Annotated in this window: 94 protein-coding genes (2 of these 94 cut by a window edge); 44 read left to right on the top strand and 50 right to left on the bottom strand. The window is 60.3% G+C overall.

The genetic code is table 11. The features are described from left to right. The 10 genes from J2Y86_RS02525 to J2Y86_RS02480 form a co-directional block, all read left to right on the top strand. Positions 1-768, top strand: partial view of a malto-oligosyltrehalose synthase gene (locus tag J2Y86_RS02525; protein ID WP_253427872.1) — the 3' end only. The gene continues 2019 nt to the left of window position 1, outside the view; only the last 768 of its 2787 coding nucleotides appear in the window; its start codon lies beyond the left edge, outside the window; the stop codon is at positions 766-768. Between the two features lie 2 nt (positions 769-770). Continuing rightward, a complete protein-coding gene (locus J2Y86_RS02520) occupies positions 771-1109 on the top strand; it encodes a DUF2934 domain-containing protein (RefSeq protein ID WP_253427870.1) in 339 nt (112 codons plus the stop codon). A gap of 212 nt (positions 1110-1321) precedes the next feature. Then, a complete protein-coding gene (glgX, locus tag J2Y86_RS02515; protein WP_253427868.1) occupies positions 1322-3481 on the top strand; it encodes a glycogen debranching protein GlgX in 2160 nt (719 codons plus the stop codon). A gap of 1 nt (position 3482) precedes the next feature. Next, positions 3483-4472: an acyl-CoA dehydrogenase family protein gene (locus tag J2Y86_RS02510; protein WP_253427866.1), complete on the top strand. Its 990-nt coding sequence runs from the start codon at positions 3483-3485 to the stop codon at positions 4470-4472. Next, positions 4469-5227 carry a PIG-L deacetylase family protein gene (locus J2Y86_RS02505; RefSeq protein WP_253427864.1) on the top strand — a complete coding sequence of 253 codons (759 nt, stop codon included), beginning with the start codon at positions 4469-4471 and terminating at the stop codon, positions 5225-5227. The genes J2Y86_RS02510 and J2Y86_RS02505 overlap by 4 nt, the downstream gene beginning before the upstream one ends. After that, positions 5224-5823 (top strand): SAM-dependent methyltransferase, encoded by a 600-nt coding sequence (locus J2Y86_RS02500; RefSeq protein WP_253427861.1) that lies wholly within the window; start codon positions 5224-5226, stop codon positions 5821-5823. Before J2Y86_RS02505 ends, J2Y86_RS02500 begins: the two co-directional genes overlap by 4 nt. Beyond that, positions 5820-6479, top strand: coding sequence for a glycosyltransferase (locus tag J2Y86_RS02495; RefSeq protein ID WP_253427859.1), 660 nt, complete (start codon positions 5820-5822; stop codon positions 6477-6479). Before J2Y86_RS02500 ends, J2Y86_RS02495 begins: the two co-directional genes overlap by 4 nt. Before the next feature lie 120 nt (positions 6480-6599). Beyond that, positions 6600-7358: a PIG-L deacetylase family protein gene (locus J2Y86_RS02490; protein WP_253427858.1), complete on the top strand. Its 759-nt coding sequence runs from the start codon at positions 6600-6602 to the stop codon at positions 7356-7358. 187 nt (positions 7359-7545) lie between these two features. Continuing rightward, positions 7546-8346: an endonuclease/exonuclease/phosphatase family protein gene (locus J2Y86_RS02485; protein WP_253427857.1), complete on the top strand. Its 801-nt coding sequence runs from the start codon at positions 7546-7548 to the stop codon at positions 8344-8346. Between the two features lie 418 nt (positions 8347-8764). Further along, positions 8765-9832 (top strand): autotransporter outer membrane beta-barrel domain-containing protein, encoded by a 1068-nt coding sequence (locus tag J2Y86_RS02480; RefSeq protein ID WP_253427856.1) that lies wholly within the window; start codon positions 8765-8767, stop codon positions 9830-9832. A 116-nt stretch (positions 9833-9948) separates the two neighbouring features. Here the strand turns inward: J2Y86_RS02480 and glgB are convergent, their stop codons facing one another. The 4 genes from glgB to J2Y86_RS02460 all read right to left on the bottom strand — a co-directional run bounded on the left by glgB (position 9949) and on the right by J2Y86_RS02460 (position 18648). Continuing rightward, positions 9949-12180 (bottom strand): 1,4-alpha-glucan branching protein GlgB, encoded by a 2232-nt coding sequence (glgB, locus tag J2Y86_RS02475; protein ID WP_253427855.1) that lies wholly within the window; start codon positions 12178-12180, stop codon positions 9949-9951. Positions 12181-12182: 2 nt separating this feature from the next. Next, positions 12183-15524 (bottom strand): maltose alpha-D-glucosyltransferase, encoded by a 3342-nt coding sequence (gene treS, locus J2Y86_RS02470; RefSeq protein WP_253427854.1) that lies wholly within the window; start codon positions 15522-15524, stop codon positions 12183-12185. A 217-nt stretch (positions 15525-15741) separates the two neighbouring features. After that, positions 15742-17739, bottom strand: coding sequence for an alpha-1,4-glucan--maltose-1-phosphate maltosyltransferase (locus J2Y86_RS02465; protein WP_253427853.1), 1998 nt, complete (start codon positions 17737-17739; stop codon positions 15742-15744). A 399-nt stretch (positions 17740-18138) separates the two neighbouring features. Continuing rightward, positions 18139-18648, bottom strand: coding sequence for an MgtC/SapB family protein (locus J2Y86_RS02460; RefSeq protein ID WP_253427852.1), 510 nt, complete (start codon positions 18646-18648; stop codon positions 18139-18141). A gap of 122 nt (positions 18649-18770) precedes the next feature. Here J2Y86_RS02460 and J2Y86_RS02455 point away from each other — a divergent pair, with 122 nt between their 5' ends. The 3 genes from J2Y86_RS02455 (at position 18771) to mapR (ending at position 22152) form a co-directional block, all read left to right on the top strand. Then, positions 18771-19004 (top strand): DUF3203 family protein, encoded by a 234-nt coding sequence (locus J2Y86_RS02455; protein WP_253427851.1) that lies wholly within the window; start codon positions 18771-18773, stop codon positions 19002-19004. 195 nt (positions 19005-19199) lie between these two features. Then, positions 19200-20612: a cytochrome c oxidase accessory protein CcoG gene (gene ccoG, locus J2Y86_RS02450; protein ID WP_253427849.1), complete on the top strand. Its 1413-nt coding sequence runs from the start codon at positions 19200-19202 to the stop codon at positions 20610-20612. 130 nt (positions 20613-20742) lie between these two features. After that, positions 20743-22152: a GntR family transcriptional regulator MpaR gene (gene mapR / locus J2Y86_RS02445; RefSeq protein ID WP_253427848.1), complete on the top strand. Its 1410-nt coding sequence runs from the start codon at positions 20743-20745 to the stop codon at positions 22150-22152. A gap of 27 nt (positions 22153-22179) precedes the next feature. Here mapR and J2Y86_RS02440 read toward each other — a convergent pair whose 3' ends face one another. The 9 genes from J2Y86_RS02440 to J2Y86_RS02400 form a co-directional block, all read right to left on the bottom strand. After that, positions 22180-24876 carry an RHS repeat-associated core domain-containing protein gene (locus J2Y86_RS02440; protein ID WP_253427847.1) on the bottom strand — a complete coding sequence of 899 codons (2697 nt, stop codon included), beginning with the start codon at positions 24874-24876 and terminating at the stop codon, positions 22180-22182. Positions 24877-25058: 182 nt separating this feature from the next. After that, complete coding sequence (locus tag J2Y86_RS02435) at positions 25059-25805, bottom strand: SDR family oxidoreductase (protein ID WP_253427846.1); 747 nt, start codon at positions 25803-25805, stop codon at positions 25059-25061. Positions 25806-25987: 182 nt separating this feature from the next. After that, the gene (locus J2Y86_RS02430) at positions 25988-28069 is read right to left on the bottom strand and encodes a putative bifunctional diguanylate cyclase/phosphodiesterase (RefSeq protein WP_253427845.1); all 2082 of its coding nucleotides are present in this window, start codon (positions 28067-28069) and stop codon (positions 25988-25990) included. 266 nt (positions 28070-28335) lie between these two features. After that, on the bottom strand, positions 28336-29805 hold the full coding sequence (locus J2Y86_RS02425) for an efflux transporter outer membrane subunit (RefSeq protein ID WP_253427844.1): 1470 nt from the start codon (positions 29803-29805) through the stop codon (positions 28336-28338). Continuing rightward, complete coding sequence (locus J2Y86_RS02420; RefSeq protein ID WP_253427843.1) at positions 29802-32909, bottom strand: efflux RND transporter permease subunit; 3108 nt, start codon at positions 32907-32909, stop codon at positions 29802-29804. The genes J2Y86_RS02425 and J2Y86_RS02420 overlap by 4 nt, the downstream gene beginning before the upstream one ends. Then, positions 32906-36010 carry an MdtB/MuxB family multidrug efflux RND transporter permease subunit gene (locus J2Y86_RS02415; RefSeq protein WP_253427841.1) on the bottom strand — a complete coding sequence of 1035 codons (3105 nt, stop codon included), beginning with the start codon at positions 36008-36010 and terminating at the stop codon, positions 32906-32908. The genes J2Y86_RS02420 and J2Y86_RS02415 overlap by 4 nt, the downstream gene beginning before the upstream one ends. Next, entirely contained in the window at positions 36007-37323 is a 1317-nt protein-coding gene (locus tag J2Y86_RS02410; protein ID WP_253427840.1) for an MdtA/MuxA family multidrug efflux RND transporter periplasmic adaptor subunit, read from the bottom strand. Before J2Y86_RS02410 ends, J2Y86_RS02415 begins: the two co-directional genes overlap by 4 nt. Positions 37324-37501: 178 nt before the next feature. Further along, positions 37502-38002 (bottom strand): thiol peroxidase, encoded by a 501-nt coding sequence (gene tpx / locus J2Y86_RS02405; RefSeq protein WP_034146655.1) that lies wholly within the window; start codon positions 38000-38002, stop codon positions 37502-37504. Positions 38003-38251: 249 nt separating this feature from the next. Next, the gene (locus J2Y86_RS02400) at positions 38252-38695 is read right to left on the bottom strand and encodes an SRPBCC family protein (protein ID WP_253427838.1); all 444 of its coding nucleotides are present in this window, start codon (positions 38693-38695) and stop codon (positions 38252-38254) included. A gap of 158 nt (positions 38696-38853) precedes the next feature. Between J2Y86_RS02400 and J2Y86_RS02395 the strand changes: the two genes are divergently transcribed. The 3 genes from J2Y86_RS02395 (at position 38854) to J2Y86_RS02385 (ending at position 40505) form a co-directional block, all read left to right on the top strand. Then, positions 38854-39273: a YciI family protein gene (locus J2Y86_RS02395; RefSeq protein ID WP_253427836.1), complete on the top strand. Its 420-nt coding sequence runs from the start codon at positions 38854-38856 to the stop codon at positions 39271-39273. A gap of 232 nt (positions 39274-39505) precedes the next feature. After that, positions 39506-40297 carry a hypothetical protein gene (locus J2Y86_RS02390; RefSeq protein WP_253427834.1) on the top strand — a complete coding sequence of 264 codons (792 nt, stop codon included), beginning with the start codon at positions 39506-39508 and terminating at the stop codon, positions 40295-40297. A gap of 10 nt (positions 40298-40307) precedes the next feature. Next, on the top strand, positions 40308-40505 hold the full coding sequence (locus J2Y86_RS02385; protein WP_253427832.1) for a hypothetical protein: 198 nt from the start codon (positions 40308-40310) through the stop codon (positions 40503-40505). 177 nt (positions 40506-40682) lie between these two features. On the opposite strand, the gene J2Y86_RS02380 is transcribed toward J2Y86_RS02385, so the two are convergent. The 4 genes from J2Y86_RS02380 to J2Y86_RS02365 all read right to left on the bottom strand — a co-directional run bounded on the left by J2Y86_RS02380 (position 40683) and on the right by J2Y86_RS02365 (position 44789). After that, positions 40683-41354: a DUF3313 domain-containing protein gene (locus J2Y86_RS02380; protein WP_253427830.1), complete on the bottom strand. Its 672-nt coding sequence runs from the start codon at positions 41352-41354 to the stop codon at positions 40683-40685. A gap of 159 nt (positions 41355-41513) precedes the next feature. Next, complete coding sequence (locus tag J2Y86_RS02375; RefSeq protein ID WP_253427828.1) at positions 41514-42482, bottom strand: hypothetical protein; 969 nt, start codon at positions 42480-42482, stop codon at positions 41514-41516. Between the two features lie 157 nt (positions 42483-42639). Beyond that, positions 42640-43119: a DUF934 domain-containing protein gene (locus J2Y86_RS02370; RefSeq protein WP_253427826.1), complete on the bottom strand. Its 480-nt coding sequence runs from the start codon at positions 43117-43119 to the stop codon at positions 42640-42642. Beyond that, complete coding sequence (locus J2Y86_RS02365; protein ID WP_253427824.1) at positions 43116-44789, bottom strand: nitrite/sulfite reductase; 1674 nt, start codon at positions 44787-44789, stop codon at positions 43116-43118. The genes J2Y86_RS02370 and J2Y86_RS02365 overlap by 4 nt, the downstream gene beginning before the upstream one ends. A 264-nt stretch (positions 44790-45053) precedes the next feature. On the opposite strand from J2Y86_RS02365, the gene ccoN reads away from it, so the two are divergent. Continuing rightward, positions 45054-46481, top strand: a complete 1428-nt coding sequence (gene ccoN, locus J2Y86_RS02360) for a cytochrome-c oxidase, cbb3-type subunit I (RefSeq protein ID WP_253427823.1) — start codon at positions 45054-45056, stop codon at positions 46479-46481. A 15-nt stretch (positions 46482-46496) separates the two neighbouring features. Continuing rightward, positions 46497-46718 (top strand): cbb3-type cytochrome c oxidase subunit 3, encoded by a 222-nt coding sequence (locus J2Y86_RS02355; protein ID WP_253427822.1) that lies wholly within the window; start codon positions 46497-46499, stop codon positions 46716-46718. Between the two features lie 130 nt (positions 46719-46848). Here the strand turns inward: J2Y86_RS02355 and J2Y86_RS02350 are convergent, their stop codons facing one another. Then, positions 46849-47343 (bottom strand): hypothetical protein, encoded by a 495-nt coding sequence (locus J2Y86_RS02350; protein ID WP_253427821.1) that lies wholly within the window; start codon positions 47341-47343, stop codon positions 46849-46851. Between the two features lie 139 nt (positions 47344-47482). On the opposite strand from J2Y86_RS02350, the gene J2Y86_RS02345 reads away from it, so the two are divergent. Next, positions 47483-48175, top strand: coding sequence for an aspartate/glutamate racemase family protein (locus tag J2Y86_RS02345; protein ID WP_253427820.1), 693 nt, complete (start codon positions 47483-47485; stop codon positions 48173-48175). 1 nt (position 48176) lies between these two features. Here the strand turns inward: J2Y86_RS02345 and J2Y86_RS02340 are convergent, their stop codons facing one another. The 3 genes from J2Y86_RS02340 to J2Y86_RS02330 form a co-directional block, all read right to left on the bottom strand. After that, a complete protein-coding gene (locus tag J2Y86_RS02340) occupies positions 48177-48698 on the bottom strand; it encodes a GNAT family N-acetyltransferase (RefSeq protein ID WP_253427819.1) in 522 nt (173 codons plus the stop codon). Positions 48699-48870: 172 nt separating this feature from the next. Beyond that, a complete protein-coding gene (locus tag J2Y86_RS02335; protein WP_253427818.1) occupies positions 48871-49851 on the bottom strand; it encodes a LysR family transcriptional regulator in 981 nt (326 codons plus the stop codon). Between the two features lie 284 nt (positions 49852-50135). After that, the gene (locus tag J2Y86_RS02330; protein WP_253427816.1) at positions 50136-50576 is read right to left on the bottom strand and encodes a carboxymuconolactone decarboxylase family protein; all 441 of its coding nucleotides are present in this window, start codon (positions 50574-50576) and stop codon (positions 50136-50138) included. 205 nt (positions 50577-50781) lie between these two features. Between J2Y86_RS02330 and J2Y86_RS02325 the strand changes: the two genes are divergently transcribed. The 4 genes from J2Y86_RS02325 (at position 50782) to J2Y86_RS02310 (ending at position 54174) form a co-directional block, all read left to right on the top strand. Continuing rightward, positions 50782-52215 (top strand): PLP-dependent aminotransferase family protein, encoded by a 1434-nt coding sequence (locus J2Y86_RS02325; protein WP_253427814.1) that lies wholly within the window; start codon positions 50782-50784, stop codon positions 52213-52215. Between the two features lie 123 nt (positions 52216-52338). Next, entirely contained in the window at positions 52339-52632 is a 294-nt protein-coding gene (locus J2Y86_RS02320; RefSeq protein WP_253427812.1) for a putative quinol monooxygenase, read from the top strand. A gap of 190 nt (positions 52633-52822) precedes the next feature. Further along, positions 52823-53233 carry a cupin domain-containing protein gene (locus J2Y86_RS02315; protein ID WP_253427810.1) on the top strand — a complete coding sequence of 137 codons (411 nt, stop codon included), beginning with the start codon at positions 52823-52825 and terminating at the stop codon, positions 53231-53233. A gap of 230 nt (positions 53234-53463) precedes the next feature. Continuing rightward, the gene (locus J2Y86_RS02310; RefSeq protein ID WP_253427808.1) at positions 53464-54174 is read left to right on the top strand and encodes an ATPase; all 711 of its coding nucleotides are present in this window, start codon (positions 53464-53466) and stop codon (positions 54172-54174) included. 187 nt (positions 54175-54361) lie between these two features. On the opposite strand, the gene J2Y86_RS02305 is transcribed toward J2Y86_RS02310, so the two are convergent. Continuing rightward, positions 54362-59263 (bottom strand): NAD-glutamate dehydrogenase, encoded by a 4902-nt coding sequence (locus tag J2Y86_RS02305; RefSeq protein ID WP_253427806.1) that lies wholly within the window; start codon positions 59261-59263, stop codon positions 54362-54364. Between the two features lie 503 nt (positions 59264-59766). Between J2Y86_RS02305 and J2Y86_RS02300 the strand changes: the two genes are divergently transcribed. The 7 genes from J2Y86_RS02300 (at position 59767) to J2Y86_RS02270 (ending at position 67238) form a co-directional block, all read left to right on the top strand. Continuing rightward, positions 59767-60120, top strand: a complete 354-nt coding sequence (locus tag J2Y86_RS02300) for a hypothetical protein (protein WP_253427804.1) — start codon at positions 59767-59769, stop codon at positions 60118-60120. Between the two features lie 275 nt (positions 60121-60395). Further along, complete coding sequence (locus J2Y86_RS02295; protein ID WP_008030123.1) at positions 60396-61355, top strand: AAA family ATPase; 960 nt, start codon at positions 60396-60398, stop codon at positions 61353-61355. 5 nt (positions 61356-61360) lie between these two features. After that, positions 61361-62305 carry a DUF58 domain-containing protein gene (locus J2Y86_RS02290; protein WP_253427802.1) on the top strand — a complete coding sequence of 315 codons (945 nt, stop codon included), beginning with the start codon at positions 61361-61363 and terminating at the stop codon, positions 62303-62305. Further along, positions 62302-62796 carry a DUF4381 domain-containing protein gene (locus J2Y86_RS02285; RefSeq protein WP_017338461.1) on the top strand — a complete coding sequence of 165 codons (495 nt, stop codon included), beginning with the start codon at positions 62302-62304 and terminating at the stop codon, positions 62794-62796. The genes J2Y86_RS02290 and J2Y86_RS02285 overlap by 4 nt, the downstream gene beginning before the upstream one ends. Continuing rightward, entirely contained in the window at positions 62789-63868 is a 1080-nt protein-coding gene (locus J2Y86_RS02280) for a vWA domain-containing protein (RefSeq protein ID WP_253427800.1), read from the top strand. The genes J2Y86_RS02285 and J2Y86_RS02280 overlap by 8 nt, the downstream gene beginning before the upstream one ends. Beyond that, the gene (locus J2Y86_RS02275) at positions 63865-65601 is read left to right on the top strand and encodes a tetratricopeptide repeat protein (RefSeq protein WP_253427798.1); all 1737 of its coding nucleotides are present in this window, start codon (positions 63865-63867) and stop codon (positions 65599-65601) included. Before J2Y86_RS02280 ends, J2Y86_RS02275 begins: the two co-directional genes overlap by 4 nt. After that, positions 65598-67238: a BatD family protein gene (locus tag J2Y86_RS02270; protein WP_253427796.1), complete on the top strand. Its 1641-nt coding sequence runs from the start codon at positions 65598-65600 to the stop codon at positions 67236-67238. Before J2Y86_RS02275 ends, J2Y86_RS02270 begins: the two co-directional genes overlap by 4 nt. 59 nt (positions 67239-67297) lie before the next feature. Here J2Y86_RS02270 and J2Y86_RS02265 read toward each other — a convergent pair whose 3' ends face one another. Next, positions 67298-68647, bottom strand: coding sequence for a lytic polysaccharide monooxygenase (locus tag J2Y86_RS02265; protein WP_253427794.1), 1350 nt, complete (start codon positions 68645-68647; stop codon positions 67298-67300). Between the two features lie 242 nt (positions 68648-68889). Here J2Y86_RS02265 and J2Y86_RS02260 point away from each other — a divergent pair, with 242 nt between their 5' ends. Genes J2Y86_RS02260 through J2Y86_RS02250 form a run of 3 tightly spaced genes read left to right on the top strand, consistent with a single transcriptional unit; the run spans position 68890 to position 74365 of the window. Next, positions 68890-70134 carry an exonuclease SbcCD subunit D C-terminal domain-containing protein gene (locus J2Y86_RS02260; RefSeq protein WP_253427792.1) on the top strand — a complete coding sequence of 415 codons (1245 nt, stop codon included), beginning with the start codon at positions 68890-68892 and terminating at the stop codon, positions 70132-70134. Beyond that, entirely contained in the window at positions 70131-73772 is a 3642-nt protein-coding gene (locus J2Y86_RS02255) for an AAA family ATPase (protein ID WP_253427790.1), read from the top strand. The genes J2Y86_RS02260 and J2Y86_RS02255 overlap by 4 nt, the downstream gene beginning before the upstream one ends. Next, a complete protein-coding gene (locus J2Y86_RS02250; protein WP_253427788.1) occupies positions 73769-74365 on the top strand; it encodes a glutathione S-transferase in 597 nt (198 codons plus the stop codon). Before J2Y86_RS02255 ends, J2Y86_RS02250 begins: the two co-directional genes overlap by 4 nt. A 104-nt stretch (positions 74366-74469) precedes the next feature. On the opposite strand, the gene J2Y86_RS02245 is transcribed toward J2Y86_RS02250, so the two are convergent. From J2Y86_RS02245 to J2Y86_RS02210, 9 genes are all read right to left on the bottom strand, one after another. Further along, positions 74470-74727 (bottom strand): hypothetical protein, encoded by a 258-nt coding sequence (locus tag J2Y86_RS02245; protein WP_253427786.1) that lies wholly within the window; start codon positions 74725-74727, stop codon positions 74470-74472. Then, positions 74724-74936, bottom strand: coding sequence for a hypothetical protein (locus J2Y86_RS02240; protein WP_253427784.1), 213 nt, complete (start codon positions 74934-74936; stop codon positions 74724-74726). Before J2Y86_RS02240 ends, J2Y86_RS02245 begins: the two co-directional genes overlap by 4 nt. A gap of 115 nt (positions 74937-75051) precedes the next feature. Continuing rightward, entirely contained in the window at positions 75052-75177 is a 126-nt protein-coding gene (locus J2Y86_RS30155; RefSeq protein ID WP_301308635.1) for a hypothetical protein, read from the bottom strand. A gap of 211 nt (positions 75178-75388) precedes the next feature. Continuing rightward, the gene (locus J2Y86_RS02235) at positions 75389-75568 is read right to left on the bottom strand and encodes a hypothetical protein (protein WP_031318838.1); all 180 of its coding nucleotides are present in this window, start codon (positions 75566-75568) and stop codon (positions 75389-75391) included. A gap of 155 nt (positions 75569-75723) precedes the next feature. Then, positions 75724-76893: a lactonase family protein gene (locus J2Y86_RS02230; protein WP_253440083.1), complete on the bottom strand. Its 1170-nt coding sequence runs from the start codon at positions 76891-76893 to the stop codon at positions 75724-75726. Then, on the bottom strand, positions 76886-77182 hold the full coding sequence (locus J2Y86_RS02225; RefSeq protein WP_253427782.1) for a DUF5629 family protein: 297 nt from the start codon (positions 77180-77182) through the stop codon (positions 76886-76888). Before J2Y86_RS02225 ends, J2Y86_RS02230 begins: the two co-directional genes overlap by 8 nt. A 202-nt stretch (positions 77183-77384) precedes the next feature. Further along, on the bottom strand, positions 77385-78965 hold the full coding sequence (locus J2Y86_RS02220; RefSeq protein ID WP_253427780.1) for an aldehyde dehydrogenase (NADP(+)): 1581 nt from the start codon (positions 78963-78965) through the stop codon (positions 77385-77387). A 10-nt stretch (positions 78966-78975) separates the two neighbouring features. Then, a complete protein-coding gene (gene araD1, locus J2Y86_RS02215; RefSeq protein WP_253427778.1) occupies positions 78976-79968 on the bottom strand; it encodes an AraD1 family protein in 993 nt (330 codons plus the stop codon). A 156-nt stretch (positions 79969-80124) separates the two neighbouring features. Further along, the gene (locus J2Y86_RS02210) at positions 80125-81447 is read right to left on the bottom strand and encodes an MFS transporter (RefSeq protein ID WP_253427776.1); all 1323 of its coding nucleotides are present in this window, start codon (positions 81445-81447) and stop codon (positions 80125-80127) included. 194 nt (positions 81448-81641) lie between these two features. Here J2Y86_RS02210 and J2Y86_RS02205 point away from each other — a divergent pair, with 194 nt between their 5' ends. Together J2Y86_RS02205 and J2Y86_RS02200 are read left to right on the top strand one after the other, a co-directional pair. After that, a complete protein-coding gene (locus J2Y86_RS02205; RefSeq protein WP_017338445.1) occupies positions 81642-83378 on the top strand; it encodes an IlvD/Edd family dehydratase in 1737 nt (578 codons plus the stop codon). A 186-nt stretch (positions 83379-83564) separates the two neighbouring features. Then, entirely contained in the window at positions 83565-84284 is a 720-nt protein-coding gene (locus J2Y86_RS02200; protein ID WP_084320617.1) for a FadR/GntR family transcriptional regulator, read from the top strand. A 175-nt stretch (positions 84285-84459) separates the two neighbouring features. Here J2Y86_RS02200 and J2Y86_RS02195 read toward each other — a convergent pair whose 3' ends face one another. The 9 genes from J2Y86_RS02195 to J2Y86_RS02155 form a co-directional block, all read right to left on the bottom strand. Beyond that, positions 84460-86844: an efflux RND transporter permease subunit gene (locus J2Y86_RS02195; RefSeq protein WP_253427775.1), complete on the bottom strand. Its 2385-nt coding sequence runs from the start codon at positions 86842-86844 to the stop codon at positions 84460-84462. 28 nt (positions 86845-86872) lie between these two features. Then, positions 86873-87946 (bottom strand): WD40/YVTN/BNR-like repeat-containing protein, encoded by a 1074-nt coding sequence (locus J2Y86_RS02190; protein WP_253427773.1) that lies wholly within the window; start codon positions 87944-87946, stop codon positions 86873-86875. A 577-nt stretch (positions 87947-88523) separates the two neighbouring features. Next, positions 88524-89453, bottom strand: coding sequence for an IS110 family transposase (locus tag J2Y86_RS02185; RefSeq protein ID WP_253427772.1), 930 nt, complete (start codon positions 89451-89453; stop codon positions 88524-88526). Between the two features lie 642 nt (positions 89454-90095). Then, a complete protein-coding gene (gene pepN, locus J2Y86_RS02180; protein WP_253427771.1) occupies positions 90096-92753 on the bottom strand; it encodes an aminopeptidase N in 2658 nt (885 codons plus the stop codon). A gap of 10 nt (positions 92754-92763) precedes the next feature. Continuing rightward, positions 92764-93594, bottom strand: coding sequence for a DUF2797 domain-containing protein (locus tag J2Y86_RS02175; RefSeq protein ID WP_253427770.1), 831 nt, complete (start codon positions 93592-93594; stop codon positions 92764-92766). Next, positions 93591-93851: a YeaC family protein gene (locus J2Y86_RS02170; RefSeq protein WP_253427769.1), complete on the bottom strand. Its 261-nt coding sequence runs from the start codon at positions 93849-93851 to the stop codon at positions 93591-93593. Before J2Y86_RS02170 ends, J2Y86_RS02175 begins: the two co-directional genes overlap by 4 nt. 22 nt (positions 93852-93873) lie before the next feature. Next, positions 93874-94755: a rhomboid family intramembrane serine protease gene (locus J2Y86_RS02165; protein WP_253427768.1), complete on the bottom strand. Its 882-nt coding sequence runs from the start codon at positions 94753-94755 to the stop codon at positions 93874-93876. Beyond that, a complete protein-coding gene (locus tag J2Y86_RS02160) occupies positions 94752-95726 on the bottom strand; it encodes a metallophosphoesterase (protein ID WP_253440080.1) in 975 nt (324 codons plus the stop codon). Before J2Y86_RS02160 ends, J2Y86_RS02165 begins: the two co-directional genes overlap by 4 nt. Further along, positions 95723-96613: an NAD(+) kinase gene (locus J2Y86_RS02155; protein WP_007906781.1), complete on the bottom strand. Its 891-nt coding sequence runs from the start codon at positions 96611-96613 to the stop codon at positions 95723-95725. The genes J2Y86_RS02160 and J2Y86_RS02155 overlap by 4 nt, the downstream gene beginning before the upstream one ends. A gap of 115 nt (positions 96614-96728) precedes the next feature. Here J2Y86_RS02155 and J2Y86_RS02150 point away from each other — a divergent pair, with 115 nt between their 5' ends. Then, complete coding sequence (locus J2Y86_RS02150) at positions 96729-97679, top strand: DUF1853 family protein (RefSeq protein WP_253427767.1); 951 nt, start codon at positions 96729-96731, stop codon at positions 97677-97679. Between the two features lie 115 nt (positions 97680-97794). Here J2Y86_RS02150 and J2Y86_RS02145 read toward each other — a convergent pair whose 3' ends face one another. The 3 genes from J2Y86_RS02145 to J2Y86_RS02135 form a co-directional block, all read right to left on the bottom strand. Then, positions 97795-99078, bottom strand: a complete 1284-nt coding sequence (locus tag J2Y86_RS02145) for an arsenic transporter (RefSeq protein ID WP_253427766.1) — start codon at positions 99076-99078, stop codon at positions 97795-97797. A gap of 29 nt (positions 99079-99107) precedes the next feature. Continuing rightward, a complete protein-coding gene (locus J2Y86_RS02140; RefSeq protein ID WP_253427764.1) occupies positions 99108-99455 on the bottom strand; it encodes a metalloregulator ArsR/SmtB family transcription factor in 348 nt (115 codons plus the stop codon). A gap of 114 nt (positions 99456-99569) precedes the next feature. Then, on the bottom strand, positions 99570-100673 hold the full coding sequence (locus J2Y86_RS02135) for a DUF2855 family protein (protein WP_253427762.1): 1104 nt from the start codon (positions 100671-100673) through the stop codon (positions 99570-99572). 55 nt (positions 100674-100728) lie between these two features. Here J2Y86_RS02135 and J2Y86_RS02130 point away from each other — a divergent pair, with 55 nt between their 5' ends. Continuing rightward, positions 100729-101388, top strand: coding sequence for a TetR/AcrR family transcriptional regulator (locus J2Y86_RS02130; protein WP_253427760.1), 660 nt, complete (start codon positions 100729-100731; stop codon positions 101386-101388). A gap of 118 nt (positions 101389-101506) precedes the next feature. Here the strand turns inward: J2Y86_RS02130 and J2Y86_RS02125 are convergent, their stop codons facing one another. Beyond that, the gene (locus tag J2Y86_RS02125; RefSeq protein WP_253427758.1) at positions 101507-102067 is read right to left on the bottom strand and encodes an NADPH-dependent FMN reductase; all 561 of its coding nucleotides are present in this window, start codon (positions 102065-102067) and stop codon (positions 101507-101509) included. Between the two features lie 174 nt (positions 102068-102241). On the opposite strand from J2Y86_RS02125, the gene J2Y86_RS02120 reads away from it, so the two are divergent. Together J2Y86_RS02120 and J2Y86_RS02115 are read left to right on the top strand one after the other, a co-directional pair. Continuing rightward, positions 102242-102502 (top strand): hypothetical protein, encoded by a 261-nt coding sequence (locus J2Y86_RS02120; protein WP_253427756.1) that lies wholly within the window; start codon positions 102242-102244, stop codon positions 102500-102502. 88 nt (positions 102503-102590) lie between these two features. Then, on the top strand, positions 102591-103484 hold the full coding sequence (locus tag J2Y86_RS02115) for a LysR family transcriptional regulator (protein WP_253427755.1): 894 nt from the start codon (positions 102591-102593) through the stop codon (positions 103482-103484). Here the strand turns inward: J2Y86_RS02115 and J2Y86_RS02110 are convergent. The 3 genes from J2Y86_RS02110 to dnaQ all read right to left on the bottom strand — a co-directional run bounded on the left by J2Y86_RS02110 (position 103450) and on the right by dnaQ (position 107298). Beyond that, a complete protein-coding gene (locus tag J2Y86_RS02110; RefSeq protein ID WP_253427754.1) occupies positions 103450-104064 on the bottom strand; it encodes a GNAT family N-acetyltransferase in 615 nt (204 codons plus the stop codon). The two genes, J2Y86_RS02115 and J2Y86_RS02110, sit on opposite strands and share 35 nt — an antisense overlap. 14 nt (positions 104065-104078) lie before the next feature. Next, positions 104079-106334, bottom strand: a complete 2256-nt coding sequence (locus tag J2Y86_RS02105) for an Orn/Lys/Arg decarboxylase N-terminal domain-containing protein (protein WP_253427753.1) — start codon at positions 106332-106334, stop codon at positions 104079-104081. A gap of 205 nt (positions 106335-106539) precedes the next feature. Beyond that, complete coding sequence (dnaQ, locus tag J2Y86_RS02100) at positions 106540-107298, bottom strand: DNA polymerase III subunit epsilon (RefSeq protein WP_214383761.1); 759 nt, start codon at positions 107296-107298, stop codon at positions 106540-106542. A gap of 189 nt (positions 107299-107487) precedes the next feature. Between dnaQ and J2Y86_RS02095 the strand changes: the two genes are divergently transcribed. Next, on the top strand, positions 107488-107790 hold the full coding sequence (locus J2Y86_RS02095; protein ID WP_253427752.1) for a DUF2388 domain-containing protein: 303 nt from the start codon (positions 107488-107490) through the stop codon (positions 107788-107790). A 154-nt stretch (positions 107791-107944) separates the two neighbouring features. Here J2Y86_RS02095 and rnhA read toward each other — a convergent pair whose 3' ends face one another. Together rnhA and J2Y86_RS02085 are read right to left on the bottom strand one after the other, a co-directional pair. After that, positions 107945-108397 carry a ribonuclease HI gene (rnhA, locus tag J2Y86_RS02090; protein WP_008028618.1) on the bottom strand — a complete coding sequence of 151 codons (453 nt, stop codon included), beginning with the start codon at positions 108395-108397 and terminating at the stop codon, positions 107945-107947. A 91-nt stretch (positions 108398-108488) separates the two neighbouring features. Continuing rightward, positions 108489-109247, bottom strand: a complete 759-nt coding sequence (locus J2Y86_RS02085) for a methyltransferase domain-containing protein (protein ID WP_253427750.1) — start codon at positions 109245-109247, stop codon at positions 108489-108491. 65 nt (positions 109248-109312) lie between these two features. On the opposite strand from J2Y86_RS02085, the gene gloB reads away from it, so the two are divergent. The 4 genes from gloB to J2Y86_RS02065 form a co-directional block, all read left to right on the top strand. After that, positions 109313-110080, top strand: a complete 768-nt coding sequence (gene gloB, locus J2Y86_RS02080) for a hydroxyacylglutathione hydrolase (RefSeq protein WP_253440077.1) — start codon at positions 109313-109315, stop codon at positions 110078-110080. A gap of 99 nt (positions 110081-110179) precedes the next feature. Further along, positions 110180-111622: a transglycosylase SLT domain-containing protein gene (locus tag J2Y86_RS02075; RefSeq protein ID WP_253427748.1), complete on the top strand. Its 1443-nt coding sequence runs from the start codon at positions 110180-110182 to the stop codon at positions 111620-111622. A gap of 209 nt (positions 111623-111831) precedes the next feature. Next, entirely contained in the window at positions 111832-113664 is a 1833-nt protein-coding gene (locus J2Y86_RS02070) for an extracellular solute-binding protein (RefSeq protein ID WP_253427746.1), read from the top strand. Beyond that, positions 113661-115343: the 5' portion of an extracellular solute-binding protein gene (locus J2Y86_RS02065; RefSeq protein WP_253427744.1), read on the top strand. 159 nt of this gene lie beyond the right edge of the window; 1683 of the gene's 1842 nt are visible here — the first part of the coding sequence; it begins with the start codon at positions 113661-113663; its stop codon lies off the right edge, out of view. Before J2Y86_RS02070 ends, J2Y86_RS02065 begins: the two co-directional genes overlap by 4 nt.

Here is a 115343-nt window from a genome sequence, read left to right as displayed (position 1 = left end):
TGGCAGTGGCAACAGAAAGCCTTGCGCGAAGCCAAGTTGCAAAGCAGCTGGAGCGCACCCAACGACGCTTACGAACAGGCGGCGCACCAATTCCTCGAACGCCTGCTGCTCAGCCCCGAAGGTGAACGGCTGCGCGCAGCCCTGAGTAAAGCGGCGATATCGATTGCTGCACCCGGCGCCCTCAACAGTCTGGCGCAAACCTTGCTGCGCATGACGGTGCCGGGCATACCCGACCTTTACCAAGGCAATGAGTACTGGGACTTTTCCCTGGTCGACCCGGACAACCGCCGCCCGGTGGATTACGCCAGTCGACAACAGGCGATGCACCGTCCGCCGGACCTGCCGGATCTTTTGGCGAACTGGCGTGACGGGCGCATCAAACAAACCTTGATTGCGCGCACGTTGAACCTGCGCGCCGAGCATGCCGAGCTGTTTCACCGTGGGTCTTATCAGGCGCTGGAAGTGGTCGGCAGCGAGGCACACCGGGTGCTGGCATTTGCACGCTCGTACAACCGGAAGCAGGCCATCGTGATCGTACCGATACGCTGCGCAAGCCTGCTGGAAAACAGTGCCGAACCCAGGGTCGGTGCGCAGCAGTGGGGCGATACGCGGGTCAAATTACCGTTCACCACCCCTGACGACAATCTGAAGGGACTTTTTTCCAGCGTCGCAGTCACAGAACACAAGGAGCTGATGATTGGCGCCGCGCTGGGGGATTTCCCGGTCAATCTCTTTATCCAAAACTTTGAGTTCAGTTCAGGAGCATAGCGATGAGTACCGAAGATAAACGCGTTCGCGAATTTGCCTATCAGATCTGGGAGTCGGAAGGAAAACCCGAGGGCCAGGAAGCCCGTCATTGGGAAATGGCTCGCAAACTGGCTGAAGCCGAAGCCCTGGCGCCGAAGAAATCACCGAAGGCTGCCGGCAGCAAGACCGCCACCGCCAAACCGGCAGTCAAGGCGGATAGCAAGCTCAACGGTCAGGCCGATGGCAAGGCTGCTGCATCGAAAGCCAAGGCCAAACCGGCGGCCGCTGCAAAAGTAACCCCGCCGGGTGAAAAAGCCGCAGAGAAAAAACCGCGCACCACGAAAAAACCACCCGCGGTTTGACGCTTTAACTCATTGCGCTTGAATGAACTCGTGGCGAGTCCTCTCGCCACCGTGGGCGCGCTCGCCCACAAAAACACGAAAAACTGTAGGAGCGAGGCTTGCCCGCGAAACCCGCGAAAGCGGTGTTTCAGTCAACCGTTGAATCGTCTGACACGCCGCCTTCGCGGGCAAGCCTCGCTCCTACAAGAACTCCCATTTTTGCAGGAGCACCTATGACCAGTCCGAAAAAATCCGCGCCAGAACCTCAAGCCGAGGCTTCGCGAATCCGTGAAGGACTGCCCTTCCCGCTGGGCGCCACCTGGGATGGTCTGGGGGTCAACTTTGCGTTGTTTTCCGCCAACGCGACCAAGGTCGAGCTGTGCATTTTCGATGACGCCGGCGAAGTCGAACTGGAACGCATCGAGCTGCCGGAATACACCGACGAGATTTACCACGGTTACCTGCCCGACGCCCATCCGGGGCTGATCTACGGCTACCGCGTCTACGGTGCCTATGACCCAGCCAACGGCCACCGCTTCAACCACAACAAACTGCTGATCGACCCTTACGCCAAACAACTGGTCGGCCAGTTGAAATGGTCCGAAGCGCTGTTCGGCTACACCATCGGCCACCCCGACGCCGACCTCAGCTTTGACGAGCGCGACAGCGCGCCGTTCGTGCCCAAATGCAAAGTCATCGACCCGGCGCACACCTGGGGCCACGACCACCGTGTCAGCGTGCCTTGGGACAAGACGATCATTTATGAGACCCACGTGCGCGGCATCAGCATGCGCCACCCTTCCGTCCCCGAGAACCTGCGTGGCACCTTCGCCGGGTTGATGGTCGATGACGTGCTCGAACACATTCGCAAACTCGGGGTGTCGAGCGTGGAATTGCTGCCGATTCACGCGTTTGTGAATGACCAGCATCTGTTACACAAGGGCATGACCAATTACTGGGGCTACAACAGCATCGCGTTCTTCGCCCCGGACCCACGCTACCTGGCCAGCGGCAAGATCGCCGAGTTCAAGGAGATGGTCGCGCACCTGCACGAAGCCAATCTGGAAGTGATCCTCGACGTGGTCTACAACCACACCGCCGAGGGCAACGAACAAGGCCCGACCCTGTCCATGCGCGGCATCGACAACGCCTCGTACTATCGCCTGATGCCCGACGACAAGCGCTTCTACATCAACGATTCCGGTACCGGCAACACCCTCGACCTGAGTCACCCGTGCGTGCTGCAGATGGTCACCGACTCCCTGCGCTACTGGGCCACGGAAATGCATGTCGACGGTTTCCGCTTTGACCTGGCGACCATTCTCGGGCGCTACCACGATGGCTTCGATGAGCGTCACAGTTTCCTCGTCGCCTGCCGCCAGGACCCAGTGCTGCGCCAGGTGAAGATGATTGCCGAGCCGTGGGACTGCGGTCCCGGTGGGTATCAGGTCGGTGGCTTTCCGCCGGGCTGGGTCGAATGGAACGACAAGTTCCGCGACACCGTGCGTGCGTTCTGGAAAGGCGATGACGGTCAACTGGCCGACTTCGCCAGCCGCATGACGGCGTCGGGCGAGATGTTCAACCAGCGCGGTCGGCGGCCGTACGCGTCATTGAACTTCATCACCGCCCACGACGGTTTTACCCTCAACGACCTGGTGTCCTACAACGACAAACACAACGAAGCCAACGACGAGAATAACCAGGACGGCAGTAACAACAACCTGTCCTGGAACCACGGCGTCGAAGGCCCTACCGACGATCCCGAGATCAACGAACTGCGCCAGCGGCAGATGCGCAACTTCTTCGCCACGCTGCTGCTGTCCCAAGGCACGCCGATGCTGGTGGCCGGCGACGAGTTCGCCCGCACCCAGGAGGGCAACAACAACGCCTATTGCCAGGACAGCGAGATCGGTTGGGTCAATTGGGACCTGAGCGAAGACGGCAAAGCCCTGCTGAAGTTCGTCAAACGCCTGATCAAGTTGCGCCTGGCCTACCCGATCCTGCGTCGCGGACGGTTCCTGGTGGGCAATTACAACGAGGACATCGGCGTCAAGGACGTCACCTGGCTCGCACCGGACGGCAGCGAGATGAGCATCGAGCAATGGGAAGAAGCCCACGGCAAATGCCTGGGCATGTTGCTGGATGGCCGTGCACAAGAAACCGGGATTCGCCGCAAGGGCGGTGACGCGACCTTGCTGCTGGTGGTCAACGCGCACCACGACATCGTCAACTTCACCTTGCCCGAAGTCCCGGACGGCGGTTTCTGGACCTGCATGATCGACACCAACCAACCGTCGATTCGTGGCCAGGAACGCTTCGAGTTCGGTCACGAATACTCCGTCACCGGCCGTTCGCTGCTGCTGTTCGAATTGCAGCACGAGGAAGAAGAGTGAAATGGACCTACAGGCTTTTCTGCAACGACAGTCAGCGGACTACGCCGATACACGCGCGCTAGGCCAGTGCTTGCGGGAATTGGTCGAGGCCGGTCTCGATCAGCTTCCGCTGCCGGGCAGCGGCCGCACACTGGAGCGCTTTCAGCGACTGGCCGAGGTCGGCGGGCATGATCTGGGGTTGTGCAAGTTGTACGAGGGGCATACCGATGCCTTGGCGATCATTCAGCAACTCGGCGGTTCGCCCACGCCGTCCAGCACGTGGGGGATGTGGGCTGCCGAGCCGCCGGACGCGCGGGTGCGGGTCAGTCCTCAAGGCCAGATGGTCGCGCTGAACGGGCGCAAGGCCTGGTGCTCGGGCGCGGCGGTGTTGAGCCACGCGTTGCTGACGGCGTGGGATGAACAGGACCGCCAGCAGTTGGTCGCGGTGGCGCTGGATCAGCCCGGCGTGAGCATCACCGATCAAGGCTGGCAAGCGGTGGGCATGGGCGCCACCGGCAGCGTTGAAGTGCTGTTCGACGGCGCCGAGGCGCAGGCCATCGGCAACCCCGGCGACTACCTGCAACGCCCTGGCTTCTGGCAAGGCGGGATCGGCATTGCGGCGTGCTGGTACGGCGCGGCGCAAAGTCTCGCCGAACGTCTGCGCAGTCACTGCACCCATCGCGAAGAACCCCACGCCCTCGCCCACCTTGGCGCCGTCGACAGCGCATTGCATGCGGCGGCAACGGTGTTGCGATTCAGCGCATTGAGTATCGATGCCGCCCCACAGGAAGACGCCGAACGCCTCGCTCGCCGCGCCCGGGCGGTGGTGGAAAATGCCGTCGAACAGGTGATCCGGCACGTCGGCCACGCCCTCGGTGCCGGCCCTTATTGCAAGGACCGACAGTTCGCCCGACTGATGGCCGACCTGCCGGTGTTCCTGCGCCAAAGCCACGCCGAACGCGACCTCGCCGCGCTCGGCCAGCACGTCATCAAAGGAACATGGACGTTATGAAAACCAACCCTATTGTCGGTCAAGGCACACCTTTGCACCTGTGGCAAACCTCCAGCCACCTGGCGCAACTGCCGGTGATCGACATCCTTGATCTGGTGCCGGAGGGTTCCCGGGCTGTGATCATCGCCCCGCACCCGGACGACGAAGTGCTCGGCTGCGGTGGTTTCCTGCAATTGCTCGCCGCCGCCGGGCGGCCGATGCAACTGATCTCGGTCACCGACGGCAGCGCCAGCCACCCCGGCTCCCGACGCTGGCCGGTCGAGCGCTTGAGCGCGGTCCGTCCGCAAGAATCCGTCGAAGCCTTGCGCCGGCTCGGTCTGCCATTACACAGCCTCAAATGGCTGCGCGGCGGGTTCGCTGACAGTCAGGTCGCGGCGCGGGAATTGGAATTGGCTGAATTCATCGAGCGTCACCTGCGTCCCACCGACGTGATCTTCACCACATGGCGCGAAGACGGTCATTGCGACCATGAGGCGGTTGGGCGCGCCAGTGCCGTGGCGGCGAAACGCGTTGGCGCAACGGTGCATGAACTGCCCGTCTGGACGTGGCATTGGGCAACCCCCGAAGACAGCCTGGTGCCGTGGCCGCGTGCGCGAAAAATCCTCCTGGCCCCGCCGCTGGTCGCGCGCAAGCGTCATGCCATTCACGCCTTCGCCAGCCAGCTGGAAGGCGACCCGCACATCGGCTTGCCTCCGGTGCTGGCGCCGTATGTGCTCGACCGATTGCTGCAACCGTTCGAGGTGGTGTTTCTATGAGTGTCGAGGATCGCTATTTCGACGGATTGTTTGCCGGCAACGATGATCCGTGGGCCTTTCGGCAGCGCTGGTACGAACAACGCAAACGCGCGATCACCCTCGCGGCGCTGCCCCGACCTCACTACCGCGCCATCTTCGAGCCGGGTTGCGCCAACGGCGAACTGAGCGCTGACCTGGCCAGCCGTTGCGATCGGCTGCTGTGCTGCGACACCGCAGCCGCCGCCGTGACGCTGGCCCGGGCTCGCCTGAGCCTGTTCGATCACGCCGAAGTGCGCCAAAGCCGCTTGCCCGCCGACTGGCCAAACGAACGGTTCGACCTGATCGTGCTCAGTGAAGTCGGTTACTACCTGGACGCCGATGACCTCAGGCAACTCATCGAACACGCGGCACAGTCACTGACCGCTGACGGCCAGTTGCTGGCCTGTCACTGGCGTCCGCCTATCGATGGCTGCCCGCTGAACGCCCGGCAGGTCCATGACTTGCTGCACGAGCATTTGCACCTGCCACGCCTGGTCCTGCATCAGGAAGCCGATTTCCTGCTGGAACTCTGGAGCCGCGAACCGCGCTCCGTGGCGGCGCTGGAGGGCTTGCGATGATTGGCATTCTGATCCCGGCGCACAACGAAGAAGCCTTGCTCGAAGATTGCCTGCAAGCCGCATTGCGCGCGGCACAACACGAGCTGCTGGACGGTGAGACGGTCGAGGTGCTGGTGGTGCTCGACAGTTGCACCGATCGCTCGTCCGACATCGTCGACAGTTACCCGGTGCACTGCCTGGAAATCGACGCGCGAAATGTTGGCCAGGCCCGCGCTGCGGGCGCGCGGTTTCTGCTGGAGCGCGGGGCGCGCTGGATTTCCTGCTCCGACGCCGACAGTCGCGTCGCCCACGACTGGCTGGTGGCGCAATTATCGCTGGAAGTGGACGCGGTGTGCGGCACGGTCACCGTGGAGACGTGGGATGAGTCCTTCAGTGAATCGGCACAGATTCGCTATCACCAGCACTATCAGAACCGTGAAGGACACCGGCACATTCACGGTGCCAATCTCGGGGTCAGCGCCGACGCCTACCGGCTTGCCGGCGGTTTCGAACCCCTGGCGTGCGATGAAGACGTGCAACTGGTGCGACAACTCGAACGCTGCGGCGCGACGATTGCCTGGAGCCGGCGCCCTCAGGTCCTCACCAGTGCCCGCCTGGACAGTCGGGCCCGGGGCGGCTTCGGTGACTACTTGCGCGATCTGGTGCAGGCCGGATAAAAAACCGATCGGATCGAACATCGACGCGACGAATAGCCGTACTTGAGCAATACTCTGCTCGCTGCAATCCAGGGTTCGGAGCGCGGCATATTGCTATCACTCGAACAAGGACGTAGCCCGATGAAATCAGTTTCCATCAGCGACAGCAGCCCGTCAGCGCAAGTCTGGAACAGCGCTCTTCAGCTGGACAATGTTCCAGTTATCAACACGCAGACCCTGGTCCCCGCCGGCGCGCGCGCGGTGGTGATCGCGCCGCATCCCGGTGACGAAGTCGTGACCTGCGGCGGTCTCCTGCAATTGCTCAGTACCCTTGGCCATCCCCTGCAATTGATCTCGATAACCGACGGCAGCGCCAGTCATCCGGGGTCGCAGCAGTGGTCGGAGAAACGCCTCAGCGTGTTTCGCCCCCAGGAAAGCGTCGAAGCCTTGCGCCGGCTCGGGTTGCCGATGCACAGCCTGAAATGGATTCGCGGCGGTTTTACCGACAACGCCCTGGCCGAGCGCGAACTTCAATTGACCCAGTTCATTGCCCGCTACCTGCGGCCGGGCGATGTGGTGTTCACCACCTGGGCCGAGGACGGTAATGTCGACCATGAAACCGTCGGCCGCGCCAGCGCCAAAGCCGCCGCCTCGGTCGGCGCCGCGTTCAACGAAATGCCCGTCTGGGCCTGGCACTGGCCATCGCGTGACAGTGGATTGATTCCCTGGCATCGCGCACGCAAGGTCCGTCTCGATACCTGGACCGTCGCGCGCAAAAGCCACGCCACTCACGCTTATGCCAGCCAGCTCGACGGTGAACCGGCCATCGGTATCGCCCCGCTGCTGCCACCGGTGCTGCTTGAGCGTATGCGGTTGCCGTATGAAATCGTGTTCGTCTGAACTACACCTATCCAATGTGGGAGCGGGCTTGCTCGCGAAAGCGGTCGGTCATCCAACAATGATGCCGACTGAACGATCGCATTCGCGAGCAAGCCCGCTCCCACAGGGGATGGAGTTATATTCGAACTGAACTGCCCGCGCCGGTTTCAGTCGCATACATAGGCAACCCTGATTCAGAGGAGTGAACGTGACCAATGATTCCAGGCCGCAGGCCGTCGACTCGGTGCCGTTGAACACACCACCGGAGATTCATCGACTGCGTGTGTTGACCGTCAACACTCACAAGGGGTTCACCGCGCTCAACCGACGCTTCATTCTCCCGGAACTGCGTGAGGCGGTACGCAGTACGTCGGCGGACCTGGTGTTCCTGCAGGAAGTCGTCGGTGAACACGAGCGCCATTCTTCCCGTTTCAACAATTGGCCGCAGACCTCGCAATACGAGTTTCTGGCCGACAGCATGTGGAGCGATTTCGCCTACGGGCGCAACGCGGTGTACCCCAATGGCCACCACGGCAACGCCCTGCTGTCGAAGTATCCGATCCGCGAATACCGCAACCTCGACGTCTCGATCACCGGGCCCGAACGCCGCGGACTGTTGCATTGTGTGCTGGACGTCCCTGGCCACGCCGAAGTCCATGCGATCTGCGTCCACCTGAGCCTGCTGGAAAGCCATCGCCAGTTGCAGCTCGAATTGCTCTGCCAACTGCTGGAATCATTGCCCGCCGCAGCCCCGGTGATCATCGCCGGCGACTTCAACGACTGGCAGCTCCAGGGCAACACCGCCCTCGCCCGTCGTGACTACCTGCACGAAGCCTTCGAGCGCCACCATGGTCGTCCTGCCAAAACCTATCCCGCACGGTTTCCGTTGCTGCGCCTGGACCGGATTTACCTGCGCAACGCCAGCAGTCACGAGCCGCGGATATTGGGCAGCAGGCCGTGGACGCATTTGTCGGATCATTTGCCGTTGGCGGTGGAAGTCCATCTGTAGCTCTTCCTCGCAGCCTCCTCATTTTCGCAAGCATTATTGACAGCAATCTGCTGGGATTTTGCTTGGATGTCTCGTCGGCCGGTTCGGTCCATGTACCGATTGTCGGCTGCCAAAACGCCTCTGGATCGCGGCTTCCACGATGATTTTTCGTACAAACAAGAACTTAGATAATCACTGAAAAACAATTAGTTGCATTGGCTAATTTCAATATACCGCTCATCGTTCATTTTCTTGACGCGAGGCTGTGAGTCTTCTTAGCTTCACCGTACTACCCCCGGAAGTAACACCTGAGGCAACCCCCCCAGACACCCGTGAAAACGGGCGGGCCAAGGCTTGCCCCACGCCATCGGTCGCCCCTCAATCGGGGTAGGAGAGACGCCAGAGCGAGATACCACATGCGACTGCAAGGTAGACCTCCATGAAAACTTCCTTCACCCCACAAGAGATCAAAGTCACTCTATGCACGGTCTCGAGTTCACTCCTGCTGTGCTCATCCATGGAAGTGCAGGCCTCGCCTGCCGAGGAAGAAACAGCCCCCTGGTATGACCAGGAGGCCCCGGCGCTTACCTTGCCCGCGCTCGCATCAACCTACCCCGGCCGCTTCAGCGCCAACCCTGATTTGCGAAGTTCACACCTGACGATCGAAGACGCTGCGCCTTCGGCCTGGGATCAACTTTACGGACAGGCGTCGCGCCAGGCTCAAACCGATTACCAGTCCCAAGGCTTCACGCTCCCCGGCGCCAATCAATTCAAAGGTCCGGCGATCCTCACCCTGCAAAGTGGCAGCGGCCATACCCAGCAGTTCGGTCTGATCGGCGGCACCAGTCAGTTCCAGAGTAACGGCAACGGCCTGCTGACCAGTCGCGCCCTCGCCGCCCCCAACACCGACACGCTTAACCTGCAAGGCCAGAGCCTCGGCGCCTACTACAGCCTGACCGGCCCTCAAGGCTGGCACGTGGATTTGACGGCCAGTGGCGGTCGGGTCAACGGCATCAGCCGCAGCGAACAAGGCGCCCGGCAAGTCACCGAAGGCAGCGCAGTCACCTTCTCGGTGGAAGGCGGCTTTCCGATTGGCCTGAGCGACAACTGGGTCGTCGAACCCCAGGCGCAGTTGATCAATCAGCGAATCACGCTGGATACGCCCTATGCAGGATCGGGAAATGCCTCGTCCAGCGACCTGAGTTCCTGGAGCGGCCGGGTCGGTGCGCGATTGAAAGGTAGTTACGACATCAACGGCCTCGCGGTTGAACCGTATGTGCGGACCAACTTGTGGCACACGGTGTACACCGGCAATACCGTGACCCTCGATCAGGTCGACAAGATCAGCAGCAGCCGCTACTCATCAACCGTCGAAGTGGGGTTGGGGCTGGTGGCCAGAGTGACGCCCGCCGTGAGTCTGTACTTCAGCGCCGATTACAGCAGTGATGTGGATGACAATGATTTGAATGGGTTGATTGGCAGTCTGGGTGTGCGGATGCGGTGGTGAGCGTGAGTTTTCGAGAAATGTGTTGTCTGGGCTGACGCCATCGCGGGCAAGCCCGTTCCCACACTGGATTCATGTGGGAGCGGGCTTGCCCGCGATAGCAGCGCGTCGGTACTAGATCAACCCTCCGGCCGCAACATCAACACTGCCAACGGCGGCAGATTCAGCACCAGCGACAACGCCTGGCCATGGCTCGCCTCTTCCTCGGTAAACGCCCCGCCACTGTTGCCGTAATTCGACCCGGCATACATCGCCGCATCACTGTTGATCACTTCAGTCCAGCGCCCGGCAAACGGCACGCCAATCCGATAGCCCTCACGCGGCACCGGCGTAAAGTTGGCCACCACCAACACCGGCCGACCCTCCTTGCTCCAGCGCATAAACGCATAAACGCTGTTGATCGCGTCATCGCCAATCAACCACTGGAACCCTTGCGGCGCGTCGTCCTGATCATGCAAGGCCGGTTCTTCGCGGTACAACCGGTTCAGGTCGCCGACGAGTTTCTGCACGCCTTTGTGTTCCGAATACTGCAGCAGGTACCAATCCAGCTGCTGATCGTGATTCCACTCGCGCCACTGACCGAATTCGCAGCCCATGAACAACAGTTTCTTGCCCGGATGCGCCCACATGAAGCTCAGGTACGCCCGCAGGTTGGCGAATTTCTGCCAGCGGTCACCGGGCATCTTGTCGATCAGCGAGTGTTTGCCGTGGACCACTTCGTCGTGGGAGATCGGCAGGATGAAGCGTTCGGACCAGGCATACACCAGGCCGAAACTCAGTTCGTTGTGGTGATGGGCGCGGTATACCGGATCCTGCTGGATGTAGTGCAGCGAATCGTGCATCCAGCCCATGTTCCATTTGTAGTCGAAGCCCAGGCCACCCTGTTGCGTACTTTGGCTGACCCCGGGCCACGCCGTGGATTCTTCGGCGATCACCAGTGCGCCGGGCGCTTCGAGGTTGACCACGTCGTTGAGGTGGCGCAGGAAGTCGATGGCTTCAAGGTTTTCCCGACCGCCGTGACGGTTCGGCACCCATTCGCCGGCCTTGCGTGAGTAATCGCGGTACAGCATCGACGCCACCGCATCGACGCGCAGGCCGTCGACGTGGAAATGCTTGAGCCAGTGCAGCCCCGAGGCCAGCATGTAGCCGTGCACTTCGGTGCGGCCGAGGTTGTAGATCAGGGTGTCCCAATCCTGGTGGAAGCCTTCCTGCGGGTTGCCATATTCGTACAGCGCGGTGCCGTCGAATTGCGCCAGACCGTGGGTATCGGTCGGAAAATGCGCCGGGACCCAATCGAGGATGACGCCGATGTCGGCCAGGTGGCAGGCGTTGACGAACGCCGCGAAATCATCCGGCGAACCGTAACGGGCACTCGGGGCAAACTGTGAGAGCAGTTGATAGCCCCACGAGCCGCCGAACGGGTGTTCCATGATCGGCATCAGTTCAATGTGGGTGAAACCCAGTTCCTTGACGTACGGAATCAAGCGTTCGCCCAGCTCATGCCAGGTGTACTGGCGGGCCACTTCGCCCAGATCGTCGAGCTCGCATTGCCAGGAACCGGCGTGCAATTCGTAGATCGACAGCGGCGCGCTGGGGTTCGAACGCTCGACCCGGGCCTGCATCCACTCGTGGTCCTGCCAATCGATCTTCAACGGTGAAGCGACTTTCGAGGCGGTGTCCGGCGGCAGAGCGGTGGCCAGCGCCATCGGATCGGCCTTGAGCGGCAGAATGCCGTGGGCGCCGAGGATCTCGTATTTGTAGGCTTCCCCCGCCTGCATGCGCGGGATGAACAACTCCCAGACCCCGGTCGGGTGACGCAAGCGCATCGGGTGGCGACGGCCGTCCCAGTTGTTGAAATCACCGACCACCGACACGCGCTTGGCGTTCGGAGCCCACACGGCGAAACGCACACCATCGACACCGTCGACATTTTTTAGCTGCGCGCCGAGGCAACTGCTCAAGTCTCGGTGATTGCCTTCGGCGAACAGGTACAAGTCCATTTCACCGAGCAACGGACCGAAGCTGTAAGGGTCTTCGGAAACCTGCTCGCCGCCCGCCCAACGGGTGCGCAACACGTACGGTTGCGCCCGATCGAAATGCCCGACAAACAACCCGGGCGTTTCGGTGGCCTCAAGCGTGCCGAGTTCTTCCCCGGAATCCTTGGCCAACACCTGCACGCTCAGCGCGTCTGGCAGATAAGCCCGAATGAATTGGCCGCCGGCGTCGTCGCCATGGGGGCCGAGAATTGCAAAGGGGTCTTGATGCTGGGCGCGTACCAGCGCGTCGATGTCCCGCGATCTGGGCAGTAACGCCTCTTTAGCGTGACCCTGTTCCTTGTTCGAGAAACTCATGACTACTCTCCACCAAGATCGGAAAAGGGTTTAAGCCCACTCAATAATCCATATAAACCGTGCAACGGCACGGGCAACCAGGTGGGCCGATTTTCTGCTTCATAGGCCACCTCATACGCTGCTTTCTCCAGACCGAACAACGCCAGCGCGGCGTCCTCGCCTTCCGGATCTTGCCACGCATGAGCAAGACTAGCTGCCGCCAGCCGATAAGCGTCGACAAATGCCTGTTTCGCTTCATTTAAATAGCGGTCCGACACCCGCTGCCGTGCTGCCTGGGCATCGGCGGTGTTATCGACGTTGTGCACGTTGATCGCCATGGCCGCCGCGTAGTCGAACGAGCGCAAGACGCCGCTGACATCCTTGTACGGGCTGTGCTTGCCGCGCCGCTCGGCGAGTGGCCGGGCCGGCTCACCTTCGAAGTCGATCAGGTACGCATCGCCCTTGATCACCAGCACTTGCCCCAGGTGCAAGTCGCCATGGACACGAATCCGCAAACCACCGGTCGCTTTTTTGCCCAGTTCCTGGACGTGGCTGAGGATGGCTTTTTTGTTGTCCAGTAAACGAGTGACCAGGGTTTTGTCCGCGGGGTTCAGTTCGCTTTGATGTTGCTTGAGCAACTTCAGCGCGTGCTCCAGTTGCGCGGCGACATCCTTGGCCGAGGCCAGGGCATCTTTTTGCGTGGTGACCTGCGGGGCAAAGTCCGGGTTGTCCGTGGGGGCTGCCAGCACCTGATGCATTTCCCCCAGGCGTTGACCGAGCATCCCGGCGAAGTCGCGCAGTTCGCCGAGGGCGTTGTAATGCTGTTCCTGCTCGGACATGGCGTCGGCGAGCTCGTCGCGCAATGCCCGTTCGAGGTTGTTCTGCGTCCATTCCCAGGCATCGCCCTGATTGCTCAGATAGCCTTGGGCGATCATCAGCAGATTGTCCTCGCCCTTGGCATCGCGGCGAACCACCGATCCCAGCAGCGGGGAGATATTGGCGAAACCCGCATCGGTCAGGTAGGCGCTCATTTCCAGTTCCGGGTGAACGCCCGAGGCAACCTTGCGGATCAGTTTGAGCACCAGGCTGCTGCCGATCACTACCGAGCTGTTGGACTGCTCGGCCGACAAGTAGCGGACTTCCGATTCTGCTGTCAGACCCAGCCTGGCCAGTTCGGCAGTCGGTTCGAAGCGGATCTCGCCGCCGTCGGACGGCAGCACGGTGTTGTCCTGCATGCCTTGCAGCACGGCGCGGATGAAGTTTTCGAGGCTGAACGCATCGGTGATCAAGCCCACCTGCGGACCGCGCCGCACGCGAGACAGCGCCAGTTGCTGCGGCAACGCCGGGCCCACCTGATCATCCGCAATGAAGCCGAACGGCAATTGGTAGCGACTGGTCTGGCCGCCGCTGGTGACTTCGATTTCACTCAGCAGCACCGGATGCAGCGCATCACCGAAGCGCACGCCGTAGGCCAGGTTGACTTGCTCGATGGCCGCGTCCTTGCCGGCGAACCAGCGGCGGTTTTGCAGCCAGTTTGGCAGGATGCCCTGCTCAAGCGTGCCGCGTGACGGCGCTTCGAGCAGTTCTTCCATGCGTTTTTTCAGCACCAGGGTGGTGAAGTCCGGCAGGCTTTGCGCCGGTTCTACGTGCCAGCTAGGCATTTGATTCTCCGCTGCGAGTCCGAACCAGTAGAAACCGTAAGGCGCCAGGGTCAGGAGGAAATTCAACTGGCCGATCGGCGGAAAGGCGTTACCGCCCAGCATCTCCACCGGCACCATGCCGACGTAAGCCGACAGGTCCAGTTCCGCCGCTTGCGCACTACGGGACACGTTGGCCACGCACAGAATGATCTCGTGCTTGCCATCCGCCCCGGTGAATTCACGGGTGTAGGCCAGAATCCGTCGGTTGCTCGGCGACAGCATTTTCAGCGTACCGCGCCCGAACGCCTTGGACTGTTTGCGCACCGCCAGCATGCGCCGGGTCCAGTTGAGCAGCGAATGCGGGTCGCCGGCCTGGGTTTCGACGTTCACCGACAGGTAACCGTATTGCGGGTCCATGATCGGCGGCAGCACCAGGCTGGCCGGATCGGCGCGGGAGAAGCCGCCGTTACGGTCGATCGACCATTGCATCGGCGTGCGCACGCCATCGCGGTCACCGAGGTAGATGTTGTCGCCCATGCCGATTTCATCGCCGTAGTACAACGTCGGTGTGCCGGGCATCGACAGCAGCAGGCTGTTGAGCAATTCCACCCGTCGACGATCGCGCTCCATCAACGGTGCGAGACGGCGGCGAATCCCCAGGTTGATCCGCGCCCGACGGTCGGCTGCGTAGTAATTCCACAGGTAGTCGCGCTCCTTGTCGGTGACCATCTCCAGGGTCAGCTCATCGTGGTTGCGCAGGAAAATGGCCCACTGGCAGTTGGCAGGGATTTCCGGGGTCTGGCGCAAAATGTCGGTGATCGGGAAGCGGTCTTCCTGGGCCAGCGCCATGTACATGCGCGGCATCAAAGGGAAGTGGAAGGCCATGTGGCATTCGTCGCCGTTGAGGCCTTTGGCATCGGTGTCACCGAAGTACAGCTGCGTGTCTTCCGGCCATTGGTTGGCCTCCGCGAGCAGCATGCGGTCGGGGTAATTGGCGTCGATTTCAGCGCGAATCTGCTTGAGGACGTCGTGGGTCTCGGGCAGGTTTTCGTTGTTGGTGCCGTCCCGTTCGATCAGGTACGGAATCGCGTCCAGCCGCAAACCGTCGATGCCCATGTCGAGCCAGTAGCGCATCACCGACAGCACGGCCTTCATGACTTGCGGGTTATCGAAATTCAGGTCCGGCTGGTGTGAGTAGAAACGGTGCCAGAAGTACTGGCCGGCGACCGGGTCCCAGGTCCAGTTGGACTTCTCGGTGTCGAGAAAGATGATGCGCGTGCCGTCATATTTCTGATCGTCATCGGACCAGACGTAAAAGTCCCGCGCCGCGGAGCCGGGTTTGGCTTTGCGCGCTCGCTGGAACCAGGCGTGCTGGTCCGAGGTGTGGTTGATGACCAGCTCGGTGATGACCCGCAAGCCACGCTTGTGGGCTTCAGCGATAAAGCGCCTGGCATCGGCCATGGTGCCGTAATCGGAATGCACGCCACGGTATTCGGCAATGTCGTAGCCGTCGTCGCGCCGTGGCGACGGGTAGAACGGCAGGAGCCAGATGGTGTTGACACCGAGATCGGCAATGTAATCGAGTTTGGCGATAAGACCGGGAAAGTCGCCGATCCCGTCGTTGTTGGAGTCGAAAAACGACTTAACGTGAACCTGGTAGATCACTGCATCCTTGTACCAGAGCGGGTCCTTGATAAAGGTGGCAGCCTTGGGTTTCTTCGCCATTTGAAACTCCTGTTGAATTCAATAAAGCCCCCCGCCGAAGGAGGCTCTTTTGTGGCGAGGGGATTTATCCCCGTTCGGCTGCGAAGCAGTCGTAAACACTGTGAATCCAAATCTGACGGGAGGAATGGATTGTCTGGTTTGTTTGGGGGCCGCTTCGCGACCCAACGGGAATAAATCCCCTCGCCACAGGTTTCCTATCGCCACGTCCGGGGTGTATCTAGGAGGTGGTTATCCGCCAGATCCCGAACGGCTGGTGAGCCGGGTCGATCCGCATGAACTGGTACTTGCCGTGCCACGTCCAGCGATGGCCGCTCATCAAGTCCTCGCCCTGGGTACTGGCGTCGTCGGGCAAACCCATTTCCCACAGCGGCAACTCGAAATTCGCTTCCTGAACGTTATGCGGGTCGAGGCTGACCGCCACCAGGATGAAGTTGCTGCCATCCGCGCTGCGCTTGCCGAAATACAGAATGTTGTCATTCCAGGCGTTATAGACCTTCAGGCCCAAATGCGTGTGCAAGGCCGGGTTTTGCCGGCGAATGCGGTTGAGCTGGGCGATTTCGGCAATGATGTTGCCTGGCGCGTTGAAGTCCCGTGGGCGGATTTCGTACTTCTCGGAGTTGAGGTATTCCTCCTTCCCCGGCACGGGTGCGGCTTCACAGAGTTCGAAACCCGAATACATGCCCCACAGCCCGGAGCCCATGGTTGCCAGCGCCGCCCGGATCAGGAAACCGGCACGCCCGGACTCATGCAGAAACGCCGGGTTAATGTCCGGTGTATTGACGAAGAAGTTCGGCCGGTAGCATTCGCGCCACGGCGATTCGTTGAGCTCGCTGAAATAAGTCGAGAGTTCGTACTTGGTGTTGCGCCAGGTGAAGTAGGTGTAGCTCTGCGAGTAACCGACCTTGCCCAAACGCGCCATCATTGCCGGCGTGGTGAACGCTTCGGCGAGGAAAATCACTTCCGGGTACAGCGCGCGCACGTCGGCGATCAGCCATTGCCAGAACGGCAGCGGCTTGGTGTGCGGATTGTCGACGCGGAAGATCTTCACGCCCTCCTCGACCCAGCCCACCACAATGTCGCGCAACTCGACCCAGAGGCTGGGAATCGCCTCGGTGGCATAGAAATCGACGTTGACGATGTCCTGATATTTTTTCGGCGGGTTCTCGGCATATTTGATCGTGCCGTCCGGCCGCCAGTTGAACCAGCCCGGGTGCTGCTTGAGCCATGGGTGATCCTGGGAACACTGGATGGCGAAGTCGAGGGCGATTTCCAGGCCGTGGTCAGCCGCGGCAGCCACTAGCCGACGGAAGTCTTCGCGGGTGCCCAGTTCCGAGTGAATCGCCTCGTGCCCACCCTCGTCGCTGCCGATGGCATACGGGCTGCCCGGATCGTCAGGGCCGGCGGTGAGGGAATTGTTCGGGCCTTTGCGGTAGCTGCGGCCGATCGGGTGGATCGGCGGGAAGTACAGCACGTCGAAACCCATGTCCTGGATCATCGGCAGCCGCGAATGCACGTCATTGAACGTACCGTGGCGCGCCGGGTCGTCGGTGATCGAACGCGGAAACAGCTCATACCAACTGGCGAACTGGGCGATCTCACGTTCGACGTCCAGCGGATACTCGGGGCTGAGGCTCAAATAGGCGCGGTGATCGGCCTTGGCCATCAGGTCGGCGCTGCGCTGGTGCAGAAACAGCGCCACCTGTTCGATTTCGAGCAACCCGGACAGCTCATGGTGCAGCGCTGCCAGTGCTTCACTCAGTTGGCCTTGGGTGCGTTCGGCCGCTTGTTGAACCAGCGTGCGACCTTCCTGCAACTCCAGACTGACGGGCACACGGGCCGAGTGCTTCTTTTCCAGCTCATAGCAGAAGCTGGCGAATTGATCGATCCAGGCCTCGATGCAGAACACATAACGGCCCTGACGCTGGACGCGGAACTGGCCCTGATAACCGTTATTGCCCAGCTCGCCCATGATTTCGGTTTGCCAGACGTCATCATCGGCAGCCCGCCAGCGAACCCTGACGGCCAGCTTGTCGTGCCCGTCGGCGAAGACTTTGCTTGTGACCACCACGTCTTGCCCGACCACCGCTTTAACGGCGAATTGCCCGCCATCAAGGGTCGGCATGGTGTTTTCAATCGCGATGCGCGGCAGCAGTAAAGCCTGCGACAACGGCATATGAGGGTTGTAGTTCAGCTCTGTCGGTTTTTCGGCAGTCATCGAGCATCTCTCCTGTACGCCCCATGGACGCTCTAGTGCACGGTCGTCATTCACGCAAAGCCATCGGCCCCGGAATGAACTCACTTAGGTTCCGAGCGACAGGCCCCGGTAAAGTTCACGGGGATTTGCCGGGATGTCCGGTGGAATCAATTCCGTTGCGCAGTGGTCAATCCACTTAAGCACGACTTACGCCAAGTGCCACTGGAGGCTTCAACGATGAGTATTCCAATCCCGGCCGAAACACCCGACCCGAACATCGACAGCCCGACGATTCCGCCTACCGAGCCCGAACCTGTGCCCGAGCAGGAACCGCCCGGCACTACCCCGCCGCCACGCGAAGATCCGCCGGAGACGATGCCGCCGGTGATCGTTGCCCCCTCGCCACAAATGCGCAGTCCGTCAGGGCTTGTCTTCCTGGCCGTTCCTGTCGAGCAACTTCACGATCTTCGGCATCACGCTAAAGATCGCCAGCGCCAGCAACGTACTGAACACCGCCGTCGCTTCACGTCCCAACCCGGCTGAAACACCGATGGCCGCAGTCATCCACAAACCAGCGGCGGTGGTCAGGCCTTTCACATGGCCTTCATCGCCTTCCTGGTTTTTCAGGATGGTCCCGGCGCCGAGGAAGCCGATCCCGGCGATCACCCCTTGCACCACACGGCTCATGGCATCGGCCTGGGAGCCGGACATCTGCGGCACCAGCACAAACAACGCGGCACCCAGAGCGACCAACATGTGTGTCCGCACACCGGCGGCCTTGCCCTTGTGTTCGCGTTCGAAACCGAGAATTCCGCCCAGCACGGCGGCCATCAACAGCCTCACGGTGATACGTGTCAGTTGTGAGGCGTCGCCGATGTCGGCGAACTCCGCTTGCAACGTCTTCCAAACTTCATGCCACCAGGCGTCCATGGTGCAATCCCAGTAAATGATCGATAAAGGATGGACCGCGCCGACCATTAATCGGTTGCACAGAACGATAGCCGCCGCTTGTGTCCTAACGCTGTAGAACCCGCAGAAAAAAGGACCTCTCCATGACAGTGCGCATCGAAAACCAGACCTGCTTCTTCACCACAGAGAACGGCGAGGAAATCCGCCTGTGCCCTGATGTGACCATCGTCACCGACGAGGTAAAAGCCATGTCGGCCGTCGATATCAACGGCAAGCACATCTACATCACCGAAGCAGAAGCCGATGCATTGACCGTAGCAGGTGCAGTCGACGGTCGTAAGCATTTGAAGGCAACGGACAGTGATTCGGTGATTTGACTGACCCGGATCAACATCCACCGCGGGCGCCTGTTATAGCGCCCCTGCCCCTGTTATCGCAGGTGCTTCAAGTTGTCGCACTGAGCGGCTCAGCGCTCATCTGATCCGCTTTTTATTGCGATACCTGAGTCTGTTATGCAAACAGATCGACGCTCATAGTGATCCGGCCTGATGGAGGCTGATGAGCGAAAGACCATGAGCGAAAGAATCCCCGTCCGAACCGTAGAAACATTGGAGCCTTCGCGTCCGAAGATGAAGGCCAAATCCAGCGACAACCTGATTCACACCCGCAGCTTCACCGGCCTGTTCCGCACCCTGCGCATGAGCGGCGCGGGTTTTCTGTTTCTGCTGTTCTTTGGCACAGTGTGGTTGAACTGGGGCGGCCGCCAGGCGGTGCTCTGGGACCTTTCCGAAAGCAAATTCCACATCTTCGGCGCGACGTTCTGGCCGCAGGATTTCATCTTGCTGTCGGCGCTGCTGATCATCGCGGCATTCGGCCTGTTTGCGATCACCGTGTTTGCCGGGCGCGTCTGGTGCGGCTACACCTGTCCACAGAGCTCCTGGACCTGGATTTTCATGTGGTGCGAGAAAATCACCGAAGGTGAACGCAACCAGCGGATCAAACTGCAAGCCGCACCCTGGGGCCTCAACAAACTGATGCGTCGCGCGGCCAAGCACACCTTGTGGCTGGCGATCAGTTTGCTGACCGGCCTGACCTTTGTCGGCTACTTCACACCGATCCGCCCGCTGGCCGAAGAACTGCTGACCTTGCAGATCGGCGGCGTCAGCCTGTTCTGGGTGCTGTTTTTCACCGGCGCCACGTACATCAACGCCGGTTGGCTGCGTGAAGCGGTGTGCATGCACATGTGCCCGTATGCGCGGTTCCAGAGCGTGATGTTCGACAAGGACACCCTGACCATCTCCTACGACGGCGCCCGTGGCGAAAACCGTGGCCCGCGCAAACGTGATGTGAGCCCGGCCGAAGTCGGCCTCGGTGATTGCATCGATTGCCAGCTCTGCGTGCAGGTGTGTCCTACAGGCATCGACATTCGCGATGGCCTGCAAATGGAATGCATCGGGTGCGCCGCGTGTATCGACGCCTGTGATTCGATCATGGACAAAATGGGCTACGCCCGTGGCCTGATCAGCTACACCTCGGAGCATGAGCTGCAAGGGGGCAAGACCCACCTGCTGCGACCACGGCTGATCGGCTACACCGCGGTGTTGCTGGTGATGATCGGCGCCCTCGCCCTGGCGCTTGTCGAGCGGCCGATGGTCTCGCTGGACGTCAGCAAGGACCGTGGACTGTTCCGGGAAAACAGCCTGGGGCAGATCGAAAACATCTACAGCCTGAAGGTCATCAACAAGACCCAGCAACGCCAGGACTACCGTTTGACCCTGGTCGATGGCGACGGCTTCCAGCTGCAAGGCAAGACTGAAATGAGCCTGGCGCCCGGCGAAATTGTCGACGTGCCGGTGTCCGTGGCAATGACCACCGAACGGCCGAGCAGCAGTTCGCAGAGCATCCGCTTCAAGATCGTCGACAGCGATGAACCCGAGATTTATAGCGTCGCGGACAGCCGCTTTGTTGCGCCGATGAACCGTTGATCCCTTAGACTGCAGTGCTGCGATTCGCGGGCAAGCCTCGCTCCTACGGCACGGTGGGAACTGTAGGAGCGAGGCTTGCCCGCGAAGAAGCCACCTCGATTTCACTGAATGACACTGAACCGGGCCTTAGATGAAACGCTACGAAAAATTCGCCGATGACATCGCTGAACTGATCCGCTCCGGCGTGCTGGGCCCCGGCCAGCGCGTGCCGTCGGTGCGCTACGCCAGCCAGACCTACGGCGTCAGCCCGTCCACGGTATTCCAGGCTTACTACCTGCTCGAGCGCCGAGGCCTGATCCGCGCCCGCCCGCGCTCCGGCTACTTCGTCAACACCCATGCGCCAAGCCCGTTTTCGGAGCCGGTGATCAGCAGCCAGGTCAACGAATCCACGGAGGTCGACGTCAGCGAACTGGTGTTCTCGGTCCTCGACTCGATCAAAGATCCGAATACCGTACCGTTCGGCTCGGCATTCCCCAGCCCTACCCTGTTTCCGTTGCAACGCCTGTCCCGGTCCCTGGCCAGCGCTGCCCGGGACATGGACCCGCGCATGGTCGTCACCGACATGTCGCCGGGCAACCCGCAACTGCGCCGACAAATCGCCCTGCGCTACATGGTCGGCGGCCTGATGCTGCCCATGGAAGAACTGCTGATCACCAACGGCGCGCTGGAAGCGCTGAACCTGTGCCTGCAAGCCGTCACCGAACCCGGCGACCTGGTGGCCATCGAAGCCCCGGCGTTCTATGCCTGCCTGCAAATCCTCGAACGGCTGAAACTCAAAGCCGTGGAAATCCCCGTGCACCCGCGCGACGGCATCGACCTTGGCGTGCTCACGCAAACCCTGGAACGCCACCCGATCAAGGCCTGCTGGTGCATGACCAGCTTCCAGAACCCCATGGGCGCGACCATGCCCGAGGCAAAGAAACAGGAACTGGTGGAGCTGTTGCGCACCCACCAGGTGCCGTTGATCGAGGACGATGTCTACGCCGAACTCTATTACGGGCAACAGGCGCCAAAACCCGCCAAGGCATTCGACACCGAAGGGCTGGTGATGCATTGCGGCTCGTTCGCCAAAAGCCTCGCGCCGGGTTATCGCATTGGCTGGGTGGCTGCCGGGCGCTATGCGCAAAAGATCGAGCGGTTGAAGCTGATGACTTCGCTGTGCGCGTCGATGCCGGCTCAGGCGGCCATTGCCGATTACCTGCAACACGGAGGTTATGACCGGCACTTGCGCAAATTGCGTTACGCGTTGGAGGAGCAACAGAGTGCGATGCTGGCGGCGATTGCGCGCTATTTTCCGGCGCAGACTCGGGTCAGCCAGCCGGCGGGCGGGTACTTTTTGTGGCTGGAGTTACCGGCGCAGATGGATTCGTTGAAATTGTTCCAGATGGCGCTGGCGCAGGGGATCAGCATTGCGCCGGGGCCGATTTTCTCACCGGCCCAGCGCTTCAGGAATTGCATTCGGTTGAACTACGGCAGCCCTTGGGATGAGGCGGCGGAAAAGGCGATGGAGACGTTGGGGCGGATTGTAAGGTCGTTTTGAGCGCAAACATAAAACTACCGGTCCCGATTATTGTTTCGAGCGCGTAGGCCTCCCAGGCGACAGGACCGAAGACATCGCAAAGCCCCCAATACTGTCGGCGTTTCTCCGCGCTACTTCGCCGTGAAGCGCCGGTTCGCCATTAAATCTATCTAAAGCCTCAGTCAAACCAAGACCTCTCTGCGCCCAGATAAATTCATCACTTAGCATAAGGTCATCTTCTGTGGCCTTGCCCGTCATGATTTTCTGCGATTTATTTACCATCGCCGCCATACCCACTTCATCGTCAGAGCTATCGAAATGGTGTGCTCTCGCTTCATCCATTTCAACATTAGATGCAACTAAACAAAAATAATCTTCAGTCCTGTTCTTCTTGCTTTGATGACTGAGTTCATGAATCAAAGTAAGTGCAAACACGGCAGCCGAGTCATTTTCTAAAAATTTAGAGTTTATATAGATTTTGTTCCGCCTATCCACATGACTAACAAATGCAGCAAGATCTTGGAAATCCCCATCGGAATCATGATAAACAACCACCTTGCCAGGCTTCGTTTCGAGGCGTTCCAGCGCCGCCAGTATTACCTGATATCGTTCTTTTAACTCGAGAATATCACTGGACTGAGGAGGGCCAAAATACGCTTCATATTTTTCCTTGTCATAAGTATGCGAGCTCAAGTTGTTTATTGTTTTCCTTACCGCATCTTTCGCCACAACCATGCTTTCACTCAAAGTGTCCATCATACTGGGGGAATGTAACCTGATATTTTTCATCCCGCGCTGTTGAATCCGCTGACGAATACCTAAAAGCTTTTCTAGCCGATAATCTAAATATGACCTCAATATTGAAAAGCGTCCCTGCTGATCAATATAGTTAACCGGATTTTTTCTGACAAACCGATAAAAATTCAAGCCATCCACGTCCTCCGCCGGATCCGGATTTAACCAACGGTGCAGCCATGGTGCGTAATAACGTGCGCCATAGTAGTAAAGCCCAGTTGCATCTCGCTCCTTACCTGAATAGCGAATGGTCTTGTAACTGGTTTCCACCGCATTCCGCCCCGCCAAGCAAGCTGTGCCACCAAACGGGTAATACACTTCCTGGCTGATCGGTTTCGCCTGCGCATCCACCTCAAACGTACTCGACCCTAAGTGATCGTCGAAGCAGTAGCGCAGTTGATCGTTTTCCACGCCATCAGGAGGCGGGCCATCCCAATGCAGCAGCCGCACAGAACACCGCCCGGCCTGAACACTGACGACCTGCAACTGCTCGCCCGTGGCACTGTTACTGTGCAGTTCGATGCCCGGCAGGTAGCGCACTTCGGAGGCATGACTGACAGATTTCGCCGAAGCGCTTCGCCATTTACGCAGGCGCATGCCTTCGCCGTCGTAGACATAGCGCTCCAGATCATCGGAGGCATGAAGCCGCGCCACTTGAGTAACCTCAGCCAGTTCATTACGGCCATTCCACTGCAACGCCTGACCGGGTTGCAGCTCCAGCAAATTGCCACGGGCATCGAACAGCGCCTCCAGATCCGCACCCGGTCTTTCTTTGATACTGCGATTGCTGTGCACCGCCACCTGCATGGTCAAGGTGTCGTTCTCCGCGCCAACATGAATGCGCTCCAGCAGATTGCCAGCCTCGTCGTAGTGATAGGTTTCGCTGTAGTTGCGCCAACGACTGGCGTCGGGCGGGCCGAAGGCTTGCCACTCGGGCAGTGCCGGGCCGAATGAGGGCTTGGCGGTTTCCCAGCCGTTAGCTTTGATCAGCTGGTACAGCGTGTCGTAGGTGAACCGCCGGACCGGTTCGATACGCTGATTGGCGAAATGCTGGATCGGTAACGCCGCGTCAGTGATTTCGGTGATGTTGCCCGCCGGGTCGTAGCGGTAGCTGAGGTTTTGCAAAAACACTCCGTCCGGGCCTTGATTGGCCAGCGACAGCAGATGCCCGTCGGCGGGGTCATAAGTGGAAAAGGTGCGCATGCCGTTGCCGGCGAGTTCCTGCTGAACTTGACCGAAGGCGTTGTACTCGATGGCGCTGACCAGCGTTTCGGCGGCAGGTTGGCCGACCCGTTGCAGACGAACGTCGCGCAGTTGCCCCACCCGATCCGGCGCAAATTGCCGGAGATGACCTTTCGCATCGATCTGGCTCAGCGCCTCGCCAGTCGCCGCGAAATGCCACGCAGAATGCAAGCCGTCACCCGGCTCCAGCAATGTGTCGCGTTCGGCCTCGGCAAGCGGCCAGTCCGGCGGATCCAGGCTGTCGAGGAAATGCCGAACCTCGGCCATTACTGCGCCCGACAGTCCATACTCGGGCAGCAATCGGCTGCCCGCCGGATCATCGTGCCGCACCGGTTGGCCGCAGCGATTGTGCAGCGCGTCATCTGGCGAAGAACTGCCCCGGTTAATCCGCTCGGCACAGCGTTCGGGTTCGTCAGGGAAGTGCTCGAAGATCGCCACTGGCCGCAGCAACGCATCGAGTTCGGTGCGACGGTGCCAGCCTCGCTGATCCCACGATTCAACAGGCTGCCCGGCCGCACCGGACAAGCTCACTTGCCACCCCGCATCGACACTGTCGCTGCAAAGTGGCTGGCCTGACAGGCTTGGGATGGTGACTAGATTGGGCGGTACCGCAACGCCGGACTGCGCCAGGGCAAACAAGCGAGGATCGCGCTGTTCAGTGAGCCGACCGGCAGCGTCGTGGAACTGGTGCGTGACCCGCGTCTCCACCGGCTCACCGACGGCGCATCGATAATACGCCAGCGCACGAACGGGCAAACCGCGTGGTTCTATGACGCTGATTGACGGCGTATGACTGTGCAAATCGTGGCGCTCATCCGGTGAGAGGCCACTCGCAATCTAGGCGCGTGAGCGACCAGCGTCTACTGTCAACAATGACAGTAAACAGCCCTTTACCGCCCTCCACCAAGATCAACAAACGTGCCGGTCGCATACGACGCCTTATCCGACAACAACCACACAATCGCCTCCGCCACTTCATCCGGCCGGCCACCGCGCGCCATCGGTATCGCCGATTCCAGCTTGCTGACCCGGTCCGGATCGCCGCTCAGTGCGTGGAAATCGGTGTAGATGAAGCCCGGTCGCACGGCATTGACGCGTATGCCTTCACCAGCCACTTCCTTGGACAGGCCGATGGTGAAGCTGTCCAGCGCACCTTTGGAAGCTGCGTAATCCACGTACTCGTTAGGTGATCCCAGGCGCGAAGCGACCGAGGATACGTTGACGATGCTGCCGCCCTGCCCGCCGTGTTTCGGTGACATGCGCAGGACAGCGTGCTTGGCGCAAAGAATGGGCGCCAGGACGTTGGTTTTGAGGGTTTTGAGAATGCGGAACTCGGACATTTCGTCGACGCGGGATTTGTGCCCGACGGTGCCAGCATTGTTGACCAGTGCGGTCACCCGACCCAGTTCGGCGTCAACACGGTTAAACAGCGCGATCACTTCGTCTTCAATGCTGACGTCGGCTCGTACGGCGATGGCCTGGGCGCCGAGGGCGCGGACCTGGTCCAGCACGCGGTGCGCGGCCTCTTCATCGGACTGGTAGTTGATGCAGATCCGATAGCCCTGTTCGGCGGCCAACAGTGCGGTGGCGGCACCGATGCCGCGGCTGCCGCCGGTGATGACGATGACTTTGTCCATGCGAGCGTTTCCCCTTCAAGCGTTTGCAGTCGGGGCCAAGAATAACCGCCATTGGCGGGTTTTGCATGGGGTCTGTTGTCTCATTGCCGACGCCATCGCGGGCAAGCCCGGCTCCCACAGGTTACGCAAAACCTGTGGGAGCGTGGCTTGCCCGCGATGAACGATAACGCGGTCCAGCATTTTCACGCCGTCGCCATCTGCTCCGCGCGAAGGATATCCATCATGAACCGCTCCGCCGGCAGCGGATGCCCCAGCAGATAACCCTGCAATGAGTCGCAGCCGAGTTGAGTCAGGAAATCCTGCTGCACATCGGTTTCCACGCCTTCGGCGACAATGCGCAGACCCAGCGCCTGGCCAAGGGCGACGATGGCGGAAACGATGGCCGCGTCGTCGCTGTCACGCTCCAGGTCGCGGACAAACCCCCGGTCGATTTTCAGTTCGTTGGCCGGCAAGCGCTTGAGGTACATCAAACTCGAATAGCCCGTACCAAAATCATCGATCGACAGGTCGACACCCATCTCCGAGAGTTCGTTAAGCACCGTCATGCTCGCATCGGCGTCGCTCATGGCGGTGGTTTCGGTGATCTCCAGGGTCAGGCTGTTGGCGGGTAAATGATGCGTGGCCAATGCCTTGGCGACGCTCTGGACCAGGCCTGCGTGGCAGAACTGCAAGGCCGAGAGGTTCACCGCGATGCGCCAGTCCGTGTAACCGAGCACGTACCATTCGCGCATCTGCCGGCAGGCTTCGTTGAGCACCCAATCGCCGATCGGAATGATCAGTCCGGTCTTCTCCGCCAGTTCGATGAACGTGTCCGGCATCAGCATGCCCTGCGTCGGGTGCACCCAGCGCAACAACGCCTCGGCACCGACGGGTCGACCGTTGCTGGCGTCGAATTTTGGCTGGTAGTAGAGACTGAATTGTTGCTGGTCCACTGCATTGCGCAGGTCTTGCACCAATTGCAGCTGTTTACGCGCGTTGCTGTTCATCGAGGCGTCGAAGAAGCTGTAGCCGTTCTTGCCCGCGCCCTTGGCGTGATACATCGCCGCGTCGGCATTCATCAGCAGCTCTTCGCAGGTCTGGCCATTTCCCGGATAAAGGGCGATGCCGACACTGGCGGAGATCTGCAAATCATGTTCGGCGACGCGGAACGAGCGTGCGATCAACCCGACCTGCCGGGCCGCCAGATTCAGTGCGTCATGCTCGTCGGCCAGTTGCACCAGCAGCACGAACTCATCGCCGCCAATCCGCGCCAGCGTGTCCTGGCTACGCAAGTCCTCGCGCAGGCGCAGAGCGACTTCACGCAGCAACTGGTCACCCATGTGATGACCGAATGCATCATTGACCGGCTTGAAACCGTCCAGATCGATGAACATCAAGGCAAAACAGCCGCCCTGTTCCTGCACTCTCGACATGGCCTGGTCGATACGGTCAGCCAGCAATACCCGATTTGGCAGGCCGGTCAGGGTGTCGTGCAGCGCCAGTTGGGTCAGTTCACGGTTAGCCTCTGTCAGCGAGTGGGCCAACTCGGCGGTGCGAGCTTCCAGGCGTGCATCGAGAATCGAAGTGAGCAAGGCAATGCTCAGCACCGCCATCGTAGTGATCAGCACCAGGCTGTCCAGGCCCTTGCCATTCAAACCGCTGATCGCCGCGCCACAAAAACTGCCGTCGGGAAAACGCGCGGCGGCCATGGCGGTGTAGTGCATGCCGACAATGGCAATGCCCATGATCACCGCCGCACCGCCTCGCAGCAGGCTGACATAAGGCGTGTGCCGGCGCAGGCGGAAGGCGATCCATAACGCAGCGCCCGACGCGCCGACGGCGATGAGCAGAGAAGCGCCGAACAGTGTCGGGTCGTAATCGATACCCGGCTGCATGCGCATGGCGGCCATGCCGGTGTAGTGCATGGCGCTGATACCAGCGCCCATCACCAGCGCGCCGAGCACCAATTGCCAGCTCGGCAGTTGTGGCTGGCTGACCAGCCACAGGGCAAAACCGCAGGACAGGATCGCGGTCAGCAGCGACAGGGCTGTCAGAGTGACGTCGTAGCCCAGGGCAATAGGCAGTTCAAACGCGAGCATGCCGATGAAATGCATCGACCACACACCAATGCCCATCGCCAACGCGCCGCCGGCCGTCCAAAAATGCACGGCACGGCCTTTGGCAGTGGCGATGCGCCCGGTCATGTCGAGCGCGGTGTAGGACGCGAGAATCGCCACGAAGAGCGAAATGATAACCAGCGTGGGGGAATAACTACCAATGAGCATGGGACTTCTCGAGACTACCCGCCGTACTGCTTCCATTCTCGGGGGGCAAATCGGGCGATTGTACTGATTGCATGAAAGAACGCACTGACAAAATGAGCAAAGGGCCATCAACCCGATGAAACGCTTGTTTGATTGCTCGCAGTTCCTCTGTATCGACCTCCGTGGGCACGCCGCGCGCCTGTAGGAGCAGAGCTTGCTCGCGAAGACGGATTCACATTCAACATAGATGTTGGCAGGTCTACCACCATCGCGAGCAAGCTTTGCTCCTACAGGTCAAGCTGGCCATCCCAACCGCCGCCCAGCGCTGCAATCAACTGCACGCTGGCAATCAGGCGACTCTGCAACAGATCCAGCATGTTGCGTTCATTGTTCAGCGCCGTGGCTTGCACCACCACTACATCCAGATAGGCAATCAACCCGGCCTTGTACTGATTCTGGGTCAGGCGCAAGGATTCGCGCGCCGCGTCCAGGGCCTGCTGACGCACGACGGATTCGTTTTCCAGGACCTTGAGCTGGACCAGATAATTTTCCACCTCGCGGAAGCCGTCGAGCACGGTCTGGCGGTACTTGGCCACGGTTTCATCGTAGGCGGCCTCGCTGCGATCGACTTCCGCCGAACGTTGACCGCCGTCGAACAAGGTCATCGCCAGTTGCGGGCCGACCGACCAGAAGCGGTTCGGCACGCTGATCCAGTTGGACGACGTACTGCTGCTGTAACCGCCGTTCAGGCTCAGCGTCAGGTCAGGGTAGTAAGCCGCCTTGGCCACGCCGATGTTGGCGTTGGCTGCCATCACCGAACGCTCGGCGGAAGCGATGTCCGGGCGCCGCTCCAGTAATTGCGAAGGCAGGTTCAGTGGCACGTCAGGCAAGACCGGGATGTCTTGGGTTTCCGCGAGGCTGAACTCGGCCGGCGGCAGTCCGATCAGCACGGCGATGGCGTTCTCGAACTGGGCGCGCTGCCAGATCAGATCGACCAGGTCGGCCTCGGTGCTCTTGAGCTGAGTGGTGGCCTGGGCCACCGCGTCCTTGCCGGAAACACCGGCGCGGTATTGGTTTTCGGTCATTTTCAGGGAGCGCTGATAGGCCTCGACCGTCGCTTGCAACAGGCGTTTCTGCTCATCGATCACACGCAGTTGCAGGTAGTTCTGCACCAGTTCCGACTGCTGGCTCAACCGCATCGCCGCCAGATCGGCAAAACTCGCCTCGGCATTGGCGGTGTCCGCCTCAAGGCCCCGGCGCAGTTTGCCCCAGACATCGGCCTCCCAACTGACCCCAGCTTGTGCGGTATAGGTGTCGCGGATACCACTGGAAGAACTGGTCAGGCTCGAACTGCTGCTGCCGGTGCCCTGGCTGGAACGGTTTTTCCCGACCGTCAGGTCCACGGTCGGGAAAAACGCACCGCGTGCGCTGCGCACCAACGCCTGGGCCTGACGGTATTGGGCTTCGGACTGGGCAACCGTCTGGTTGGCGTTGTTGAGTTGCTCGATCAGGCCATTGAGCTGCCGGTCGCCATACAGCTCCCACCAGGCACCGCGGGCCAGGGAATCGCTTGGGTTGGCCTGACGCCAACCGGCCGCTTCCTTGTATTGCGCCGGCGCAGCGGCTTGCGGGCGCTGGTAATCCGGGCCGATGGCGCAGGCACTGAGCAGCGCCACGCACAGCGACAGGCTCAGCAAACGCGAGCCGCGGGCCGTGATCAGCGGTGCAGACAGGTTGATTAGCGAACGGTCAGTCATAGCGGAGTTTCCAGAGCAGCATCGGTACGCACCCCACGCCAGTGGTTGAAACGATGGCGCAGTTTGTCGAGATAGAGGTAAACCACCGGGGTGGTGTAAAGGGTCAGCACCTGACTGAAGATCAGCCCGCCGATGATGGTCAGGCCCAGGGGTTGACGCATCTCCGCCCCCTCGGCACGGCTCAGCAACAGAGGCAAGGCACCGAGGATCGCGGCGAGCGTGGTCATCAGAATCGGTCGCAGGCGTTGCAGGCAGGCGCTGCGAATCGACTCCAGCGGTTCCAGGCCCTGATGCCGCTCGAGTTGCAACGCGAGGTCGATCATCAGAATGGCGTTTTTCTTCACCACACCGATCAGCAAAAACAGCCCCAGCAACGAAATCAGGCTGAACTCGCCGCCCAGCGCATAGATCGACAGCAACGCGCCGACCCCGGCCGACGGCAAGGTCGATAGGATGGTCAGCGGGTGGATGTAACTCTCATACAGCACGCCCAACACCAGATACACCGCCACCAGTGCGCCCAGAATCATCCATGGCTGGCTCTTCTGCGTCGCGGCGAAAGCGTCAGCGGTGCCCGCCATTTTCACGATCACGTCTTCCGGCATGCCGAGTTTGGCAATCGCCCGCTCGATCGCAGCCGTGCCCTGCTCCACCGTCACGCCTTCCGCCATGTCGAAGGAAATGCTCTCGGATGCAAACTGGCCTTCGTGGCTGACGCGGTCGTCTTCCAGGCTGTTTTCGTAATGGGCGATGGTCGACAGCGGAATTCGCGCGCCGTCGGCGGTGATGACCTGAACCTGCTTGAGGGTGATCGGGTCCTGGGCGTATTTCGGATTGACCTCCATCACCACCTGATACTGGTTGAGGCTGTCGTAGATCGTCGAAATCTGCCGCTGGCTGTAGGCGTTGTTCAGGACGGAAGTGACCATGTCCATGTCGACGCCCAGCCGTTTGGCCTGATCACGATCGACGATCAGGGTCACCTGCTGCGCGCCACGTCCTTCACGGGCGTCAATCGCGGTCAGCTCCGGCAACGCCTTGAGCGCGGTCACCACTTTCGGATACCACTGGCGCAGTTCGCCAAGGTCGGCGCTTTGCAGGATGTAGGAATACTGCGAGGTGGTCTGCTCGCGGCCACCGCCAAATTGCAGGTCCTGATCCGCCATCAGCATCAGTTGCGCACCGGGGACCTTGGGCATTTCCTTGCGCAAGCGTTCAATCACTTTTTGCGCGGAAATACCCCGCTCCTTGATCGGTTTCAGACGCACCAGCATGAAGGCATTGTTGGTGCCGTTGGTGCCACCGATGAAGCCGGCAACGCTTTCCACCGCTTCGTCCTTGAGCACGGCCCGGCGGAAGATTTCCATTTTGGGCTGCATCACGCTGAACGATAGACCGTCGTCACCGCGCACGAAGCCGATCAGCTGGCCGGTGTCTTGCTGAGGCATGAATGTTTTAGGAACAACGACATACAGCGCGATGTTAACGCCAACTGTAACGATGAGACTGAGCAAAGTCAGGCGCCGGTGACGCAGCACCCAGTCGAGGCTGGTGGCGTATTTACCGACCATCCACTCATTCGCTCGCCGACTCCAGCGTTGCAGGCGGTTTTCCTGACCTGGCGTATGCGGCTTGAGCCAACGGGCGCACAGCATCGGTGTCAGAGTCAGCGAGACCACCAGCGACACCACGATGGACGCCGCCAACGTAATGGAAAACTCACGGAACAGGCTTTCGATAATCCCGCCCATGAACAGGATCGACAGGAACACCGCGACCAGCGAAACGTTCATCGACAACAGCGTAAAGCCGACTTCCTGGGCACCGAGGTAAGCGGCCTTCATCGGCGGCACGCCTTCGTCGATGTGCCGGGTGATGTTCTCCAGCACCACGATGGCATCGTCCACCACCAGCCCGGTAGCCAGAATCAGCGCCATCAGCGACAGGTTGTTCAGGGAAAACCCGTACAGGTACATGACCGCAAAGGTGCCGACCAGGGAAACCGGCACCGCGAGGGTCGGAATCAGCGAGGCACGGAAGTTACCGAGAAACAGGAACACCACCAGAATCACCAGCGCGACGGCAATCAGCAGGGTCATTTCCGCTTCGTGCAGCGTTGCCTTGATCACCGGCGAACGGTCCATGGCCAGGTTCAGTTTGACGCTGGCCGGCAATACCGCCTGCAAGGCCGGCAATTGGGCCTTGATCTCGTTGACCGTCTCGATGATGTTGGCGCCGGCCTGACGGTTGATCACCAGCAGGACCGCCGCATCGTCGTTGAAGAAGCCGCTGTTGTAGCGGTCTTCCACGCCGTCGCTGACCTTGGCCACGTCCTTCAACCGCAGCGCCGCACCACCGTTGTAATGGATGATCAGCGACTCGTAATCCTTGGCTTTTTCCAGTTGATCGTTGGCCTGAACCTGCCACAACCGCTGGCCGTCTTCGACCGAACCCTTGGGCCGGCGCACGTTGGCATTGGCGATGGTGTTGCGCACATCGTCCAGCGCCACGCCGTACTGGTTGAGCGCTTGCGGTTCGAGCTCGATGCGCACCGCCGGCAGGGAGCTGCCGCCGATCTGCACTTCACCCACGCCCTGCACCTGGGACAGGCTCTGGGACAGGATCGTCGAAGCCAAATCGTAGAGCTGGCCTTTCTCCAGCACGTCCGAGGTCAGCGACAGCACCATGATTGGCGCCTGGGACGGGTTGACCTTCTTGTAGGTCGGCATGCTGCGCATCCCGCTCGGCAGCAGGTTGCGCGAGGCATTGATCGCCGCTTGCACTTCCCGCGCCGCGCCGTTGATGTCGCGGTCGAGGTCGAATTGCAGAATCACCCGGGTCGAACCCTGACTGGAACGGCTGCTCATGGTGTTGACCCCGGCGATGGCGCCGAAGGAGCGTTCGAGCGGCGTGGCCACGGTTGAAGCCATTACCTCGGGGCTCGCACCGGGAAGACTGGCCTGGACCACGATCACCGGAAAATCCATCTGCGGCAGCGGTGATACCGGCAGCAAACCGAAGCTCACCCCGCCCAGCAGCATGATCGCCAGACTCAGCAACATGGTCGCGACCGGGCGCTTGATGAAAGGTCCGGACAGGTTCATGGCTGCTCGACCGCTTCCACGGACTCGGATTTGCGGCCCCAGCGCCGACCGAGGCGGTCGAAGTACAGGTAAATCACCGGGGTGGTGAACAGCGTCAACACCTGGCTCACCAACAGACCGCCCACCATCACAAGGCCCAAGGGCTGGCGCAGTTCAGCGCCGGAACCGGTGGCCAGCATCAACGGCACCGCGCCAAACAGCGCGGCCAGTGTGGTCATCAGGATTGGCCGGAAACGCAGCAGCGCCGCCTGATAGATCGCCGTTTCCGGGTCCATGCCCTGATTGCGTTCAGCGTCGAGGGCGAAGTCGATCATCATGATCGCGTTCTTTTTCACGATACCGATCAGCAGAATGATGCCGATGATCGCGATCATCCCCAGGTCATTGCCGCTCAACAGCAACGCCAGCAAGGCGCCGACCGCCGCCGAAGGCAAGGTCGAGAGAATGGTGATTGGATGGATGTAGCTCTCGTACAGCACGCCAAGCACGATGTACATGGTCACCACCGCCGCCAGAATCAGCAGCAACGTGCTCGACAACGACGCCTGGAACGCTTCCGCCGCGCCCTGGAACTGGGTCTGCACACCAATCGGCATGCCGATGTCTTTCTGTACCTGTTCGATGATTTCCACTGCATGCCCCAGCGCCACGCCGGGCGCGAGGTTGAAGGACATCATCACCGCCGGGAACTGGCCGATGTGGGTGATCGCCAGTTGCGCCTGGCGCTCCTCGATGTGCGCCAGGCTGGACAGGCGCACTTGCCCGCCATCGGTGGTCTTGACGTGAATCTGGTTCAACGCATCCGGGCCGATTTTCTCGCCGGACTGCGACTGCAGCACCACGCGGTACTGGCTGGCCTGGGTGTAGATGGTGGAAATCTGCCGCTGACCGAAAGCGTCATACAGCGCATCGGTAATATTCGACACCGACACCCCCACCCGCGACGCCGCATCGCGGTCGATCACCAGATAGACCTGCAAGCCTTTGTCCTGCAAATCGCTGGCAACATCGGTCAGCTCCGGCCGCTGGGCCAGCGCTTCGACCAGACGACCGCTCCACAGGCTGAGCAACTCGGAATCCGGCGACGACATGCTGAATTGATACTGCGTGCGGCTGACCCGGTCTTCGATGGTCAAGTCCTGAACCGGCTGCATGAACAGGCGAATGCCGACCAGCTTGTCCAACTCCGGTTGCAGACGAGCGATCACCTCGGTCGCGCTCAAGTCACGATTGCTGTGGGACTTGAGGTTGATCAGCAGACGGCCGCTGTTCAACGTCGAGTTGTCGCCATCGACACCGATGTAGGACGACAAACTCTCCACCGCCGGATCCGCCAGGATCACTTTGGCCAGTGCCTGCTGGCGTTCGCTCATTGCTGCAAACGAGATCGACTGCGGTGCCTCGGAAATCCCCTGGATCACCCCGGTGTCCTGCACCGGGAAGAAGCCCTTCGGCACGACCATGTAAAGGAACACGGTTAACGCCAAAGTACCGATCGCCACCAGCAACGTCAGCGGTTGATGCTTGAGAACCCACTTTAACTTGCGCCCGTAAGCCGCGATCATCCAATCAATTGTGGCGCCGCTGGCCCGATAGAAACGGCCCTGTTCTTCTTCCTTGGGTTCACGCTTGAGCAGCCGCGCGCACATCATCGGCGTCAGGGTCAGCGAGACCACCAGGGAAATCAGGATCGCCACTGCCAGGGTGATCGCAAACTCGCGGAACAGTCGCCCCACCACGTCGGCCATGAACAGCAGCGGGATCAGGACCGCAATCAGCGACAGCGTCAGGGAAATCAGGGTGAAACCGATTTGCTTCGCGCCCTTGAGCGCCGCGTTCAGCGGACTGTCGCCCTCTTCGATAAACCGGGAAATGTTCTCCAGCATGACGATCGCATCGTCCACCACAAAACCGGTGGCGATGGTCAGGGCCATCAGCGTCAGGTTATTCACCGAGAAACCGGCGAGGTACATCACGCCGAAGGTGCCGATCAGCGACAGCGGCACGGCCACCGACGGAATGATCGTGGCGCTGGCCCGCCGCAGGAACAGGAAGGTCACCATCACGACCAGCGCGATGGCGATCAGCAGTTCATGTTGCACATCGGTGACGGAGGCACGGATGGTTTGAGTGCGGTCGGTCAGCACGGTGACGTCAAGGCCGGCTGGCAGGTTGTCGGTAATGCTCGGCAGCAAGGCCTTGATCCGGTCGACCACCTCGATGACGTTGGCGCCGGGCTGGCGCTGGATGTTCAGCAACACGGCCTGGTTTTCATTGGCCCATGCCGCCAGGCGTTCGTTTTCCGCCCCGTCGACGATTTCGGCCACGTCCTTGAGGCGCAATGGCGCACCGTTGGCGTAGGCCAGGATCAGGTTGGCGTAATCCTTGGGCGAAGTCAGTTGATCGTTTGCATCGAGCATCGAAACCCGGGTCGGGCCGTCGAAGTTGCCTTTGGGCTGGTTGACGTTGGACGCGCCAATCAAGGTGCGCACGTCCGACAGGTTCAGGCCGTTGGCCGCCAGGGCTTCGGGGTTGACCTTGATTCGCACCGCCTGACGCTGGCCGCCGGCAATGCTGACCATGCCCACGCCGCTGATCTGGGCGATTTTCTGCGCCATCCGTGTATCGACCAGATCGTTGAGCTTGGGCAGCAACATGGTCTTGGAGGTGATGGCCAACGTCAGCACCGGGGTGTCCGCCGGGTTGACCTTGTTGTACACCGGCGGCGCCGGCAGGTCCTTGGGTAACAAATTGGTCGCGGCGTTGATCGCGGCCTGAACTTGCTGTTCGGCGACGTCCATGTTGATGTCGAGGCTGAAACGCAGGGTCAGCACCGAAGCACCACCGGAGCTGGTCGAGGCCATCTGCGTCAAGCCGGGCATCTGCCCGAACTGACGCTCGAGCGGAGCCGTGACCGCGCTGGTCATGACGTCCGGACTGGCGCCGGGATACAACGTCATCACGCGGATGGTCGGGTAATCGACCTGGGGCAATGCCGAAACCGGCAACAGCCGATAGGCGATCACGCCAGCCAGCACAATGGCCAGCATGCTCAGGGTCGTCGCTACCGGACGAAGGATGAACAGCCGCGAGATGTTCATGCGCCGCCCTTTTTCGCCTTGTCAGTCACTGTCGCGTCAGGCCCGGTGGCAGCCGACTTGCCTTGCAGATGTTCTGTCGGAGTCGTCGGCACATCCTTGCTGTCGTTGACCACTTCCACTTCGCTGCCTTCCTTCAGGCGGTCAGTGCCTTCCAGGACGACGCGATCGCCGGCCACCAGGCCGTCAGTGATCACCGTTTTTTCACCGTCGCTGGCGCCGACTTTCAACTGACGGATCGTGACTTTCTTGTCGCCATCCATCGCATAGACGAAAGTGCCATTGGTACCGAACTGGATGGCTGCCGAGGGCGCGAGCACTACGTCCTTGAGGGTGTCAGCCAGCAGATGGACGTTGACGAACTGGTTGGGAAACAGCGCCTGATCACGGTTCTCGTAACGGGCCTTGAATTTCAAGGTGCCAGTGGTGACGTCGATCTGGTTGTCGAGGCTCTGCAAGACACCGGTGGCCTGCAATTTGGTGTCGCCACGGTCCCAGGCTTCGGCGGGCAACCTGGCACCCGTGCGATAGCGGGCCAGTACCACGTCGAGGCTGTTTTCCGGCAAGGTGAAGGCAACGCTGATGGGTTGGGTCTGGGTAATGATTGCCAGCGCCGTGGTGTCATTGGCGGCAACCAGGTTGCCGACGTCGAGCTGGCGCAGGCCCACGCGGCCGGTAATCGGCGCGCGGATTCTGGTGAATTCGAGATTCAGCTTGGCGTCATTGACCGCCGCCTGATTGGTCTTGACCGTGCCCTGATACTGGCCCACCAGCGCTTCGGCGGTGTCCAGGGTCTGTTTGGCGATACTGTCTTCGCGGTACAGACCACGATAACGCTCGACATCGACCTGGGCGTTTTTCAGTTGCGCCTGATTCTGCAGCAAGGTGCCTTCGGCCTGCAGCAAGGCGTTCTGGTAAGGACGCGGATCGATTTCAGCCAGCAAGTCACCGGCCTTGACCATCTGCCCTTCTTCGAACGACACCTTGATCAGCTCGCCGCCCACCCGGCTGCGCACATTGATGGTGTTCAGCGCCGTCACGGTGCCCAGCGCCTTGTAATACAGCGGGAAGTCGCCTTTGACCGCAGGCGCCACACGCACCGGAACCGGCCCCGTCGCGCCGCCGAAACCCGGACGCATGCCACCCGAACGGCCGGTGTGCCCCGCCACGGCTTTTTGCCCTGCGCCTTCTTTTGGCGCAGCGCTGCCGGGCCAGAACTTCCAGCACAGGCCAGCAATGACCAACAGGACAAGCAGGCCGAACAGCCAGCGACGAGGACTACGGGAAGCAGAGGATTGCATTGAATGATCAACCATTGGGCGCGTGGGCTTCTTCTACGGGAGGCTGAACGATAAGCACTGGCGGGTATTTAGCAAAGCGCCTTTACCGGCAATTTACCTTCGGCTTACGTAACAGGAGATTTATCTAAGACACTGAAGCACAAATGAAAACGGCCTGGACAGGGCCAGGCCGTTAACAATTGTAAAAGCTGGCTTATTTCAGAACGGCGAGTGCCGCTTCGTAGTTCGGCTCTTGACCGATCTCGCTGACCAGCTCGCTGTGCAGCACGTTGTCGTTTTCGTCCAGGACCACGACGGCACGGGCAGTCAGGCCTTTGAGTGGACCATCGGCAATGGCCACGCCGTAGTTCTCGATGAACTCGGCACCGCGCAGGGTCGACAGGTTCTGCACGTTTTCCAGGCCTTCAGCGCCGCAGAAACGGGCTTGGGCGAACGGCAGGTCTGCAGAGATGCACAGCACGACGGTGTTGGCGACGTCATTGGCCTGGGCGTTGAACTTGCGCACCGACGTGGCGCAGGTCGGGGTGTCGACGCTTGGGAAGATGTTCAGCACTTTGCGCTTGCCGGCGAAGTTCGCCAGGGTCACGTCGGACAGATTGCCGGCAACCAGGGAAAAGGCTGGCGCCTTGGAACCGGCTTGTGGCAGTTGGCCGTTGACTTGAACCGGGTTGCCTTTAAGAGTGACTTGAGCCATGAACGGAGTCCTTCTGAACGTTGATGTGGAGAAATTCGACGAGGCGGAAGTTAACCATGAAATCGTCCGACGACCTATGGGCGGATACAAATTGTGAAGTGTCGCCGCAACCGCAGGGTATACGCGTGTCCCTAACCAATACCGAACCCTGTGGGAGCGGGCTTGCCCGCGATGACGGCAGCACAGTCAACATTGCGGCGACTGCCAGAACGCTATCGCGGGCAAGCCCGCTCCTACAGGATCGCGGTATTACTTGAGCAATCGCAACATATTGCGATGCCGCGCCGCAAAAATTCGTCGCATATAGGCATTGACCAGCAGCGCCTCCGACAGCGCACCGCCAATCGCCGCATACGTCACACGGTCGGTGTACAGCGTACCGCCCTCTCCCGCCGCCACCCGATGTTCATGACGAAAGGCAGCCATCGGTCCCTTGAGCATTTCATCGATGAAATGCCGGTCGCCGACTTCACGGATCACCACCGTCCAGTTCATTGGGATGACATTGAACATCCAGTGCCGAAAACGGAACTGGCGACCGGCTTCGATGCGCAGGCTATTCAGGTCGATGTCCCCCAGCGGCGTGATGCGTTCGGGAAAGATCTTCGGAAAATTCACACCCTCCAGGCAGAAATCGAGGACGTCTTCGGGCGTGCGATCAGGGATTAGCGTGGTGAGTTCCAGGATGGGCATGGGGGACGCATTCCGTTGGTCGATGGATGGGCTGGCCAGCAATACTGATAACGAAAGGTGTGTCGAAAATTTCACTGATGTTTTTTGAAACAGTGTCGATTTGGCTAATCACCAATCGACCATACAGTGAATTATTCCAACCCAAAGGAGCCTCCCCCATGCGATTCATGATCATTATAAAAGCCAGCGCCGATTCCGAAGCCGGCGTCATGCCCAGCGAAGAACTGCTGACGGCGATGGGCAACTACAACGAAGAACTGGCCAAGGCCGGCATCCTCCTCGCCGGCGAAGGCCTGCACCCCAGCAGCAAAGGCGCCCGCGTGCGTTTTAGCAGCGATAAGCGCACGGTCATCGACGGCCCGTTCGCCGAAACCAAGGAACTGATCGCCGGTTTCTGGCTGTGGCAGGTGAAGTCCAAAGAAGAAGCCATTGAATGGGTCAAGCGTTGCCCCAACCCGATGCCGGGCACTGAATCCGAGATCGAGATCCGCCAGGTGTTTGAACTGGACGATTTCGGGGCCGAGCTCACGCCAGAGCTGCGCGAACAGGAAGAGCGGGCGTTTGGGAAAAAACGCTGACATTTCGAGCGCAAGTGGCAGCAGTACGATCACGCCCGGCCCTCTCCGGTGGCTTCGGGCGTGATCGAGCACTCGGCGCTCAAACCTGCGAATTAATCCCTTCGACTGGATAACCTACCGGCAACTGCTAACGTCATCAAATATGTCCTACAGGCTTGATAGGAAAGAGATTACGCCGTAGGGGCCGCCAAGTGCCGAGTAGACCAATGAGCCACCAAGGAACCGGCGAATCATGTCGAAGCATCCAGGGGCGCGCGCCTTTTTGTTGGCGATCTCTATAACGTCTGTGGTGTGTGCCCAGGCGGACGAGGCCGACATGGTCAACAAAAGCAACAATCCGTTGAACCCCGAGTCGGGGATGGACCTGCAGGATTACTACACCCCGAAGTACTACGATTCCAATGTCCATACCAATGATCTGTTGGTGCGCGCCACGCTGCCGATTGCGCCCAACGACTTCATTGGCGTGCCGCAGTTGCTACGCGCCACCGCACCGATCAGCACACACCCCGATCCAGGCGGGGGCTACAGCACCGGTGAAGGTGATCTGAACCTGATCGATATCTTCCTGCTCAAGACCGACGGCGTGCAGTTGGGCATCGGTCCGCAGATCACCGCGCCTTATGCCGACAAGGACGAACTGGGAAACGGCAAATGGCAAGCGGGGCTGGCGGCCATTGCGATCGATTCGTCCCCGCGTGGCTTGCTCGGTGCGCTGGTGCAATACCAGAGTTCCTTCGCTGGCGACAGCGACCGCCCGCCTGTGGAATCGGCCACCGTGCAGCCGTTTATTTTTCACAACCTGGAGGGAGGTTGGTATCTGCGCTCCACCGCGACCTGGGCCTTCGATCTTAAGAACGACACCCATTACATCCCGCTTGGTCTGGGCGCCGGCAAGGTCTGGAAATCCAGGGATAATATCCTCAATGCCTTCATCGAACCGCAGTGGACCGTCGAGCATAAGGGTGACGAATTACCCCGGTTCACGCTGTTCGTCGGCCTCAACGTCACCTTCGGTAAATAAGGATTTCCCCATGCACATTGCACTTCGCGCAGCCGGTTACAGCCTGATGTCCATGTTCGTCAGTTGTGGGGTTGGCGCCCAGGACGTCAACGTCACCCAATCCAGCTTCACCGCTATGCGGGAAGAAGCTCGAGGTCATACCAGTGAGGCCTGTTGCACCCGGGCGGTGGACCAGGAGAGTGCGAAGGCCAGGACCGTCGTGAGGTAATACGCGGGGATGATGGGAGTCGGTATAGGGGGAGTGACTTGGCGACTGAACGACCGTCTTCGCGAGCAGGCCCACTCCCACATTGGTCTCCAGTGAACACTAAAATGCATGTTCGACTGAGTTTCTTTGTGGGAGCGAGACCGGCTTGCCGGTGGTGGAGCCTTCAGCTCCAATGCATTATTTGGATTTGAGCTTCAGGTACGACTGATGCATATCCGAAGCCCATCCATCGATCACGCTTTTCACGTCATCGGCCTTCATCACCTGCGACTCGTTTTCCAGCGGCTTGCCGGTGCCCTTGCGCACCACCTGGGCGAGCACTTTATTGTTGCCGCCATCCAGGAACACCGCTTCGGTGGCCAGATCGGTTTGCTGATCACGAATCCCGCTCGCGGTACTGACCGCTGCCGCCACCAGGGCAATAGGAATCACCTCATAAGGCTTCAGCCCTTCGGTCTTACTGCTGACCGCCGTGATCGCGGCACGCACCACCATCACACCCGGGCCAGGGCCTGAGGCCAGCGGCAGGGACTTGCCTATTTCGCGTTTGAGCGCCTGATCGTAATAACTGGTAATCCCGTTCAAGGTTGCCTGAGGGATTTTCACGGTCGCCTGAGGCTTGGGATACAGCTGTGTAGGTTCGATGTACACGCTTTTGAATTTATTGATGTCGAGCTTCGGATCCATCCAGCGCATCACCACCGCCCCCGACGGAGACTTGGCTTCCTTGAGCTGGCTGTAATCCTTGAGAAATCCGGAATACTCGTCCGGCTCAACCTTTTTGCTGGCGCAGCCAACCACGCCGATCGAGGCAATGCACAGTGTGCTTATCATTAACGCAAGCTTCATGCTGTAACTCCTGTAAGGCGGTCGACCACGGTTTGGAAAACAGGTGTTACAGGTATAGCCAATGCCGCGCTTTTTGTTCTGATAAATCTCAAAATTCATTCATTACTGACAATACGGGGCCGTGTCGATGGTGGCTTCGACACGGCTTCAGATATCAAATCACCAGGACGAACCACTCTTCGCCGCCAACTCCCGCCGACTGTTGGCCCGCATCGCCTTGATCAACGAAACCGTGCCCACCAGCAAAATCGCGGCGCCGAACAGGAAGTCGATGTTGTACAGCTGAAAGTCATTCAACGGCCCCACCAACAACACCCGGATCGCCCCGATGCTCACCAGCGTGGCCAGAAAGTCGATGCCCGGTTCGTCACGATAGAACACGTGCATCAGCGGCAGGCAGATCACCAGCAACAACAGCAGCACGATTACCTTGAACGAGCCTTTGCGCTCGATGCTGAACGCGCACTCATTGGCCGCGTAAGGTGTGTAATCCTCCTCGCGAACCAGTGAATTCTTCTCGTTGATGTACTCGGCGCGGTTGTACTTCTGAATCGGCGTGAAGGTGTTGGACATCTTCATGCGGGTGGTGATGCGCTTGAATTTCAGGTCAATCCGTTCATTGCCCTTGAGGATGTACAGCACCGGTTTATAGCCGTAGCGCCAGGTATCGAAGGGAAACGCTGCCGCCGTGCCCTGGACGCCGATGGGTCGGGCTTCGAGCTCGGCGTAGGCGCTCTTGTCGGTTGAAGAGAGATTGCGGCTCAGCGGCTTGATCCTGACCTGCTCGAGGAAAATCGGTGTGACGCCGTATGACCACGGCAGCGGTTCCAGGCGCAGGCGCAATTCGTTGCGACCCAGGTCATAACGATCGAAGGTACGTTCAGACACGATAACCGCCCCGGAGAGCATGAACTCACCGCGCACATTGTTGGTGATGCGCAGTGTCAGCCAATCCTTGCCCAGGGCCGCCACGTCGCTGGCCGGTGGCGTTCCGCACCAGGCAGCGCTGTCGGATGACGCCCCGAGTTGCCCGTTGCGGTTTTCCTGAAACAGATAGAAGTAACTGCCCCACAGGGCCGCCATCAGCACCAGTGCGATCAGCCCCAGAATTTTCTTGCCCGCGCTCAAACCAGACTCCTTTCTTTACTGACTTCCTTGTGAGGCGCGGACTCTATCAAAACGGGATCACCGTCCCAAGCAAAAAGATCGCAGCCTTCGGCAGCTCCTGCACCGTGCTGTGTACACCCGTAGGAGCTGCCGAAGGCTGCGATCTTTTGATCTTCTCTTATCGCCGCCGGAACAACGGGCGCGGCTCAATCACCGAACGCCCATACAGCACGCTCATGCCCGCCAAGCCCTTGAGCGCATCTTCAGCGGACTTGTCTTCGCGTACGGCAAAGCTGTCGAAACCGCATTGGCGCATGTGGCTGAGCTGGTCGCGCAGCACATCGCCGACCGCGCGCAATTCGCCGGTCCAGCCCAGTCGGGTGCGCAGCAGGTACGCCTGGCTATAAGCGCGTCCGTCCCGGAAACTCGGAAAATCCAGGGCAATCAGCGGCAGTTGTGCAAGCCACGGCTTGAGGCACTCCACCTCATCGTCCGGGCCCAACCAGACCCCATGCCGTTGCGGGTCTTCCAGCCAACGGGACAGCGGCACAATCACCGGCCCCGAGGGCCACTCCGCATCAAGGTCCCTGAGCAAGGTCCACTGATCGTCAGCGACAATCCGCGCCTTACCTGCCTCCAGCCGCAGCAGATTGTTCATGCCGACACCTCCAGCAGCTTCGGATAAACCGCTTCCTTGAAGGGCTCCAGACCGATGCGCTGCAAAGTGTCGACGAACAGTTCTTCGCTCTCGCGGTAGCTTACGAACGTGGCGATGATTCGCTCGATGACGTCGGGCACTTCGGCGGCGCTGAAGGACGGTCCGATGACTTTACCCAGCGCACTGTTCTTGCCCTGGGCGCCGCCGAGCGTGATCTGGTACCACTCGCTGCCGTTCTTGTCGACGCCAAGAATGCCGATGTTGCCGATGTGGTGGTGACCACAGGCGTTCATGCACCCGGAAATGTTGAGGCTGATATCGCCCAGATCATGCAGGTAGTCCAGGTCTTCGAAACGCGCCTGGATGCCTTGCGCGATCGGGATCGACTTGGCGTTGGCCAGGGCACAGAAATCCCCACCGGGGCACGCGATGATGTCGGTCAGCAATCCGACATTGGCGCTGCCGAGGCCCTGCTCGCAAGCCAGGTTCCAGAGGGCGAACAGGTCCGACTTCGGCACGTCCGGCAGGACGATGTTCTGCTCATGGGCGATGCGGATTTCGCCAAAACCGAACTGCTCGGACCACCCGGCCACGGCGTCCATTTGCTTGTCGGTAACATCGCCCGGCGGTGCCGCGATACCCGGTTTGGTCGACAGCACAACACTGGCGTAGCCCGGCACCTTGTGCGGCTGGACGTTGCGCGACACCCAGCGGGCGAAGGTCGGGTTCTCCGCCAGGCGTGTGCCGAATTCCAGGTCGGTGTTGGACAACGAACGGTAATCCGGTGGCACGAAGGCACTGGCGACACGCTCGTATTCGACGCCGGTCAACTGCGCCGGGCCGTCCTTCAGGTGCTGCCACTCCTCCTCCACTTCCCTGGCAAAGGCGTCGATGCCCAGCGCCTTGACCAGAATCTTGATCCGCGCCTTGTACTTGTTGTCGCGCCGGCCATGACGGTTATAAACCCGCAGCACCGCCTCGACGTAGGACAGCAAGTGCTGCCACGGCAAGCCTTCGCGAATCTGCAAACCAAGGATGGGCGTGCGTCCCAAACCACCACCAACGATGACGCGCAGGAGCATTTGCCCATCGGCACCGGGGTAAAGATAGAGGCCGATGTCATGCATCATGATCGCCGCGCGGTCCTGTTCGGCCGAGCAAATGGCGATCTTGAACTTGCGCGGCAGGAACAGGAATTCCGGGTTGATCGTGGACCATTGGCGCAGGATTTCCGCCAGTGGCCGCGGATCGATCAACTCGTCCGCCGCGACCCCGGCGAAGGCTTCGGTGGTGATGTTGCGCACACAGTTGCCGGAGGTCTGGATCGCATGCATTTCCACCTCGGCCAGGCGTTCGAGAATCTCCGGCACCTGGGCCAGTTCGATCCAGTTGAACTGCATGTTCTGCCGAGTGGTGAAGTGGCCATAGCCGCGGTCGTAATCCCGGGCGATGCTCGCCAGCGTGCGCATTTGCGTGGCACTGAGCGTGCCGTAGGGAATGGCCACACGCAGCATGTACGCGTGTTTTTGCATGTACAGGCCGTTCTGCAAGCGCAACGGCAGGAATTCCTCTTCGCTCAACTCGCCCGCTGTGAAGCGTTCGACCTGATCACGAAACTGCGCAACCCGCTCGAAGACCAGCGCCCGGTCATAGTCGTCGTACTGATACATGTGGCTACCTCATCAGGATTGATCGGGCTCTGCGGCTCGCTTTTGAGGAAGTGACTATGGCCGAGCGCCGCAACACATTACAGATTCACCTGAAGGCTAAAAAACCGTATCAGACTGCGGCAGATCAACGCAGGCAGGCGTCTGATCTGATCCGCATAAACTCTGTTTTTCTGAGTCTGTTTTGTTTCCGGCAGGGTTTCTACAGTGGGCAGCATGCCAGTCCGGGTGGCCTGGCAAGACTTTGCAACCGTGGAAGCATTGACCATGAGCACAGCAACTATCGGACAGGCCTATAACTACAAGGTCGTCCGCCAATTCGTCGTGGCGACCATTGTCTGGGGCGTCGTGGGGATGGCGATGGGGGTGTGGATCGCCTCGCAACTGGTGTGGCCCGAAATGAACCTCGACCTGCCGTGGACCACCTTCGGCCGCTTGCGTCCGCTGCACACCAGCCTGGTTATTTTCGGCTTTGCCGGCAGCGCGCAATTCGCCGCCAGTTACTACGCGGTGCAGCGTACCTGCCAGGTGCGGCTGTACTCGGACACCCTCGCCGCGTTCACCTTCTGGGGCTGGCAATCGGTGATCGTGGTGATGCTGATCACCCTGCCGCTGGGCTACACCACCACCAAGGAATACGCCGAGATCGAGTTCTCCGGCGCGGTGTGGATGACCGTGGTCTGGGTGGCGTACGCCATCGTGTTTTTCACCACCGTGGTGCAACGCAAGACCAGACACATCTATGTCGGCAACTGGTTCTTCGGCGCGTTCATCGTTGTGATCGCGATGCTGCACGTGGTCAATCACCTGTCGATTCCGGTGGACTGGTTCAAGTCCTACCCGGTGTATTCCGGGGCCACCGACGCCATGGTGCAGTGGTGGTATGGGCACAACGCGGTGGGTTTCTTCCTGACCACCGGGTTTCTCGGGATGATGTATTACTTCGTGCCGAAACAGGTCGGGCGGCCGGTGTATTCCTATCGCTTGTCCATCGTGCATTTCTGGGCGCTGATCACCCTGTACATCTGGGCCGGCCCGCACCATTTGCACTACACGGCACTGCCGGACTGGGCGCAGTCGCTGGGCATGGCGATGTCGCTGATCCTGCTAGCGCCAAGCTGGGGCGGGATGATCAACGGCATGATGACGCTGTCGGGCGCCTGGCATAAATTGCGCACCGACCCGATCCTGCGTTTTCTGGTGCTGTCGCTGGCCTTCTACGGAATGTCGACGTTTGAAGGGCCGATGATGGCGATCAAGACCGTGAACGCCCTCTCCCACTACACCGACTGGACCATCGGTCACGTCCACGCCGGCGCCCTCGGCTGGGTGGCGATGATTACTTTCGGTTCGCTGTATCACATGATCCCGAAAGTCTTCGGCCGCGAGCAGATGCACAGCACGCCGCTGATCAACCTGCATTTCTGGCTGGCGACCATCGGCACCGTTTTGTACATCGCGTCGATGTGGGTCAACGGCATTACCCAAGGCCTGATGTGGCGCGCGATCAACGACGACGGCACGCTGACCTATTCCTTCGTCGAAGCCTTGCAGGCCAGCCATCCGGGGTTTGTGGTGCGTTTTACCGGCGGCGTGTTCTTCCTCAGCGGCATGCTGTTGATGGCCTATAACACCTGGCGCACCGTGCGGGTTCGCGACGTGGCGATGGCTGAACGTGAAGCGCAGATTGCCTGAGGCGAGGAGCTGGAGATGATCGAGTGGGTGCTCAATGGTTTAGGCGTCGTGGGGCTTTGGCTGGCGGTCGAATACTGCCTGAAGCAGCAGACGGCGCAGAGTCTGGAAGATGCGAGCCTGCTGCCGTTTGCCGATGATCCGGAGGTGGCGCGGCGGGTGGAATTGGCGACGGGGAAAGTCGTGAAGGCGGTGGCGCCCGAGGTGGAAAAACCCGGATGGGGAAACCTCGATATTTAATACACCACCAGTCACTGTGGGAGCGGGCTTGCCCGCGATAGCGGAGTGTCAGTCAACGAATGTATTGAATTTGACGCCGTCATCGCGGGCAAGCCCGCTCCCACAGGGTTATGTGTCTGCCTCGGATAATTCAGCCGCGATCGCGGGGAATCAGGCTCTGCAACTGCTGCGCCAGGAAGTTCGCGTCGAAGGCAAAGGTGTCCGGGTCTTTCAGGCCATTGGTCTTGCGCCACTGCCAGTTGCTCGACGGCGGCAGGCATACCAGGGAAATGCTGCCGTAGCGCGCGGCGGTCAGGCCCATCACGGCCAGGGAAATCTGTCCGCCCGAGCCCATCACATCCGGGACGAACTCCACCGGTTTGCCGGCGATCACGATGCCGAGCTTCTCGGTCTTGAACGTCGAAGTCTCGACCGGAACGCTCGGCCCCGAGGCCACGTAGGCCTCACGGCTCACTTCCAGCAGGTTCGGCGCCTGGACCGGTTCCAGCCATTGCTGGATCTGATCGAACAGCTCGCCAATGCGCGTCGCCCACACGGCCGATTGCGACTCGAACAGTTGTTTTTTGTGCGCTTCGCTGTCTGCGTAGTGGCGAAGCATCTCACCCAGTTGCTGTACGTCGTCCATTGCGGTGTTCCTTTGGTTGAAGCAGTGCTGCGGACTTCGAGCATGGCAGATGCCGGCGCCGGCCGTACAAGTCAATTGCACAGGCGGTCACATCACGGGACACTCGCGGCTTGGGGACCGCCATCAACAGGAGCACGCCATGCGCACCATCGGCCTTATCGGCGGCATGAGCTGGGAGTCCAGCGCCGAGTACTATCGCCTCATCAACCAACAGGTACGCGACCGGCTCGGGCCGTTGCGTTCGGCGCAATTGATGATGTACAGCGTCGACTTCGGGCCTGTCGAACAGGCTCAGCATGCCGGACGCTGGGACGATGCGGCATTGATCCTGGTGGATGCGGCGCGGCGGCTTGAAGCGGGTGGCGCCGAATGCGTGGTGCTGTGCACCAAAACCATGCACAAGGTCGCCGGGCAGATTCAGGCGGCGATCAGTATTCCGTTCCTGCACATCGCCGACCCGGCCGGTCAGGCGGCTGTCGAGGCCGGTGCGTTGAAGGTCGGATTGCTGGGCACGGCGTTCACCATGGAACAGGACTTTCTCAAGGAGCGCCTGACGTCGATGGGGCTGACCGTTCTGGTGCCGGAGGCCGAGGAGCGTCAGGCCGTGCACCGGATCATTTACGACGAGTTGTGCGTCGGGGTCATCAGCGAGGCATCACGCCGGATTTATCAGCAGGTCATTGAGTCCCTGCGCCAACGCGGCGCCCAGGCCATCATCCTTGGCTGCACCGAAATCGGCTTGCTGATCAAACTCGAACACAGCGCCCTGCCCCTGCTCGACACCACCGAGCTGCATGCGCAGGCGGCGGTGGCGTTCGCATTGGCGCAGTGACTCAACCGGCCTTGGGCGTGCGACGCAGACGCGCCATGCTCAAGGTGTCCACCAGCCTTCCGTCACGCACGGCGTAGTCGCGAAACAGGCCTTCGGTTTCAAAGCCGAACTTGCGGTACAAGCCGATGGCCGCTTCGTTGTCGGCGTACACCGAAAGCTCGACCCGTTGCAGGTTCATCCAGTTGTCGGCGATGTCCAGCGCAGTGGCCAGCAGCTTCGAGCCAACACCTTTCCCCTGCCACGCCGGCAAGACGCCCATGCCGAAGCTGCCGGCGTGACTGCGCCGGATCCGCGTGAACTGCTCCAGGCCAATGCTGCCGATCACCAGGCCCTGATGCAGCGCCACCAGCTTGATGTCGCGTTCGTTGTCCGGCGCCAGGCGTTTGCGCCAGACCTCGATGGATTGAAACGGCATTTGCAGGACCTGCCGGGTCACGGCCGGCTCGTTGTAGAGCGCGGTAATGCCTTCGAGATGGGATTCGTTGAAGCGATCGAGGGTGATGGCAGCGTCAGCGACGGTCATGGGTGATTCATCCTTGAGACAGACATGGCCCTCACTCTACAACGCAATCTTCCGGTATAGCGAGATCCAAATGTGGGAGCGGGCTTGCTCGCGATAGCGGTGTGTCAGTCAACATTGATAGCGACTGACATACCGCTATCGCGAGCAAGCCCGCTCCCACATTGGATAGAGTTCAGCCTAAGAACCAATCGCGGCGTTCATTGAAGGTGTTCTGGATCAGCTCGACGATCATCTGCACCTGCGCTTCGCCCTCGGACTGCGCATTCACCGCCATCCACACCTGACGCTGCATCGGTTGGCCAAACAACCCCGGCAACGCGATGAGGCCGCGGTCGAAGTGGCTGATGTAGCCGGGCAGCAAACCGATGCAGGCGCTGCAACGAATCATCTCCAGCAGCAATTCATAGGAATGCAGCTGCACGACGCCGGCCAGGCGCTGGTCCACCAAGGCATTCCACGGCACGAAACTCTCGACCTGACAGTGAGACTGCCATTGCACCAACAGGTAATCGGCGAGGTCATCGAGACTGTCCGGGCGCGATGCCGTTCGTGAGTATCGCTTGGCGATGTGCGGCTGGTAGTCAAGCCGCGCCAGGCGCCGGGGCTCGCTGACCGCAAAGCTCGGGCCCGGCAGCGGTGATTCGGTTCCGGCCAGCCACACGACCACATCGGCGCTGACGGCTTGCAGCGTCAGTTCGCTGTCGAGGGTGATGATGTCCAGGCGTACGCTGGCGTTGCGGCGCAACAAGGCCACCAGGTCGCGACCGAGGATGTCGTGCAGGATCGATTCGGCAACCGCCAGGCGCACCAACGGCTGCTCGATCACCGGCAAATCACGCTCATGAGCCAACGCAATCAACTGCGCCTGAAGCTGCAAGCCTTCACGGCTGAGGGCGATGCTACTGTCGCAATGGCTGAACAGCGAACACTGCAGTTGCGCTTCGAGCTGCGCCAGTTGTTTGCGCAGCAAGGTCGCTTTGATGTTGAGGCTGCGGGCCGCCTGCATGAAACAGCCACAACGGGCACTGACCATGAACGCCTGAACCAGTTGCGGGTCAATCGCCGGGGCTTGCGCACGCCAGGACGGCGTGGTGGCTAGCGGCAAACGGTATTCGGCAGGGATTTGGCGCCCTGTGGTTTCCATGAATGACATCGATGACTCCCTGTCGATATGTCCTTTGAAAACCTCATTTTGCGCACCCTTCATGAACCTGCTGTGACAACCGCTTCATGCGCTGTAATGCTGTTCACTTAAGTACAGGTATGTAAATTTGTGGCGAGGGGATTTATCCCCGTTCGGCTGCGAAGCAGTCGCCAATCCGGACAATTCAGTTTGCCTGGCCACACCTGGGGCCGCTTCGCGCCCCAACGGGGATAAATCCCCTCGCCACAGATTTCTTGCTCGCCTGAGGATTTTCTCAAGTGAACAGCTTTACTTCATGCGCTGGGGGTTTGTCGAAAACTCACGGCCAGGCGATTCCAGCTGTTGATGGTGGTGACCGCGATGGTCAGGTCGACCATCTCGCTGTCACTGAACTGCTCCCGGGCCTGGGCGTAGACGTCGTCGGGCACATGGCTTTGCGAGAGCAAGGTAACCGCCTCGGTCCACGCCAGCGCCGCGCGCTCCCGAGGGTTGAAGAAACCACTGTCGCGCCAGACCACGATCGAATACAGGCGCCGGTCGGTCTCGCCGAGACGCCGCGCGTCTACCGAATGCATGTCGGTACAAAAGGCGCAGCCATTGAGCTGCGAGGCGCGGATCTTGATCAGGTGCAACAGCGCCGGCTCGATGCTCAGGTTGCTGGTCAGCGCCTCCATGGCAATCATCGCTTTCATCGCTTTGGGCGACGCGCTGTAGTAATCCAGACGGGAAGTCATGGCGTGCCTCATAGATCGATAGATGTTTTTTACAGTAGGCGCTGATGCGCACGCGTTACAGATCCAATTCAGCGAAATTCCGGTGGACCACCCGACAACAGGCCAATCCGCGGTTTTTCAGCCACGCAACTTCTGCGCAGCGGAGCTTGCGCGTAATCTGACGCGACGCACACGCGTCTCAACCGCCCCAAGGAGCCCCGTCGGTATGGAACTTCATGTTGTCATCAACGGCCGCAAGGACCTGGCAGGCCAGTTGTACAACCAACTGCGCAGCGCCATCGAATCCGGCCGCCTGGCAGCCGGGACGCAGCTGCCGCCCAGTCGATTGCTGGCCGAACAGCTGGGCATCTCGCGCAAGACCATTTCCGACACCTACGCACAACTGACGTATGAAAACTTCCTCACCGGCGTGATCGGCAAAGGCACCTACGTCAATGCCCGGACCGCAAAAGCGCAGCCCAAGCAAAGCCATATGCAATTGGCGAGTGCCGACGTCATCGAGTCATGGCGCAACCTGCCGGTGTTTTTGCGCCATCCGACGCTGGAAGGTTCGTTGCGCTATGACTTCATCGGTGGCGCCACCAGCAAGGGGCAGTTTCCGCAAGACGATTGGCGACGCTGCACCTCTCACGCCTTGCGCCAGATGACCGGTTCAAAGGGTTTCTACAGCCTGCCCGAAGGGCTTCCGGCGCTGCGCAATGCGATTGCCCGGCATATCGCGTTTTCCCGTGGCGTGAACTGTCAGGACGAAGACGTGGTGGTATGCAACGGCGCGCAACAGGCGCTGGACCTGATCTCCCGCGTGATGACCCGCCCCGGCAGCATCGTCGCCATGGAAGACCCCGGCTACCCGCCCGCGCGCCTGCTGTTCGGCAGCCACGGCGCCACGGTGATCGGCGTGCCGGTCGATGCCGAAGGCATTCAGGTCGACAAAATCCCCCTCGGTACGCAGCTGATTTATGTCACGCCGTCGCATCAGTTTCCGCTGGGCATGCCGATGAGCCAGGCGCGGCGAGTGGCGTTGCTGGAGCGCGCCTACGCGTTGGGCGCGATCATCATCGAGGACGATTACGACAGCGAATTCCGCTATGAAGGACGACCCACCGACTCCCTGCAAAGCATGGATGAGCGCGGGATCGTCGCCTACGTCGGGACCTTTTCGAAAACTTTGCTCCCGGAGTTGCGCCTCGGTTACGCGATTTTGCCGCCAGCGATTCTCGACGCGGTGATCCAGGCCAAGCAACTCACCGACCGGCATACCTCCACCCTGCCCCAGTGGGCGCTGGCCAAATTCATCGCCGAAGGCTGCCTGCTCAAGCACATTCGCCGTTGCCATACGATCTACGCCGGGCGTCGTGAGCGAATCCTGACGCGTGTCGCGGGTGACCTGTCCCCTTGGTTCGAAGCCATCCAAAGCACCGCCGGGTTTCACATGGTGCTTATGTGCAAAGTGCCTATGGATATGCCATTGGTGATCGAACTGGCGAAAAAGGTCGAAGTGGGACTGTATTCCATCGACGACTTCTACTATCAACAAGCGCCACGGGCCGGGCTTCTCATGGGCTTCGGTGCCATTGAAACCCTCGACATCGACACCGCCCTGGACCGTCTGCGGGACATTTTGCAGCAAGTCGCCTGACAGATTGGTCTGGGTTTTTATCCGGCGATTGGCTATTGGCGGTCCCAAGGTGCGGGCCTATCCTGCATAGGCGTTATCCCTCAATGAGCAGGATTCGTCCGGCCTGATTCAGGAGTGTGAGCAATGTCCAACGAAGTGATCAACACCGTAAGGGTGCAGGCCGCCGCCGGCCGCTCGGACGAACTGGGTAAGCAACTGCAAAAGATTGTCGAAACCCTGCGCGAACAACCGGGCTGTGAATCCTATATGGTCGACCGCTGCCCCGAGGACAGCAACCGCTGGAACGTCAGCGCACGCTGGCAATCGGAAGCGGCCATGCAGATGCATTTCAACTGCCCTGAAGTCCAAGGCTTTATCGGCCTTATCGACAGCCGACTGGCCAACGCCGTCGACTTCAACAGCTTTCCGATCGTCTAGAAAGTTTGGTCCCGGCTTCCGGTCACTCCTGCAGGGCAATGGGTACCCCTGCAAGAGCGGCCGCCAGCCGGGATCTTCACCTGCGAAATCCCCGATTGGTCCCCTCGCCTTCTCTTCAATTGGCTGTTTGATTGCCGTCACTGGCGGACTAACGTTGTTCCTGACAACTAACCCCCGCAGGTGATAAATCATGAAAGCTTTGCGTTTACTTGCTGCCCCGCTTGCCGTCTTCGCCCTGACCGTTTCTGCCTCGACATTCGCCCACGACCCCTCGGAAAAAGTCACGATCCTGCAGGACGAAGCTCTCAAGAACGTCCCCGGCAAAAAGGCGCTGATGATCGAGGTCGACTACAAACCCGGCCAATCCTCCATCGCCCACAAACACGAAGGCACGGCCATGGCGTACGTGTTGTCGGGCTCGATCGTTTCCCAAGTGAAAGGCGAGCAACCGAAAACCTTCAAGGCTGGCGAGTATTGGTATGAACCGGCCGGCTCGGAGCATCTGGTGTCGAAAAATGCCAGCGCAACCAAGCCAGCCAAACTCCTGGTATTCATGGTGTTGTCACCCGACGAGAAAGTGTTGATCCCCCTGGAAAACTGATAGCTGAACGTACAGCCATAAATAAACAGGCTCGAATCTCAAGTTCGGGCCTTTTTATTTCCCTGCGCAATTAAACCCGACGGTTTAAACCAAACAAAACTATTGGTCACCTGATAAGGGTGGTTATTGGCTATTTCATTCAGTGCCGACAGGTTTAGTCTGAAAACACTGCTGACTCGATCGGCAACTAACCTTTAAACAACTCAAGTTGTTTCACTGGAGAATCACCCATGAAACTTGCACTTGTCAGTACCCTGGCGATAACCGCTGTAATCACCGGATGTTCAATTCCCACCGCGCCGACGGCTGTTTCTTCACTGGACGGCATGTTCAGCGAGCCGGTCGGCCGCAGCAGCGCCACCCGTGTCGCCAGCGGAAGACATGTATCGCTGGGCATCGTTTACAGTCGCAACACCCAGACCAACCGCGCTTACCTTCAGGATTACCAGGCCAATGCCGGCACCGGTTTTGGCCAGAGTCTGCTGGTGCAACCGATTCATGATGCCTACGTCGCCACTTCCAGGCCCGACATGGCGGTGGATTGGGTCAAAGCGTCCCTGCAACGTCAGTTCGGTTCGGTAACGGTATACCCGGACATGCAAAGCCTCAGGGCCGCGAAACCGGACGTGGTCGCCATTGTCGACACCCGCAGCCAATTGATCACCTCGCGCAGTTCGGACGTCGAGGCCGATGTGAGTGCAGTTTTTTACGATGCCAACTTCAACTACATCGGTACTGCACAAGGGCATGACGCCAAGGCACTGAGTCCGGTATGGGCGGACTACAAACGCAGTGAAGAGATCGTGGCGGATATTAACGAGCAACAAAATGTGCAAGTTCGTGCGTTGCAAAAGTTTGACCAGTCGCTCAGTAATTTATTGACTGGGCCGACAGATAAAGTGTCGATGATTGATAATAAAGCAGGCCGGAAGTTGTATTGACGCCAATGACCCCATCGCGGGCAAGCCCGACTCCCACAGGAGTTGTGTTAGACACATAACATGCACACGACACAAAACCTGTGGGAGCCGGGCTTGCCCGCGATGGGGCCCGACCAGACAACACAAAATCACAGACAAAAAAAAGCCCCGCATTTCTCAATGCGGGGCTTTTTCATTCAGCGACTGATCAGGCCGCAGGCTCCAGTTCTGCACTGACAGTGGCAGGAACAGGCACTATCGCCTGCCCGCTCAACGCCAGATCCAGCAACTCACGGTTGGCCACTGCGTACATGGCGTAATCAGTGCCGCTGGCGGCACGGATTTCCACCAGCATGGTGCGCCAGCGTTCGATCATGCCTTTGTGCTCTTCCATCCACAGCGCCAGGCGTGTTTCCACGTCCTGAGTACCGTCGCCCTGTTGCAGGACCGAGATGGTGATCGCACGTTGCTGCCAGTCGACGTCATCGCGGAACGCTTCACGGGCCAGGGCCTGCCAGTTGTTTTCAACCGGCAGAGCGCTGATCTGTTGCAGGTACCAGGTGATGTCCAGCGCGCTGCCGACGGCGAAGTAAGCCTTCGCGACGTCCGCAGGGTTCTGGCCGGTCACGTCGGAGGCCTCGATGATCGGCAGCAGGGTGTACAGGTGCGTGGTGCCAGCCACCATGCGCGCCAGCAACTCTGGCACACCGGCTTCGACGTACGCTTGATAACGCGCCTGCCAGGTGTCGCGGATCTCGCCACTGAGCAGATCGTCGAGCTTGAGGCCCAACTCCTTCAGGTGCGGACCGAAGTGCGCGACGTCACGGGCAGCGTTCTGCTCGTTGCGGCGGGCACGCAGGAACCAGCGCGTAGCGCGACGGCCCAGACGCATCAACTCGTCCATCAGCTCCAGTTGAACGTCAGCGGAAACCTGGTAGTCCAGGGCTTCGATCTGACGGAACCAGTGCGGGAGATGGAAGATGTCACGCACGATCACGTAAGCACCGGCCACGTTCGCCGGGCTCATGCCGGTCGACTCTTTGAGTCGCTGAACGAAGGTGATGCCCATGTGGTTGACCAGATCGTTGGCGATCTGGGTGCTGACGATCTCGCGCTTCAGACGGTGACGGCGCATGGCGTCGGAGAACTTGCTCACCAGGCTCGGCGGGAAAGCGGTTTCCATGTCGCGCGTCAGGTAGTCGTCGTCCGGCACCAGGGAGTTGAGCAGCGCTTCCTTGAGGTCGATCTTGCTGTAGGAGATCAGCACCGACAGCTCGGCACGGGTCAGGCCGTGGCCTTCCGCGAGACGCTCGTTGATCGCTTCTTCCGACGGCAGGAACTCGATGGCGCGATCCAGCTTGCCGCGACCTTCCAGATCGTTCATCAGACGCTTGTATTCGGCGATGCGCACGAATGCACGGCGTGCCGCCAGGGACAGGGCCTGAGTCTGCTTGTAGTTGTTGCCCAGCACCAGGTTGCCGACTTCGTCGGTCATGCTCGCCAGCAACTGGTTACGTTGCTTGTCGGTCATGTCACCGGCCTGAACCACTTCGTTCAGCAGGATCTTGATGTTCACTTCGTGGTCGGAGCAGTCCACACCACCGGCGTTGTCGATGAAGTCGGTGTTGGAACCGCCGCCATTGAGGCCGAATTCGACACGACCCAGCTGGGTCATACCGAGGTTACCGCCCTCGCCCACGACTTTGCAGCGCAGTTCGTTGCCGTTCACGCGCAGCGCATCGTTGGCCTTGTCGCCGACATCGGCGTGGCTTTCGGTGCTGGCCTTGACGTAAGTGCCGATACCGCCGTTCCACAACAGGTCAACCGGCGCCTTGAGCAAGGCGTTCAGCAGTTCGGTCGGGGTCAGCTTGTCCGCTTGAATGTCGAAGCGCTCTTTCATCTGCGGGGAAATCGCGATGCTTTTCGCGCTGCGGGAGAAGATCCCGCCGCCTTCGGACATGATGCTGGTGTCGTAATCCGACCACGCCGAACGTGGCAGATCGAACAGGCGCTGACGCTCGGCGAAGCTGTTCGCAGGCTCAGGGTTCGGGTCGATGAAGATGTGCAGGTGGTTGAAGGCCGCGACCAGTTGCAGCTTGTCGGACATCAGCAAGCCGTTACCGAATACGTCACCGGCCATGTCGCCGACGCCCACTACCGTGATGCTGTCTTCCTGAACATTGATGCCGCGCTCGCGGAAGTGACGTTGTACGCCCACCCACGCGCCCTTGGCGGTAATGCCCATTTTCTTGTGGTCGTAACCGGCAGAACCACCGGACGCAAACGCATCACCCAGCCAGAAGCCGTAGTCGATGGCGATGCCGTTGGCGATGTCGGAGAAAGTTGCAGTGCCCTTGTCCGCCGCCACCACCAGGTACGGGTCATCGTCGTCATGACGCACGACGTTCACCGGCGGCACCAGCGCGCCGTCTTTCAGGTTGTCGGTGATGTCCAACAGGCCCGAAATGAAGATGCGGTAGCAGGCGATGCCCTCGGCCGCGATCTCGTCACGGCTGCCGCCCAGTGGCAGGCGACGCGGCAGGAAACCGCCCTTCGCGCCAACCGGCACGATGACCGAGTTCTTCACTTGCTGGGCTTTTACCAGGCCCAGGACTTCGGTACGGAAGTCTTCTTCACGGTCAGACCAGCGCAGACCACCGCGAGCGACGTTGCCGAAGCGCAGGTGCACGCCTTCGACGCGAGGCGAATACACGAAGATTTCGAACTTCGGAACCGGCTTCGGCAGCTCTGGAATCTGGTGCGGGTTGAACTTGAAGCTGAAATAGGACTTGTTCTGACCATGAGCATCGGTCTGGTAGAAGTTGGTCCGCAGGGTGGCCTTGATCAGGTCGAGGTAGCGACGCAGGATGCGGTCTTCGTTCAACACCTGGACGTCGTCCAGTGCGGTCAGAATCGCGTGTTCCAGACGTTGCTGCTTGTCTTCCAGATCGTCGGTGCCGAGCTTGCGCGCCAGGTAGAAACGGGTCTTGAACAACCGGGTCAACTCGCGAGCGATGTCGGTGTGGTTGTTCAGGGTGCTGGCGATGTAGCCCAGGTCGAAGCCCAGACGAATCTGCTTCATGTAACGGGCGTAGGCACGCAGCAAAGCCACGTCGCGCCACGGCAGGCCGGCGGTCAGCACCAGGCGGTTGAACGCATCGTTTTCGGCATCGCCACGCACGATGTGGACGAAGGCGTCCTGCAAGGTGTCGTTGAGTTGCTGGATGTCGAGGTCCAGGCCTTCGGCCGCGGTGAACGCGAAATCGTGAATCCAGAACTCGCGGCCATTGTTGTGGCGCAGGCGATACGGGAATTCACCCAGCACGCGCAGGCCGAGGTTTTCCAGGATCGGCAACACGTCGGACAGTGCCAGCGGAGTATCGGCGTGATACAGCTTGCAGTGCAGCTCGCGTTGACCGGAGACCTGACCCAGTGGCTGATAGAAACTCATCACCAGTGGATTGGATTCTTTCAGGCTCAGCAGGTGCTGCATGTCGACCACAGCCGAGTGCGCGGCGAAACGCTCGCGGTAACCGGCCGGGAAGCCTTTCGGGAAGTCGGCCAGCACATTGGTGCCGTGGGCTTCGCCGAAGGTTTCGATGGTCAGGGCCGCGTAGTCGTCCTGCCAGCTGCGGCAAGCCTGGATAACTTCGTTTTCCAGCTGCTGCGGGTCGATGTCCAGACGGTTTTTCGGGTCGACACGCAGAATCAGTTGCACGCGGGCCAGCACGGATTCGGAGAAGAACGTCCAGAACTCGCAGTCCGAGGCTTTCAGGCGATCCATCAGCACTTGCTGGATCTTCTGGCGCACTTCGGTGGAGTAGATGTCGCGCGGCACGTAGGCCAGGCAGTAGCAGAAACGACCGTACGGGTCTTTGCGCAGGAACACGCGAATCTTGTTGCGTTCCTGGATCTGCACGATCGACATCACGGTGCTGAACAGCTCGTCTACCGGGGTCTGGAACAGATCGTCGCGTGGCAGCACTTCGACCACCTGCGCCAGTTCCTTGCCCAGGTGAGCCTTGGGCTGGAAGCCGGAACGGCGTTCGATTTCCTCGACCTTGCGGCGGATGTACGGAATGACCCGCACGCTCTCGCCATACACCGACGAGGTGTACAGGCCCATGAAACGGCATTCCTTGATGACGTTGCCGTCGGCGTCGATTTCGCGGATCGACACGTAATCCGGGTAAGCCGGACGGTGGACACGGCTTGGGTGGGCAGCCTTGGCGAACGACAGCAGGGTCGGTTCGCGCAGGTAGTTCACGGCGTAGTCTTCGATGCGCAGGTCATCATAGGTCAGGCCGGTGCGCAGCAGCTTGGTCAGCCCGAGGAAGGAATCCTGGTCGTAGACGATATGGCCGCCGTCGACTTCATCGCGCACCACGAATTCTTCATAGCCGAGGAAGGTGAAGTGGTTGCCCACCAGCCATTCCAGGAAGCTTTTGATTTCAGCTTTTTCTTCAGCGTCTACAGCGAACTGGCTGTTGTCCAGGCCGGTCAGGATTTCCTGGACCTTGGCCTTCATCGGCTCGAAATCGGCGACCGCGACGCGGACTTCACCGAGAACCTGTTCCAGTTCTTTGCTCAGGACGTTCAGTTCGGCCGTGTTCGCGCAACGGTCGATTTCCAGGTACATCAGGGATTCTTGCAGGATCCCTTCGCCCTGGGTGCCTTTCGGCAGGATTTCCAGCAGTTCGCCCTTGCTGCCGCGACGCACGCTCAGCACGGTGGTTTGCAGGGTATGAATGCTGTAGCCGCGACGGTTCAGCTCGGTACGCACCGAGTCCACCAGGAATGGCAGGTCGTGGTGCAGCACTTCGACCGCGGTGTGGGTCGACTGCCAGCCGTGGCGTTCGTAATCAGGGTTGTAGACGCGAACCTGCGGTTGCGCGTGATCGAAGCGCTCAAGCAGGCGCCACGCAGAAAGGGTACAGCCAGCGAGGTCGGACAGCCGACGCTGGGTCAGCTCGTCCAGGGAAATGATGCCGAAGAATTGTTCAGCGAACAGCGCCACTTGTGGCAGTGCCTGTTCACTGATGTGCTGCGCCAGTGCCGCTTGCAGTTGGTGCTGGAAGTCGGCTTTGCTGGCTGCGGTGAAGAACGCCATCTGTGGTACTCCGCTTGGGCTTGTTATTGATGGAAGCGTCGCGTGCAAAACCCCTTTCGGGGCGATCCGTCACCCTGTTCCTGATTCTCGGGCAGAGGAAACAGGGTGACAGGTGGGTGAAGCTGGACGAGACACTCAGGTCACATTCACCTTCCATGAATGGGCATCTGCAAAAACGACTGGCGAACCTACAGCGCAATGTCTTTACAGGTGCTCATCCGTTGCGCAGCTTAACGAGTGCGGCAAGGCCCGTGCTTGCAGCGCTGCGACATATTCGGTCATCGGCACGCAGCTCAAGGCCTGTGCATCGAACAACACTAGCAGCCGTGTAGGAAATTGGGCGTTTTATGCCCGGATTTACGGCACCTTCGTGTCAGAAATGACCAGCAGCACCCCGAATGTTCACGACACATTCTCTGACACTCAGCCGAGCAGAAATTCCCGAGGGCTGGCAGAATCGCCTTTTGTCGTGTTCACAACGCTCGCCGAGCCAGGATTTTCCCATGCAAATGACCACCTCCCTGTTGATCGTCAACCCGTGTGACGAGGAAGAAGACAACATGGCCATGCTCGCCTGCCACAGCGACCAGGGTGAGATGTTCCTGATGAGCCGCTACCCCGACGAGGACGAGCTGGAGATCACGCTCGATGGCGAACCGTCGACGCTGGACGGCGTGAAAGTGACGCTCAGCCCAACCCGTTTGCTGATCGAAATCGCGGCGGCGGATGCGGATGCGTTGAATGGGGATGATTCGCTGGAGATCATTCACAGCACCGATGCGGGTGATCTGGCTGAGGTGGAAGAAACGTTGCAGAACATTCTTAAAGGCACAGGGACTTACATTAGCGAGCTTTGACGGTGTTTGAGAGGGCCCCTTCGCGAGCAAGCTTCGCTCCTACGGTTTTGCGCCGAACGCAATATCGCGGCCGCCCCAGCATCGTAGGAGCGAGGCTTGCCCGCGAAGGCGTCCGTAAGATCGCCACATCCCCCGAAACAACATCGATAACCCGCCCTTGCGCACATTTGCACAAAATGCCGTTAGTCGCCGCCCCCCGCGATGGATTAAAGTAACGCCCCCAGCCCTGGCGTTATTCGAACGTCTTCGGTCACCCTTTCCAGGAACAGTCATCGATGGAACATCGTGAAGCGCTGCTCGCGCTGCGAACCTTTCTTTCAACGCAGATTCTCGGCCAGGAAAAACTCATCGAGCGCTTGCTCATCGCCTTGCTGGCCGACGGCCACATGCTGGTCGAAGGCGCCCCGGGCCTGGCCAAGACCAAGGCCATCAAAGAGCTCGCCGAAGGCATCGAAGCGCAGTTCCATCGCATCCAGTTCACCCCCGACCTGTTGCCTGCCGACATCACCGGCACGGAAATCTATCGCCCGGAAACCGGCAGCTTCGTGTTCCAGCAAGGCCCGATCTTCCACAACCTGGTGCTGGCGGACGAAATCAACCGTGCCCCGGCCAAGGTCCAGTCGGCATTGCTCGAAGCCATGGGCGAGCGGCAGGTCAGTGTCGGCCGCAGCACCTACGAGCTATCGCCGCTGTTCCTGGTGATGGCCACGCAAAACCCGATCGAGCAGGAAGGCACCTATCCGCTGCCAGAAGCCCAGCTCGATCGCTTCCTGATGCACGTGAAAATCGGTTTCCCGGACGCGACCGTTGAACGCCGTATCCTGCAACAGGCCCGCGGCGAAGCCCTGAACGGCGAAACCAAACCGGAACGCCGGGTCAGCCAGCAGGCGATTTTCGCCGCCCGCAAGGAAATTCTCGGTCTGTACATGGCCGACGCCGTGGAGGAATACCTGGTGCAACTGGTCATGGCCACGCGCACACCGGCCAAGTTCGATCCGGAGATGGCCGAGTGGATCGCCTACGGCGCCAGCCCCCGTGGCTCGATTGCCCTCGACCGTTGTGCCCGGGCCCACGCCTGGCTCGCCGGTCGCGACTTCGTCAGCCCGGAAGACATCCAAGCCGTGCTGTTCGACGTGTTGCGCCATCGCATCATTCTTTCCTTTGAAGCCGAAGCCGCTGGCATCGACCAGGACCGGGTGGTCCAGCGGATTCTCGACGTTGTAGCCGTCGCTTGACCCCGATGAACGCCATTCTGCCGCCCGAGCCGGGCATCCGCGTCAGTCTCGCCGAGCTGATCGAGATGCGCCATCGCGTGCGTGAAGTGCAATTGTTCTCCACGCCGAGCCAGCGCAGTCCGCTGATCGGCTTGCACCACTCCAAGCTGCGTGGCCGTGGCGTGGATTTCGATCAGGTGCGGGTCTATCAGGCCGGCGATGACGTACGCAGCATCGACTGGCGCGTTACCGCCCGCACCCAGGAACCGCACACCAAGCTGTTCCACGAAGAACGCGAGCGGCCGATTTTCATCATGGTCGAGCAAAGCCGTCGGCTGTTTTTTGGTTCAGGGCTGATGTTCAAATCGGTGCTCGCCGCCCAGGCCGCGAGCCTGATCGGCTGGGCCGCGCTCGGCCATAACGATCGGGTGGGCGGGCTGGTGTTTGGCGACAACGAACACTACGAAATCAAGCCACGACGCAGCAAACAAAGCCTGCTGCAATTTCTCAACCGGCTGGTGCGCGTCAATCAATCGCTGCACACCGAAAGCGAACAGAACCGCGATGCCCTCAACCTCGCCCTGCGTCGTGCCCGGGAAGTCCTGCGCCCAGGCAGCCTGGTGGTCCTGATCTGCGACGAACGCTCGCTGACCGAGGGCTCCGAGCAGCAATTGAGCCTGCTGGCCCGCCATTGCGACTTGTTGCTGTTGCCGCTCTCCGATCCACTGGACCACGCCCTGCCCGCTGCCGGCCTTTTGCGCTTTGCCGAACGCGGCGCGCAACTGGAACTCGACACGCTGAATTTCGACCTGCGCCAGACCTACCGCGCACAGGCCGAAGCACGCATCGCCCATTGGGAATTGCTCGCGCAAAAACTGCGGGTGTTGTTGATGCCCCTGAGCACTCAAAGCGAAATGGTCGAACAACTGCGCGAGTACTTGAACCCGCAAAAACCGGGGAAAGGTCGATGAGCAGCCTCGATCAACTGCAACCACTGATTTCCCCGCCACCGCCAGGCTTCTGGCCTCCCGCGCCGGGCTGGTGGCTATTGCTGCTGTTGCTGCCGCTGATCGGCTTCGGCCTGTGGAAGGCGCGGCGTTTCCTGCCGAACAAGCGCCCCATCGTGCGCGCCGAACAACCGCTGGACCCGGTACGCCTCGCCGCACTGGCCGAACTGGCGCTGATGCCCAAACCCTACGACGGCGCGCCGGCCGGTGCCTGGCTGCAGCAACTCAACGGTTTGCTCAAGCGCCTGTGCCGCAACCATTACCCCTACAGCCAGAGCCACACCCTCAACGGGCGCAAATGGCTGGCGTTCCTCGACAACCGCTGCCCGGCCGCCGGCCTGACGCGCTGGATGGTGCTGGTCGAAGGCGCCTACAAACCCGAATGCAAACTCGACGACAAGGCCATTGCCGGCCTCACGCAAGCCGTCGATACCTGGATTCGCAAGCATGTTTGAGTTCGCCTGGCCGTGGATCTTCGCCCTGCTGCCGCTGCCCTGGTTGATGCGTGTGGTGTTGCCGGTGGCCGACAGCGGCGAACCGGCGCTCAAAGTCAGCTTCCTCAGCGACCTCGAAGGCCTCGCCCGGCGTCGTGCTCGTGCCAATCTGCCGGCCTGGCGCCAGCAAGCGCCGTTCATGCTGCTGTGGCTGTTTTTGCTGATCGCCGCGGCGCGCCCGCAGTGGCTCGGCGAACCGTTGCCGATTGCCGCCAGCGGCCGGGATCTGCTGGTGGCGGTGGACGTTTCCGGCTCCATGGATTTTCCCGACATGCAGTGGCAGGACGATGAGGTCAGCCGCCTGACGCTGGTTCAACATTTGCTCGGTGATTTTCTCGAAAGCCGTGAAGGCGACCGTGTCGGCCTGATCCTGTTCGGCAGCCGGGCGTACTTGCAGGCCCCCCTGACGTTCGACCGGCGCACCGTGCGGATCTGGCTCGACGAAGCACGCATCGGCATCGCCGGCAAGAACACCGCCATCGGCGACGCCATCGGTCTTGCGCTCAAACGCCTGCGCCTGCGTCCGGCGCAAAGCCGCGTGCTGATCCTGGTCACGGACGGCGCCAACAACGGCGGCGAAATCGACCCGCTGACGGCGGCACGGCTGGCGGCCAAGGAAGGCGTGAAAATCTACCCGATCGGCATCGGCGCCGATCCCGAGCAAAGCGGCACGACGGGATTCCTTGGCATCAACCCGAGCCTGGACCTCGACGAGCCCGCGTTGAAGGCCATCGCCGCCGCCACGGGTGGCCAGTATTTCCGTGCCCGCGATGGCAAGGAATTGCAATCGATCAAGGAAACCCTCGATCAACTGGAGCCGGTGACTCAACAACCGACCCAGGCCCGCCCGGCGCAGACGTTGTATCACTGGCCGTTGGCGATGGCGCTGCTGTTGAGCATGCTGCTGGTCGTCCGCGAACGCTGGCCGGACAACCCGTTGCAGCGTCTATTCACCAAGGATCTGTTCTTGCAGACGCCACTGCCTGACTGGCGCCAACGGCTCAAGCGCCTGCGCCTGCGGAGACGCCGATGAGCGCGCTGTGGCCTTACTGGTTCCGCCCTTGGTGGCTGCTGTTGTTGCCGCTGCTCGGCTGGTTGCTCTGGCAACTCTGGCACCGGCAGAAGCGCGCCGGGCGCTGGCAGATGATTCTGCCTCCCGCTTTTCATTCCGCATTGCTCAGTGGCGGTAACGGTCGCGACAGCAAACTGCCGTGGATCGCGCTCGGCGTGGCGTGGCTGTTGACGATACTGGCGCTGCTCGGCCCGGGTTGGGAGCGTGTCGAACAAACCAGTCAGAAACCGGCCGACCCGCTGGTGGTGATCCTGGAGCTGACCCCGGAAATGCTCGCCACCGACGTGACGCCAAACCGGTTGGAACAGGCCCGGCGCAAGCTGTTCGACCTGCTGCAGAATCGCAGCGACGCGCAGACCGCCATCGTCGTCTACGCCGGCAGCGCGCACACGCTGGTGCCGCTGTCGGACGATCTGTCCACCAGCCGTAATCTGCTGGATGCACTCAAACCGTCGCTGATGCCCCAGGCAGGTCATCGCGCCGACCTCGCGGTGACCAAGGCCCTGGCGTTGCTGAATCAGAGCGCGCTGGGTGACGGCCGGATCCTGCTGATCGGCTCGTCCCTGACCGAACTGGAACGCGAAGGGATTCAACAGGCGCTGGACGGCAAGTCGACACAATTGCTGATGCTCGGCATCGGCACCGCCGAAGGTGCGCCGATCACGCAGGAAGACGGCAGTTTCCTCAAAGATGATCAGGGCGCGATTCTGGTGCCGCACCTCGACGAGCCGAACCTGAAAGCGTTCGTTAACGGTCTTGATGGGCGTTATCGCCATGCGCGACTGGACGATGCCGACCTGCGCGCCCTCGGCCTGCTCGACGGCCCGCGCAATTTGCGCAATGACGGCCAGACCTTGCGCCTCGATACCTGGGCCGATCAGGGTTATTGGCTGTTGTTGCCGCTGTTGCTGCTGGCGGCCTGCGCCGGGCGGCGCGGCTGGTTGTTCTGCCTGCCGCTGCTGTTCCTGCTGCCGCAACCGAGCTACGCCTTCGACTTCGAAGACTTGTGGCTGCGTCCGGATCAACAGGGTCTGCACCTGCTCAAGAAGAAGCGCCCCGCCGAGGCCGCGCAACACTTCCAAGATCGACAATGGCAAGGCGTGGCGCTCTATGAGGCCGGCGACTTCGGTGGCGCCGCCCAGCGGTTCGCCGAGGGTAATGACGCTCTCGCCCACTACAATCGTGGCAACGCGCTGGCAAAAAGCGGAGAGCTGGAAGCCGCGCTGGATGCTTACGACCAGGCGCTGGAACGCCAGCCGGATCTGCGCCCGGCGCTGACCAACAAGGCGCTGGTAGAAAACCTGCTCAAGCAAAAAAACACACCAAAAGCCGCTGAACCGGACAAAACCGAAGGCGACGAGACCGGGGCCCCGCAGGAGCCACCACCCGGCGCAGCCACTCAACCGTCGAACAGTGGCGAGCCGAAGCCCGATGCCCAGGCGACTACGCCCGATGCGGAGCAGTCGGATACGACAGCCCCGCGGCCCGGCACCAATGAGGTACCCGGCAGCGAGCTGGGCGACGAACAAAGCACCACCCCGCCGTTGCGCCCGGCCAGCGATGCCATCGATGGCGAACAGCGCCAGGCCTTGGAACAATGGCTGCGCAAAATCCCGGATGACCCGGGTGAATTGCTCAGGCGCAAATTCTGGTACGAACAGCAACAACATCAGGATCAGGAAAAAACTCGATGACCCGCTTCACCGCTTTCTTGCTTGCGATGTTTCTCTGGACGGTACAGGCCCAGGCTGCGGGGCTGGTCGCCAGTGTCGATCGCACTCGCCTGAACTCCGGCGAGACGGTCGAGCTGACCCTGGAATCCAACGACGTGACGCAGTTCGGCAAGCCTGACCTGACGGCGCTGGAACCGCTGTTCGACGTGCGCGGCACCCGCCAGGTCAACCAGTTGACCACCATCAACGGCGACAACCGCGCCACCACCCGCTGGATCATCACTCTCCTGCCTCGCCAGAACGGCAGCGTGGTGATTCCACCGCTGCAGCTGGGCGAGGTGCAGAGCCAGCCGATCACCCTGCAAGTGGTCGAAAGCGAAACCCAGGACAGCACCCACAAACTGGCCCCGGTCTTCATCGACGCCAGCCTCGATCAAAACAGCGTGTACGTGCAGGCCCAGGCGATCCTGACCTTGCGTATCTACCATTCCGTTTCGCTGTACGACGACAGCAGCCTGACCCCGTTGCAGATCCCTGATGCACGCATCGAACAACTGGGTGAGTCGCGCACTTACGAAAAAGACATCAACGGCCTGCGCCACGGCGTGATCGAACTGCGTTACGCGATCTACCCGCAACAGAGTGGCCAGTTGATCATTCCGGCGCAGATCTTCAGTGCCACGCTGGTGGACGCGCAACCGAGCCAGGAGGTCGATTCCCAGGTACCGAAGTCCGGCAAACTGATGCGCGTCAGCTCGGCCGTACTGCCGCTGACCGTCAAGGCAAAACCCGCCAGTTACCCGGCTGATGTGCCTTGGCTACCGGCCAGGAGCCTGAGTCTGAGCGAGAGCTGGAACCCGGAACCGGATCATGCGCAGGTGGGCGATTCGCTGACCCGCAGCCTGACCTTGAAGGCCGAAGGCCTGGCCAGTTCACAACTGCCACCGTTGCCGGCGACCGACGTCAATGGCTTGCGGCGCTATCCGGATCAGCCGGTGCTGGTCAACCAGAACAGCGAGCGCGGTCTGATCGGCAGTCGCGAGGACCGTGAAGCGCTGGTGCCTGTGCGCAACGGTGCCATTGAGTTGCCCGCCGTGGAAGTGGTCTGGTGGAACACCTTCGAGGACCATCTGGAACACACCAGCCTGCCGGCCCGGCCCCTGCAAGTGGCGAACAATCCAGGTTTGATGGTCGATGCACCGGCGGGCATGCCACCGGTGATTTCCGCTGCCGACAACGAAGCGCTCTGGTGGTGGAAACTCAGCACCATGATTCTGGCCTGCACTACCTTGCTGGGCTTCGGCCTCTGGTGGCGCGCCCGCTGGCAACCGGCGATCCTGCGAGCAACGCAGACCGGCCCGAGCCCGCGCACGGTGCTCGACGACCTCAAGCGCGCCTGCCAGGCCAACGACCCCCACGCCACCCGCCAGGCCCTCGACGCCTGGGCCCGGCAACAACCGGAAACCCTGGCCGACATGGCGGCGCGATTTGTGCCGTTGTCCGATGCGCTGGATGGTTTGAACGGGGCGCTGTACAGCGAAACTGGCCAGCATTGGCAAGGCGAGGAGTTGTGGCGCGCGATCAAGGCGATCCCGATTGCCGAGCGGGTTCATGATCCGGTGGGCGACAGTGGCCTGCCGCCGCTTTATCCGAAATAGATACTGCCCTCAGGTGATCTGGAACAACCCTCCCCGGGATGATTGTTCCAGTGCAAAAGTCAGGTTGTTTGTACCCAAAGCACGTTACCGCCCTCACCTGGCGCCCACCCCGGCGCGTAGGAAATATGCGCCTGAATGCAACGCCAGATCCTCCCGGAATGACTGACCCGCGCACCTATCTCATACTTGGCATTCAGCTCCCACGCCGGATCCTGCCCACTCCCACTGAGCGTCTTGACGGACAGGACGTTGCTCGGGAGTGACAGCTTTCCGTTCAGATCGAGCGCTTTCACGGAATACTGGTAAATGGTATCCGACGTCAGACCCGTATCGTCAACCGAGGTCTGGTTTCCACTCACGGATTTGACTTCTTGACCGTCACGGAAAATCAGGTAGTTCTCAATCGGTGCGCTACCGGTCGAAGCGCCCCACATCAAGCTGATGCTGGTCGATGTCTGGCCCATGCTGTGCAGGTTCAACGGAGCGGTGGGAGCCCCGTCTTCTGCCGGCGTACGCACTTGAACGGCCCGACTGGGCATAGAAAAATTGCCGCGAACATCGACTGCACAGATGAAGTACTCATATAGGGTTTCGGCAGCAACGCTACGATCAATCCACTCTGTCAGCGGCTCCTTGATATCAACCGTGCTCGTCCCGTTACGCGTAATACGGTAAAAGTCGATGGGGTAAGGGCCCGTCGCAGGATTCCAGGTCAACTTCACCTGTTTGTTGGTTATGTCGCTGGCTTTCAGGTCGGTCGGTGCATCGGGACGCTCAACTTCGTCGGGCTTCTTGAAATCCAGATCAATAACTTGATAGAAAGCCATTCCCGTATCGGCCACGACATAAATAGCCACTAACGCGTGGTAGCCCTCACGCGTGGGCAACGGAACGTCATGCTCGGTGGGGGACGGTGGCATTAATTCATTTGGATATTTCCAGAACGGCTGCCATTTGTTTTCCACCGTATAAAATGGCTTCGCGCCAAATTGAGCGCGCGACAGGACTTTGTTGCAATCCCAGTCTTCATTGGTGATGAAATACTCCCAGCGCCTTGCTGGGTGGTTAGCCGTAAAATTCCATGAAACAGGCAATGATTCACCACTGCGCACTTCGTGCTTTTGCCAGTGGTCACCGGGCTGATCAAGAAACGCACCGGTCAGTTGGCCTGCGCTGGCAATCTTGCCATCCGGAGGTGGCGCGGCGCTGAGCACGTCGTCCGGAGCCAAAGGATCCTTCAAACCGCCAACAGTCTGCGGGAAATGCTTTCCGGACTCCCGCTGGTTCAGCGCGCCGTCATCCAGCTTCCCTTCCAGCCAGGCAAAATAAGCCCGTGATTCGGGAGAAAAGACATGGCCGTGCCTCGGTGAAATGTTTTGGCTATTCGTGTTCGGGCTGCTCGTTGACATGGTGTTTCTCCACGTTTGTTTAACCGCTACCAGGGCTCCATACCCTCCGCAACCATTAAACGCCCAGTCCTGCGCCGCGATAACTGTCAGAAGTAACAGGTCGACAGGTCGTTGGTCGGTTATTCACTGTCGGCGATCTGCAAGAAGCCCTTCAGCAACCCGAAGCATTTGCCAGTAAACTCTCTCCCCTTTCGCCGCCCTGAATTCCTCGCGGCCATCACCTATTCCCTACGGAGCTCGCCTTGCGTCTGTTTCACACCTCCGACTGGCACCTTGGGCAGAACCTGCACGGCCAGGACCGCGATTTCGAGCACGGTTGTTTCCTCGAGTGGCTGTTGCGCCAGCTGAAGCTGGACCAGCCCGATGTGCTGCTGATTGCTGGCGATATCTTCGACACGGTCAATCCGCCGGTCAAAGCCCAGGAACGCCTCTACGACTTCATCGTCAGCGCCCACGAACAGCAACCGAAGCTGACCATCGTGATGATCGCCGGCAACCACGATTCCGGTTCGCGCATCGAACTGCCGGCGCCGCTGATGCGCCGGTTGCGCACCCATGCGTTGGGTCGTGTGCTGTGGCTGGATGACGGGCAGCTCGACGCCGAGCGTTTGCTGCTGCCACTGCCGGACGCCAAGGGAAAAACCGTTGCCTGGTGCCTGGCGCTGCCTTTCCTGCGCCCTGCCGAAGTGACCGGCGCGCACTTGGGTGACAACTACCTGCGCGGTATCGGTCAGGTTCACGAGTGGCTGATCGAAGCCGCCAACGCCAAGCGCAAGAAGGGCCAGGCGCTGATTGCCATCAGTCATGCGCACATGGCCGGCGGCTCTGTGTCGGAAGACTCCGAGCGCAGCCTGATCATCGGCAACGCCGAAGCCCTGCCCGCCAGCCTGTTCGGTCCGAGCATCAGCTACGTCGCCCTCGGTCACTTGCACAAGCCGCAGAAGGTCAACGGTGAAGAACGCATTCGCTACAGCGGCTCGCCAATTCCGTTGTCGTTCTCCGAAATCGGTTATCAGCATCAGATTCTCGACATCCAGCTCGACGGCGAAACCCTGGTCAGCGTGGAGCCGAAGCTGATTCCCCGCGCCGTGAACCTGCAGCGTATTGGCCCCGCACCGTTGGCCGAAGTCCTCCTGCAACTGGCCGACCTGCCGAACATCGATCTGCTGGCGGATATTCAGCGCCAGCCGTGGCTGGAAGTCCGGGTTCGCCTCGACGAACCGCAACCGGACTTGCGCAACCAGATTGAAACCGCCCTGCAAGGCAAAGCCGTGCGCCTGGTGCGTATTGCCGCCGAATACGCGGGCAACGGCAGCCGCGATGGCATCGATGATGGCTCCCCCTTGATCGAGCTGGACCAACTCACCCCTCAGGAACTGTTCAGCCGCGCCTGGCAGGACAACTACGGCAGCGAGGTCGACGAGCAAACGCTGCAAGACTTTGCCGAGTTGTTGCAGGACGTGCAGATGGAGAGCGAACAGCCATGAAAATTCTCGCGATCCGCCTGAAAAACCTCGCCTCCCTGGCCGGGCCATTTGAAATCGACTTCACCGCCGAACCCTTGGCCAGCGCCGGTTTGTTCGCGATCACCGGGCCCACCGGCGCCGGCAAAAGCACCTTGCTCGATGCCTTGTGCCTGGCGCTGTTCGGCGCCGTACCGCGGCTGAGCAACGCTCAAGTGTCGGCCAAAGCGCCGGACGCCGACGGCGAGATCAGCACCGGCGACCCTCGCACGCTGCTGCGTCGCGGCACCGGCGAAGGTTATGCCGAAGTGGATTTCGTCGGCATCGACGGCCGTCGCTACCGAGCTCGCTGGGAAGCCAACCGCGCCCGGGAGAAGGCTGGCGGCAAGCTGCAACACAGCCGTCAGAGCTTGCGCGACATCGATCTGGATCAGTTGCTGGCCAGTCAGAAAGTCGAATTCAAGGCCCAACTCGAAGCCGTCCTGGGCCTGAACTTCGAGCAGTTCACCCGTGCCGTGTTGCTGGCCCAAAGCGAGTTCAGTGCCTTCCTCAAGGCCAACGACAACGAGCGCAGCGAACTGCTGGAAAAACTCACCGACACCGCGCTCTATACGCGTCTGGGTCGTCGCGCATTCGACAAGACCAAAGAAGCCCGCGAAACCCACAAACTGTTGCAGGATCAGGCCACCGGCGTCACACCGCTGGCGCCCGAAGCCCGTGCGGAGCTGGATGAACGCTTCAATGAGGCGCAGCAGCAACTCAAAACCCAACAGGCGCAACTCAAGCAACTAGAGCTGCAACACACCTGGCTGAAAGACCTGCGTCAGTTGCAGGACGAGCAGCTCAGCGCCACCGAACAACTGACCAGCGCCCAACAGGATTGGCAAAGTCTGGCCGGCGAACGCTTGAAGCTGACGCGCCTGGAACACCTGGCGCCCCAACGGCACCAGTTCGCCCGTCAGACCGAACTCAGCGCCCGGCTCACGCCGCTGGCAGAACAGATTCAGCAGCACACTCAGCAAGAACAGGATCTGCAGGCGCGTCAGGCGCAACTCGAACACAGCCTGAGCGCGGCGCAAACCGCACTGGTCGAGGCGCAAAACCAACACACTTCAAGCGCGCCGCTGCTGCGTCAGGCCTTTGAGGCGCAGAGCACCCTCGCCCGCCTGATCAAGGACACCGGCCTCAGTGCCGACCTCAAGCAGCAAGCGGAACTGGCCTGCTCCGAAGGCCAACTGACGATTCAAGGTTTGCTTGAGCAGCAGAAGCAGGTGGCCGAGCGCTTGCAACGGATCGCCGCCGAGCTTGAACAAAGCACCCACCTGGCGCCGCTCAGCGACGCCTGGAACGCCTACCGCGACCGCCTTCAGCAGTTGATGCTGATCGGCAATCGCCTGAACAAGGGGCAGGCGGAACTGGCGTCCCTGGAGCACAACGCCAGCCGTGCCGCCGAAGAATGGGCCGCGCAGAAACAGAACCTGGAAGTGCTCTACAAAGAGGCCGGCGCCGAGCCGGAAGCGGTGGCGGAACAGATCCAGTTGCTGGGCAATCTGTTGCAGGACAACCGCAAGCAACTGCGCGCCTTTGAAGAGCTGACGCGCCTGTGGTCCAGCCAGCAAGAGCTGGACAAACGCATCGCCGACCTTCAGCAACGCCAGTCAACCGCTCAACAAGAACGTGACCGTCTGACCCAGGACGGGGTTAAAACCAAAAACGAACTGACCGTCGCTGAACAAACCCTGACGGTGACCCGCGAACTGCTGGAACGTCAGCGTCTGGCCCGCAGCGCCAGCGTCGAAGAACTGCGCGAGCAGTTGCAGGATGATCAGCCGTGCCCGGTTTGCGGTAGCCCGGACCATCCTTATCATCAGCCCGAGGCCCTGTTGCAAAGCCTCGGTCGTCATGATGAAAGCGAACAGGCCAACGCGCAGAAAGCGGTGGATTCGCTCAAGGAAAAACTCACCGACCTGCGTACCGAAGTCGGCGGTGTGATTGCGCAACAGAAGGAATTGCTGCAACAGCAGGAACAGCTCGTCGCTCAGCAGCAGAACCTGGCGCCCAGCCTCGATGCGCACCCGTTATCGGCGCAGCTGTTCTCTCAGGACATTGCCAAGCGCGATGCCTGGTTGATCCAGCAAAACAGCCAGTTGAACCAAAGCATCGCGCAGGACGAACAGCGGCAAACCGCCCTGCTCACCCTGCAACAGGACGCCGCGCGGCTGCAACAGCAACTGCGCAACGCCGAAACCGCGAGCCAGCAGGCAACCCAGCATCTGTCCAACCAGCAACGCGAGTTGAGCAACGATCGCCAGCGCCTGGACGAAGAGCTGACCGCGTTCAGCACCCTGCTCCCGGCCGACACACTGGACGCCTTGCGCAGCGAACCGGCCGCGACCTTCATGCAGCTCGACCGCCAGATCGGCCAGCGCCTGGAGCAACTCGACCAGCAACGGGATGAGCTCAGCGAACAGCAACAACGCCAACAGACGCTGGACAAGGAACAGGATCGTCAATTGACCCGTGTCCAGCAACTGGAAGCGGCTCAGCAACAGTTCACCGCCCTCGCCGAGCAGCAACAGGCTTGCCAGCAACAACTGACGCAACTGCTCGGTTCACACAGCAGCGCCGAACAGTGGCAACAGCAACTGGATCAGGCTGTCGAACAGGCGCGCAATGCCGAAACTGCTGCCAATCAGGAACTGCAATCCGTACGCACGCGGCTGGTGCAACTGGCCGCAGAACTGAAAGCGCAGCAGGACCGCCTGATCGCCCTGGAAACCGAAAACCGCGAACTGAACACCAGGATCGCCGACTGGCGCGCCTTGCATCCGGAACTGGATGACGGCAGTCTGGAACAGTTGCTCAGCGTCGACGACCAGCAGGTCAGCGAATTGCGCCAACGGTTGCAGCACAATGAAAAAGCCATCGAACAAGCCAAGGTGTTGCTGCAGGAGCGGGACAAGCGCCTGACCACTCACCAGGCGCAGCACAATGGCAATCTTGATGCCGAGCAACTCGCTACCGCCCTGACCGAACTGCAAGGCCAGTTTGCCGCCAGCGAGCACCGCTGCGCCGAACTGCGCGCCGAACAGGCCGAGGATCAGCGCCGGCAAAACGCCAATCAGGCGTTGGCCCAGCAGATCGCCGATGCCTACGCCGAGTACCAGCGCTGGGCGCGTCTGAATGCGTTGATCGGCTCCGCGAGCGGCGACACCTTCCGCAAGATCGCCCAGGCCTACAACCTCGACCTGCTGGTGCATCACGCCAACGTGCAGTTGCGTCAGCTGGTGCGGCGCTATCGCTTGAAGCGTGGCGGCAGCATGCTCGGCTTGCTGGTGATGGACACCGAAATGGGCGACGAACTGCGCTCGGTGCATTCGTTGTCCGGCGGCGAAACCTTCCTCGTCTCCCTGGCGCTGGCATTGGGTCTGGCGTCGATGGCGTCAAGCACGTTGAAGATCGAATCGCTGTTCATCGACGAAGGCTTCGGCAGCCTCGATCCGGAATCCCTGCAACTGGCCATGGACGCCCTTGACGGTTTGCAGGCCCAGGGCCGCAAGGTCGCGGTGATTTCCCATGTTCAGGAAATGCACGAACGGATCCCGGTGCAGATTCAGGTCCACCGCCAGGGCAACGGCCTGAGTACCCTGGAGGTGAAATGAATACGCTGTACTCCTTCCGCCGCTGCCCGTACGCCATGCGGGCGCGGATGGCCCTGCGTTACGCGGGGGTGGCGGTGGACATCGTCGAAGTCAGCCTGAAGGCCAAGCCTGCCGAGATGCTGGCGCTGTCGAGCAAAGGCACGGTGCCGGTGCTGAATGTCGACGGCCAGGTCATCGATGAAAGCCTGTCGATCATGCACTGGGCCCTGGCGCAGCACGATCCGCAGGATTGGTTGCTCAAGGATGATCCCGCCGGGCAAGTGCAAATCGATGCGCTGATTGAAGAGAACGATCAAGGGTTCAAGGTGCACCTGAATCGCTACAAGTACGCCGAGCGTTACCCCGAGCAGCCGATGGAATTTTATCGCGCTGAGGGCGAGGTGTTCTTGCGCAGGCTGGAGGGGTTGCTTGAGGGGCGCGACTATTTGCTGGCGGACCATCCGAGTCTGGCGGATGTAGCGGTGATGCCGTTTATTCGGCAGTTCGCGCATGTGGATCGAGAGTGGTTCGGGCAGACGCCTTATGTGCGGTTGCAGGCTTGGCTACAGCGGTTGCTGGAGTCAGACCTGTTCACATCAATCATGAAGAAATAACCGGATCCTGTAGGAGCGAGGCTTGCCCGCGAAGCTTTTGGCGGCCTTGATGGCCCCTTCGCGGGCAAGCCTCGCTCCTACAAGGACGGTGGCGTTTCGAAGATTCAGGCAAACACCTCACACATCTGCAACACCGAGCAATCCACGTGAAACGGCCCGAAGAAATCACCCGGGCGTTTCATCGGCGGATTACCCGCCAGCAAACCCAGGGCCTTGGCGGTCTGGATGTTGTGAGCCATGTTGTGATTGGCTTCGATCGACCGCGCTATGGAACCTGCCGAGGCTTGTCCGATCCCCAGCAAGGAAGATCCATTGGTCATGAACGCCAGGAAAGCGATGACCCAGAGTCTGACCCCTTTCATGCCCCTGCCACCCCTGCCACATCGGCGTGATCGAGCACGGCGTTTTGCGCACGGTGCTCGAACTGGATGCCGGGATGAGCGACCTGAATCGGTGCTTCGAATTCATGCTGCGATTGCGCGGTAATGCTGACGACCGATACCAGCGCCACGTAAAGACCGATGGCCAGGTAGGCGCCGTATTTGGCTGAAGTGAGGATTGAGCTGGCCATGATGTTCTCCGTGGGCATGTTTCAATGCTCACAGAATCGATCAAAAAAGCCGTGACAACCACTCAACGTTATCCATAGTAAGCATCAGCTTCGTTGATCATTAAGCCAGTCTATTTCAGCCTTCAATAAAACTGATCATGCGCTCGCGCGCAGCATCGGGCTCGCCTGGAATTGGCGTTGCTGCCGATAAAATGGGGGTCGAATAGAGGAACAGAAGTACCACGGCCAGACGCATCGCCATGCTGTCGATCCTTTTTATTAGAGAAGGAGTCAATAAGTCAGCGTCAAATTTAAACTCATGGCCATGTGATATCAAGCAATCCACTGATATCAATGTGAGGGCTGTCGTAAACGCGTTATGCAGGAGCGACATCACTCAGGCTTCTCGAAGCTTCTCAGCTTGATCCACGCAAGTGACTTCGCTCCTGCATAAAGGGTGCAGGGTCGGGATTTCAGGCTTGGGTTTTGTGATCCAGCGCCGCGTAGAAATTGGCGCTTTGTTGCAGGTATTTCTGGGTGTAGCTCTGGGTGTGGGATTTTTTATCGCTGATTTCAACGTTGGCGCTGGCAGGCAGGGCAACGGTGGCCGAAATGGCGGAAGCGGCGATTACAGAGAAGAGATTGAAGTTCATGGCGGTATTCCTCGAAGTCAGTTGGCTTGCTTGCCCGGTGGGGCCGTGAAGCAAACTTAACCGTCGAGGCTGGCGCCTTGAAATCTTTTGTAGCATTAGCAGATATCAGCGTCATTAATAGAAGGAGGCAGGCCCCATCAACCGGGGCCTGCGGCCTATTGACGCACGATAAACTTGAGGTCGCTCGGCGCATCCATCGGCAGTTTCTGCACGGTTTTACCCAGCAGACCGCTCTGGGTATCGCGTTCGACGACGACAATCTGGTTGCTCTTCTGATTGGCAATCAGCACGAACTTGCCACTCGGGTCGAGGCTGAACTCGCGCGGGTGGTCACCTTCCACCGTACGACGTTGCAGTTCCTTGAGGTGGCCGGTCGCCGGGTCGATGGCAAACACCAGCAACTGATTGGCCGTGCCACGGTTACTGACGTAGAGGAACTTGCCATCCTTTGAGGCATGCAACGCTGCGGCAGCCTTGTCCGACGTCGGTTGCCCGGCCGCCAGATCGACCATTTGTGTTTGCTCAAGCGTGCCGTTCCGGTAATCGAACACCGCGACCTGCGCGCTCATCTCCATGGTCAGCCAGGCGTGCTTGCCGTCCGCGCTGAACAGCAAATGCCGGGGTCCGCTGCCGGGCGGCAACTGGACCGAAGCGGGTGTCGCGGCAGTCAATGGCAGATCCGGATTGGCCTTGGGATCGAAGCGATAAACAAAGACCTTGTCCGCCCCCAGGTCATTGGAGAATACAAACTTGCCATCCGGCGAGGACACCGTCGAATGCACATGCGCCGACATCTGCCGCTCGGGATTGACCCGGCTCGACGGATGACTGCTCATCTGCACCACGGTTTTGAGCTTGCCATCGGCACCCACCGGCAACACCGCCAGCGTGCCGCCCGGATCTTCAGCCACCGAGTAGTTGCTGACGAACAGATGGCTGGCATCGCCGCTGAGGCTCGAATGCGTCGGCTCGTTGCCCAGGCTTTGCACCTGATTGATCAGGCTCAGTTCATGCGTCTTCGGATCGATCGCATAACTGCTGACGCGCCCCACCGGGTCTTTCTGTCCCGGGCCGTTTTCGTTGACCGCGAACAGATAGCGCTGATCCTTGGACAGGGTCAGCCAGGACGGGTTTTCACTCTTGACCACTTGCAGGGGCTTGGCGTCGATCTGCCCCTTGGCGCTGTCAAAACCGAAGCGATAAATACCCTGGCTCTGGCCGGCGGTGTACGACCCCACCAGCAACTGATATTGCTCGGCCACTGCCGTCTGAACGCCCATGGCACCGATGCTTCCAGCCATCAGCAGTGGCCAGAAATCACGCATCCTCATTCACTTCTTCCTCGTCATCATCACCGCGAAAAGCGGTCATGCACACCAGCCGATGTTCGCCGGTGTCGCCAGTGATGACCCAGCTCTGCAAGGTCGGATCAAAGATCGCCGCCTGGATCTGCGCCGGGGTGAACTCCCAGTGCTTGGCCGCACGGCCGTCCATGCATTCGATGTGCAGGTTGTCGTCTTCGTCGAGGGAGAATTCAAAGGCATGCAGCCCGTCGATTTCCACCATGTCGCAATGTTCGAGGGTGCTGAGCAGGGTGTCGGTTGAGGCAGTCATGGCAGTCAATCTTTGAAGGGGAAAGACGCAATGATAGCTTAATGTGCGGGCAGCTCAGTGCCGGTCACAAAACCCGAAGCCAACACAGAAACAAATGTGGGAGCGGGCTTGCTCGCGAAAGCGGTGTGTCAGCCAACATCACTGTTAATGACACACCGCTTTCGCGAGCAAGCCCGCTCCCACATTTAATTGCATTTGACCGTTAGATGGCCTCACGCGAAGGCTGGCCATCCACCAACCGCTGAATGCGCAGCGGGTTGCCGTTCTTCAACGCCTCTGGCAGCAAGCTGTCCGGGTAATTCTGGAAGCACACCGGCCGCAGGAACCGGTCGATCGCCAGCGTGCCCACCGACGTGCCTCGCGCATCGGACGTCGCCGGATAGGGGCCGCCATGGACCATCGAGTCGCAGACTTCCACGCCAGTCGGATAGCCGTTGAGCAGGATCCGCCCGACCTTCTGTTCCAGCAACGCCGTCAACTCGCCGAACTGTTCGAAGTCGGCAGATTCGCCAATGATGGTCGCCGTCAATTGCCCGTGCAGCCCATTCAACGCGGCACTCAATTGCGCCTGATCCGCAACTTCGACAAACACCGTGGTCGGGCCAAACACTTCTTCTTGCAGCACTTCGTCGCCATTGATCAGCAAGCCGACATCGGCCTTGAACAGTTGTGGCCGGGCTTGATTCCCTGCCTGCGGGCTGCCGGCCAAATGCTCGATGCCCGGATGCGCGAGGAGTTTTTCCAGGCCTTTGCCATAGCTGCTCAACGTCCCGGCATTGAGCATGGTTTGCGCCGGCTGATCGTTGATCAGCCCCGCCACCTGCTGCACGAATGCGCTGAATTGCGGAGAACGAATGCCAATCACCAGGCCGGGGTTGGTGCAGAACTGACCACAGCCTTGTACCACCGAGGCCGTCAGGTCACGGGCGACGGTTTCTGCTCGAGCTTCAAGCGCCTTCGGCAATACGATCACCGGGTTGATGCTCGACATCTCGGCGAACACCGGAATCGGCTGCGCACGGGCTGCGGCCATGTCGCACAAGGCTCGGCCGCCCTTGAGCGAACCGGTAAACCCGACGGCCTGAATCGCCGGATGCTTGACCAGCGCTTCACCGACCCCGCCGCCGTAGATCATGTTGAACACACCGGCCGGCATGCCGGTTTTTTCGGCGGCGCGGATGATCGCATCGGCAACCTGCTCGGCCGTCGCCATGTGTCCACTGTGGGCCTTGAACACCACCGGGCAACCGGCGGCCAGGGCTGAAGCGGTGTCGCCACCGGCGGTGGAAAAGGCCAACGGGAAATTGCTCGCGCCAAACACGGCAACCGGGCCGAGGCCGATGCGGTACTGACGCAGGTCGGGACGGGGCAACGGCTGGCGATCCGGCAATGCCCGATCGATCCGCGCACCATAGAAATCACCGCGACGCAGGACCTTGGCGAACAGGCGCATCTGGCCGCTGGTGCGACCGCGTTCGCCTTGAATGCGTGCCGCAGGCAACGCGGTTTCGCGGCAGACCACAGCGACAAATTCATCGCCCAACGCGTCCAGTTCATCGGCAATGGCATCAAGAAATTGCGCACGGCGTTCGGCGCTCAGGCTGCGATAGGCCGGGTAAGCGGCAGCGGCAGCCTTGGCCGCAGCATCCACCTCTTCAGGTGTGGCCTGGAGGAAATCGTGAGGCAACGCTTCGCCGGTGCTGGCGTCGATGCTCTGGAGTCTGACGGTGCCGGCCGCACTGCGCTGGCCGCCGATGTAGTTGTGACCAAGAATCCGGGTCATGCATGTCTCCTTAAAGAGTACCGATGGTGCCGGGCTCGAACGCCGCTTCAACCGGCGCAATACCGTTGATCAACGGTGCGCCGAACTCGGCCTGACTGATCTCGAACACGTCACCCGGTTGGGTGCGGATGCCGTCGGCAAAGGACAGGGTCGCGGTGCCGAAGAAGTGAATGTGCACGTCTCCCGGACGCAGGAACTGGCTGTATTTGAAATGGTGGTATTCGAGGTTTTCCAGGCTGTGGCACATGTTGGCCTCGCCACTGAGAAACTCGTTTTGCCACAGCACTTCGCCGTTACGCAAAATGCGGCTGGTGCCTGCCAGATGCTGCGGCAGTTCGCCGACCCGAAGTTCCGGGCCATAACTGCAACTGCGCAATTTCGAGTGGGCCAGGTACAGGTAGTTCTTGCGTTCCATGACGTGGTCGGAGAACTCGTTGCCCACCGCAAAACCCAGGCGATACGGCTTGCCGTCGTGGCCGATGACGTAGAGGCCGCTGAGTTCAGGCTCTTCTCCGGCGTCTTCGGCAAACGGCGGCAGCGGGAACGGTTGGCCCGGGCGCACGACGATGCTGCCGTCACCTTTATAGAACCACTCTGGCTGTACGCCGGCCTGCCCCGCTGCCGGTTTCCCGCCCTCCACGCCCCACTTGAAAATGCGCATGGTGTCGGTCATCGCCGCTTCGTCACCGGCCTGCTGATGCATCTTGTCCCGCGCAGAGGCGCTGCCCAAATGGGTCAGGCCGGTGCCGCTGACGAGCATGTGCGCAGGGTCCGGATGGTCCAGCGGTGGCAGGATGCGCAGTTTGGCCAGCAGTTCTGCATAGTCGTGGCTTATGCCCAGGCCCAGGCTGTTCACCTGCTGCTCAAGATTGACGCCCGCCTCGATCGCCGCCAGTGCCAGGTCACGCACCGTGCGCGCATCCTGTACTTCACGGACCAGACCGGCCTCGACCACGCCGACGCGGCGCTCGCCGTTAATCAATTCGAATTGAACCAGACGCATGAGACTTCTCCTGTTAAAGCAAAACTTGAACGCGACACAGAACTAATGTGGGAGCGGGCTTGCTCGCGAAGACGATGTGTCAGTCGACATCAATGTTGAATGTCCAATCGCTTTCGCGAGCAAGCCCGCTCCCACTTAGGGTCAGCGGTGAATCCTCTAGGTGCGGGTCGCGCCACGCGCACTGGCCGCAAACTGATCGGCCGGCAGCACGTGCTTGCGTTCCAGCAACCGATAAACCACGCCGGTCAACACCAGCCCGAACACCATCACCCCCGAAAGGAAATACAACCCCGACGCCAGGTTCCCGGTGTATTCCTTCAGCGCACCAATCACGAACGGACCGATGTAGCCACCGAGGTTGCCCACCGAGTTGATCAGCGCAATCCCCGCCGCCGCACTGGCGCCGGCAAAGAACCGGCCCGGCAAGGTCCAGAACACCGCCGTGCAGGAAAACAGCGCGAACGCCACGAGGCACAACGCCGCCAGTTGCAGCACCGGCACCGTCAGCCAGGCACTGAGGAACAGGCCGATGGCTCCCAGCACATACAGCACCGCCAGGTGGCCGTAGCGATCATTCAAGCGGTCGGAACTGCGCGGAATGATCAGCAACCCGATGATCCCGAAAATGTACGGCACCGATGACACGAACCCCGTGACCAGATCGGTGCCACCGAACTGTTTGATCAGCGTTGGCAACCACAGACCCAGGCCATAAATGCTCAGGGTCACCGGCAGATAGAACAGCGCGAGCAGCAACACGCGTTTGTCCTTGAGCGCATGCAACGGATTGCCATGGCGGGTCTGGCCGTATGCGTCCAGGTCCTTTTTCAACTCGCCGGCCAGCCAGTCTTTCTCGGACTGATCCATCCATTTCACCTGTTGCGGACCATCCGGCAGCCAGCGCAGCACCGGCCAGGTCAGCAGGATCGCCGGGGAACCGATGACGATGAACAGCCACTGCCAGCCATGCAACCCCAGAATGCCGTCCATGCCCAGCAAGCCGCCGGACACCGGGCCGGTGATCAGCATGGCGATCGGTTGGGAAAGGATGAACAGGCCGAGGATCTTGCCGCGATGGCGAACCGGGAACCATTGGGTGATGTAGTACAGAACGCCCGGGAAGAACCCGGCTTCCGCAGCACCGAGCAAGAAGCGCATCAGATAAAAACTGTGCGGCCCCTGAACGAACGCCATGCCGATGGTAATGGCCCCCCAGGTGACCATGATCCGCGCGAACCAGCGCCGCGCGCCGAAGCGATCAAGCATCAGGTTGCTGGGGATTTCAAGCAGGAAGTAGCCAATGAAGAACAGCCCGGCACCGAGGCCATAAGCTGCATCGCCGATACCGATGTCAGCGCCCATGTGCAGCTTGGCGAAGCCTACGGCGGAGCGATCCACATAGGCGATCAGGTACAGCAGGATCAGGAAGGGAATCAGTTTCAGCGTGATGCGACGTATAAGCCGCAGTTCCTGGCTCATGAGATCGGTCTCCGATTGTTGTTGTTATAGAACCTCGGGGGACGCCTCTCGCGGAAAACCGCCAGGGCCATCCCTCCGTTGAACGCGACTATATAGTAATACTATTTAATCGAGCAACACTTCCAAAGCATCGAATTTGCGCTTATGTTACGCCTCAGCTCGAACAATATAGTCATACAATAAGAGAATCGATCATGTCTGATAAGAAACCCACCCTGCGCTCCGCCCAATGGTTTGGCACGGCCGACAAGAACGGCTTCATGTACCGCAGCTGGATGAAGAATCAGGGCATCGCCGACCACCAGTTTCACGGCAAGCCGATCATCGGCATCTGCAACACCTGGTCGGAACTGACCCCGTGCAACGCGCATTTCCGCCAGATTGCGGAACACGTCAAACGCGGCGTGATCGAAGCCGGCGGTTTCCCCGTGGAGTTCCCGGTGTTCTCCAACGGCGAATCGAACCTGCGCCCGACCGCCATGCTCACCCGCAACCTGGCGAGCATGGACGTTGAAGAAGCGATTCGCGGCAACCCGATCGATGGCGTGGTGCTGCTGACCGGTTGCGACAAAACCACCCCGGCACTGCTGATGGGTGCGGCCAGTTGTGACGTGCCGGCCATCGTCGTCACCGGCGGACCGATGCTCAACGGCAAGCACAAGGGCCAGGACATTGGCTCGGGCACCGTGGTCTGGCAGCTCAGTGAGCAGGTCAAGGCCGGCACCATCACCATCGATGACTTCCTCGCCGCCGAGGGTGGCATGTCCCGCTCGGCCGGTACCTGCAACACCATGGGCACCGCGTCGACCATGGCCTGCATGGCCGAAGCGCTCGGCACGTCCCTGCCCCACAACGCGGCGATTCCGGCGGTGGATGCGCGCCGTTATGTACTGGCGCACATGTCCGGCATGCGCGCGGTGGAGATGGTTCGCGAAGACTTGCGGCTGTCGAAAATCCTCACCAAGGAAGCCTTCGAAAACGCCATTCGGGTGAACGCGGCCATTGGCGGTTCGACCAACGCGGTGATCCATTTGAAAGCCATCGCCGGGCGCATCGGCGTCGAACTGGACCTGGACGACTGGACTCGCATCGGCCGCGGCATGCCGACCATCGTCGACCTGCAACCGTCCGGGCGCTTCCTGATGGAAGAGTTCTACTATGCCGGCGGCTTGCCCGCAGTGCTGCGTCGCCTCGGCGAGGCCAACCTGATTCCCAATCCAAATGCCTTGACCGTCAATGGCAAGACACTCGGCGAGAACACCAAGGACGCACCGATCTACGGCCAGGACGAAGTGATCCGCACCCTCGACAACCCGATCCGCGCCGACGGCGGAATCTGTGTATTGCGCGGTAACCTGGCGCCGCTCGGTGCCGTGCTCAAGCCGTCTGCCGCCAGTGCCGAATTGATGCAGCATCGCGGGCGCGCGGTGGTGTTCGAAAACTTCGACATGTACAAGGCGCGGATCAACGACCCCGAGCTGGACGTCGATGCCAACTCGATTCTGGTGATGAAGAACTGCGGGCCGAAGGGTTATCCGGGCATGGCCGAAGTCGGCAACATGGGCTTGCCGGCCAAGCTGTTGGCGCAAGGTGTGACGGATATGGTGCGCATATCCGATGCGCGCATGAGTGGCACCGCTTACGGGACTGTCGTGCTGCACGTCGCGCCGGAAGCCGCCGCCGGCGGGCCCTTGGCCACGGTGAAGGAAGGCGACTGGATCGAGCTGGACTGCGCCAATGGCCGTCTGCACCTGGACATTCCGGATGCAGAACTGGCAGCGCGCATGGCCGATCTGCAACCGCCGCAAAACCTGATCGTGGGCGGGTATCGTCAGCTGTACATCGATCATGTGCTGCAGGCAGATCAGGGGTGTGACTTTGACTTCCTGGTCGGCTGCCGTGGGTCCGAGGTACCCCGCCACTCCCACTAACCCCATCAACCTAATGTGGGAGCGGGCTTGCTCGCGAAGAGGGAGTGTCATTCAACGTTGATGTTGTTTGACACACTGCCTTCGCGAGCAAGCCCGCTTCCACATTTGATTTGTACCTGCCTCAAGTTTGCGCCGCGCCTGCTATCATGCGCGGCACCTCCATCGCACAGGATCGCGCCGTTCCCCATGGATTACCGCAAACCCTCCGACCGCAAAAGCATGCACTCGCGCATCGTCCAGGAACTGGGCATGCAGATCGTTTCGGGACGCTTCAAACCGGACGACAAACTGCCCGCCGAGGCCCTGTTGTGCGAGGAATACGCGGTCAGCCGGCCGGTGTTGCGCGAAGCCACTCGCGTGTTGGTCGCCAAAGGCCTGGTGTACTCCCGTCCGCGGGTGGGCACGGTGGTCAAGCAGCGCAAGGAATGGCACATGCTCGACCCGGACGTTTTGCACTGGCTGATGCAAAGCAGCCCGCAGAATCAGTTCTTCGATCTGCTGACCAGCGTGCGCAGTATCATCGAACCGGCAGCAGCAGCACTCGCCGCCCAGTTCGCCACCGACGCAGACATCGCCTCCATCGGTGAAGCCTACCAGCGCATGGAAGCCGCGCCGACCCCGGAAGCCCTGTTGCAACCTGACCTGGATTTTCACAGCCGAATCGCCGATGCAACCCACAACGATCTGTTGGCCAACCTGTGCAACATGCTGTCGGTGGCGATCGCCGAAGCGCTGAAGCATTCCAACCAGCGGCCGAATCTGCATGAACTGGCGTTGCCACGGCACAAGGCGATCCTGACCGCCATCGAAAACCGTGATGCCCTCGGCGCACGGCATGCGACGCTGGTGCAGCTGGATGATGCGCGCAGTGCGTTGAATGTGGTGTTGGGCACCGATCCTTCCTGACCACCGCAGTTCCCTGTAGGAGCGAGACTTGCCCGCGAAAGCGGCGCCCCGGTCAACATTGATCGTGAATGTGATGGCCTCTTCGCGGGCAAGCCTCGCTCCTACAGGGTCTCTGTGAATTTGAGATGTAAAAAAGCCGCAACCAGGGTTGCGGCTTTTTTGTTCCAGTCAGGGATCAGTGAGCAAACAACGAATTGCCCTTCTGCCCCGCCAGTTTCTCCGGTTTGATCAGGAAACGCGCCAGCGCTGGCAGCAGCCACAGCGCGCCGAACATGTTCCAGAGCAGCATGAAGGTCAGCATCAGGCCCATGTCGGCCTGGAACTTGATGGCCGAGAAGATCCAGGTGCACACACCGATGGCCAGGCACAGACCGGTGAACAACACGGCTTTACCCGTGGATTTCAACGTCTGGTAATAGGCTTCCTGCAACGGCAGGCCGGCACGCAGGAAACTTTCCAGTCGGCTGTAGATGTAGATCCCGTAGTCCACGCCAATCCCTACACCCAGCGCCACCACCGGCAGGGTCGCGACTTTCACGCCGATGCCCATGAAGGCCATCAGGGCGTTGCCGAGCACGGAGGTCAGCACCAGCGGCAAGACAATGCACAAGGTCGCCGCCCACGAACGGAAGGTGATCATGCACATGGTCGCGACACAGATGTAGACGAGGATCAGGATGGTCAGCTCGGATTCCTTGATCACCTCGTTGGTGGCCGCCTCGATACCGGCGTTACCGGCGGCGAGGATGAATTCCAGGCCTTCCTTGTTGTTCTCCTTGGCGAAGTCCTGCACGGCATGGACCGCACGATCCAGCGTTGCAGCCTTGTGATCGTTGAGGAACACCAGCACCGGTGCCAGGGAGCAACTGTTGTTGTACAGGCCATCAGCACGGGCGATGGAGTTGTTAAGCACGTCCGGGTTGCGCGACAGGGTTTCCCATTTCAGGTTGCCCTCGTTCATGCCCTTGATCATCTGCTTGGACACAGTCACCAGGGAAATCGCCGATTGCACGCCCTCGGTGTTCTGCATCTTCCACATCAGCTCGTCGATCGGCGCCATGGCTTCGTAGCGCGAGCAACCTTCGGACTTGGTCTTGACCATCACCACCAACACATCGGAGCTGGTGGAGTAGTTGCTGATGATGAAGTTGTTGTCCTGGTTGTAGCGCGAGTCCGGACGCAGTTCCGGGGCACCTTGATCGAGGTCGCCGATTTTCAGGTTCTGGCTGTACCAGAGACCGCCACCGAAGGCCAACAGGGCCAACACGATCGACACCGGTGCGACTTTCGGGCTGGCAAAGTTCGACAGCAGGCGCCAGAACGGGTGTTCGCGGTGCGCGTCTTTCTTGCTGCGCTCGACGGCACGTTTGCTGATGCCGACGTAGGAAATCGCCACCGGCAACAGGATCAGGTTGGTGAACACGATCACCGCCACGCCGATGGACGCGCCGATGGCCAGTTCGCGAATCACACCGATATCGATGATCAGCAACGTGATGAAACCCACCGCATCCGCGAGGATCGCAATCATCCCCGGCAGGAACAGCTGGCGGAATGTGCGCCGCGCAGCGGTCAGCGCATTGTCGGCCTCACTGGACTGCAACGCGATGCCGTTGATCTTCTGCACGCCATGGGAAATACCGATGGCGAAGATCAGGAACGGCACCAGCATCGAGTACGGATCCAGCCCGAAGCCGAAAAAGTGCATCAAGCCGAGTTGCCAGATCACCGCCACCAGCGTGGTACTGAGTACCGCCACGGTGCTGCGCATGCAGTTGGTGAACCAGTACAGCAGGATCAGCGTAATGACGAAGGCGACGCCGAAGAACATCACCACCATCACCAGGCCATCGATCAGGTCGCCGACTTTCTTGGCGAAACCGACGATGTGGATCTGCACGTTGGGGTTTTGTTTTTCAAACTTGTCGCGGATCTTGTCTTCCAGCTCGTGGGAGAACTTGCGGTAATCGAGGGCCAGCAACTTGCCCTGGTCCTGCGGATCCGGGTAAGACTCCAGCAGCGGGATGTCGACAATGCTCGACTTGAAATCGTTGGCCACCAGACGCCCGACCTGCCCGGACTTGAGCACGTTGTTGCGCAGCAGATCGAGGCTTTGCTGGGAACCGTTATAGCTCTGCGGGATCACTTCACCACCGGCGAAGCCCTCCTCCGTCACCTCGGTCCAGCGTACGCTCGGACTCCACAGCGACTTGAGCCCGGAACGGTCGACGCCGGAGATATAGAACACCTCGTCGTTGATCTGGCGCAGGGTCTCCATGTACTCCTTGGAGAAGATGTCGCCGTCGGTGGCTTCCACCGAAATCCGCACGGTGTTGCCCAGGTTCGCCAGATCGTTGCGGTGCTCCATCATCTTTTGAATGAACGGATGCTCGAGCGGGATCATTTTTTCGAAACTGGTGGACGGCCGGATCAGTGTCGCCTGCCAGAACAGGAAGATGCTCACCAGCAGGCAGATCACGATCACTGCCGGGCGGTTGTTGAAAATCAGGCGCTCAAGAAACGTCGCCTTGTCTTGGTGATGACTGCTCAAGGATGTCATAGACCCGCCTTCTTATTATTTGCCCGGCTCATTTGGACGACCCGTTTTTTCCATTCTCTGCGCCGGCACCGGTTGGCGAGCTGACGCGAACGCCGCCCTGTCCTGCCAGGATCAGATTGCCGTTGCCCGCGGCAGTCACCGCCGAGACGGAAATACGGTCCGGGCGGTTGAACACGCTGAAGGTTTCGCCGTTGTCGTTGCTGCGGATCACTGAGCCACCGTTGCCGACGATCACGATGGAACCGTCGTCGAGCAAGGTCGCGCCGGACAGGCCGAACTCCAGTTCACCGCGCGCGGCTTTCAACTCGACCGGCTCCCAGGTGGTACCGAAATCGGTGGAGCGGAACAGGTTGCCCCGAAGACCATAGGCCAGCAGCGTGTTGGCCTGTGCCGTGCCGATCACACCGAACAACGAACCTTCGTATGGGCCTTCGAGCTTTTCCCAGGTCTGGCCCCAATCGGCGGAGCGGAACATGCTGCCTTGCTCGCCGACGATGAACAGACCGGCATCCTTGACCGCGGCCATGGCGTTGAGGTGGTACTGGTCTTCGTTGTCCAGGCGATCGCTGGCGTCTTCCCAGTGTTTGCCGCCATCGGTGGTGGCCATCAGCGCGCCGTAAGCGCCCACGGCAAAGCCGCTGTTGGCGTCCTGGAACCAGACGTCGAGCAGCGGCGATTCGCGTTTCAGGTCTTCGAATTGTTTGGTCCAGGTGACGCCACCGTCCTCGCTGGCGAGGATCTGCGCATCATGGCCGACGGCCCAGCCGTGTTTGTCGTCGACAAAATAGACCGAGGTCAGCAATTGCCGGGTCGGCACCTTGGCCTGGGTCCAGGTCGCGCCCTGGTCATCGGAATACAGAATGTGCCCGCGATCGCCGACCGCCACCAGGCGCTTGCCGGCGTGCACGACATCGAGCATCAGGCTTTTGCTGGCCTTGGCGGATTCAACGGAATAGACAACGTCGGATGCTGGCGCCGCAGCAGCCAGCACAGGTGCCGACAACACGGCACAGCCCAACAGCGAGAGCGCTGTAGCCAGCAACGCGAATTTGCGCAGTGCCGGCGGGCGGCAGATACCCACACCCATGACAGGCTCACTCATAGACCTTCCCCCATTATTATTGTTAGGTCGTTCAACCTTTCAGGGCGCCGTTAGGGTGCTCATCGGGATTGAATGGTTAGGAGCATAGTCCTGAAACCCGCAATCCAGAGCCCCTTCGGAAGCTGGCTTATCCTATCGGTGTTTGGAAAGGTCTGACAATCGACGCCACGTTATGTTTTGTTAACCTGGCGGGGATGGGTTTGTTCTGAATGGTGGGGTATCAGGCTGGGTGATTGGGTTGGTGGTTGGCGTACATATCCGTTGCTGTGGTAATGGCTGATATTGGTTCCGCCCTTACGGCGGGTCACTTGGAGAAGCGCCAAGTAACCAAGCGCTTTTGCCCCTTTCGTTCGGTGCCTCGCTAAGGCTCGGCATGCCCTCCTTCCGGTCCTGCTCCGTGGGCCCGCCGCCATCGGCCATCCATGGCCGGGGGCGGCTAACCCGGCATCCATGCCGGGTTGCCCACTGCGCAGAACCTCCACTCGGCCTCTCGAGGTGGCGACCACCGCCACAGCACCGCGAGGCGGCCTTCGGGCCGACCTGGCTCTTCAGATGTATGCATCCCCTGTGGGAGATTCTATGTTTGGGGGCAACCCCCAAACATAGAACTTGGCTTGTACTCGCTTTGATTTTTCATCAAGGCAAACAGTACTCTGGCCAGCTTACGGGCAAGTATTACCAAGGCTTGAGTGCCCTTCAGGCCTCTTGCCAGATAGCTTTGATAGTAAGGTTTCCAGGCTGGAGAGCGACTCGCGGCCATGGCGCTGTTATGAAATAAGCGCCGGAACTCCGAATCGCCTCGTTTGGATAAGTATCGTTTCTGATCCTTCTTTCCCGATTGTCTGACTCGCGGATCCATTCCTAGAAAGGCAATGTAGCCGGTGACTGCAGCTGTAGCCGTCAGGACGCCTACACCCTCAACCGCTTGGCAGCGTTTTACCTGCGCGTCCATGTCAGCTTCGCTGACAATGCTCTTCAGCACTTTCTGTATGTTTTTTTCAATCTGCTCAAGGCATGCCAGATAGTCGGCCAATGCCTTTTCGAGCAACGGTTCGTCCTTCCAGCTTTGTTTGATGGCCACACGATGCCGAACAAGCTCGGCCCGACGACGCAGCAAGCTTTTGAGTTGTGTGTAGGCCTTTGGAGGCGGACTCCAAATCCTCAACTTGTCGGACTCTTTACTCAAGTAACGAGCCAGCAACGCTGCATCCAGGGCATCTGTTTTAGCCCGAATACCTATCCCTTCGCGGTATCGATTAAGACGGCTGCCATCGATGACGTAAACGTCATGACCCATTTCATGGGCCATCTCTGTCGTATCGAGGTGATAGGTGTTGGTGGCTTCGAGGGCAATGGCGCTGTTTGCGGGCAGCGCCTTGAGCCACTTCTTAAGGGTCGATCGCTCGTTCGAAACAATCAAGACTTGCTCCAGATCGGATCGATAAACAACGATCTCGTCCTTCGCGACATCCACACCCACGACCACCTGCGAAACATGAATTGTCATGGCACGCCCTCCGAGCTAGGGTTTAAAGACTTGTCGGGGTTCACCGTTGCGCTGGCTTGTTTCTATCGTCGGTCTAGGCCGATGCATTCCTTATCGGCGCATTAGGTGAAGGGGCGGGACGAAGTCTCCCACGGTCTGTACTGGTCAGAGTCAGAAGCTAGGCTTTAGTCCCGCCCACCCCTTCAAGTCTAAACATACAAGCGGGCTTGCCAGCGATGGTCGTTAACGATGACGCGAGCTGCCTGAATGAACGCGGTGTCTGGGCGTCCATCGCTGGCAAGCCAGCTCCCACAGGGATTGTTGGTGGGCATGAGATTGGTGTTCGCCGCCGATGACTTTGACGGAAAACAGGCCGCGGTAGCCGCCCCCGGCCATGAATGGCCGATGGCGGCGGGCCCACGGAGCAGGACCGGAGCGAGGAAACCCTGAGCCCAGGCGAAGGGCCGTACGTCAGGGGCCAAGCCTTTTGGTCCCTTTTCGGCGTTTGGAAAAGGGACTCGCCGTAAGGGCGAAACCATTAGCAGCCGTTACCGCAGGAATGGATATGTACACCCTCAAAACCTATGTCGCCTGAAAAACCGCCATCGCTGGTAAGCCAGCTCCCACAAGGTCCAGGGTGAACCCTGTGGGAACGAACCAGACTCAAGCCAGGCTTTTGCTGACCACTTCAAACACATCACTGGACAGCTGACCCGAAGCGCGAATCCGCTCCAGCTCGCCCTTCATCAACGCCTGGCGAGCGTCGTCATACTTGCGCCAGCGCGTCAGCGGCGCCAGTTGGCGCGAAGCGATCTGCGGGTTGAAGCCGTTCAGCTCGATCACCAGATCGGCGAGGAAGCGATACCCCGAACCATCCGCCGCATGGAAGTTGATCAGGTTCTGCCCGGCAAACGCACCCACCAGCGCCCGCACCTTGTTCGGGTTCTTGAGGTTGAACGCCGGATGCTGCATCAACGCCTTGACCCGCTCCAGGCCGCCCGGCAGGGTGCTGCCCGCCTGAACGCTGAACCACTGGTCCATGACCAACGGGTTGTCCTTGAAGTGCTCGGCAAAACTCGCCAGCGCCCGCGCCTTGTCTTCTTCGAACGACGAGTTGACCAACACCGCCAACGCCGTCAGGCGTTCGGTCATGTTGTCGCTGGTCTCGAACTGCTCAAGCGTCGCCGCCAGGACTTCCGGCTTGCCACTCAACATCAGGTACGACAGCGCAATGTTCTGCAACGCGCGACGGGCAAAGTGCTCGGCTTCGGCCACGTACGGGGTTTGTTTCGACAGATCACGGTTGGCCTGGTAACGCAGCCACAACGCCTCGAACAAACCGTCCGCCAGTTGCTTGCGGGCAAACTCGCGCGCGATGTGAATGGCGTCAACGTCAGCCACTTCACTGATTTCGGTCAGGTACGCCTCGCCCGGCAGCGAGAGCATTTCGGCGACCATCGCCTGATCCAGCGTCTCGTCCGACAACACCGTGCGCAAGGCAGAAACCAGACGCGGATCCATCACCAGCGCCTCGCCCTTCTGCTGCTGGGCAATCAGTTCTTGCAGCACCTGAACCGACAATTGCTGGCCGGCATCCCAGCGATTGAAGCCGTCGCTGTCGTGCTGCATCAGGAACATCAGCTGGTCGCGGTTGTACGGGAAGCTCAGTTTCACCGGCGCCGAGAAACCGCGCAGCAACGAAGGCAAAGGCTGTTCAGCAATGTCGACGAAGGTGAAGGTCTGCTCGGCTTCGGTCACCGAAATCACCCGCGAAGTGCCCTGGGCGCTGGCTTCACCGGAAAGACGCAACGCAATGGCGGCGCCTTTGGAATCCAGCAGGCCCAACTCGACAGGAATCACGAACGGCAGTTTTTCAACCTTGTCCGGGGTTGGTGGGCAGCTCTGGCGGAAGGTCAGGCTGTAGGTTTTCGCGGCGGCGTCGTAGGACTCGCTCACGGCCAATCGCGGCGTACCCGCTTGGCTGTACCAGCGTTTGAACTGGGTCAGGTCGACACCGTTGGCGTCTTCCATGGCTTTGATGAAGTCGTCGCAGGTCACGGCCTGGCCGTCATGGCGTTCGAAGTACAGGTCGCTGCCTTTGCGGAACCCTTCGGCGCCGAGCAAGGTGTGGATCATGCCGACCACTTCCGAGCCCTTTTCGTACACGGTCAGGGTGTAGAAGTTGGAAATCTCGATGAAGCTGTCCGGGCGTACGGCGTGCGCCATGGGACCGGCGTCTTCGGCGAACTGGTGGGTACGAAGGTACGCGACGTCCTGGATGCGTTTCACGGTTGCCGAGTTCATGTCGGCGGAGAAACCGGAATCACGGAACACCGTGAAGCCTTCCTTCAGCGACAACTGGAACCAGTCGCGGCAGGTCACGCGGTTGCCCGACCAGTTGTGGAAGTACTCGTGGGCAACGATCGCTTCGACGCGCTGGTGAGCGGCGTCGGTCGCGGTTTCGGCGCGGGCCAGCACGGCGCTGGAGTTGAAGATGTTGAGGCCCTTGTTCTCCATGGCGCCCATGTTGAAGTCGTTGACCGCAACGATCATGAAGATGTCCAGGTCGTACTCGCGACCATAGACTTCTTCGTCCCAGCGCATCGACTTCTTCAGGCTGTTCATGGCGTGCTGGCACTTGTCGATGTTTTCCGGCTCGACATAGATGCGTAGCGCCACGGAGCGCTCGGTCATGGTGGTGAAGGTGTCTTCGACGCACCACAAATCGCCGGCCACCAGCGCAAACAGGTAGGCAGGCTTCTTGAACGGATCTTCCCAGGTCGCCCAGTGCCGACCGTCTTCACCCGGACCGCTGGCAATCGGGTTGCCGTTGGACAGCAGCACCGGGTAGCTGTGCTGCTCGGCGACCACTGTGGTGGTGAACGTGCTCATCACGTCCGGGCGGTCGAGGTAATAGGTGATCTTGCGGAAGCCTTCGGCTTCGCACTGGGTGCAGAACATCGTGCCGGACTTGTACAGGCCTTCAAGCGCGGTGTTGGTTTCCGGGTGGATCCTGACGCTGGTGTCGACGGTGAACGTGGTGCTGGTCGGCTGCAGGGTCAGGTGATTTTCGGTCAGTTGATAATCAGCCTCGCTCAGCTCACGGTCGGCCAGGGTCACCGACAACAACTCGAGCTGCTGGCCATCGAGTACCAGCGGCGGCAGGCCCGGGCCACGCTCAGGATTGCGGCGCATCACCAGTTGCGCATGGACCAGGCTGTGGTCCTCGAACAACTCGAAGGTCAGGTGCGTCTCGTCGATCAGGTATTCAGGCGCCTGATAGTCCTTCAAATAGATCATCTTCGGTTGTTCGGTGCGCATGCTGGAGTCCTTACTGATGCACGGCGAGCTGATAAGCCGTGTATTTACGAATATTGATCACGCCGGTGTCGAAAATCAGGTACTGGCCCTTGATCCCCAGCAGCGTGCCTTCGGCAATCGGGTTCTTGTCCAGGTTGAAGCTGACGATTTTGGCCGGGTATTGCTCGACCGGATAGCGGATTTCGAGCGGTTCCACGTCGGCAATGGTCTGGATTGCCTGTAGGCCGAATCGTTCCTGCAAACCTTGCAGACCTTCGGCGCAGCGATCAAACAGCTGATCGCGAACCTCGGCCAGGTCCACGGAAACCGCTTCGCCCTTGAGTAAAGCACGCCAGTTGGTCTTGTCGGCCACCTGACTGCGGAACAGGTCTTCGACGAAGCCCGACTGCTGACGAGTCGACACACGCATGATCGGCAACGCCTGACGGGCGCCCTGATCGATCCAGCGGGTCGGCAGCTGGGTGGCGCGGGTAATCCCGACTTTCACCCCGGACGAGTTCGACAGATACACGATGTGATCCGTCATGCAGAACTTCTCGCCCCACTCCGGCTCACGGCACGTACCGGCGTCGTAGTGGCAACGCTCCGGGCTCATGATGCAGATGTCGCACTGGGCCAGTTTGGTCATGCACGGGTAGCAGTAACCCTGGCTGAAACTGGTTTTGGTCTTGCGCCCGCAATGGGAGCAGAAGATCGCCCCCAGGTATTCCAGGCGAACCGTGCTGCCGATCAACGGATTGACCGGCACCTCGACCTCGCCCAGACGAAACGCGTACTGCACGTCGGACCCGTCCAGGCGAGCCGACATTTTACTGATTGCACCGCGGCCAATCTCAATCAATGGATGGCATCCGACTTGAACAGGATATTCGGTACGGTGATCGACTTGGAGCTGCATTCCTGCGGGCCCATGTAGCCCGTGCGCTCTTCTTCCGGCAGGTTCTGGACTTCCCAGGCGATCATCGCTTGCAGCGACAGTTCGCGTTGCTCGGCGGTGAGCTTGCCACCGTCCGACCATTTGCCGATTTCCACCGCCAGTTTCAGGCTCTGGTAGATATCCGGCGTGATGTTTTTGATCATTTCGTTAAAAGAGGACATCAAGGTCTCCGCGCTCTTTGATTCACATACGATTTTGGACGGCCAGTTTACGGCGGTTGTACAAACCGCCCAACAAACCGGTCAAGCATCCGACGAGCAACCCGCCGACGTGGGCGGCGTTGGCAATTTCACCGAAGCCGATCAGCGAGACCAGCCCGGACAGGCACAGCAGCAGCCACACCAGCATCATCACCAGCACGCCGCGCGGCAGGCGATAAGCCCGGTTCGGCGACAGAATCTGGAAGATCCAGCAATGCCCGAGGAGGCCGTACAGCACACCGGACAAGCCGCCAAACAGGGTCGGGCCGCTGAAAACGAACTGGGCGTAATTGGACACCAGGGCGAACAGCAAGGTCAGGCCGATCAGGTTGATGCCGCCTTGGCGCGACTCGATGCGCCGCCCCAGCTCCCAATACCACATGCCATTCATGGCCAGGTGCAGGAAACCGAAGTGGATCAGCATCGGCGTCACCAGACGCCACCACTGCCCGGCCGCCAGGCTGTCGGCCAGTGGCGTGAAATGGATGTACTCGCCGATCACCCGGAAATCGAGGAAGGTGAACCAGTGCATCGTGTCTAGGTTTTCACCCAGCAGCGTCACCGCGCCGACGATCAGGCTGAGCAACAGCACCAGCGCAGTTGCTTTGGCGTGACGCAATTGCTCGACGAAACCGGGACGCTTTCGGGTGGTCGCCACCGGAATGTCCAGTTGCTGATCGGGATCGCCCGCCGGGAAACGCTCGTACAAGGCACGAACGTCTTCACTGATATTGGCGGGCACCCACAGGACCTGCTCGCCCTGCTCTTCGCTGACCCGGTGCGGCACCTGCATGCGTTGCAGCAATTTGACGAAACCGCTCAGATCCACCGCCAGCGGCAGGCGTAATACGGCAACAGCGCTCATCGCAACACCTCGGGCCGTTCCACATCGACCCAGACAAACTTGTGCGGATCGAGCCGGGTTTCCTGGTCCAGGCGATAGGCAACCAGCTTGCCGTAGAGCACTGCGCTGTAATCCAGGCAAGCCAGGTTCGGGCGGATCGGCGCCGGTTTACCGCTGCGCCAATAGTGGCCGACGAACAACAACGGTTCGTCAACGCCATAGCGCAGCAAGGTGTTTTTTTCAGTGGACGACAGCGGCGTTCGGGCCACGGGTTCCGGTAAGGCGTCAGGCTGGAACACGATGTCTCCATAGGTTTGCGGGTCGTCTTCCCAGAACTTGGTGCGGAAGAACGAACGTGTCAGGCCATCGCCGCTGGTCATGGTCAACCCGTGGGGCAGACGCATGTCGGTGCCGCGCAGCAAGCGGTCGAACACGGTGCAGGCAAAACTGCCCGGCACGGCCGACGCCTGGAGGAAATGCTCATCGACGCAGCCATCGGGAAACAGCGCGCGCAACGGCTCGATCAGGCTCGAATCCCAGCAGGCGTGCACCACGCGGAAACGTCCGGCATCCAGAAACAGCGGCAACTCATAGAACCATTGCTGGAAGTCATGCCAGTCGCCGGGGTGATCTTCAAACTGCGTCAGGGTTTCGCCCAGCAGGCGCGCATGACGCGGGGTGTGTTCACGAACGAACTGCTTGCCGCTGCCCGGAGGCGCCGGTGTGCTCCAGCCGAGGGCGTTGAATTCGTGGTTGCCCATGATGCACAGCGCCTGGCCAGCCTCGACCATGTCGTGAACGATGTGCAGCGCCTCGCGAATCCGCGGGCCACGGTCGATGATGTCACCGACAAACACCGCCATGCGCGACGGATGCCGCCAGACACCACCTTGTTTGTGATAACCGAGACGGTCGAGCAAGTGCTCAAGGGTCAGAGCGCAACCGTGCACGTCACCGATCAGGTCGTAACTTCGCGCGGGATCGAGCATCAGTCGCCTCCACCCCCCAACTTGCTGCCCCAGCCGAGCTTGGTCCGGCAGACTTCGTAATAGTTGTGGTCGAGCGGGTGAATCAGCCGCAGCTTCTGCGCTTTCTTGCTGATGGTAATGGTGTCACCCGGCGCGCAGGTGAAGTGGTTCTGCCCGTCACAGGAGACTTGCGGGTAGATCTGCATATCCTTGGACACGACGATTTTCAGCTCACTGTTGCCATCGACCACAATCGGCCTGCCTGACAAGGTATGGGGGTACATGGGCACAATCACAATAGCGTCAAGCTTGGGGTGCATGATCGGGCCACCCGCCGACAGCGCGTAAGCGGTCGAACCGGTCGGGGTGGCGACGATCAGGCCGTCGGCTTTCTGGCTGCAGACGAACTGGCCGTCGATGTACAGCTCGAACTCGATCATCCGCGTCGATTTGCCGGGGTGCAGCACCACATCGTTCAGTGCATCGCCCTGGCCGATCGCCTCGGCGTGGCGCCGGACTTCGGCCTGCAGCAGGAAGCGGTTTTCCACCAGGTAGTGGCCGTCGAGCACTTCGGCGACTTTGACTTCGAGCTCGTCCGGGCGGATATCGGTGAGGAAACCCAGGCTGCCCCGGTTGATGCCGAGCACCGGAATATTGTGCCGGGCCAGTGCGCGCGCGGCGCCGAGCAGGCTGCCGTCACCACCGACCACAATCACCATGTCACAGACTTCACCCAGCATCTTGCGCGACGAAGTTTGCAGGCCATGACCCGGCAGCACTTCGGCGATGGTGTCTTCGAGGATCACGTGCAGGTGACGATCGAGCAGAAACCGTTTCAGTCGGCGGACGGTATCCAGCACCTGTGAACTGCCCAGGCGACCGATGATGCCGATATTACGAAATTGCTCCATGGGGCTCCTGCGGGGGTCTGCGGCGACGAAAAACACGATTATGGGCGAAAGCGCGGGATAGACAAAATCCTTTCAGCCACAAGGGTGTACTCATGTTTAGGGCTATGCTCGCAAGATGATCCTATTTCCCGATTTGCTGCAGTTACCCCACCAGTTGCGTCACCCTGAGGTGCGCGACCTGGCGTGGGTCATCCTCGCGCCGCCGATGCTCGAGGTCACGCCGTGGCCGCAACGCCATCCGCTGGCCGGCAGTGACTGGGTCCAGGCGCCGGAACGGCTGGAACTCTGGTTGCGGCAACTGGATCGCGACAGCTATGACCTGCTGCACTGGCTGGCCCAGGCCCGCACCCGACGCCTGGGTCTGTACTATGAACGGCTGTGGCAATACGCCGTGCGCCATGCGCCGGGCATCGATCTGATTGCCGCCAATATGCCGATCCGCCGCGAGGGCCACACCCTCGGCGAACTGGACATGCTGCTGCGTGATCGCGACGGCGTGCATCACCTGGAACTGGCAATCAAGCTTTACCTCGGCCCGCAAGAGGGCGACGGTCGCAACACGGCGCTATGGCTAGGGCCGGGCTGCCACGATCGGCTGGACCGTAAACTGGCGCACTTGAGCCAGCATCAGCTGCCGATTTCCGCCCGGCCGGAGAGCCGCGAAGTGCTGGCAGCGCTGGACATTCAGCAGTTCAGTGCACATTTGTGGCTGGGCGGGTATTTGTTGTACCCGTGGCCGGGGCAATCAGATTCACCGGACGGCGCGCACCCGCAGCATTTGCGCGGTAGCTGGCTGCATCAAAAGGACTGGAAGGATTTTGTCGCACAGCGTCCTTTCGGGCGCTGGCAACCCCTGCCCCGCCATGCCTGGCTGGCGCCGGCGCATTATCCCGTGGAGCAGACCTGGAACACCGAACAACTGCAGGCGTGGCTCAGCGATCTGGAACCGCTGGCGCCGGCGCAGTTGCTGGTGCGGTTGATCGAGAATGCCGATGGGGATTGGGAGGAAGCGGAGCGGTTGTTTCTGGTGGCGGATCTTTGGCCGAATGTGCCGGGCAGTGGTTGAGATTTGTCGCGTCTGTACCGGCCTCTTCGCGAGCAAGCCCGCTCCCACATTGGATCTTCTTATTGTCACAGATCTAATGTGGGAGCGGGCTTGCTCGCGAAGAGGCCAACCCGGTCTAGACAGACAACCGCACAGCCAACGCCGCCAACGTCACCAGCAACACCGGCACCGTCAACACAATCCCGACCTTGAAGTAATACCCCCAGCCGATCCGGATATTCTTGCGCTGCAGCACATGCAGCCACAACAACGTCGCCAGGCTGCCGATCGGTGTGATTTTCGGCCCCAGGTCACTGCCAATGACGTTGGCGTAGATCATCGCCTCCTTCACCACGCCGGTTGCCTGACTGGCATCGATCGACAGCAGACCAATCAGCACCGTCGGCAGATTGTTCATCATCGACGACAGCAACGCCGTCAGCACACCGGTGCCCATCGCTGCACCCCAGACGCCATAACCGGCAAATCCGTCCAGCCAACCCGCCAGATAGCCAGTGAGCCCGGCGTTGCGCAGTCCATAGACCACCAGATACATGCCCAGCGAGAAAATCACGATCTGCCACGGCGCTTCTTTCATCACCTTGCGCGTGGAAATCTTATGGCCGCGGGCTGCAATGGCCAGCAACAACGCCGCGCACACCGCCGAAATGGCACTGATGGGAATACCCAGCGGTTCCAGCGCAAAACAGCCGAGCAACAGGATCAGCAATACCGCCCAACCCGCGAAAAAGGTCGCCTTGTCGTGGATGGCGCTGGCCGGATGCGCCAGTTGCTCCGGATCGTAATCCTTGGGAATGTCGCGCCGGAAGAACCACATCAATACCGCCAGCGTCGCGGCGACGCTGACCAGATTGACCGGGATCATTACCGCCGCGTAGCGATTGAAGCTGATGTGGAAGAAGTCCGCGGAAACGATGTTCACCAGGTTCGACACCACCAATGGCAGACTGGCCGTGTCGGCGATGAACCCGGCGCCCATCACGAACGCCAGCGTTGCCGCTGGCGAAAAGCGCAACGCCAGCAACATGGAAATCACGATCGGCGTAAGGATCAGCGCCGCGCCGTCATTGGCAAACAGCGCCGACACCAGCGCGCCGAGCAGCACCATGTAGGCAAACAACTTGCGGCCACTGCCTCGCCCCCAACGCGCCACGTGCAGCGCCGCCCAAGCGAAAAAGCCCGCCTCGTCCAGCAACAGACTGATGATGATCAGCGCAACAAAGGTGCCGGTGGCGTTCCAGATGATCTGCCACACCAGCGGAATGTCAGTCAGGTGCACCACCCCGAAAACCAGTGCGAGCACGGCGCCGAATACCGCGCTCCAACCGACACCGAGGCCTTTGGGTTGCCAGATCACGAGGGTGATGGTCAGCAGGAAAATCAACGACGCTATGAGCATGCAAAGCAGCCTTCAAAAGAAATCGGGGGTTAGCAGCAGCGCACTGGGCGATCAGCCATGGCCTGCAATCGGGCGACGTCAGCGGCGAGCCATTCAACGTTGGCGGCCAGCGCTCCCTGCAACAGCGTGATGACCCACGGTGATAGTTGCGGATGCAGGCGATAAAACACCCATTGCCCCTGACGACGATCCGCCAGCAGCCCGTTGCTGCGCAGTTGCGCCAGATGACGAGAGATCTTCGGTTGGCTGAGGTCCAGCCCGGCGGTCAACTCGCACACGCACAATTCGCCTTCGCGGGCGATCAACAGGGCGATGCGACTGCGGGTGTCATCGGCCAGGGCCTTGAAAATATCGACGGGACCATGGGAATCGGACATTAGGGACACGCCTCCAGACAAACGAGGCGTGAAATATATGGAATTTCGAATATTCAGTAAAGCAAAGTTTCCGGGGCTCCCTCTTGTGGCGAGGGAGCCGGGTCCAAAATCAATTCACAACCGAATCACATGCCCCTCCACCGGCGCGACCTGCCCATGAAACAACCGGGAAATAACGCTCTGCGCCGCTTCATAGCCCTCACTCTCAACCACTTCCAGCAACGGATTCTCCACCGCGGTCACTTGTCGATAAAAACGCTGCAAGCCCTCACCAATATGCCGGCTGACACCTTCCGGGCCCCAATCGGCATTGCGCTTGCGGATCTGAATCGGTGCGAAAAAAAACACCGGCTGAGGCCCCTCGATGGCCGTCAGCCGAGCTTCATCGGTACTTTGCGCTGATCCGGCGAAACAGCTGTAAACCAGCTGCCCGGCAAAATGCTGGTGCACCCGGTCACGTAAATCCAGGTCGCCGGAGAAATCCACATAGAGCGTTGGCCGGTCATTGGCCAGGCTCGCCAGTTCTGTGTAGGACACTGTTCGCTCATAACAACCGAGCTTCTCGACAAACGCCTTGTTACCAGCGGATGTCAGCGCCACTCGTTCCAGACCGGACAGATTGTCCAGGCACACCGCCGTGCCGTAGGCGGTTTTGCTTGAAGCACTGGAGAACACCAGTCGAGTCGCGCCGAAGAACTGATTGTCCTGCAGGAAATCCGCCAGCATTGATGAGGTCAGAAACAGCGGCTTGAGCAAAATCTGCAGGTTTTCGGTTTCCGGGCTGTAGTACGAATCCCAACTGCATCGGGTGTATTGATTGTAGGCCGAGGTCAGCGCCTGCCGATGTTGCGCAGCATCATAGAAACCACGCTCAGTGACACGCTCCGGACGCATCCATAGATGGCTGGCAATCGGAAAATAGCCGTAGAAGCGCTCTCCTGCCTTTACGCCCTCAACCGTCGAAGCAATCACATCGGCAAAACCCCAGGCCGGTATGTGGCCCCATTCAGCCAGCCCCGTAGGAAAGAACCCCCAGTAGTTCATCGAATCGCCATACGCGGCGTAAGTAATGTTGTTGGTGGTCAATGCACAGCGGTCGATCTTCAGGATCACCTCCCCGTCAGCCGGAATCAGACTCCGCTGCTCCTGTTCGATTCGACTCTGGTCGAGGTCGTTTTTGCGGGTGATCAGCCGTGTTACCGTGCTCGGACTTTGCATCTTTCCAACTCCTGCTGCGAGTGAATGGCGGGTAGCACCAGAGTAGTGGCAGCCGATGAAGAGCGGGTTCGGAAACTCCAGGGGCAGCGTCCCCACCCTCAATCCCCGTGCAAAACCGTTGAAACGGCCGAGTCAGGCCCGGGCGATTTTCACCGTCGAGGCGATTTACGAGGCGTTTGTTCGGATTTGGCTGCGCGACGGCTGGTCGGGGTTGACCACTCGCGAAGTGGCGCTGGAAGCAGGTGTTGCGATCGGCACGCTGTACGACTATTTCCCGAGCAAGGAAGCCCTGCTGTCGGGGTACATCCGACATTGGCTGGAAACCTTGATACAAAACCTGGATGAACACGTCGTACGCGCAAACGATCTGGCCTGGCCAGCCCGAATCAAACGCCTGGTACGCCTGACGTGCGACCCGAGCGGTGCCGGGCAGCCACTGTTCAATCATGAAGTGCTGGCTTTGGAATACCAGATCGCCGAATCCAAACATCACCGACGGGTGTTCCAGGAGTTATCGCAAAAATGGCGCGAGGCCTTTGCAGCCTGTAGCGACCTGCCCACCCAGCCGTCAGAAACAACCATCGACGCCTGGGTGATCATGGCTTGGGGCGGACGTCGTTATTGCGTTACCGCACAAGCGGCGGCGGAGCAATCCGCCGCATGGCTGTCGGAAATGGAAATGATGATCTGTAGCCGACTACTAAAAGCCTTGTAGGAGCGAGGCTTGCCCGCGAAGGGGCCGTCACATTCAGTATCTATGGTGGATGTGACGCCGCTTTCGCGGGCAAGTCGGATCGCCGCACCGCACGCTCCTACAGGGGATTGCGGGTTTGTCAGACTTTCTTGTGCTGCTCGACCCACTGCCCATAGGCATCAATGAATTTCTGCAAGAACGGCTTGACCGTCTCGGACAACTTACCCGCCTCATCGAAGGCCGAACCGGCGCCGCTCAGGTACGCTTCCGGCTGCTGCATGCACGGCACATCGAGAAATACCATCGACTGGCGCAGATGGTGGTTGGCGCCAAACCCGCCGATCGCCCCCGGTGAAACGCTGATCACCGCTCCCGGCTTGCCACCCCAGGCGCTCTTGCCGTAGGGCCGCGAACCGACATCGATCGCATTCTTAAGAGGCGCCGGTACCGAACGGTTGTATTCCGGGGTGACGAACAGCAACGCGTCGGATGAACTCACTTGTTGCCGGAAAGTGCTGTAGGCTGCCGGCGGTGAAGCACCATCGATGTCTTCGTTGTACAGCGGCAAGTCGCCAATTTCGATGATGTTCAGCTTGAGATTCGCAGGCGCCAGATCGGCCAGGGCCAATGCCACCTTGCGATTGATCGATTCCTTTCTCAAGCTGCCGACCAGAACGGCGATCGTATAGACGTTGCTCATGGAAGATTCTCGACTGTCCGATGGAAGAGCTTGTAGTTATAGATGACGAATCACACAGCGGACGACCGAAAATGCCGTCCCTGACTATTTTTTTCCTGTAGGAAAACTTACCTCGCCCAACCACGGTCTACAGAACCGCAAATTGAGTGATTTATCTCCAGAGGTTCTAAGCAGATGGCAGCAGTACTCGTCGGTCAGTTCCATGCAAGAGACGCGGAAGGCCGTGTCTATTCCGTGCATGAGTTCCAGGAATCCACCCCGTCGGCAGACGGTCTCGCCGGCTCCGAGCCTGTCACCACTTACAAGCTGGCCATTGGCGATCGCGTAAGGAAACTCGATGACAACCAGTTTTTGCTGGTGCAATCGGATGTGACCATCGTGCGCGAACCCGACACCTATGTCGGCAACCTGCCGGAAACCAACGTCGCCTCATAACCTCGCGTTATGAGCAGAAGTCTTATGCGCGGACTTGGGTTAGGATTCAGCCACTGACTCCCCCACCTGCTGAACATGGACTTCACGCATGCGTTTACGTCATATCGAAGTGATACACGCGCTTCTGCAGACCGGTCACCTGGGCACCGCCGCCGAATGGTTGCAGCTGCCAGTGGCCGAGGTCGAAAGCATTCTGCGTGACGCTGAGAGTCAGTTGGGCTTCATGTTGTTTTCCAGCGTGCGTGGACGCTTGCAGGCCACGCGCGAGGCGCGGGAGTTACAGGTCGAAATCGCCCACGTCTATGAGGCGCTCGAACCGGTGCAGCGCCTGGCCAGCAGCCTCAGGCAGTATCAGGCCCCGCCCCTTCGCATCATTTGCACGCCGCCTCTGGCTCAACAGTTGTTGCCCCAGAGCATTGCGGCCCTGCGCCGGCGTCTGCCCGACGTGCCTTGCAGCCTGTTGAGCCAACCCACCCGCGACATCGTCCGAAGCCTGCTGCTGCGCGAAAGCGATCTGGGCCTGAGCCTGCACGACCCCGATCACGCGGACATTCATTGCCAGGTCATTGCCCAGGGCAAATTGCAACTGTTGGCGCCCCACGGCTGGCTGCAACCGAAGCAGAAGTACATTTCGCTGCAAGACCTCGCGGGCCAGTCGATGGTCGGCCTGGAAGGTCACGATCCGCTGAGCCCGGTGCTCGACAACAAATTGCACGGGCTGCGCCCTGCCCCCGTCGTCCACACCCGGGTTCAGACGCACCAGATGATGCGCAGCATGGTCGAGGCCGGTGAAGGCCTGGCGATTGTCGACCCGTTCACCGCACTCGGGGCCAAATCCGCAGGTCTGGATGCCTGCCCGCTGGCGCCCGCCGTACCGATCAGCGTCTACGCCCTGACCCTGAAGAACGGCGAGCCTTCCCCGGCCGCTCAGGCCTTGCTGGATATCGTCACGGAACAAGCCGTGGCGATGTTGGCGAGCTGATCGGGTTTTCCAGCGGGTTATCGAACAATCGATACCAGAACAAGGCGATCTCGGCGGTATTGGGGTCGATGCCGCGATAGCGCAGATGATCGACGCCGCCAATCACATACCCGCAACGCTCATAGAGCCGGCAGGCCCCCAGGTTGTTGTTCTGGGTTTCGAGCATGATGCCCGGCAGTTTCTTCTTGCGGCTCCAGAACTGCGCCACATCCAGCAGCGCCTTGGCCACGCCATGTCGCCGGGCCGGCGCATGCACCGCCAGCTCGTCGATGTGGGCAAAGCCGTTCCAGTTGGTGCTGACCACCAGGTGACCCACCGGCTCATCGTCGAGATAAGCCATAAAAATCGCACTGTCGGCGGCATCGCGGAAACTGCTGAATTCCTCGGGATCAATGCCGTAGCACTTGCGGTAAGGGGTGATCGGCGTCACCGGCCATTGCTCCACCGGTTTACCGATTTCGGCGGCGCCATAGGCGGCGACTTCAAAACTGAAATCACTGCCCCAGATATAAGCGGCGAAACCCTCGTCGGCAACGCGCACCGACAGCCCTGGGTATTTCGGATTCATGACCGGTTGCATACTGGGAAAGGTCCTCATTCCTTGATGCAATCGACGGTGTAATGCCGCCCATTGCCCTCGTCTTCGTGTTGCAAGCCGTGCACATCGGCGACGAACCCCGGGAAACTGCTGTCGAACGTGCGGGCAAACGCCAGGTAATCGATGATCGAGCGGGTCGACTCGGTAAAGCGTTCGCCGGGCATGATCAACGGGATCCCCGGCGGGTACGGCACCAGCATCACCGCAGCGATGCGGCCGTCCAGCGCATCGATCGACACTGCCTCCACTTCGCCACGCACCAGTTGATCATAGGCGTCGGCCGGCTTCATGGCGATTTCCGGCAGCACCGTGTACATGCGCTTGAGATGTTTGGCCGTGGCATTGCTGCGGTAACAGGCATGCAGTTGATCGCACAGATCATGCAAGCCCATCCCCTTGTAACGCGCGCCGTCCTGCTGCGCCACGCACGGCAGACAGGTCGACAGGCTGACATTGGCGTCATAGCTGCGCTTGAATTCCAGTAACTCGGTCAACAGCGTGCTCCATTTGCCCTTGGTGATCCCCATGGAAAACAGCACCAGGAATGAATACAAACCCGTCTTCTCGACCACCAGCCCGCGCTCCCACAGGAACTTGCTGACCACCGCCGCCGGAATCCCGCGCTCGCTCAACGCTCCGCCCGCCGTCAGGCCCGGCATCACCAGGGTGACCTTGACCGGATCGAGCAGCACATAGTCGTCGGTCACGCCACCAAACCCGTGCCAGTCGGCATCGGGCTGCAATAACCAGTTTTCAGTGATGACGCGCTCGATGCCTTCCACCGACGGCGGTTGCCAGATCGAAAACCACCAGTCGTCGGCAGCAATGTGCTGTCGCAGATTCGCCAGCGCCCGACGGAAACTCAAGGCTTCATCGAACATTTCTTGTAACAGGGAACGACCGGCCGGGCCTTCCATCATGGCCGATGCCACGTCCAGCGACGCAATGATGCTGTACTGCGGCGAGGTGGAGATGTGCATCATGAACGCTTCGTTGAAACGGTCGCGGTCCAGCTGCCGCGCGCCACCGTCCTGGACATGAATCATCGAAGCCTGACTGAACGCCGCCAACAGTTTGTGCGTGGAATGGGTGGTGAACACCAGCGGGCTGTCATCGCTGCGGGAAGTGCCCATGCCGTAACGCCCGGCGAAGAACTCGTGAAATGCCGCGTAGGCATACCAGGCCTCATCGAAATGCAGCACTTCGACGCTGTTGCCCAGGCTTTGCTTGATCAGCTCGGCGTTGTAACAGAGTCCGTCGTAAGTGGAATTGGTCACCACCGCCAGTTTGACCTTGGGTGCGCGCCCCTTGGTCAGCGGGCTGGCGTCGATCTTGGCCTGGATCGACTCGCGGCTGAATTCGCTCAGCGGAATCGGGCCGATGATCCCCAGTTCGTTGCGCTCCGGGCACAGGTACAGCGGAATCGCGCCGGTCATGATGATCGAGTGCAACACCGACTTGTGGCAATTGCGGTCCACCAGCACTAGGTCATCGCGAGCAACCATGGAATGCCAGACGATCTTGTTGGCGGTCGAGGTGCCGTTGATCACGAAAAAAGTGTGATCGGCGCCGAAGTTGCGCGCCGCCCGCGCCTCAGCCTCGGCCAGCGGGCCGGTGTGATCGAGCAGCGAACCCAGTTCGGGCACCGACACCGACAAATCCGAACGCAGGGTGTTTTCCCCGAAAAACTGATGGAACGCCTGCCCCACCGGGCTCTTGTGATACGCCACGCCGCCGCCATGCCCGGGCGTGTGCCAGGAATAATTGGAGTCGGCGGTGTGTTGCACCAAAGCCTTGAAGAACGGTGGCAGCAGGCCATCCAGGTATTTACGCGCGGCTCGGGCAACCTGCCGCGCCAGAAACGGCACGGTGTCTTCGAACAGATAAAGAATGCCGCGCAATTGATTGAGCTCGTCCATGGCGTCGGCCGGGGCGTTTTCCAGCGTCACTTGTTCGCCCAGGGCGAAGATCGGCAAGTCCGGCGCACGCACCCGCGCCAGGCTGATCAATTCGGCCATGTTCTGCAACAGATGAGAGTTGGCGCTGGGGTCTTCGGCGGCGATCAACATGCACGAGAGACCATGATGGGTCGACGCGACCAGTCGCCCTTCGGCGTAATCCACTGCCGAGACAATGCTGAAACCTTCCTGCTCCAGCTCCCGGGCGATGCCACGCACGCGATCACCGGCGACGGTGTCGGCCTTGATATCGCGGTGGACGATCAGGACCGGGAATTTCAAATCTTTGTACATGGGGCTCAGTGTCCTGAGGCGGCAGGCCTTGGCCTGCCAATACCCTCAGGGTAGAGGGTTGAGGCGGATGTGGCGAATGTAATGCCCCGAAGCAGGTCAGAGAGTGCACCATCATGTGGCCAGCAACCTAAACGCTCAGTGAGATTACCTGTGGCGAGGGAGCAAGCTCACTCGATACAAAAGCCCTTTCAACTCGTCGACGGTTTCAGGCCTGAGCTTCAGCCTCGGCGAGCTGCACCCACAGTGCCGGGGCGCCAGCAGATTTGGCGATGGCTTCCATCCGCGCCACATGCCGGGCGAGGTCGTCTTCGCTGGCACGAATGATCCGCGTCGGCTGACGGTCGGCCGGCAAGCGGCGGATTTCGGTGGCGGAGTTGTCGGCACCTTCGCCGGAGCCATTGCCGTCGGACGCGTTACCGGCCAGCGACAGGCTGGTCTGGCCGCCGGTCATGGTCAGGTAAACGTCGGCGAGAATCTCGGAGTCGAGCAAGGCGCCGTGAAGTTCACGGCCGGAGTTGTCGACGCCATAACGTTTGCACAAGGCGTCGAGGCTGTTGCGCTGCCCCGGGTGACGTTCCCGGGCCATCATCAGGGTGTCGAGGATCGAGCAGTGTTGCGTGATGTCAGCACGATCGTGCTGACCCATCAGGGCGAATTCGTTGTTGATGAAACCAACGTCGAACGCCGCGTTATGGATGATCAGCTGCGCGCCCTTGATGAATTCGAAAAACTCATCGGCCACTTCAGTGAAGCGCGGCTTGCCCACCAGGAATTCGTTGGTGATGCCGTGGACGCCGATGGCGCCTTCATCACTTTCGCGGTCCGGTTGCAGGTAAACGTGAAAGTGCCGGCCCGTCAGGCGCCGACCGATCAACTCGACACAACCGATTTCGATAATCCGGTGGCCGTCGGTCACCGGCATGCCGGTGGTTTCGGTATCGAGTACAACGGATCTGGTGGCCATCAGTGCTCAGCTCTCAACGGGTCAATCGTGCAAAAGCGGCGATGTTAACACGCTCATGGGATCTGCAGCGCACACAGGCAAATGACTGACGCTCATGCAGTTTTTAACAATCATTAGCAATGTTCATAAAGCCTGGCGAACAACCGCTTGATAGCGTGCGCCCCTTGATTCCCAAGGGTTTGAAATGTCATGAAGAGTGCACAGCTTCTTGTGTTGAGTACCTGCTTGTTGAGCTCGGGCGCTCAGGCCACCAGTTTTGTCATCAGCACGGATATCACGCTGAGCCTGACCTTGAGTTCGTCCAAGGGCACCAGCGGATCATTCAAGGATGACAAAATCGTGCTAGCCGCCAAGGATGACGCGGCAGCGTTTGTGGCAAGCGAAGGGGAAATCCGCGGGGCGCGGATTGAAGCGGCATTTGAGCGGATTCGCGGTGCAATAGCCGAAAAGTACTCAGACCAACAACTGGCTGCCGCGATTTTGATGCTGTGATTTCCAACGGTATACCGCGTTATCGTTCTTCGCGAGCAAGCCCGCTCCCACATTAAATTGTGGGTGTAACCACATTTTGATTTCACTCGAGATCGAAGGTGGGAGCGGGCTTGCTCGCGAAGAACGATAACGCGGTGCGTCGGTAGAAACCGATTCAGGCCTGCTTGTACCCGCGCACTTCATCCACGCCACGGTTAGCCAACTGGTCGGCCCGTTCGTTGCCGTGATGGCCAATATGCCCGCGCACCCATTTCCAGGTGACGTTGTGACGGTTGACCTGTTCATCCAGCAGCTTCCACAGGTCTGCGTTTTTCACCGGCTCTTTCGCCGCCGTTTTCCAGCCGCGCTTCTTCCAGTTGTCCATCCACTCGTTGATGCCTTTCATCACGTACTGGGAGTCGGTCACCAGCAGCACGTCGCAGGAACGCTTGAGCTCTTCCAGCCCGCGGATCGCGCCCATCAGTTCCATGCGGTTGTTGGTGGTATTGGCTTCGCCGCCCCAGAGTTCTTTTTCAACGCCCTTGCACACCAGCAATGCGCCCCAGCCGCCAGGACCGGGATTGCCCTTGCAGGCGCCGTCGGTGAAGAGTTCTACGCTATCGCTCATGCCAATCTATCCAGAAAATGCGGTGGCTCGCCGATCAGCGATCGACGATGCCCGAGGCCGGGACAAACCCGGCCGGGAATAAAAACAGGTATTACGGTTCGATATTGCGTCGGTTGACCTTGGCCATCGGCAAGGGAATCAGCTTGCCCATCGGTTCGCGACGTTCCTGACGAAGCGGACGCAGGCCCACCACAATCTTGCGCGCCACCAATAAATAGAAGCCGCCGCCAGACAATTGCCAGTCACCGGCCTTGCGCTCCCAACCGGCCAGACGGGCTTGCCAGGCGGGGGACGCAAGCGGCGGACGATAGCATCCGAAGCGGCGTTTCTCCAGCGCGAAGCCCAACAGGTTCAGCCAGTCACCGACCCGTGACGGAGAAATGCAACGGGCCTTGCGCAAGGCGTCATGGGCGAACACGTGACGCAAACCCCAGGTGCTCCAGGGGTTGATTCCGACAATCAGCAAATGCCCGCCGGGGCGCACGCTGCTTGCAGCTTCCCGCAGCAAACCGTGAGGAGACAGGCAGAAATCCAGACCATGCTGCAGCACCACCACATCGGCGGCATGCTCGCTCAACGGCCAGGCTTGTTCCTCACAGACGATTTCGACACCCGGCAACGGCGCGCCGAGCCGCACATTGCGCTGGACTTGCGGTGCCGACGGCGGTGTCTCGGCCGAAGGACCGTAATGCACCAGATAGCCACCAAAGAAGCGTCCCAACTCGTCATCGAGCATGCGGCGCTCTTCGTCCAGCAGAAATTGTCCGAGGGGGCCGGACAGCCATTCACGGGCTGCGCTGATCAAGGCCAGCCAGTCAGGATCAGCCTGAGCGAACGCTTTATCGGTCATTGCATTCTCCAACGCGCCAGGAAGTTCTAAGATGCGCCATTGTTTTCAGCTTGGCGAATCCGACGATGATACAGATCACAGCCCTGCCCGCCTTCACCGACAACTACATCTGGTTGTTACAAGACCCCGAAACCCGGCGCTGCGCCGTGGTCGATCCGGGCGATGCCGCGCCGGTGCAGGCTTGGCTTGCCGCCCATCCGGGCTGGGTGCTGAGTGACATTCTGATCACTCACCATCATCACGACCATGTCGGCGGCGTCGAACAACTGAAAAAAGCGACAGACGCGAAGGTCTACGGACCGGCCAGCGAAACCATCCCGGCGCGGGAAGTCGCGCTCAAGGATAACGATCGCATCAACGTGCTGGGTTGGGACTTCGATGTAATCGAAGTTCCGGGCCATACCCTGGGGCACATCGCCTTCTACCACTTGGGAACGCTGTTTTGCGGTGACACCCTGTTCGCCGCCGGTTGCGGGCGCCTGTTCGAAGGTACGCCCGAGCAAATGCACACGTCGCTGACGCGCCTCGCCTCTCTTCCCGAGGATACGCGGGTCTATTGCGCCCATGAATACACCTTGAGCAATCTGCGCTTCGCCGCAGCGGTCGAACCCGGCAACCCACACACCGCCGAACGCCTGGCCAAAGTCACCGAACAACGGGAAGCCGGAATCATCACGCTGCCCTCTACGCTGGGCCTTGAAAAGCAGACAAACCCGTTTTTGCGCACCGGCGAAACATCCGTTAAAGAAAAAGTGGACGAACGGAACGGCGTCCATAACCGGGCTCCCAGTGCGGTTTTTGCTGCCTTGCGTGCTTGGAAAGATACGTTCTAAACCGCTTTGCCGTTGGAACGAAAAATCTGAATGGTTGACCGCAGGGGGTGCGCTTTCTAGAATCGCCCGACATTTTTGCCCGGAACTTACTTCCAGCCAATGTCGTCATCTATTCGTAAAGCCATCAATTCAGACGCATTGACCCGCTTGGCTCAAGCCATAGCGGTGGCTGTGTCCGCCACATTGGCGGGCTGTTCCAGCCATGTGCCGCAGACCGACGCGGCCCACACTCCCAATATCGCCGCTCGAGCCAAACAGAAGCCTATCTGGCTCAGCGAAAAGCCGACCCCGCAAATTCCACAGGACGTCTGGGAGCGCATGCGCCAGGGCTTCCAGCTGCAGGAAGGCCTGGGCGTCAACCCGCGCATCGAACAACAGCGCCTGTGGTTCGCCAGCAATCCTTCTTTCCTCGAAAACGCTGGCGAACGCGGCAGCCTGTACATCCATTACATCGTCGAACGCCTTGAAGAACGCAACATGCCGCTGGAGCTGGCGCTGCTGCCAGTGATTGAAAGCGCCTACAACCCGATGGCCTATTCCCGGGCCGATGCGGTGGGCTTGTGGCAATTCATTCCGTCCACCGGGCGTTACTTCAACCTGCGTCAGACCCGTTTCTATGATGGCCGTCGCGATATCACCGCCTCGACCACCGCGGCCATGGATTACCTGACCCGCCTGCACGACATGTTCAACGGCGACTGGCTGCTGGCCCTGGCGGCCTACAACGCCGGTGAAGGTACGGTCAGCCGGGCCATCGAGCGCAACGAAAGGCTCGGCCTGCCCACCGATTACTGGAACCTGCCGCTGCCGGCCGAAACCCAGGCCTATGTGCCGAAGCTGCTGGCCTTGTCGCAAGTGGTGCTGGCGCCGGAAGCCTACGGCGTGAACCTCAACCCGATCGCCAACGAACCGTACTTCCAGGTCGTCGAAATCAACCAGCGCATGGACCTGTCCAAGGTCGCTGCGGTGGCCAATATTGACGAAGACGAACTGTTCCAGCTCAACCCGGCCTTCAAGCAGCGCACGACCATCGACGGTCCTCAGCATTTGCTGGTGCCGACGTCCAAGGCGCAGCTGCTGACCGCCAGCCTGTCGACCATGCGTCCTGAAGAATTGATCAGCAAGAAGCCGCTCAAACCGGTTTTCGAAGGGGTAGACGATGCCCAGCTGGCCACCTTGAAACGCGCCTACCGGGTTAAACGTGGCGACAACCTCGGCACCATCGCCAAGGCCAACAAGGTCGAGGTCAAGGACCTGCAACGCTGGAACAAGCTGACCGGCAAGGACTTGAAGGTTGGCCAGACGCTGGTGATGCAGGACAAGGCCAAGCGCAGCGACGGACGCATCAACACCGTCGTGGCAGCCAATGCCAAGACGAAGAGCAAAAAGCCGCAGACCCAATACAAGGTCCAGCAAGGTGATTCGCTGTACATCGTGGCCAAGCGTTTCAACGTTGAAATGCAACACCTCAAACGCTGGAATCCGCGTGTCGGCCAAGCGCTGAAGCCGGGGCAGATGCTGACGGTTGCTTCGCCACACTAATAAAGAGCCCCTGACTTCAGGGGCTTTTTTTTGCTTGATGGTTGAGAACTTTTTGTGACGAGGGGGCTTGCCCCCTCGCCACAGGTTCGCGTTTTCAGCCCTGTCGCATTTGCAATTAACCCTGCATTAAATCCCCATCTTTTTCCTGTCCATACAAGCTGTTACTGTACGGCCCACAAAGCCCAAGCCGCCTGGATCGGATCTCTGACTTGAAGCGTCCCCTCCTCCTGTTCCTGATCAGCCTGGCCTTGAGCTCCCCCGCAAGCGCGACGATCAGCGAAAGCCATGGTTATGCGCAGTTCGGCACACTCAAGTACCCGGCCAGATTTACCCACTTCGACTGGGTCAACCCGCAAGCGCCCAAGGGCGGTACGTTGCGGGTGATGGCGTTTGGCACCTTCGATACGCTCAACCCGTACACATTCAAGGGCTCGAGCCCGGTCTCCACCGCGAATTTCCTGCAATACGGCATCAATGAGCTGAACGAACCGCTGATGGTCGGCACAGGCCAATACGCACCGTCCGGCGACGAGCCGACGTCCAGTTATGGCTTGATCGCCCAATCGGTGGAATACAGCGAAGACCGCAGCTGGGTGGTGTTCAACCTGCGCCCCGAAGCACGATTTCACGATGGCACGCCGATCACCGCGTACGACGTTGCGTTCTCCTACCGATTGCTCCTCAAGGAAGGCCATCCGCAATACCGCACCAATCTTCAGGAAGTGTTGCGGGTGGACGTGCTCAACCCGCAGCGCATTCGTTTTGTTTTCAAGCGCGCGGGCAATCCGCTGCTGATCCTGCGCCTGGGCGAGTTGCCGGTGCTGCCGCAGCATTACTGGAAAGGTCGCGACTTCAAGGCCACCACCTTCGAGCCGCCGCTGGGCAGCGGCCCCTATCGCATCACCTCGGTCACGCCCGGGCGCCAGATCGTGTTCGAACGGGTCAAGGATTACTGGGGCAAAGACCTGCCGGTCAATCGCGGCAAGTACAATGTCGACCGCATGGAAGTCGAGTTCTACCGCGACAGTGACGTCGCGTTCGAAGCCTTCAAGGCCGGCGAGTTCGATATCTATATCGAGCATCAGGCGAAGAACTGGCAAAACGGTTACAACTTCCCGGCCGTGCGACGGGGCGACGTCATCAAGGCGCAAATCCCGCATCAGATCCCGACCCAGAGCCAGGGCCTGTTCATGAACACCCGGCGACCGGCCTACTCCGACGCCAGGGTCCGTGAAGCGCTGGGGTTGATGTTCGACTTCGAGTGGACCAATCGCACGCTGTTCAGCGGCGCCTACAAACGCGCCATGAGTTATTACCCCAACAGCGAGTTCTCGGCCACCGGTCTTCCGGTCGGGCATGAATGGCTGATACTCAAGCCCTACCGCGAGCAATTGCCCGCCAAGCTGCTTACAGAGCCGTTCAGCCTGCCGCAGACCCAAGGGCGCGGCATTCCAAGGGAAACCATGCGCAAGGCCCTGAGCCTGCTCGCCGAAGCCGGCTGGAAGCTCGACGGCCAACACGTACAGAACGCGGCCGGACAATCGCTGCGCCTGGAAATCCTGCTGGTCAACCCGAACCTGGAACGCATCCTCCAGCCTTATGTCGAGAACCTCGCCAGTATCGGCATCGACGCCCGGCTGCGCACGGTAGACCGCGCCCAGTACAAACAGCGCCTCGACCAGTTCGATTTCGACATGATCCTGATGACCCTCAACCAGACCCTCAGCCCTGGCCTTGAGCAATGGCAGTATTTCCATTCCAGCCAGGTCGGGGTCAAGGGCAGCAAGAATTACGCGGGCATCGCCAACCCGGTGGTCGATCATTTACTTGAACAATTGCTCGCCGCCCAGACCCGCGATGAACAGGTGGCCGCCGGCAAAGCCCTGGACCGCGTGCTGTTGTGGCAGCACTACATCATTCCCAACTGGTACCTCAATTATCACCGCCTGGCTTACCGCAACCGGTTCGCCTTTGTCACCACGCCGCCTTACACCCTGGGCCTGAGCGCGTGGTGGCTGAAGTCTTCGGAGAAAGATCGATGAAACCCGTACGTGCCCTGCTCCTGCAGGCCAGCGGCCTGTTGTTCGCCGGGCTGGCTTGCGCCGCCCCGCAACACGCCCTGACCTTGTATAACGAGCCGCCGAAATACCCGGCCGACTTCAAGCATTTCGACTACGTGAACCCGGATGCGCCCAAGGGCGGGATCTTTCGTCAGGCCGGATTCGGTGGCTTCGACAGCCTCAACCCGTTCATCAGCAAAGGCGTGTCCGCCGGCGACATCGAACTGATCTACGACACCCTGGCCAAACAGGGCCTGGATGAACCGTTCACCGAATACGGCCTGGTCGCCGGCAAAATCGAAAAGGCCCCGGACAACAGCTGGGTGCGTTTCTACCTGCGCCCCGAAGCGCGCTTCCACGACGGTCACCCGATTCGTGCCGAAGATGTGGTGTTCAGCTTCCAGACCCTGATCAAGGACGGTGCGCCGCTGTATCGCGGCTACTACAACGACGTCGCCGAAGTGGTCGCCGAAGACCCGCTCACCGTGCTTTTCAAATTCAAGCACAACAACAACCGCGAACTGCCGCTGATCCTCGGCCAGTTGCCGGTACTGCCCAAACACTGGTGGGCGACCCGGGATTTCAACAAGGGCAACCTGGAAATTCCGTTGGGCAGCGGTCCTTACAAGGTCAGCGAGGTGAAGGCCGGGCGCTCGATTCGCTACGAGCGGGTCAAGGATTACTGGGGCAAGGACCTGCCGGCCAACCGCGGGTTCTACAACTTCGACGTGATGACCACCGATTATTACCGTGACAACACCGTGGCCCTGGAAGCGCTCAAGGCCGGTCAGTTCGATTTCTGGCTGGAAATGAGCGCGAAGAACTGGGCCAACGCCTACAACATCCCGGCGGTCACCGAAGGTCGGCTGAACAAGGAACAGATCCCCAACGGCAACCCGACCGGCATGCAGGGTTTTGTGTTCAACCTGCGCCGCCCGGTGTTCCAGGACGTGCGCGTGCGCCAGGCGCTGACGTTGCTGCTGGACTTCGAATGGACCAACAAGCAACTGTTCAACGGCGCCTATGTGCGCACTCGCAGTTACTTCGAAAACTCGGAAATGGCCGCCACTGGCTTACCCGATGCCGATCAGCTGGCCATTCTCGACCCGTTCCGCGGCAAGATCCCTGAGCAAGTGTTCACGGAGGCTTTCCAGAACCCGGTGACCGACGCCAGCGGCATGATCCGCACGCAGCAGCGCAAGGCCTATCAACTGCTGCAAGAGGCCGGCTGGCGGATCGTCGACGACAAAATGGTCGACGCCAACGGCAAGCCGGTGACCATCGAATTCCTGCTGGCCCAGACCGAATTCGAACGGGTGCTGCTGCCGTTCAAGCGCAACCTCAGCGATCTGGGCATTGACCTGGTGATCCGTCGGGTCGACGTCTCGCAGTACATCAACCGCGTGCGCTCACGGGATTTCGACATGATCGTCGGCAGCTTCCCGCAATCCAACTCGCCGGGTAATGAACAGCGTGAATTCTGGATGTCTGCCGCCGCCGACAAACCCGGCAGCCGCAACTCCATGGGTTTGAAAGACCCGGTGGTGGACCAGCTGGTCGAGCAATTGATCAACGCTGAGTCGCGCAAAAGTCTGGTGGCCCACGCCCGCGCGCTGGACCGCGTGCTGCAATGGGGCTATTACGTGATCCCCAACTGGCAC

The sequence above is a fragment of the Pseudomonas migulae genome (assembly GCF_024169315.1).
In the GTDB taxonomy this organism is placed as follows: Bacteria; Pseudomonadota; Gammaproteobacteria; order Pseudomonadales; family Pseudomonadaceae; genus Aquipseudomonas; species Aquipseudomonas migulae_B.
This window is presented reverse-complemented; position numbering and strand designations above follow the sequence as displayed.

Coding starts and splice junctions, on each gene's coding strand:
- J2Y86_RS02400 (WP_253427838.1), bottom strand. CDS start 38,695: ATGCCCATCCTGGAACTCACCACGCTAATCCCTGATCGCACGCCCGAA.
- J2Y86_RS02290 (WP_253427802.1), top strand. CDS start 61,361: ATGAACGCCATTCTGCCGCCCGAGCCGGGCATCCGCGTCAGTCTCGCC.
- J2Y86_RS02325 (WP_253427814.1), top strand. CDS start 50,782: ATGGAACTTCATGTTGTCATCAACGGCCGCAAGGACCTGGCAGGCCAG.
- J2Y86_RS02220 (WP_253427780.1), bottom strand. CDS start 78,965: ATGACCCGGATTCTTGGTCACAACTACATCGGCGGCCAGCGCAGTGCG.
- ccoG (WP_253427849.1), top strand. CDS start 19,200: ATGAGCGAAAGAATCCCCGTCCGAACCGTAGAAACATTGGAGCCTTCG.
- tpx (WP_034146655.1), bottom strand. CDS start 38,002: ATGGCTCAAGTCACTCTTAAAGGCAACCCGGTTCAAGTCAACGGCCAA.
- J2Y86_RS02415 (WP_253427841.1), bottom strand. CDS start 36,010: ATGAACATCTCGCGGCTGTTCATCCTTCGTCCGGTAGCGACGACCCTG.
- J2Y86_RS02280 (WP_253427800.1), top strand. CDS start 62,789: ATGTTTGAGTTCGCCTGGCCGTGGATCTTCGCCCTGCTGCCGCTGCCC.
- J2Y86_RS02420 (WP_253427843.1), bottom strand. CDS start 32,909: ATGAACCTGTCCGGACCTTTCATCAAGCGCCCGGTCGCGACCATGTTG.
- J2Y86_RS02505 (WP_253427864.1), top strand. CDS start 4,469: ATGAAAACCAACCCTATTGTCGGTCAAGGCACACCTTTGCACCTGTGG.
- treS (WP_253427854.1), bottom strand. CDS start 15,524: ATGGCGAAGAAACCCAAGGCTGCCACCTTTATCAAGGACCCGCTCTGG.
- J2Y86_RS02225 (WP_253427782.1), bottom strand. CDS start 77,182: ATGACTGCCTCAACCGACACCCTGCTCAGCACCCTCGAACATTGCGAC.
- J2Y86_RS02130 (WP_253427760.1), top strand. CDS start 100,729: ATGAAGAGCGGGTTCGGAAACTCCAGGGGCAGCGTCCCCACCCTCAAT.
- J2Y86_RS02345 (WP_253427820.1), top strand. CDS start 47,483: ATGCGCACCATCGGCCTTATCGGCGGCATGAGCTGGGAGTCCAGCGCC.
- J2Y86_RS02355 (WP_253427822.1), top strand. CDS start 46,497: ATGATCGAGTGGGTGCTCAATGGTTTAGGCGTCGTGGGGCTTTGGCTG.
- mapR (WP_253427848.1), top strand. CDS start 20,743: ATGAAACGCTACGAAAAATTCGCCGATGACATCGCTGAACTGATCCGC.
- J2Y86_RS02140 (WP_253427764.1), bottom strand. CDS start 99,455: ATGTCCGATTCCCATGGTCCCGTCGATATTTTCAAGGCCCTGGCCGAT.
- J2Y86_RS02210 (WP_253427776.1), bottom strand. CDS start 81,447: ATGAGCCAGGAACTGCGGCTTATACGTCGCATCACGCTGAAACTGATT.
- J2Y86_RS02150 (WP_253427767.1), top strand. CDS start 96,729: ATGATCCTATTTCCCGATTTGCTGCAGTTACCCCACCAGTTGCGTCAC.
- J2Y86_RS02170 (WP_253427769.1), bottom strand. CDS start 93,851: ATGTCCTCTTTTAACGAAATGATCAAAAACATCACGCCGGATATCTAC.
- J2Y86_RS02155 (WP_007906781.1), bottom strand. CDS start 96,613: ATGGAGCAATTTCGTAATATCGGCATCATCGGTCGCCTGGGCAGTTCA.
- J2Y86_RS02235 (WP_031318838.1), bottom strand. CDS start 75,568: ATGAACTTCAATCTCTTCTCTGTAATCGCCGCTTCCGCCATTTCGGCC.
- J2Y86_RS30155 (WP_301308635.1), bottom strand. CDS start 75,177: ATGGCGATGCGTCTGGCCGTGGTACTTCTGTTCCTCTATTCGACCCCC.
- J2Y86_RS02185 (WP_253427772.1), bottom strand. CDS start 89,453: ATGACAATTCATGTTTCGCAGGTGGTCGTGGGTGTGGATGTCGCGAAG.
- J2Y86_RS02455 (WP_253427851.1), top strand. CDS start 18,771: ATGACAGTGCGCATCGAAAACCAGACCTGCTTCTTCACCACAGAGAAC.
- J2Y86_RS02125 (WP_253427758.1), bottom strand. CDS start 102,067: ATGAGCAACGTCTATACGATCGCCGTTCTGGTCGGCAGCTTGAGAAAG.
- J2Y86_RS02435 (WP_253427846.1), bottom strand. CDS start 25,805: ATGGACAAAGTCATCGTCATCACCGGCGGCAGCCGCGGCATCGGTGCC.
- J2Y86_RS02195 (WP_253427775.1), bottom strand. CDS start 86,844: ATGACATCCTTGAGCAGTCATCACCAAGACAAGGCGACGTTTCTTGAG.
- J2Y86_RS02300 (WP_253427804.1), top strand. CDS start 59,767: ATGCAAATGACCACCTCCCTGTTGATCGTCAACCCGTGTGACGAGGAA.
- J2Y86_RS02480 (WP_253427856.1), top strand. CDS start 8,765: ATGAAAACTTCCTTCACCCCACAAGAGATCAAAGTCACTCTATGCACG.
- glgB (WP_253427855.1), bottom strand. CDS start 12,180: ATGAGTTTCTCGAACAAGGAACAGGGTCACGCTAAAGAGGCGTTACTG.
- J2Y86_RS02105 (WP_253427753.1), bottom strand. CDS start 106,334: ATGTACAAAGATTTGAAATTCCCGGTCCTGATCGTCCACCGCGATATC.
- J2Y86_RS02520 (WP_253427870.1), top strand. CDS start 771: ATGAGTACCGAAGATAAACGCGTTCGCGAATTTGCCTATCAGATCTGG.
- J2Y86_RS02095 (WP_253427752.1), top strand. CDS start 107,488: ATGAAGAGTGCACAGCTTCTTGTGTTGAGTACCTGCTTGTTGAGCTCG.
- J2Y86_RS02410 (WP_253427840.1), bottom strand. CDS start 37,323: ATGGTTGATCATTCAATGCAATCCTCTGCTTCCCGTAGTCCTCGTCGC.
- J2Y86_RS02285 (WP_017338461.1), top strand. CDS start 62,302: ATGAGCAGCCTCGATCAACTGCAACCACTGATTTCCCCGCCACCGCCA.
- J2Y86_RS02465 (WP_253427853.1), bottom strand. CDS start 17,739: ATGACTGCCGAAAAACCGACAGAGCTGAACTACAACCCTCATATGCCG.
- J2Y86_RS02425 (WP_253427844.1), bottom strand. CDS start 29,805: ATGACTGACCGTTCGCTAATCAACCTGTCTGCACCGCTGATCACGGCC.
- J2Y86_RS02320 (WP_253427812.1), top strand. CDS start 52,339: ATGTCCAACGAAGTGATCAACACCGTAAGGGTGCAGGCCGCCGCCGGC.
- J2Y86_RS02190 (WP_253427773.1), bottom strand. CDS start 87,946: ATGAGTGAGCCTGTCATGGGTGTGGGTATCTGCCGCCCGCCGGCACTG.
- J2Y86_RS02110 (WP_253427754.1), bottom strand. CDS start 104,064: ATGCAACCGGTCATGAATCCGAAATACCCAGGGCTGTCGGTGCGCGTT.
- J2Y86_RS02145 (WP_253427766.1), bottom strand. CDS start 99,078: ATGCTCATAGCGTCGTTGATTTTCCTGCTGACCATCACCCTCGTGATC.
- J2Y86_RS02340 (WP_253427819.1), bottom strand. CDS start 48,698: ATGACCGTCGCTGACGCTGCCATCACCCTCGATCGCTTCAACGAATCC.
- J2Y86_RS02370 (WP_253427826.1), bottom strand. CDS start 43,119: ATGAACAATCTGCTGCGGCTGGAGGCAGGTAAGGCGCGGATTGTCGCT.
- J2Y86_RS02495 (WP_253427859.1), top strand. CDS start 5,820: ATGATTGGCATTCTGATCCCGGCGCACAACGAAGAAGCCTTGCTCGAA.
- J2Y86_RS02315 (WP_253427810.1), top strand. CDS start 52,823: ATGAAAGCTTTGCGTTTACTTGCTGCCCCGCTTGCCGTCTTCGCCCTG.
- J2Y86_RS02395 (WP_253427836.1), top strand. CDS start 38,854: ATGCGATTCATGATCATTATAAAAGCCAGCGCCGATTCCGAAGCCGGC.
- J2Y86_RS02255 (WP_253427790.1), top strand. CDS start 70,131: ATGAAAATTCTCGCGATCCGCCTGAAAAACCTCGCCTCCCTGGCCGGG.
- J2Y86_RS02270 (WP_253427796.1), top strand. CDS start 65,598: ATGACCCGCTTCACCGCTTTCTTGCTTGCGATGTTTCTCTGGACGGTA.
- J2Y86_RS02075 (WP_253427748.1), top strand. CDS start 110,180: ATGTCGTCATCTATTCGTAAAGCCATCAATTCAGACGCATTGACCCGC.
- J2Y86_RS02500 (WP_253427861.1), top strand. CDS start 5,224: ATGAGTGTCGAGGATCGCTATTTCGACGGATTGTTTGCCGGCAACGAT.
- gloB (WP_253440077.1), top strand. CDS start 109,313: ATGATACAGATCACAGCCCTGCCCGCCTTCACCGACAACTACATCTGG.
- J2Y86_RS02135 (WP_253427762.1), bottom strand. CDS start 100,673: ATGCAAAGTCCGAGCACGGTAACACGGCTGATCACCCGCAAAAACGAC.
- J2Y86_RS02115 (WP_253427755.1), top strand. CDS start 102,591: ATGCGTTTACGTCATATCGAAGTGATACACGCGCTTCTGCAGACCGGT.
- J2Y86_RS02230 (WP_253440083.1), bottom strand. CDS start 76,893: ATGCGTGATTTCTGGCCACTGCTGATGGCTGGAAGCATCGGTGCCATG.
- J2Y86_RS02275 (WP_253427798.1), top strand. CDS start 63,865: ATGAGCGCGCTGTGGCCTTACTGGTTCCGCCCTTGGTGGCTGCTGTTG.
- ccoN (WP_253427823.1), top strand. CDS start 45,054: ATGAGCACAGCAACTATCGGACAGGCCTATAACTACAAGGTCGTCCGC.
- J2Y86_RS02265 (WP_253427794.1), bottom strand. CDS start 68,647: ATGTCAACGAGCAGCCCGAACACGAATAGCCAAAACATTTCACCGAGG.
- J2Y86_RS02310 (WP_253427808.1), top strand. CDS start 53,464: ATGAAACTTGCACTTGTCAGTACCCTGGCGATAACCGCTGTAATCACC.
- J2Y86_RS02205 (WP_017338445.1), top strand. CDS start 81,642: ATGTCTGATAAGAAACCCACCCTGCGCTCCGCCCAATGGTTTGGCACG.
- dnaQ (WP_214383761.1), bottom strand. CDS start 107,298: ATGGCCACCAGATCCGTTGTACTCGATACCGAAACCACCGGCATGCCG.
- J2Y86_RS02335 (WP_253427818.1), bottom strand. CDS start 49,851: ATGTCATTCATGGAAACCACAGGGCGCCAAATCCCTGCCGAATACCGT.
- J2Y86_RS02490 (WP_253427858.1), top strand. CDS start 6,600: ATGAAATCAGTTTCCATCAGCGACAGCAGCCCGTCAGCGCAAGTCTGG.
- glgX (WP_253427868.1), top strand. CDS start 1,322: ATGACCAGTCCGAAAAAATCCGCGCCAGAACCTCAAGCCGAGGCTTCG.
- J2Y86_RS02460 (WP_253427852.1), bottom strand. CDS start 18,648: ATGGACGCCTGGTGGCATGAAGTTTGGAAGACGTTGCAAGCGGAGTTC.
- J2Y86_RS02385 (WP_253427832.1), top strand. CDS start 40,308: ATGCACATTGCACTTCGCGCAGCCGGTTACAGCCTGATGTCCATGTTC.
- J2Y86_RS02330 (WP_253427816.1), bottom strand. CDS start 50,576: ATGACTTCCCGTCTGGATTACTACAGCGCGTCGCCCAAAGCGATGAAA.
- J2Y86_RS02120 (WP_253427756.1), top strand. CDS start 102,242: ATGGCAGCAGTACTCGTCGGTCAGTTCCATGCAAGAGACGCGGAAGGC.
- rnhA (WP_008028618.1), bottom strand. CDS start 108,397: ATGAGCGATAGCGTAGAACTCTTCACCGACGGCGCCTGCAAGGGCAAT.
- pepN (WP_253427771.1), bottom strand. CDS start 92,753: ATGCGCACCGAACAACCGAAGATGATCTATTTGAAGGACTATCAGGCG.
- araD1 (WP_253427778.1), bottom strand. CDS start 79,968: ATGCGTCTGGTTCAATTCGAATTGATTAACGGCGAGCGCCGCGTCGGC.
- J2Y86_RS02390 (WP_253427834.1), top strand. CDS start 39,506: ATGTCGAAGCATCCAGGGGCGCGCGCCTTTTTGTTGGCGATCTCTATA.
- J2Y86_RS02430 (WP_253427845.1), bottom strand. CDS start 28,069: ATGCTCATTGGTAGTTATTCCCCCACGCTGGTTATCATTTCGCTCTTC.
- J2Y86_RS02245 (WP_253427786.1), bottom strand. CDS start 74,727: ATGAAAGGGGTCAGACTCTGGGTCATCGCTTTCCTGGCGTTCATGACC.
- J2Y86_RS02365 (WP_253427824.1), bottom strand. CDS start 44,789: ATGTATCAGTACGACGACTATGACCGGGCGCTGGTCTTCGAGCGGGTT.
- J2Y86_RS02250 (WP_253427788.1), top strand. CDS start 73,769: ATGAATACGCTGTACTCCTTCCGCCGCTGCCCGTACGCCATGCGGGCG.
- J2Y86_RS02240 (WP_253427784.1), bottom strand. CDS start 74,936: ATGGCCAGCTCAATCCTCACTTCAGCCAAATACGGCGCCTACCTGGCC.
- J2Y86_RS02350 (WP_253427821.1), bottom strand. CDS start 47,343: ATGGACGACGTACAGCAACTGGGTGAGATGCTTCGCCACTACGCAGAC.
- J2Y86_RS02200 (WP_084320617.1), top strand. CDS start 83,565: ATGGATTACCGCAAACCCTCCGACCGCAAAAGCATGCACTCGCGCATC.
- J2Y86_RS02305 (WP_253427806.1), bottom strand. CDS start 59,263: ATGGCGTTCTTCACCGCAGCCAGCAAAGCCGACTTCCAGCACCAACTG.
- J2Y86_RS02380 (WP_253427830.1), bottom strand. CDS start 41,354: ATGAAGCTTGCGTTAATGATAAGCACACTGTGCATTGCCTCGATCGGC.
- J2Y86_RS02085 (WP_253427750.1), bottom strand. CDS start 109,247: ATGACCGATAAAGCGTTCGCTCAGGCTGATCCTGACTGGCTGGCCTTG.
- J2Y86_RS02510 (WP_253427866.1), top strand. CDS start 3,483: ATGGACCTACAGGCTTTTCTGCAACGACAGTCAGCGGACTACGCCGAT.
- J2Y86_RS02295 (WP_008030123.1), top strand. CDS start 60,396: ATGGAACATCGTGAAGCGCTGCTCGCGCTGCGAACCTTTCTTTCAACG.
- J2Y86_RS02165 (WP_253427768.1), bottom strand. CDS start 94,755: ATGAGCGCTGTTGCCGTATTACGCCTGCCGCTGGCGGTGGATCTGAGC.